The organism is Eubacterium sp. AF17-7 (assembly GCF_003461285.1).
Lineage (GTDB): Bacteria > Bacillota > Clostridia > Lachnospirales > Lachnospiraceae > Eubacterium_U > Eubacterium_U album.
This window is the reverse complement of the sequence record NZ_QTWU01000002.1, coordinates 57,672-173,014: the sequence shown is the minus strand read 5'-3', so window position 1 is coordinate 173,014 and position 115,343 is coordinate 57,672. Positions and strand designations below refer to the sequence as shown.

The 115,343-nt window shown below is 32.0% G+C and carries 96 protein-coding genes, 2 tRNA genes, 1 other RNA gene and 1 other annotated feature (1 of these 100 only partly in view); of the genes, 14 read left to right on the top strand and 85 right to left on the bottom strand.

Annotation, left to right across the window (positions count from 1 at the left end):
• Both DWW96_RS04040 and DWW96_RS04035 read right to left on the bottom strand, forming a co-directional pair.
• Positions 1–941, bottom strand: partial view of a TFIIB-type zinc ribbon-containing protein gene (locus DWW96_RS04040; RefSeq protein WP_117909270.1) — the 5' portion only. Its footprint begins 466 nt before the window's first position; the window shows 941 of its 1,407 coding nt (coding positions 1–941); its start codon is at positions 939–941; its stop codon lies off the left edge, out of view.
• Positions 942–973: 32 nt separating this feature from the next.
• Positions 974–2,155, bottom strand: a complete 1,182-nt coding sequence (locus DWW96_RS04035) for an SPFH domain-containing protein (RefSeq protein ID WP_117909268.1) — start codon at positions 2,153–2,155, stop codon at positions 974–976.
• 312 nt (positions 2,156–2,467) lie between these two features.
• Between DWW96_RS04035 and DWW96_RS04030 the strand changes: the two genes are divergently transcribed.
• A complete protein-coding gene (locus DWW96_RS04030; protein WP_117909266.1) occupies positions 2,468–2,959 on the top strand; it encodes a DUF5721 family protein in 492 nt (163 codons plus the stop codon).
• Positions 2,960–3,193: 234 nt separating this feature from the next.
• Positions 3,194–5,194: a molecular chaperone HtpG gene (gene htpG / locus DWW96_RS04025; protein WP_117909264.1), complete on the top strand. Its 2,001-nt coding sequence runs from the start codon at positions 3,194–3,196 to the stop codon at positions 5,192–5,194.
• Positions 5,195–5,349: 155 nt separating this feature from the next.
• Here htpG and DWW96_RS04020 read toward each other — a convergent pair whose 3' ends face one another.
• The gene (locus tag DWW96_RS04020; protein ID WP_117909262.1) at positions 5,350–6,285 is read right to left on the bottom strand and encodes a tRNA-dihydrouridine synthase family protein; all 936 of its coding nucleotides are present in this window, start codon (positions 6,283–6,285) and stop codon (positions 5,350–5,352) included.
• A gap of 526 nt (positions 6,286–6,811) precedes the next feature.
• On the opposite strand from DWW96_RS04020, the gene argH reads away from it, so the two are divergent.
• The gene (gene argH, locus DWW96_RS04015; RefSeq protein ID WP_117909260.1) at positions 6,812–8,185 is read left to right on the top strand and encodes an argininosuccinate lyase; all 1,374 of its coding nucleotides are present in this window, start codon (positions 6,812–6,814) and stop codon (positions 8,183–8,185) included.
• Positions 8,186–8,325: 140 nt separating this feature from the next.
• Here argH and DWW96_RS04010 read toward each other — a convergent pair whose 3' ends face one another.
• From DWW96_RS04010 to DWW96_RS03965, 10 genes are all read right to left on the bottom strand, one after another.
• Entirely contained in the window at positions 8,326–9,219 is an 894-nt protein-coding gene (locus tag DWW96_RS04010; protein WP_117909258.1) for a mechanosensitive ion channel domain-containing protein, read from the bottom strand.
• A gap of 161 nt (positions 9,220–9,380) precedes the next feature.
• On the bottom strand, positions 9,381–10,544 hold the full coding sequence (locus tag DWW96_RS04005; RefSeq protein ID WP_117909256.1) for a phosphoglycerate dehydrogenase: 1,164 nt from the start codon (positions 10,542–10,544) through the stop codon (positions 9,381–9,383).
• A gap of 15 nt (positions 10,545–10,559) precedes the next feature.
• Positions 10,560–11,642, bottom strand: coding sequence for a 3-phosphoserine/phosphohydroxythreonine transaminase (gene serC, locus DWW96_RS04000; RefSeq protein WP_022087947.1), 1,083 nt, complete (start codon positions 11,640–11,642; stop codon positions 10,560–10,562).
• Positions 11,643–11,681: 39 nt separating this feature from the next.
• Entirely contained in the window at positions 11,682–13,373 is a 1,692-nt protein-coding gene (ilvB, locus tag DWW96_RS03995; RefSeq protein ID WP_117909254.1) for a biosynthetic-type acetolactate synthase large subunit, read from the bottom strand.
• A 17-nt stretch (positions 13,374–13,390) separates the two neighbouring features.
• Positions 13,391–15,058 (bottom strand): dihydroxy-acid dehydratase, encoded by a 1,668-nt coding sequence (gene ilvD, locus DWW96_RS03990; protein WP_117909252.1) that lies wholly within the window; start codon positions 15,056–15,058, stop codon positions 13,391–13,393.
• 18 nt (positions 15,059–15,076) lie between these two features.
• Positions 15,077–16,159: a 3-isopropylmalate dehydrogenase gene (gene leuB, locus DWW96_RS03985; protein ID WP_022087950.1), complete on the bottom strand. Its 1,083-nt coding sequence runs from the start codon at positions 16,157–16,159 to the stop codon at positions 15,077–15,079.
• A 137-nt stretch (positions 16,160–16,296) separates the two neighbouring features.
• Positions 16,297–16,506 (bottom strand): hypothetical protein, encoded by a 210-nt coding sequence (locus tag DWW96_RS03980; RefSeq protein WP_117909250.1) that lies wholly within the window; start codon positions 16,504–16,506, stop codon positions 16,297–16,299.
• A 199-nt stretch (positions 16,507–16,705) separates the two neighbouring features.
• Entirely contained in the window at positions 16,706–17,014 is a 309-nt protein-coding gene (yajC, locus tag DWW96_RS03975; RefSeq protein ID WP_346432181.1) for a preprotein translocase subunit YajC, read from the bottom strand.
• A gap of 19 nt (positions 17,015–17,033) precedes the next feature.
• Positions 17,034–18,170, bottom strand: coding sequence for a tRNA guanosine(34) transglycosylase Tgt (gene tgt / locus DWW96_RS03970; RefSeq protein ID WP_117909249.1), 1,137 nt, complete (start codon positions 18,168–18,170; stop codon positions 17,034–17,036).
• 18 nt (positions 18,171–18,188) lie between these two features.
• Entirely contained in the window at positions 18,189–19,112 is a 924-nt protein-coding gene (locus tag DWW96_RS03965; protein WP_117909247.1) for an aldo/keto reductase, read from the bottom strand.
• Positions 19,113–19,373: 261 nt separating this feature from the next.
• On the opposite strand from DWW96_RS03965, the gene aroC reads away from it, so the two are divergent.
• Positions 19,374–20,474 carry a chorismate synthase gene (aroC, locus tag DWW96_RS03960; RefSeq protein WP_117909245.1) on the top strand — a complete coding sequence of 367 codons (1,101 nt, stop codon included), beginning with the start codon at positions 19,374–19,376 and terminating at the stop codon, positions 20,472–20,474.
• A gap of 175 nt (positions 20,475–20,649) precedes the next feature.
• Here aroC and DWW96_RS03955 read toward each other — a convergent pair whose 3' ends face one another.
• The 5 genes from DWW96_RS03955 to DWW96_RS03935 form a co-directional block, all read right to left on the bottom strand.
• Positions 20,650–21,039 (bottom strand): hypothetical protein, encoded by a 390-nt coding sequence (locus DWW96_RS03955; protein ID WP_347496331.1) that lies wholly within the window; start codon positions 21,037–21,039, stop codon positions 20,650–20,652.
• Positions 21,040–21,067: 28 nt separating this feature from the next.
• A complete protein-coding gene (locus DWW96_RS03950) occupies positions 21,068–21,337 on the bottom strand; it encodes a hypothetical protein (RefSeq protein ID WP_199522672.1) in 270 nt (89 codons plus the stop codon).
• A gap of 37 nt (positions 21,338–21,374) precedes the next feature.
• Positions 21,375–22,793, bottom strand: a complete 1,419-nt coding sequence (locus DWW96_RS03945) for a VanZ family protein (RefSeq protein ID WP_117909241.1) — start codon at positions 22,791–22,793, stop codon at positions 21,375–21,377.
• 113 nt (positions 22,794–22,906) lie between these two features.
• On the bottom strand, positions 22,907–24,148 hold the full coding sequence (gene glyA / locus DWW96_RS03940) for a serine hydroxymethyltransferase (RefSeq protein ID WP_117909239.1): 1,242 nt from the start codon (positions 24,146–24,148) through the stop codon (positions 22,907–22,909).
• A 251-nt stretch (positions 24,149–24,399) separates the two neighbouring features.
• Complete coding sequence (locus DWW96_RS03935) at positions 24,400–25,377, bottom strand: hypothetical protein (RefSeq protein WP_117909237.1); 978 nt, start codon at positions 25,375–25,377, stop codon at positions 24,400–24,402.
• Between the two features lie 292 nt (positions 25,378–25,669).
• On the opposite strand from DWW96_RS03935, the gene DWW96_RS03930 reads away from it, so the two are divergent.
• Both DWW96_RS03930 and DWW96_RS03925 read left to right on the top strand, forming a co-directional pair.
• Positions 25,670–26,434 carry a hypothetical protein gene (locus tag DWW96_RS03930; RefSeq protein WP_117909235.1) on the top strand — a complete coding sequence of 255 codons (765 nt, stop codon included), beginning with the start codon at positions 25,670–25,672 and terminating at the stop codon, positions 26,432–26,434.
• 27 nt (positions 26,435–26,461) lie between these two features.
• Positions 26,462–26,740, top strand: a complete 279-nt coding sequence (locus DWW96_RS03925) for a DUF1294 domain-containing protein (protein WP_117909233.1) — start codon at positions 26,462–26,464, stop codon at positions 26,738–26,740.
• Between the two features lie 72 nt (positions 26,741–26,812).
• On the opposite strand, the gene aspS is transcribed toward DWW96_RS03925, so the two are convergent.
• The 11 genes from aspS to DWW96_RS03870 form a co-directional block, all read right to left on the bottom strand.
• Entirely contained in the window at positions 26,813–28,603 is a 1,791-nt protein-coding gene (aspS, locus tag DWW96_RS03920; RefSeq protein ID WP_022088153.1) for an aspartate--tRNA ligase, read from the bottom strand.
• 20 nt (positions 28,604–28,623) lie between these two features.
• The gene (hisS, locus tag DWW96_RS03915) at positions 28,624–29,883 is read right to left on the bottom strand and encodes a histidine--tRNA ligase (RefSeq protein ID WP_022088154.1); all 1,260 of its coding nucleotides are present in this window, start codon (positions 29,881–29,883) and stop codon (positions 28,624–28,626) included.
• A 75-nt stretch (positions 29,884–29,958) separates the two neighbouring features.
• A complete protein-coding gene (gene hemZ, locus DWW96_RS03910) occupies positions 29,959–31,398 on the bottom strand; it encodes a coproporphyrinogen dehydrogenase HemZ (protein WP_117909231.1) in 1,440 nt (479 codons plus the stop codon).
• The gene (locus DWW96_RS03905; protein WP_117909229.1) at positions 31,395–32,018 is read right to left on the bottom strand and encodes an MBL fold metallo-hydrolase; all 624 of its coding nucleotides are present in this window, start codon (positions 32,016–32,018) and stop codon (positions 31,395–31,397) included. The genes hemZ and DWW96_RS03905 overlap by 4 nt, the downstream gene beginning before the upstream one ends.
• A 24-nt stretch (positions 32,019–32,042) precedes the next feature.
• The gene (locus tag DWW96_RS03900; protein ID WP_117909511.1) at positions 32,043–34,307 is read right to left on the bottom strand and encodes a bifunctional (p)ppGpp synthetase/guanosine-3',5'-bis(diphosphate) 3'-pyrophosphohydrolase; all 2,265 of its coding nucleotides are present in this window, start codon (positions 34,305–34,307) and stop codon (positions 32,043–32,045) included.
• Positions 34,308–34,418: 111 nt separating this feature from the next.
• Positions 34,419–34,943 carry an adenine phosphoribosyltransferase gene (locus DWW96_RS03895; RefSeq protein ID WP_022088158.1) on the bottom strand — a complete coding sequence of 175 codons (525 nt, stop codon included), beginning with the start codon at positions 34,941–34,943 and terminating at the stop codon, positions 34,419–34,421.
• 126 nt (positions 34,944–35,069) lie between these two features.
• Positions 35,070–36,824, bottom strand: a complete 1,755-nt coding sequence (gene recJ / locus DWW96_RS03890; RefSeq protein ID WP_117909226.1) for a single-stranded-DNA-specific exonuclease RecJ — start codon at positions 36,822–36,824, stop codon at positions 35,070–35,072.
• Between the two features lie 465 nt (positions 36,825–37,289).
• Complete coding sequence (gene secD / locus DWW96_RS03885) at positions 37,290–39,575, bottom strand: protein translocase subunit SecD (RefSeq protein WP_243003015.1); 2,286 nt, start codon at positions 39,573–39,575, stop codon at positions 37,290–37,292.
• Positions 39,576–39,592: 17 nt separating this feature from the next.
• Positions 39,593–40,951, bottom strand: coding sequence for a thioether cross-link-forming SCIFF peptide maturase (scfB, locus tag DWW96_RS03880; protein ID WP_117909224.1), 1,359 nt, complete (start codon positions 40,949–40,951; stop codon positions 39,593–39,595).
• A 115-nt stretch (positions 40,952–41,066) separates the two neighbouring features.
• Positions 41,067–41,207, bottom strand: coding sequence for a six-cysteine ranthipeptide SCIFF (gene scfA, locus DWW96_RS03875; protein WP_022088117.1), 141 nt, complete (start codon positions 41,205–41,207; stop codon positions 41,067–41,069).
• 121 nt (positions 41,208–41,328) lie between these two features.
• A complete protein-coding gene (locus DWW96_RS03870; protein WP_117909222.1) occupies positions 41,329–41,685 on the bottom strand; it encodes a TIGR04086 family membrane protein in 357 nt (118 codons plus the stop codon).
• 189 nt (positions 41,686–41,874) lie between these two features.
• Here DWW96_RS03870 and DWW96_RS03865 point away from each other — a divergent pair, with 189 nt between their 5' ends.
• On the top strand, positions 41,875–43,161 hold the full coding sequence (locus DWW96_RS03865) for a hemolysin family protein (RefSeq protein ID WP_243003014.1): 1,287 nt from the start codon (positions 41,875–41,877) through the stop codon (positions 43,159–43,161).
• Positions 43,162–43,198: 37 nt separating this feature from the next.
• Here the strand turns inward: DWW96_RS03865 and DWW96_RS03860 are convergent, their stop codons facing one another.
• Entirely contained in the window at positions 43,199–44,029 is an 831-nt protein-coding gene (locus tag DWW96_RS03860) for a purine-nucleoside phosphorylase (RefSeq protein WP_117909220.1), read from the bottom strand.
• 279 nt (positions 44,030–44,308) lie between these two features.
• On the opposite strand from DWW96_RS03860, the gene pyrB reads away from it, so the two are divergent.
• Together pyrB and DWW96_RS03850 are read left to right on the top strand one after the other, a co-directional pair.
• Complete coding sequence (gene pyrB / locus DWW96_RS03855; protein ID WP_117909218.1) at positions 44,309–45,223, top strand: aspartate carbamoyltransferase; 915 nt, start codon at positions 44,309–44,311, stop codon at positions 45,221–45,223.
• Entirely contained in the window at positions 45,220–45,660 is a 441-nt protein-coding gene (locus DWW96_RS03850) for an aspartate carbamoyltransferase regulatory subunit (protein ID WP_117909216.1), read from the top strand. The genes pyrB and DWW96_RS03850 overlap by 4 nt, the downstream gene beginning before the upstream one ends.
• A gap of 46 nt (positions 45,661–45,706) precedes the next feature.
• On the opposite strand, the gene rnpB is transcribed toward DWW96_RS03850, so the two are convergent.
• The 8 genes from rnpB to DWW96_RS03810 form a co-directional block, all read right to left on the bottom strand.
• Positions 45,707–46,055: RNase P RNA component class A (rnpB, locus tag DWW96_RS03845), an RNA gene on the bottom strand.
• 22 nt (positions 46,056–46,077) lie between these two features.
• Entirely contained in the window at positions 46,078–47,733 is a 1,656-nt protein-coding gene (locus DWW96_RS03840) for a nucleoside kinase (RefSeq protein ID WP_117909214.1), read from the bottom strand.
• A complete protein-coding gene (locus DWW96_RS03835) occupies positions 47,726–48,412 on the bottom strand; it encodes a class I SAM-dependent methyltransferase (RefSeq protein ID WP_022088124.1) in 687 nt (228 codons plus the stop codon). The genes DWW96_RS03840 and DWW96_RS03835 overlap by 8 nt, the downstream gene beginning before the upstream one ends.
• A gap of 16 nt (positions 48,413–48,428) precedes the next feature.
• Positions 48,429–50,189 carry a DNA primase gene (dnaG, locus tag DWW96_RS03830; protein WP_117909213.1) on the bottom strand — a complete coding sequence of 587 codons (1,761 nt, stop codon included), beginning with the start codon at positions 50,187–50,189 and terminating at the stop codon, positions 48,429–48,431.
• Between the two features lie 246 nt (positions 50,190–50,435).
• Positions 50,436–50,519: transfer RNA gene (locus DWW96_RS03825), tRNA-Leu, on the bottom strand.
• A gap of 178 nt (positions 50,520–50,697) precedes the next feature.
• The gene (locus DWW96_RS03820; RefSeq protein WP_117909211.1) at positions 50,698–51,711 is read right to left on the bottom strand and encodes a right-handed parallel beta-helix repeat-containing protein; all 1,014 of its coding nucleotides are present in this window, start codon (positions 51,709–51,711) and stop codon (positions 50,698–50,700) included.
• Between the two features lie 519 nt (positions 51,712–52,230).
• A tRNA-Leu gene (locus DWW96_RS03815) sits at positions 52,231–52,315 on the bottom strand.
• A gap of 398 nt (positions 52,316–52,713) precedes the next feature.
• Entirely contained in the window at positions 52,714–54,855 is a 2,142-nt protein-coding gene (locus DWW96_RS03810) for a Tex family protein (RefSeq protein ID WP_117909208.1), read from the bottom strand.
• A gap of 260 nt (positions 54,856–55,115) precedes the next feature.
• On the opposite strand from DWW96_RS03810, the gene DWW96_RS03805 reads away from it, so the two are divergent.
• The gene (locus DWW96_RS03805) at positions 55,116–55,838 is read left to right on the top strand and encodes a phosphatase PAP2 family protein (protein WP_117909206.1); all 723 of its coding nucleotides are present in this window, start codon (positions 55,116–55,118) and stop codon (positions 55,836–55,838) included.
• A gap of 111 nt (positions 55,839–55,949) precedes the next feature.
• On the opposite strand, the gene DWW96_RS03800 is transcribed toward DWW96_RS03805, so the two are convergent.
• The 3 genes from DWW96_RS03800 to DWW96_RS03790 are packed head-to-tail and all read right to left on the bottom strand — an operon-like array spanning position 55,950 to position 58,528.
• The gene (locus tag DWW96_RS03800; RefSeq protein WP_022087841.1) at positions 55,950–56,963 is read right to left on the bottom strand and encodes a glycosyltransferase family 2 protein; all 1,014 of its coding nucleotides are present in this window, start codon (positions 56,961–56,963) and stop codon (positions 55,950–55,952) included.
• Complete coding sequence (locus DWW96_RS03795; RefSeq protein WP_022087842.1) at positions 56,963–57,856, bottom strand: type II CAAX endopeptidase family protein; 894 nt, start codon at positions 57,854–57,856, stop codon at positions 56,963–56,965. Before DWW96_RS03795 ends, DWW96_RS03800 begins: the two co-directional genes overlap by 1 nt.
• Positions 57,857–57,871: 15 nt before the next feature.
• A complete protein-coding gene (locus DWW96_RS03790) occupies positions 57,872–58,528 on the bottom strand; it encodes an HAD-IA family hydrolase (RefSeq protein ID WP_022087843.1) in 657 nt (218 codons plus the stop codon).
• Between the two features lie 258 nt (positions 58,529–58,786).
• Between DWW96_RS03790 and DWW96_RS03785 the strand changes: the two genes are divergently transcribed.
• Positions 58,787–59,140 carry a hypothetical protein gene (locus DWW96_RS03785; protein ID WP_022087844.1) on the top strand — a complete coding sequence of 118 codons (354 nt, stop codon included), beginning with the start codon at positions 58,787–58,789 and terminating at the stop codon, positions 59,138–59,140.
• A gap of 87 nt (positions 59,141–59,227) precedes the next feature.
• On the opposite strand, the gene argS is transcribed toward DWW96_RS03785, so the two are convergent.
• The 6 genes from argS to DWW96_RS03755 all read right to left on the bottom strand — a co-directional run bounded on the left by argS (position 59,228) and on the right by DWW96_RS03755 (position 69,183).
• A complete protein-coding gene (gene argS / locus DWW96_RS03780) occupies positions 59,228–60,994 on the bottom strand; it encodes an arginine--tRNA ligase (protein WP_117909204.1) in 1,767 nt (588 codons plus the stop codon).
• Complete coding sequence (locus DWW96_RS03775) at positions 60,994–62,223, bottom strand: UDPGP type 1 family protein (protein ID WP_022087846.1); 1,230 nt, start codon at positions 62,221–62,223, stop codon at positions 60,994–60,996. The genes argS and DWW96_RS03775 overlap by 1 nt, the downstream gene beginning before the upstream one ends.
• A gap of 89 nt (positions 62,224–62,312) precedes the next feature.
• On the bottom strand, positions 62,313–63,155 hold the full coding sequence (locus DWW96_RS03770; protein WP_117909202.1) for a serine/threonine-protein kinase: 843 nt from the start codon (positions 63,153–63,155) through the stop codon (positions 62,313–62,315).
• 47 nt (positions 63,156–63,202) lie between these two features.
• A complete protein-coding gene (gene carB / locus DWW96_RS03765) occupies positions 63,203–66,403 on the bottom strand; it encodes a carbamoyl-phosphate synthase large subunit (protein ID WP_022087848.1) in 3,201 nt (1,066 codons plus the stop codon).
• On the bottom strand, positions 66,396–67,475 hold the full coding sequence (locus DWW96_RS03760) for a carbamoyl phosphate synthase small subunit (RefSeq protein WP_022087849.1): 1,080 nt from the start codon (positions 67,473–67,475) through the stop codon (positions 66,396–66,398). Before DWW96_RS03760 ends, carB begins: the two co-directional genes overlap by 8 nt.
• A 451-nt stretch (positions 67,476–67,926) precedes the next feature.
• On the bottom strand, positions 67,927–69,183 hold the full coding sequence (locus tag DWW96_RS03755) for a peptidoglycan-binding protein (RefSeq protein WP_022087850.1): 1,257 nt from the start codon (positions 69,181–69,183) through the stop codon (positions 67,927–67,929).
• 260 nt (positions 69,184–69,443) lie between these two features.
• Here DWW96_RS03755 and nth point away from each other — a divergent pair, with 260 nt between their 5' ends.
• Positions 69,444–70,076 carry an endonuclease III gene (gene nth, locus DWW96_RS03750; RefSeq protein WP_117909200.1) on the top strand — a complete coding sequence of 211 codons (633 nt, stop codon included), beginning with the start codon at positions 69,444–69,446 and terminating at the stop codon, positions 70,074–70,076.
• A 132-nt stretch (positions 70,077–70,208) separates the two neighbouring features.
• Here the strand turns inward: nth and DWW96_RS03745 are convergent, their stop codons facing one another.
• From DWW96_RS03745 to DWW96_RS03625, 26 genes are all read right to left on the bottom strand, one after another.
• A complete protein-coding gene (locus tag DWW96_RS03745) occupies positions 70,209–70,703 on the bottom strand; it encodes a dihydrofolate reductase (protein ID WP_022087852.1) in 495 nt (164 codons plus the stop codon).
• Between the two features lie 26 nt (positions 70,704–70,729).
• Positions 70,730–71,578, bottom strand: a complete 849-nt coding sequence (gene thyA, locus DWW96_RS03740; RefSeq protein WP_117909198.1) for a thymidylate synthase — start codon at positions 71,576–71,578, stop codon at positions 70,730–70,732.
• Between the two features lie 115 nt (positions 71,579–71,693).
• A complete protein-coding gene (locus DWW96_RS03735) occupies positions 71,694–72,149 on the bottom strand; it encodes a low molecular weight protein-tyrosine-phosphatase (protein ID WP_117909197.1) in 456 nt (151 codons plus the stop codon).
• Positions 72,150–72,304: 155 nt separating this feature from the next.
• On the bottom strand, positions 72,305–72,619 hold the full coding sequence (locus DWW96_RS03730; RefSeq protein ID WP_117909196.1) for a tyrosine-type recombinase/integrase: 315 nt from the start codon (positions 72,617–72,619) through the stop codon (positions 72,305–72,307).
• 388 nt (positions 72,620–73,007) lie between these two features.
• The gene (locus DWW96_RS03720; protein ID WP_158562644.1) at positions 73,008–75,671 is read right to left on the bottom strand and encodes a glycoside hydrolase family 16 protein; all 2,664 of its coding nucleotides are present in this window, start codon (positions 75,669–75,671) and stop codon (positions 73,008–73,010) included.
• A 124-nt stretch (positions 75,672–75,795) separates the two neighbouring features.
• A complete protein-coding gene (locus tag DWW96_RS03715; protein WP_243003013.1) occupies positions 75,796–75,966 on the bottom strand; it encodes an HNH endonuclease signature motif containing protein in 171 nt (56 codons plus the stop codon).
• 344 nt (positions 75,967–76,310) lie between these two features.
• Positions 76,311–77,177, bottom strand: coding sequence for an IS3 family transposase (locus DWW96_RS14215; protein WP_260978324.1), 867 nt, complete (start codon positions 77,175–77,177; stop codon positions 76,311–76,313).
• Between the two features lie 26 nt (positions 77,178–77,203).
• A complete protein-coding gene (locus DWW96_RS14210; protein ID WP_199522670.1) occupies positions 77,204–77,386 on the bottom strand; it encodes a hypothetical protein in 183 nt (60 codons plus the stop codon).
• 30 nt (positions 77,387–77,416) lie between these two features.
• Positions 77,417–77,890, bottom strand: coding sequence for a helix-turn-helix domain-containing protein (locus DWW96_RS14205; protein WP_199522669.1), 474 nt, complete (start codon positions 77,888–77,890; stop codon positions 77,417–77,419).
• 107 nt (positions 77,891–77,997) lie between these two features.
• Complete coding sequence (locus DWW96_RS03705) at positions 77,998–79,698, bottom strand: carbon starvation CstA family protein (protein ID WP_022089485.1); 1,701 nt, start codon at positions 79,696–79,698, stop codon at positions 77,998–78,000.
• Between the two features lie 79 nt (positions 79,699–79,777).
• Positions 79,778–80,034 (bottom strand) — a binding site (T-box leader).
• A 124-nt stretch (positions 80,035–80,158) separates the two neighbouring features.
• Positions 80,159–80,905 carry a copper homeostasis protein CutC gene (locus DWW96_RS03700; RefSeq protein WP_117909190.1) on the bottom strand — a complete coding sequence of 249 codons (747 nt, stop codon included), beginning with the start codon at positions 80,903–80,905 and terminating at the stop codon, positions 80,159–80,161.
• 481 nt (positions 80,906–81,386) lie between these two features.
• A complete protein-coding gene (locus tag DWW96_RS03695) occupies positions 81,387–81,848 on the bottom strand; it encodes an Hsp20/alpha crystallin family protein (RefSeq protein ID WP_117909188.1) in 462 nt (153 codons plus the stop codon).
• Between the two features lie 281 nt (positions 81,849–82,129).
• Entirely contained in the window at positions 82,130–83,479 is a 1,350-nt protein-coding gene (locus DWW96_RS03690; RefSeq protein ID WP_117909186.1) for a GHKL domain-containing protein, read from the bottom strand.
• Positions 83,480–83,531: 52 nt separating this feature from the next.
• Positions 83,532–84,836: a hypothetical protein gene (locus DWW96_RS03685; protein ID WP_117909184.1), complete on the bottom strand. Its 1,305-nt coding sequence runs from the start codon at positions 84,834–84,836 to the stop codon at positions 83,532–83,534.
• 169 nt (positions 84,837–85,005) lie between these two features.
• A complete protein-coding gene (locus DWW96_RS03680) occupies positions 85,006–89,475 on the bottom strand; it encodes an InlB B-repeat-containing protein (protein ID WP_117909182.1) in 4,470 nt (1,489 codons plus the stop codon).
• Between the two features lie 16 nt (positions 89,476–89,491).
• Entirely contained in the window at positions 89,492–89,899 is a 408-nt protein-coding gene (locus DWW96_RS03675; protein ID WP_022089493.1) for a hypothetical protein, read from the bottom strand.
• 230 nt (positions 89,900–90,129) lie between these two features.
• Positions 90,130–90,864, bottom strand: coding sequence for a LytTR family DNA-binding domain-containing protein (locus DWW96_RS03670; protein ID WP_117909180.1), 735 nt, complete (start codon positions 90,862–90,864; stop codon positions 90,130–90,132).
• Between the two features lie 161 nt (positions 90,865–91,025).
• The gene (locus DWW96_RS03665; protein ID WP_117909179.1) at positions 91,026–92,390 is read right to left on the bottom strand and encodes a GHKL domain-containing protein; all 1,365 of its coding nucleotides are present in this window, start codon (positions 92,388–92,390) and stop codon (positions 91,026–91,028) included.
• 21 nt (positions 92,391–92,411) lie between these two features.
• The gene (locus tag DWW96_RS03660; RefSeq protein ID WP_117909177.1) at positions 92,412–93,725 is read right to left on the bottom strand and encodes a hypothetical protein; all 1,314 of its coding nucleotides are present in this window, start codon (positions 93,723–93,725) and stop codon (positions 92,412–92,414) included.
• Between the two features lie 403 nt (positions 93,726–94,128).
• Complete coding sequence (locus tag DWW96_RS03655; RefSeq protein ID WP_117909175.1) at positions 94,129–94,401, bottom strand: acylphosphatase; 273 nt, start codon at positions 94,399–94,401, stop codon at positions 94,129–94,131.
• 151 nt (positions 94,402–94,552) lie between these two features.
• A complete protein-coding gene (locus DWW96_RS03650) occupies positions 94,553–95,221 on the bottom strand; it encodes a YoaK family protein (RefSeq protein WP_117909173.1) in 669 nt (222 codons plus the stop codon).
• A 166-nt stretch (positions 95,222–95,387) separates the two neighbouring features.
• Positions 95,388–96,782 carry a magnesium transporter gene (mgtE, locus tag DWW96_RS03645; protein WP_117909171.1) on the bottom strand — a complete coding sequence of 465 codons (1,395 nt, stop codon included), beginning with the start codon at positions 96,780–96,782 and terminating at the stop codon, positions 95,388–95,390.
• A gap of 360 nt (positions 96,783–97,142) precedes the next feature.
• Positions 97,143–98,387, bottom strand: coding sequence for a chloride channel protein (locus DWW96_RS03640; protein ID WP_117909169.1), 1,245 nt, complete (start codon positions 98,385–98,387; stop codon positions 97,143–97,145).
• 47 nt (positions 98,388–98,434) lie between these two features.
• Positions 98,435–99,799, bottom strand: a complete 1,365-nt coding sequence (locus tag DWW96_RS03635) for an MATE family efflux transporter (RefSeq protein ID WP_117909167.1) — start codon at positions 99,797–99,799, stop codon at positions 98,435–98,437.
• Positions 99,800–99,905: 106 nt separating this feature from the next.
• Positions 99,906–100,463: a GNAT family N-acetyltransferase gene (locus tag DWW96_RS03630; RefSeq protein WP_199522668.1), complete on the bottom strand. Its 558-nt coding sequence runs from the start codon at positions 100,461–100,463 to the stop codon at positions 99,906–99,908.
• Between the two features lie 311 nt (positions 100,464–100,774).
• Positions 100,775–101,455, bottom strand: coding sequence for a hypothetical protein (locus DWW96_RS03625; RefSeq protein WP_117909163.1), 681 nt, complete (start codon positions 101,453–101,455; stop codon positions 100,775–100,777).
• Between the two features lie 263 nt (positions 101,456–101,718).
• Between DWW96_RS03625 and DWW96_RS03620 the strand changes: the two genes are divergently transcribed.
• Together DWW96_RS03620 and DWW96_RS03615 are read left to right on the top strand one after the other, a co-directional pair.
• A complete protein-coding gene (locus DWW96_RS03620; RefSeq protein ID WP_117909161.1) occupies positions 101,719–102,168 on the top strand; it encodes a MarR family winged helix-turn-helix transcriptional regulator in 450 nt (149 codons plus the stop codon).
• Positions 102,169–102,178: 10 nt separating this feature from the next.
• Entirely contained in the window at positions 102,179–103,510 is a 1,332-nt protein-coding gene (locus DWW96_RS03615; protein ID WP_117909159.1) for an MATE family efflux transporter, read from the top strand.
• A 288-nt stretch (positions 103,511–103,798) separates the two neighbouring features.
• Here the strand turns inward: DWW96_RS03615 and DWW96_RS03610 are convergent, their stop codons facing one another.
• The 12 genes from DWW96_RS03610 to DWW96_RS03560 all read right to left on the bottom strand — a co-directional run bounded on the left by DWW96_RS03610 (position 103,799) and on the right by DWW96_RS03560 (position 114,842).
• Positions 103,799–106,123 carry an amidase gene (locus DWW96_RS03610; RefSeq protein ID WP_117909157.1) on the bottom strand — a complete coding sequence of 775 codons (2,325 nt, stop codon included), beginning with the start codon at positions 106,121–106,123 and terminating at the stop codon, positions 103,799–103,801.
• A gap of 319 nt (positions 106,124–106,442) precedes the next feature.
• Positions 106,443–109,055 carry a cation-translocating P-type ATPase gene (locus DWW96_RS03605; RefSeq protein WP_117909154.1) on the bottom strand — a complete coding sequence of 871 codons (2,613 nt, stop codon included), beginning with the start codon at positions 109,053–109,055 and terminating at the stop codon, positions 106,443–106,445.
• Positions 109,056–109,281: 226 nt separating this feature from the next.
• Positions 109,282–109,575, bottom strand: a complete 294-nt coding sequence (locus DWW96_RS03600; protein ID WP_117909152.1) for a hypothetical protein — start codon at positions 109,573–109,575, stop codon at positions 109,282–109,284.
• A gap of 810 nt (positions 109,576–110,385) precedes the next feature.
• On the bottom strand, positions 110,386–111,246 hold the full coding sequence (locus DWW96_RS03590) for a hypothetical protein (RefSeq protein ID WP_117909148.1): 861 nt from the start codon (positions 111,244–111,246) through the stop codon (positions 110,386–110,388).
• A 16-nt stretch (positions 111,247–111,262) separates the two neighbouring features.
• Complete coding sequence (locus DWW96_RS03585) at positions 111,263–111,460, bottom strand: hypothetical protein (protein WP_147339803.1); 198 nt, start codon at positions 111,458–111,460, stop codon at positions 111,263–111,265.
• Positions 111,461–111,491: 31 nt separating this feature from the next.
• Positions 111,492–111,776 (bottom strand): hypothetical protein, encoded by a 285-nt coding sequence (locus DWW96_RS03580; protein WP_117909146.1) that lies wholly within the window; start codon positions 111,774–111,776, stop codon positions 111,492–111,494.
• A 354-nt stretch (positions 111,777–112,130) separates the two neighbouring features.
• The gene (locus DWW96_RS03575) at positions 112,131–112,649 is read right to left on the bottom strand and encodes a GNAT family N-acetyltransferase (protein ID WP_117909144.1); all 519 of its coding nucleotides are present in this window, start codon (positions 112,647–112,649) and stop codon (positions 112,131–112,133) included.
• A gap of 32 nt (positions 112,650–112,681) precedes the next feature.
• Positions 112,682–112,861, bottom strand: coding sequence for a hypothetical protein (locus DWW96_RS03570; protein ID WP_117909142.1), 180 nt, complete (start codon positions 112,859–112,861; stop codon positions 112,682–112,684).
• Between the two features lie 691 nt (positions 112,862–113,552).
• Positions 113,553–113,681, bottom strand: coding sequence for a hypothetical protein (locus DWW96_RS14520; protein ID WP_278286562.1), 129 nt, complete (start codon positions 113,679–113,681; stop codon positions 113,553–113,555).
• A 46-nt stretch (positions 113,682–113,727) separates the two neighbouring features.
• Positions 113,728–114,129, bottom strand: a complete 402-nt coding sequence (locus tag DWW96_RS03565) for an NUDIX domain-containing protein (RefSeq protein WP_117909140.1) — start codon at positions 114,127–114,129, stop codon at positions 113,728–113,730.
• 291 nt (positions 114,130–114,420) lie between these two features.
• Positions 114,421–114,546: a hypothetical protein gene (locus DWW96_RS14515; RefSeq protein ID WP_278286561.1), complete on the bottom strand. Its 126-nt coding sequence runs from the start codon at positions 114,544–114,546 to the stop codon at positions 114,421–114,423.
• 35 nt (positions 114,547–114,581) lie between these two features.
• The gene (locus DWW96_RS03560) at positions 114,582–114,842 is read right to left on the bottom strand and encodes a hypothetical protein (RefSeq protein WP_147339799.1); all 261 of its coding nucleotides are present in this window, start codon (positions 114,840–114,842) and stop codon (positions 114,582–114,584) included.
• Positions 114,843–115,343: the final 501 nt, after the last annotated feature.

Sequence of the window (115,343 nt, the reverse complement as noted above, 5' to 3'; positions counted from 1 at the left end):
CATACCGGCAAATATGAGGCATTCCAGTTTATACCATTATTTTCATAATTTTCTACATCCCAGCGTACGCCTCTGTTGTATTTCTTCGTTGTTGTCTTAGCTGCAATTCGTGATATATCATGAATCTGTTTTGTAGCCAGTGGTTCTATATCTTTCACGTTCATATCTCTCTTTTCAGATGTATACCCTCTTAGATAATTAGAATCAAATTTAACACAATTTTCTGTATCAAATGGCATAATTGAATTAACAATATTGTTAGTCTGTATAGACGAAGCGTTGTCTATTCGTTCTCTGCTTGCTTCAATTGTAAGTCCATTTATTGCTATATCAAATTCTCTTTCTATGTCATATCCCTGAGCATCATAATATGTAACGGAATCTTTAGAATCCTTTTTGTACTGTTTTACTTCTTTTTCAGCTTCTCCTGAAAGTTCAACATGTTCATTTGCATCAACAATCATATAAGGGAAATATACACCCATAACATTTTCTATTGAAAATTCGTTTTTAAACTGCTTATTTGCAAAAAACTTTCTTTTACCGACAAAGTTTTCTATAGATGATTTTGCCTCGTCTTTTGTTATTCTAAAAGGTAAAACAACATCCGGTACTGCTCCATTTGCCACTTTGCTGTTAACTGAAAGTGTATTACGACACCAATGACATCTTGCCTGTGTTGTTTCTCTTGTATCTATAACAACTTCTGCTCCACAACTTGAACACTTTAAGGTAACTATATCTTCACCTGCAGTAATATCCTCTGCTCCTTTGTTTACATGTTCTCCCTCTAGTTTTCCTGCATCCGTAACGATTTCTTCTGATTTTTCAGGTTCAAATTCATATCTACAATAATTACATCTTAATTTTCCTGTTTTAGGATTTTGCGATATGTCAGTTGAGCCACATTTTTCACATTTTATCTGTCCGTTTTCCGACATAAGACCCTCCATCTTTCACAAATTCATATAAATTAAAGTCCTAAAAGTTTTGCTTTTAATGCATCAAATTCTTCCTGCGAAATAATTCCTGCATCTAAAAGTTCTTTTGTTTTCTTTAATTTTTCATATGGATCTTCCTGTGCCGGCTGACCTGCATTCTGTCCCATATTCATATTCTGCTGTCCAAACTGATTATTCATCATTCCGCCAACTGCATTCATTCCCATTCCCATAAATGCCATACCGGATGCTCCACCATTTGGATTTTCACCTGCTGCCTGAAATCCTCTTGCTACAGCCTGATTCATAAATGACGCTCCTCTGTTTCCTGATAATGCGTCAGCTTTTTTCACGTCGCTAATTAACGCTTTAGTATCTTCGTCATATTCAATTGTCTGAATTGCGACCTTAACAATTTCCAATCCTCTGTCACTTTTCCACTGATATGCTTCTTCTACTACCTCAGACAATGATTTTGCAAAGCCAAGCTGGTCAGACTGAATCTTAGTTATTCTGTTACCTCGCTCCGGGTCATTTGTATATTTGGAAAATGCTGCTGAAAGACTTCCAACAACTTCATTAAATAACTGTTCTCCTGCAGGATTATCCATATCTGCAAAGTCAAATACTTCGTTATTAGGCAATAAATATGTAGCAGGCACAAAGTTCTTTACAAATAATATTGGGTCTACAATCTTCATTGTATATGTTCCTCTGGTCATTGCTCCTACCTGAGTTCCCAAATATGCATCATCCCAATATATTTCTGACTGTGTTCCAAATCTGTTATTTGGAATTTCTTTCATATTAACATAAACAGCCAACTGCTGTGCTGATGGTTCACCACCAAATTTAAATCTTTCCCAGGACTGTTTTACTACTGATTCAATTATAGAATCCCCTGCGAAAAATGACTTTGCGTTAACATCATCAGACTTAAAAAGATATTCTCCCGGCTCACATATACAAGCTGTAATTGCACCATCCTGTAATGTTATAAGTGCAGTTCCTTCAGGCACTATTACCTTTGAGCCATTAGAAATGATTCCTACTGAACCTTTTGTATTTGATCCTCTTCCTCTGTTCGTTTCTGATAGAACAGCCTTATATATAACTGCTCCTGCTCCTAAATTTGTCGGTGGTGTAAAATAATCTAACCACTGATCTGCAAATGTTCCACCTACTGCATCAATTGCTCCTTTAATAAAACCCATTTTTCTGTTCCTTTCATGTAATTATTTTGTATCTTTGTTTATCCATCTCATCCCGTTATTTAAAATATATCATTTTATTTTATATTTATATTCATTCTACAGAAAAAATAAAACCCAATACAATTATATTCTTTTATATCATTTGTAACCTTAAAAGTCAATTTTGTTACTTTACTTATTTTAATTTATTCTTTGATAATTTAAATCATTTTTCACACTAATTTTTACCACTTTTTAATTGCCTGACTTTTTCTAATTTGTTATAGTTATTATTGCAAATTATTTATTATGAATTTTTTAAGGAGACATTCCATGATAGCAATTAATGTGATTAGCAAAAATGAATTTATGAACGCAATTTTTATAAAAGATACATTTGACTACATGCTTATAAGTGAATTAGAGTTAACAACCATCAATACGTTCTCTATTGATGGCCGTGTTAACAAAGATTTTATTAAAAAAAATGAACTTGAAGAACCTGAAGACGATTTCATCTCATGGGGAAGTATCAGACATATATGTTTTGAAATTATCAAAGGGAAAAACGCTCCATTAAAATTTAAAATCACATTAAAACTTCCTAATTCTTATATTGAAAAAATGTTAACTTCTGTTGATACTAACATTGAAGCTTCGCAGGTTTTAGGAATGTACATACATATTAATTATGAAAACAACAAGTTAAATGTTATTACAGGTACCTCCTTAAGTATATTTACAATGGACAAGTCCATTGATAAATTCTGGGATAAACAAATTACTACTTTACTAAATCAGCATTTCGAACTTGAAATCGAATAAATTATAAATTCAATACAATTTTAAAACTCATAAACACATCTTCTTGCACATTTGTTAGCACTCTTTTTTATCGAGTGCTAATTTTCTCTTGACTTTTACATTTGACCTGTCTAAAATATATATCAAACGTAAAAATTATGGTGAATGCAAATACTTCGGAATTGTGAAAATTGATAAAATAAAAAGAAATAGTATTTGCAAACACTAATAGATTTATATAAAGGAGTGATATATATGGCAGCTACAACAGGTAGTTTATCTATTAACAGTGAAAATATTTTCCCAATTATAAAGAAATGGTTATACTCTGATCACGATATATTTTTCAGAGAACTTATTTCTAATGGTTGCGATGCAATTACAAAATTAAAAAAATTATCTCTTATCGGAGAATATGAATTTAAAGATGACGAAGAAAGTGAACTTAAAGTTCAGGTTATAGCCAATGCTAAAGACAAGACATTAACATTTATCGATAACGGTATCGGTATGACAGCTGAAGAAATTGATGAATATATCAATCAGATTGCTTTTTCAGGTGCCGAAGCTTTCCTTGAACAGTATAAAGACAAAACTAATGAAGATCAGATTATCGGTCATTTTGGTTTAGGTTTCTATTCTGCTTTTATGGTTGCAGATAGAGTTACTATTGAGTCTCTTTCTTATAAAGAAGGTTCTAAGGCTGTAAAATGGGAATGTGAAAATGGTCTCGAATTTTCTATGGATGACTGCGATAAAACAGACAGAGGTACAAAGATTACTTTATATTTAAATGATGATAGCTTAGAATTTGCAAATGAGTTCAAAGCACGTGAAATCATTCACAAGTACTGCTCTTTTATGCCTGTTGAAATATTCCTTTCTAACCCAAACGCTGAACCGGAATATGATACAATTCCTGAATCAGAAGTAACTGACAAAGATACAGTAATTGAAACTATTGTTGAAGAAGCTAAAACTGAAGAAAAAGAAAATGAAGATGGAACTAAAGAGGTTGTAGAGGTTTCTCCTGCTACTACTAAAGCTAAAATCCTTAAAAGACCAAAGAGCATTAGTAATCCTGTTCCACTTTGGACAAAACATCCAAATGAATGTAGTGAAGAAGAATACAGGCAGTTCTATCATGAAGTATTTATGGATTACAAGGAACCTTTATTCTGGATTCATTTGAATATGGATTATCCATTTAACTTAAAGGGTATTCTTTACTTCCCTAAGATTAATACTGAATTCGAATCTGTAGAAGGTGTTATCAAATTATATAACAATCAGGTATTTATTGCTGATAACATTAAAGAAGTTATTCCTGAATTTTTAATGGTATTAAAGGGTGTAATCGATTGTCCTGACCTTCCACTTAACGTATCAAGAAGTGCTCTTCAGAATGATGGATTCGTTAAGAAAATTTCTGATTATATTACTAAGAAGGTTGCTGATAAGCTTTCCGGAATGTGTAAAACAGATAAAGAAAATTATGAGAAATACTGGGATGACATTTCACCGTTTATTAAATATGGATGCCTTAAAGATGAAAAATTCTGCGAGAAAATGTCTGACTATGTTTTATTTAAAAATATTGACGATAAATTCCTTACATTCAAAGAATGCTTAGAGGAAAATAAAGAAGCTCATGAGAATACAATCTTCTATACAACTGACCCAGTTCAGCAAAGTCAGTACATTAATATGTACAGAAATGAGAATATAGATGTTGTTATTTTAAAGGATGCTATCGACCAACCATTTATAACACAATTAGAGCAGAAAAATGAAAATGTTAAGTTTATTCGTATTGATGCTGAATTGACAAATACTTTTAAAGAAGAAGTGAATGAAGACGAGTTAAAAGATATGACTGACAAACTAACTGAGGCATTTAAGAAAGCTTTAAACAGAGATACTCTTAATGTTAAGGTTGAAAAGATGAAAGATTCTTCTATTTCTTCCATGATTACTTTATCAGAAGAAAGCCGTCGTATGCAGGACATGATGAAGATGTATGGAATGGCAGGAATGGATCCTTCAATGTTTGGTGGTGCAGGTGAAACTCTGGTTCTTAATTCAAACAACAACCTTGTTAAATATATCATTGATAATCCTGAGGGAGAAAATACTGATTTAATTTGCAAGCAGTTATACGACCTCGCAATGATTAGTCATACACCTCTTAATCCGGAATCAATGACAGCTTTTATTGAAAGAAGCAACAAGATTCTTGAAATCATAACTAAATAATATTATTTGAGAATATGTATAATTGTTAAATAGTTTACAGTTCACTTCTTCTCTAATAAAAAATGGGCACTTATTTTGTACTGCCATCAAAAGTCAGATAAAAAATTGATGGTGTATCAATTCAAGTGTCCATTTTTATAACTATTCGATACTATCTAATTTATAATATCACAGTTAAACATTTCCTCAATAGCACTATTAAAATGTTTTAAATCATTTGATTTCTTGATTCGTTTCCAATTCTTTTCATAATTCTCAAATAGTGGTGACATATATCTCCATGCTTCTTTCATCTTAAATAAAAGATTTCTATCACCGCTCATTACTTCTTTATAATCATTATATATAATTTCATTAAATCTATACAATTTTTCTTTAGTGACTCTCTCACCACCTCGTATTTCAGAAAAAATATTTGGATTAGTAATTGCTCCACGACCAATCATTACACTATCTATGTTTGGAAATCGTTTTATAATTTTATTATAATCATCTACGCTATTTACATCACCATTGTAACAAAGTTTATTTTTGCTGTTTTCATAAGCATACTCAAAAACTTCTAAATTAGGAGTGTTATTATAAAAATCTTCTCTCACTCTTGGATGTATAATTAATTCCTTTAAATTATATTTATTATATATTTCGAGTATTTCGTAAAATTCTTCCGGCTCATACATTCCGATTCGCGTCTTTACTGATATTTCCATCCCTGACTCATTTACCATTTTATCAAGCAAAATATCTAAATCTTCAAGATTTTTCAAAAGGCCTGAGCCACGTCCTTTTGATACTACTGTTCCTGACGGACAGCCTGCATTTATATTAACCTCTGTATATCCGTAATCTTTTAATTTACTCATTGCACTAAGTGCCTGATCAGTCTGTTTTGTCATAAGCTGAGGAATCAAAACATTTATTTTATTATTTTGCGGATTTATATCTCTTACTTCTTTATTAGAAAATTTTTTATTCTGACTTGTACCTATAAACGGTGCAAAAAATTTATCCGGTTGTTCAAATACTGCCGCTAAGGCATTTCTATATATGTATCCTGTTATTCCTTCTAATGGTGCTAAATATAATTTCATTTTTCTTCCTTTTATCTCAATGCCAGGACTTTATATGCATAATACACGAAGCTGCTTTAATCCTAACATTAATTTAATTTTTTAATCCACGAACCATTATATTATATTGCAGAATATTTTCAAATAATAATTTCTATATGATTATGTAAATATGTGCACATAAAAAAATCCTTATTATATTGTATCGATTTTGTTTTATTTGTTGTTATATTTTACTTTTATATGTTGTTATATGTTGTTATATTTTTGCTTTATTAAATTTAATCCATTTATAAAATTATGTAATTACTTTCAAAATATAAATTTTAATTAAAATACATTATTATATGCATAGCTTCAAAACATCTACTCTACAAATATATATTTGAAAAACTACTGTTATAATGCTATAATTTTAAAGATGTCTTAGCGCAATATATAACAAAAACGATTCAGAAATTTGTTTATACCAAAAAGATTTTCATCAATTTGTTTATTGTAATATATTTGTAAGATATAAATACAAAAAAGAAATGAGGAATTACATATGAAATTATGGGGAGGCCGTTTCACAAAAGAAACAAATAAATTAGTACATAATTTTAATGCGTCATTATCATTTGACCAGAAATTTTATAAACAGGATATTCAGGGAAGTATTGCTCATGTGACCATGCTTGCAAAACAGGGAATTATTGAAGAATCAGATAAAGTTGCAATTATTAACGGATTAAATAGCATTTTAACTGATATCGAAAACGGACATTTAGAGTTTACTCCTGAACATGAAGATATTCATAGTTTTGTTGAAGCTCATCTTATTGAAAGAATTGGCGAGCCTGGTAAGAAATTACACACAGGAAGAAGCCGTAACGACCAGGTTGCATTAGACATGAAATTATATGTTCGTGACGAAGTTGTTGAGCTTGACTCATTATTAAAAACTCTGCTTCAGTCCATAATGAAAGTTATGGAAGAAAACACTGAAACTTTTATGCCTGGATTTACTCATTTACAGAAAGCTCAGCCTGTAACATTAGCTCATCACTTTGGAGCATATTTTGAAATGTTTAAAAGAGATCGTAGCAGATTAACAGATATTTATGACCGTATGAATTATTGTCCTTTAGGTGCAGGTGCATTAGCTGGAACAACATATCCTCTTGATCGTGAATACACTGCTTCTTTGCTTAATTTTGATGGTCCGACATTAAATAGTATGGATTCCGTTTCTGACAGAGATTATGTAATTGAATTAATGTCTGCTTTATCTACAATCATGATGCATTTAAGCAGATTCTGTGAAGAAATTATTATATGGAATTCTAACGAATATAGATTTGTAAATATTGATGATTCTTATAGTACAGGCTCAAGTATTATGCCTCAGAAGAAGAATCCTGATATTGCCGAATTAATCAGAGGAAAGACAGGACGTGTTTATGGTGCTCTTACTTCTATTCTTACTACAATGAAAGGAATTCCTCTTGCTTACAATAAAGATATGCAGGAAGATAAGGAATTTGCATTTGACGCAATCGACACTACAAAGGGTTGTATTGCATTATTTACAGGAATGATTGATACTATGACATTCAATAAGGATGTTATGGAAAGCAGCGCTAAAAACGGATTTACTAACGCTACAGACGCTGCTGATTATTTAGTAAATCACGGAGTTCCATTTAGAGATGCTCACGGCATTGTTGGACAGCTTGTTTTATTCTGTGAAGGTAAAGGTATTTCTCTTGACGATATGACATTAGATGAATTTAAGGCTATCAGTCCAGTATTTGAAGAAGATATATATGATGCAATCAGTCTTAAGACATGTGTTGATAAGCGTTTAACAATTGGTGCTCCAGGTAAAGAAGCTATGGATAAAGTAATCGCTATTAACAAAGAATATTTAAGCAAATAAAAGAATTTATTTTAATAAAAAACTGAGGTTTAAATCCATCCCATTGGATTAACCTCAGTTTTTTTAGCAAATATATGATACCTAAGTTTGTAACTAAGTTTTTTCATAAAAATATAGGCTCTACTATTTATCAAAATAGCTTAATCTACATTGTGCACATTTACATCAAGCTGATTAAATGGAATTGAAATTCCTGCTTTATCAAAAGAAACACGTATATTTTCGTTTAAATAAAATTTGCAATCCCAATAATATTCAGTAGGCACCCACACTCTAACTTCCATTATAATTGCGCTATCTGCTAAATTTTTGACAACTACTGCGTTTGCCTCATCGCGCATTATATTAGAATAACTGTTCATCACTCTTTCGAGTTCTTTACGTGCAAGCTCTATATTATCATCGTATCCTATACCAACCTCAACATCCACTCTTCTTTTTTCATTCATTGAATAATTGGTCAAAATACTATTTGACAACGTTCCATTCGGTAATTTTACAGATTTGTTATCTACTGTTTTTAAAGAAGTATAGAAAATATCAATTTTATAAACTGTTCCTTCAACTCCATTTGATTCTATATAATCTCCTACAGTAAACGGCTTCATAATTAAAATCATAACGCCACCTGCAAAATTTGATAAACTTCCTTCAAATGCAAGACCTATTGCTAAACCTCCGGAAGCAACAATTGCTGCAAATGATGTTGTTTCTATACCAATCTGTCCACAAATTGTAATTGCAAGTATGATGTATAGAGCAACCTTTAATACGGAATGAATAAATTTCGCTACACCTTCATCTGCTGATGATTTGGCAAATATTCTATCTACAAACTTAAGAATAAATTTAATTATAAATTTCCCAATTACAAATATAATTACTGCAATAATTATATCTATACCAAAGGCTACTGCTTTATCTATTAAATCACTGCCAATCTGTGATAATTTGCTCACGTCCTTTGATAATTGTTCAATATTGTCTGATACACTTTCTACTTCTTTTTGAGTAGCACTAGCTAACATTAACATATGTTTCCTCCTTCCAATTAATTATAACTATAAACAATAAAAAGTCTTAGACTGTTTATTATCCAAGACTTTTTATAATGTAATGTGATATGCCTTATGGATTGCATACATTAAATGGCATACTCAATCCTTTAATCACATGTGTATTTGCTAAAAATTGATTATTTTACGATACGTACTTTAATTACGCCTTCAATTTTTTCAATTTTTCCAACTAAATTATCAGTAGCTTTGCTATCTAAATCCATAATTGTATAAGCATAATCTCCTCTTGATTTATCAACCATATCTGAAATATTCATACCTTCAGCAGCAACTGCAGATGAAAGCTGACCAATCATGTTTGGAATATTTTTATGACAAATTGTAATTCTTGCAACCTTGTCACATACACCTAAATCACATTTTGGATAATTTACAGAATTAATAATATTTCCGTTTTCAATGAAATCTTTTAATTCTTTAACTGCCATTACAGCACAATTATCTTCTGACTCTTCAGTTGAAGCGCCAAGATGTGGTGTAGCAATAACATTCTTTGCCTTAGCTATCTTAGCATTAGGGAAGTCTGTTACATATCTCTTTACTTTACCTGATTCTAATGCTGCAATCATGTCATCATCACATACAAGTAAATCTCTTGCAAAATTAAGAATTACAACTCCGTCTTTCATCATTGCGATTGTATCTTTATTGATCATTTCTCTTGTATCATCTAATAACGGTGTATGAACAGTGATGAAATCACATTCTTTGTAAATCTCTTCTCTTGTCTTTACATGCTTAACTTCACTTGATAGTCTCCAAGCTCCGTCAACTGAGATAAATGGATCATAACCATATACTTCCATTCCAAGTTCAGTAGCTGCATTTGCAATTAAACTTCCAATTGCACCAAGTCCGATAACTCCAAGCTTTTTGCCCATAATTTCATTGCCGGCAAAATTCTTTTTAGCTTTTTCCATTGTCTTGTTGATGTTTTCGTCTTCCTTATTGTCTTCAACCCATTTGTTTCCGCCAATAATATCTCTTGATGCAAGAAGCATTCCGCATAATACTAATTCCTTAACACCATTTGCATTAGCACCCGGAGTATTAAATACAACAACACCCTTTTCTGCACACTTGTCTAAAGGAATATTGTTAACCCCTGCACCTGCTCTTGCAACTGCTAAAAGATTATCAGATAATTCCATATCATGCATTGCTGCACTTCTTACTAATACTGCATTTGCTTCTTCAAAATTATCTGTAAATTCGTAATTATCTGTAAATTTGCTTGTTCCTACTTTTGAAATAGGATTTAAACAATTAACCTTAACCATTTTTTCTTCTCCTTATTATGCGTTTTCTTTTTCAAATTTTTCCATAAATTCAACTAATGCCTTAACACCTTCAATTGGCATAGCATTGTAAATACTTGCTCTCATACCACCAACTGTTCTATGTCCTTTAAGATTTTCAAGTCCGGCAGCTTTAGCTTCTGCTACAAATTTAGCATCTAAATCAGCATCACCTGTTACAAAAGGTACATTCATAAGTGAACGGTCTTTTGGAACAACTGTACCCTTAAATAATTTGCTATTATCAAGGAAATCATAAAGAATCTTAGCCTTTTCTTCGTTACGTTTCTTCATTGCATCAAGGCCACCCATCTTCTTAATCCATTTAAATACTTTTCCACAAATATAAATTCCATAGCATGGAGGTGTATTGTAAAGTGATCCTGCATCTGCCTGTGTTTTCCACTGAAGCATTGTTGGAACTGTGCTATCAACTTCCTCAGGAATTAAATCTTCTCTAATAATCGCAATAACAACACCTGCTGGTCCAACGTTCTTCTGAACACCACCATAAATTACACCATACTTTGATACATCAACAGGTTCTGATAAGAAACATGAAGATACATCAGCTACTAATGTATGTCCTTTTGTATTTGGTAATTCATGATACTTTGTACCATAAATAGTATTGTTTTCACAAATGTATACGTAATCAACATCATCATCAATATCTAAATCGCTACAATCAGGAATATATGAGAATGTCTTATCTGCTGATGAAGCAACTCTTTGTACTTCAAGATACTTTTCTGCTTCTGCAGCAGCCTTCTTAGCCCACTGTCCTGTTACAATGTAAGCAGCCTTGCCATTCTTCTTTAAGTTCATTGGTACTGCAGCGAACTGCTGTGATGCACCACCCTGAAGGAATAATACTTTATAATTATCAGGAATACCCATTAAATCTCTAATGTCCTGTTCTGCTTCATCAATAATCTGCTGGAACATTTTTGAACGATGGCTCATTTCCATTACGCTCATTCCACATCCCTTATAATCTAACATTTCATCTGCTGCTTCTTTTAATACTTCTTCTGGTAATACAGCAGGTCCTGCTGAAAAATTGTATACTCTTGCCATTTCTTTCTATTTCCTCCTAATTTTTATATATACTGTCTCTTAGCAGTCATATCCCTTTGCAGCTAAATCTTCTTCAGAAAAAGCTTCGCTAATTGGTGTATTAGCCGGTACCATTGGGAATACCTTATCATCGCTGTCAATCTGACAATCTATTACACAAGGAATATTTAATTCAATTGATTCTTTTAATGCATCTTTGAATTCATCAATTGTTGTACATTTGTATGCTTTTGCACCCATTCCTTCTGAAATCTTAACAAAATCAACCTGGTCATCTAATACAGTATTTGAATAACGTTTACCGTAGAATAATGTCTGCCACTGTCTAACCATACCTAATACGTGGTTATTAATTACAATCTGAATGATTGGAATATTATAACGTGTTGCTGTAGCAATTTCATTCATATTCATTCTGAAACATCCATCACCTGCAATGTTAACACAAATTCTGTCTTTATTTGCCATCTTAGCACCTATACATGCACCAACACCATATCCCATTGTTCCAAGACCACCTGATGTGAGTAACTGTCTTGTTTCTTTATATTTATAGAACTGTGCAGCCCACATCTGATGCTGTCCTACGTCAGTTGTTACAATTGCATCACCATTTGTAATATCATATAACGCATCAATAATTGATGGACCGTTTAATGTTGTTTTATCTAATGCTAATGGATATTTGTTCTTTAATTCAACAACTTCATCCATCCATTCCTTATGATTCTGCTTATCTAACTTAGCATTTAATCTCTTAAGGATTTCATTTGCATCACCGATAATGCTTGCATCCGCCTTAACATTTTTATTAATTTCAGTTGGATCAATGTCAATATGTATAATTTTTGCATCCGGTGCAAAGTTACTTGAATTACCAACAACTCTGTCACTAAATCTTGCACCAATAACAATTAATAAATCGCATCGTGTTACACCAAAGTTAGATGCCTTTGTTCCATGCATACCAATCATACCTGTATAACGTGCATTTGTTCCTTCAATTGCACCTTTACCCATTAATGTATCACAAACAGGTGTATCGATTAAATCTGCAAATTTTCTAAATTCATCCTGTGCTCCTGAAGCTACTAATCCGCCTCCGGCAATGATAAATGGCTTATTTGATTCTTTGATTAATTCTACAACCTGATCAACATCTTCTTCTTTGATTGTATCTGTATATGGTTCAATTGCCTTAGGTGTCTGTTTTGTATATTCAGTTTTATTAGCTGTTACATCCTTTGTAATATCAACCAATACCGGACCCGGTCTTCCTGATTTAGCAATTGTAAATGCTCTTCTAATTGTATCTGCTAAATCTTCAATTTCCTTTACTATAAAATTATGCTTTGTAAATGGCATTGTTGCACCTACAATATCAATTTCCTGGAAAGAATCTTTTCCAAGTCCTGATTTAGCAACATTTGCTGTTATTGCAACAATCGGAATTGAATCCATATATGCTGTAGCAATCCCTGTAACAAGGTTTGTTGCTCCAGGGCCTGATGTTGCCATACAAACACCAACCTTACCTGTTGATCTTGCATAACCGTCTGCCGCATGTGCAGCTCCCTGTTCATGGGATGTTAATATATGTGTAATTTCATCTGAATGTTTATAAAGAGCATCATAAATATTAAGAATTGTTCCACCAGGATAACCAAAAACTGTATCAACACCCTGTTCTTTCAAACATTCAACAACTATTTCTGAACCTGTTAATTGCATATTTTTACCCTCTCTTTTTATTTCTTTATTTCTAAAATTGCGCCTCTGTTTCCTGAAGTTACCATAGATGCATATCTAGCAAGATATCCTGTTGTAACCTTAGGTTCTCTTGGCTGCCATTTTGCTTTTCTTGCTGCCATTTCTTCATCAGAAACGTCAATGTTTAATGTCATTTCAGGAATATTAATCTTTATAATATCTCCTTCTTCAACTAATGCTATAGGACCACCTACGGCTGCTTCCGGTGAAACGTGTCCGATAGATGCACCTCTTGAAGCACCTGAGAAACGTCCGTCTGTAATCAATGCAACAGATGAACCTAATCCCATACCTGCAATAGCAGATGTTGGATTTAACATTTCTCTCATACCAGGACCACCCTTTGGTCCTTCATATCTGATAACAACAACATCACCAGGAACAATCTTTCCACCTTTAATAGCTGCAATTGCATCTTCTTCACAGTCAAAAACTCTTGCCGGACCTTCATGAACCATCATTTCATCAACAACTGCTGAACGCTTTACAACACCACCATCCGGTGCAAGATTTCCTTTTAATACAGCAAGACCACCTGTCTTACTATATGGATTATCTAATGGTCTGATAACTTCAGGGTTCTTGTTAACAGCTCCCTTAATATTTTCTCCAACTGTCTTTCCTGTAACTGTCATGCAATCTAAGTTAAGAAGTCCTGCTTCTGCTAACTCATTCATAACTGCATATACACCACCGGCTTCATTCAAATCTTCCATATATGTAGGACCTGCAGGTGCTAAATGACATAAGTTAGGTGTTCTTTCACTTATTGGATTAGCAAATGAAATATCAAAATCAAATCCAATTTCATGAGCGATTGCAGGCAAATGAAGCATACTGTTTGTTGAGCATCCAAGTGCCATATCTACTGTTAATGCGTTTAAGATTGCATCCTTTGTCATAATATCTCTTGGTTTAATATCTTTTTCAAGCAATTCCATAACCTTCATACCGGCATGTTTTGCAAGTTTAATTCTTTCTGAATATACAGCCGGGATTGTTCCGTTTCCTTTAAGTCCCATACCTAATGCTTCAGTTAAACAGTTCATTGAATTTGCTGTATACATACCAGAACATGAACCACATGTAGGACATACATTCTGTTCAAATTCCTTTAATTCATCTAATGTAATATTTCCTGCTGCCTGAGCACCTACTGCCTCAAACATAGATGATAAGCTTCTCTTCTGTCCCTTAACATGACCTGCAAGCATTGGTCCACCTGATACAAATACTGTTGGAACATTAATTCTTGCTGCAGCCATTAATAATCCGGGAACATTCTTATCACAGTTAGGAATCATAACTAATGCATCAAACTGATGAGCTAATGCCATCGCTTCTGTTGAATCAGCAATCAAATCTCTTGTTACAAGAGAATATTTCATTCCTATATGTCCCATTGCAATACCATCACATACTGCGATAGCCGGGAACATAATAGGTGTACCACCCGCCATAGCGACACCCATTTTAACTGCATTTGCTATTTTATCCAGATTCATATGACCTGGTACAATTTCATTGTATGAACATACGATACCAACTAATGGTCTGTTCATTTCTTCTTCAGTAAGCCCCAGAGCATTGAATAATGATCTGTGTGGAGCCTGCTGTAATCCTTTTGTTACTGCATCACTCTTCATAACTGCCTCCTATATATTCTATATTCTTTCACAGATGCAATCGCCCATTTCTTTACATCCAACCATCTGCATCCCATCAGACATAATATCAATTGTACGAATTCCATCTTCTAATACTTTCTGTACTGCATCTTCAACTGCCTTAGCTTCTTCATCTAAATCAAATGAATATCTAAGCATCATAGCAGCTGAAAGAATTGTTGCAATTGGGTTAGCCTTGTTCTGTCCTGCAATATCAGGTGCAGCTCCATGACTTGGTTCATATAATCCAAATTTGCCTTCTGCAAGACTTGCTGATGAAAGCATTCCAATTGAACCTGTTACCATACTTGCCTCATCTGATAAAATATCACCAAACATATTCTCAGTAACAACTACATCAAACTGTGCAGGATCTTTAACTAACTGCATTGCACAGTTATCAACAAGCATATGTGTTAATGTTACTTCCGGATAATCTTTTGCTACTTCTGTAACTACCTTATCCCAAAGTCTTGATGAATCTAAAACATTTGACTTATCAACGCTAATAACGCTCTTGCGTCTCTTCATTGCAATTTCAAATGCTTTAATAGCGATTCTTCTAATTTCGTTTTCGTCATATTTTAAAGTATCAATGGCTGTCATTACACCATTAACTTCTTCTGTCTTTCTTTCACCAAAATAAAGACCACCTGTTAATTCTCTAACAATTATCATGTCAAATCCGGCATCTGCTACAGATTCTTTTAATGGGCATGCACCCTTTAATTCTTTATATAAATAAGCAGGTCTTAAATTTGCAAATAGACCTAAGCCTTTTCTAATTGCAAGCAACCCTGCCTCTGGTCTAAGATGTGGTGGTAAATCATACCAACTATCCTTTCCCACGACACCTCCGACAGCCCCAAGAAGTACTGCATCACTAGCTTTCGCTGTTGCCAATGCTTCATCTGTAAGTGGCACTCCGTGTTTGTCGATTGAAACTCCACCCATATCAACTTCAGTATAACTGAAAGAATGACCAAATTTCTTACCGACAGTGTCGAGAACCTTCTGTGCTTCTGCTACAATTTCGGGTCCAATTCCATCACCTGGAATAACTGCAATATTAAAATCCATTGCTCTGTCCTCTCTTTTTCTTAGTATCTTGTAACGTTTTTAATATGTATAAATATCCACGTTAACTTTTACATTTTATCGCAAATACGACATTTTTTCAACCATACATATATATCTATTTTCTTGATGTATATTAATTATATTATTTTATTCTCTTCTTCAACTTTTGTTATACTTATGGCTTCTCCATATATAATCATCTCAAATCCGCTTTGCTTCTTTTCGGTGATTATACATTCGCCAAACACTTTCTGATGCTTGAGTTTTGTTATACACATGGCTCCGCCATGTATAACCACCTCAAATCCGCTTTGCTTCTTTTCGGTGATTATACATTCGCCAAACACTTTCTTTTTACGTTTTTGTTATACACATGGCTTCGCCATTTATAACCACCTCAAATCCGCTTTGCTTCTTTTCGGTGATTATACATTCGCCAAACACTTTCTGCTTTTTTTGCAAGCAAAAAGCAGAAAGTGCTTGGCTCATTGTGTATAACAAAAGAGAGAAATTCTTTTCGAACTTCTCTCTAAATCTTAATCTTAATTATTCTGCGTCTGCTTTTTCAACATCAACAATTGCAGTTTTCTGCATTGGGATTCTGCAGTTTTTGTTATTACCAAATTCTACGATAACCATATCGTCCTGAACATCAATAACCATTCCGTAAAATCCACTTGTTGTAAGAATACTGTCTCCAACAGCTACACTTTCTCTAATTTCATCCTGTCTCTTTTCCTGTTTTTTCTGTGGACGAATCATTGCAAAATACATAAATCCAAAGATTACCACACACCAAACAATCATCATAACTGTTCCCATTGCACCACCTGTTGATGATGAAGCTAATAACATATCTGTCATTTTAATCCTCCTAACGCTTGTCGTTTTCTTTAAAGCCTTCTAATTTCTTTGCTTTATATTCACTATAATTTCCTGCTTCTATGGCAGCTCGAATTTCTTCCATCATTGTATTATAAAAATACAAATTATGCAACACACATAATCTCATTCCTAGCATTTCTTTTGCTTTGAGCAAATGTCTGATGTATGCACGGCTATGATGTTTACATGCAGGACACTGACATCCTTCTTCAATTGGTCTGTCATCTGTCTCATATTTTGCATTAAATAAGTTAATCTTGCCCTTATTAGTATACAAATGTCCATGGCGTCCATTTCTTGTAGGATATACACAGTCGAAGAAATCAACACCTCTATCAACTGCTTCTAAAATATTAGCAGGTGTTCCAACTCCCATAAGATAAGTTGGTTTATTCTGTGGTAAATAAGGTACCACTGATTCAAGGATTCTATACATTTCTTCATGACTTTCACCTACTGCAAGTCCACCTACTGCATATCCGTCTAAATCCATTTCAGTTATCGCTTTTGCATGTTCAATACGAATATCATCATATATTCCACCCTGATTAATACCAAACAGCATCTGATTTTTATTAATTGTATCTTCAAGACTATTTAATCTGTTCATTTCATTCTTACATCTCTCAAGCCATCTTGTTGTTCTATTTACAGATGCCTGAATATATTCTCTTGATGCAACACTTGAAGGACATTCATCAAACGCCATAGCAATTGTTGAAGCTAAATTTGACTGAATCTGCATACTTTCTTCAGGTCCCATAAAAATCTTTCTTCCATCTACATGAGACTGAAAATATACGCCCTCTTCTTTTATCTTTCTAAGTCCTGCAAGCGAAAATACCTGAAATCCGCCTGAATCCGTAAGAATAGGCTTATCCCAATTCATAAACTTATGAAGACCTCCAAGTTGTTTTACAATGTGGTCTCCCGGTCGTACATGCAAATGATATGTATTTGACAATTCGACCTGAGTCTTTATATGTTGTAAATCTTCTGTTCCTACTGCTCCCTTAATTGCTGCAGCAGTTCCTACATTCATAAATACCGGTGTCTGGATTGTACCGTGAACTGTTTCGAATTCTCCACGCTTAGCCAAACCATCAGTTTTCAATATTTTATACATAAAATTTTCTTTCCTTCTTTATGGTAATATATGTCCGGCAGACAAATATAATTTATACCATTCTTCTCTTGAAATTTCAATATCAGATGCTTGTGCAATCTGTTTTAATCTTTCGAGATTTGTTGTTCCTGCAATCATCTGCATATTAGCCGGATGTCTTAATATCCACGCTGTCACAATTGTTGTAGGAGTCACATTATATTTTTGTGCCAATTCGTCAATAACTTTATTAAGTTCAGGGAATTTATCATTTCCAATAAATACACCTTCAAAAAATCCATACTGGAACGGAGACCAAGTCTGAATTGTTATATCGTTTAATCTGCAAAAATCAAGAACTGCTCCATCTCTATTTACAGCCCCATCAGATGACATGTTTACTTCAAGACCCTGACTAATCATATTTGAATTTGTAATACTTAATTGAAGCTGATTTGCACAAATTGGTTGCTTAACATATTTTTGAAGCAACTGAATCTGCATAGGATTCATATTTGAAACGCCAAAATTTCTTACCTTTCCACTTTTTTCCAATGTATCAAATGCGTCAGCTACAACCTCAGGTTCCATTAATGCATCCGGTCTGTGAAGTAATAATGCATCCAAATAATCTGTTCCAAGTCTCTTAAGTATTCCGTCTACTGAATCAATGATGTGTTCCTTTGAAAAATCATACATAACACCCGGAACAATACCACATTTGGACTGAATAAAGAATTTTTCTCTATTTGTTAAAATGTTAAGTTTTGCTGCCTTTCCAAATAACTCTTCGCAGCTTCCACCACCATAAATATCAGCATGATCAATATAATTAATCCCAAGTTCTAAAGCTGTATCGACAAATTTTTCTGCTGTTTTTAAATCAAGTGCTCCTAATCTCATACAACCTAAAACGATTGCCGGTACTGATATATTTGTCTTTCCTAATTTTATCTGTTTCATTCGATTTATACCTCTCTAAATTATTACCAAATTTCATTAGTCCAATCCTTTATATAATAATGGATTTTGGTAGTTAATTCAAGGAGGTTCTATTTTTTTAAAACTATATTCGTTTCTAAATCTCACTTTATATTTGATTCATCTGTAATATCTTGTTATACTAATACAAGCAAATTTACAGAAGATATATTATGAATTTTACTCAAAAGTTTACACAAATTTATTTGTTAAACACTTCTGATTACAATTAGGAGGCTCATTATGTTTGGTTCAACATATGGTAATACATTAAAAATAAGCACATGGGGAGAATCCCACGGAAAAGCTTTAGGTGTTGTAGTTGACGGTTGTCCTGCCGGTCTTTCTTTATGCGAAGAAGATATTCAGGTATTTTTAGACAGAAGAAAACCAGGTCAGTCTGCTTTCACTACTCAGCGAAATGAAGGCGATCTTGTAGAGATTCTTTCAGGTGTATTTGAAGGGAAAACTACAGGAACACCTATTTCAATGATTGTGCGTAACAAAGAACAACGTTCAAAAGATTACAGCGAAATTGCAAATTATTATCGTCCGGGACATGCCGATTATACATTTGACGAAAAATTTGGTTTTAGGGATTATCGTGGTGGCGGACGCTCTTCAGGACGCGAAACTATCGGACGAGTTGCAGCAGGTGCCATTGCTTCAAAAATTTTAAACCAGCTTGGCATATCTATTACTACCTACTCTAAATCAATTGGTAATGTAGAAATAGATTATAACAAACTTGATAAAGATAATATTTTAAAAGACACTTTATATATGCCTGACAAAGAAGCTTCTGCTAAAGCTCAGGAACTATTAAAAGAAAAAATTGCTGATACTGATTCCGTTGGTGGCATTATTGAATGCGTTGTTAAAAATATGCCTGCCGGAGTTGGTGAACCTGTATTTGAAAAACTTGATGCAAATTTAGCAAAGGCTGTCATGTCTATCGGAGCTGTTAAAGGTGTTGAAATCGGAGATGGATTTGCCGTTGCCTCTGCTTGCGGTTCAGAAAACAATGATAACTTCAAAATAGAAAATGATAGAATTGTCAAATCCACAAATCATGCCGGAGGAATACTTGGTGGAATAAGCGATGGCTCAGATATTGTTTTAAGAGCTGCAGTCAAGCCTACTCCTTCTATTGCTAAAACTCAGAGTACAGTTAATAAATCAAACGAAGAAATAGAAATCAGCATTCACGGAAGACACGACCCAATAATTGTTCCTAGAGCCGTAGTTGTTGTAGAATCAATGGTAGCTCTTACATTAGTAGATATGTTATTTATGTCAATGACTTCTAAAATGGATGACATTATAGATTTCTTTAAGAAATAAATTATTTTAATATCTTTTATAATATAAAAATTAGTTTTTTATACAAATTTATTTTGATAAATTTTATTTAATAAGTCTTATAAAATTAAACGAAATAATTGTTTATATTAATTTTTTTAGTAAATAAATGGGCATCAAGGTTTCATCCTATCTGCCCATTTATTTTTTGATTTTATTATTTTTCCTGTTTATTTACCACTTTTTCTAAAAGAAGCCCTGCCATAAACCACAAAGGTGCATAATCTAGGCGCACAACTCCCTTTATGTTATATTTACATTTGCTATAATTCCATGGGCAGCAGTTCTTTCGTTGTAATATCGTTCCCGAAATAAATTCCACGAAGTAAATTCCAGCCATATAAATAAATCCCCTAAATATCATATTAAATTTTCTAATTTTTCTACTTAGCGGTTTAATAACTGCACCTAGTCCATATATTGGGAACATCCATATTGAGGTCTTTCCCATCATTTTTCTGTCATGATTCTTTATTCCCATTATGGACGTCCAAACGACCTCCATACACCAACCTGCTATTCCACACTTTAAAAAATTTCTGATCATCATGTTTGTAGTATTAGCAAATAAGACTCTATCTATTCAAGTAATCATTCCATCTTGCATTAGACTCTTCCAAATCATGTTTCATCATAATTCTATTTCTATCGCTAAGTATTGCCAACATTTCATCTACTATCTCCTCAAGCGGAAGTTTATCATAATGCGACAGATAACCTATCATACGCTGTGCTGTCCAATCAGTGTTTAAGTTTTTTGTGATTTGGTCACAAAATTCTTCCGGATATCCACGCTTTAACAACATATAATATAGGTCAATACTCTTTTCTGATTTTGATTTCATATGTTTGTCACCTCTTCATAAAGTTTTATTACATTCATTACTTCTTAAGTGCAGGTATATCTATCTGGGTTTCTTCACCATTCATATCAACATTAAAAACATATACCGGCTGATAATATCCTTTTGTGTCAGTAAAATAATCTACACCCACATTTTTTACTTTAACATCAAGTTCTTCATTTGAATAATAATTAAACTTTCCTTCTTTAATCATATCATAAGCATCCCTTAATGAAATACATTTCACATCTTTTAACTTCTTACATTTAACTATATTATAATTTATATCTCCTATCTTATCTCCCTGATAGCAAGTTGCTTCAATTGTTCCATTATACATAATTTCATCTTCAATAATTTTATCTGCACTAAGAGAATATATTCCGTCACCTTTATTTTCAAATGTACAACCTGCCGGAATATAAACACCATAATCTTTTAACATTTCTCTAAGTTTATCTTCCGTTACCTGCGAGTCAGTTTTTGTCGTTCCATCCTCTTCTTCATCATCAAAATATATACTGAAATCCGTATATGTATATGTACCATCTATATATTCAACAGATACATTACCTATTTCTCCATGATAAATAGCTGTTTCGTCATACAAATCTGTCAAAGAATCATCCAATTTGTCTCCAACATTTTTCAAAAATTCTTTGGCAAATTGTTTCGATTTTTCTTTATTTGTACCTTCAACCATATAAACAGGATATGTTGCTTTTTCATTGCTTAACTTTTCATTTGTCGATACATTTTTTACATTTGCTTTTGTAATATAATTTAGGTTCAAATTTCCAAATTCCTGTGAATTATATATTCCAAATATTGTACCAAACATTATAATCGTGCCAAATAAAGGAACAAAACTAAATATTACTTTTTTAATTCCACTCTTATTTCCTTTATTGCATGCATAAATATAAGCTATTAAAACATAAAAACCATATCCAATCATTGCTCCTAACAAATTGTTGAACACATCGTCACATTCAAATACGCCTCTTCCTGTAATAAGCTGCACACTTTCAATTAAGACTGTAAAAATTAACCCACAGACATATGTAACCCACCAGTATTTTGCCTTTTTAATTCCAAACGGAAGCAAAAGACCAAATGGAATAAACATACAAATGTTTAGAATAATGTTTCTCCATTCAATAGCCGAGAAATTATTCCATGCTGATTTATAAGAATAAAATAATGGAATTATATTTTTTCTGAATCCCATTGTTGAAATTCTATCAAGCATAGTTGCCATCAACACAACAGCTAAATAAACTCCAAATATAATTAACCATATTACACTATTCTTATTTATTTGCTTTTTGCCATTTAAAATCTTCTTATACACTATAAAATAACCAACAGCTATAATAATTGCTAATATGGCAACTATAACAATCCCTGCAACCAGATATTCTTTTGCCTTTGATATTAAATCAATCACTCTCATTTTTTGTTACCTCCATACATTTTCCTAAAAAAATAAGTCTATGGCATCATTCTACCATAGACTTATTATAAAAATACATTTATTAATAAATCTTAAATATTTATAAGCAAAAATTATTTATATAAAGGATACTTATCTGTAAGTCCTTTAACAATTTCTTTTGCTTTTTCCTGATTTGCATTAGCATTATCTGCAATTAATGTCATTGCCTGTGCAACTAAATCCATATCTGAAGTATCTAAGCCTCTTGTTGTAATTGCAGGTGTTCCAATACGTACACCACTTGTAATACCAGGTTTCTGTGGGTCATTTGGTATTGCATTCTTGTTACATGTAATATTTGCAGCATCTAATGCGATTTCAAATTCCTTACCTGTAATATTTTTGCTTCTTAAATCAACAAGCATTAAATGATTATCTGTACCACCTGAAACAAGGTCAAATCCTCTGCTTGTTAAACCATTAGCTAAAGCTGATGCATTATCAACAATGTTCTTAGCATATTCTTTAAATGATGGGTCTAATGCTTCCTTGAAACATACTGCCTTACCTGCTATTACATGCATTAAAGGGCCACCCTGAATTCCTGGGAAAATTGCCTTATTTAATTTATGTTCTGTAGCAAATTCTTCACTTGATAAAATTAATCCACCTCTTGGTCCACGAAGTGTCTTATGAGTTGTAGTTGTTGTTACATGAGCATATGGAATTGGGCTCATATGTTGTCCACCTGCAACTAGACCTGCGATGTGTGCCATATCTACCATTAAATATGCACCTACTTCATCTGCAATTTCTCTAAATTTCTTAAAATCAATTGCTCTTGGGTAAGCACTTGCACCTGCAACAATAAGCTTTGGCTTTGCTTCCTTAGCAATCTTTAATACTTCATCATAATCTATGTAGCCTTCGTCATTTACACCGTAAGGAACAATATTAAAATATGTTCCTGATACATTAACCTTACTTCCATGTGTTAAATGTCCGCCTGCATCAAGACTCATTCCCATTACTGTATCGCCCGGTTTTACAAGTGCAAAGAATACTGCAAAGTTAGCCTGTGCTCCTGAATGTGGCTGAACATTAGCATATGTACATCCAAATAACTTCTTTGCTCTTTCAATTGCAAGTGTTTCTACGATATCAACATACTCGCATCCACCATAATATCTTTTTCCCGGGTATCCTTCTGCGTATTTATTTGTAAGCTGACTACCCATTGCTGCCATAACTGCTTTACTAACAATATTTTCAGATGCAATAAGCTCCAAATGGCTCTGCTGTCTGTCATTTTCCTGAGCAATAGCTGCTGCAACTTCAGGATCAACTTTTTGTACTTCTTCAAATGTAAACATAATCTTACCTCCTAAATTTGTCAAACTACTAACACTTTATCACATTAAAGCCAAATTTAAAACTATTTTTAAAAATTTGTTATTTTTTAACTAACAAATGTAAAGTTTAATGTTAATAGTTATCTTTCCTGTTTATTTATTTTTAATTACAAAAATACCCACAGTTTCATTACTAACATCAAATTTGGGTTTGTCTTAGCAGTTCCATTAGTTTTCAACTATGGGTATTTTAATAAACAATCCATTGAACGCTACTGACCTGCTTCTTCATCCTCGCTTTCGCTGTAGCAATTATTTAGGATTTTTTTTATGCATTGATTTATTTCATTTCTTTCTTTACATTCTGCCTTCTTTTTTCCTTCACATTTAGGTGGCTCTAATTCTAATGGTTTAACATTCTGAAGTAGCAAATCACCCTCTACAAATTTTAGACATGGATTACTTTCAGCTTCATGTGTATTCATTTTAGGTGGTATAGTTTTTCCAATTGTATTAAATTTATATGCTTCATAGTATACAGTTCTCAAATATAATGTTATGCCTGCTGACATTGTACCTGTTGCCGGATCAAACTCCATAACTTTAGCAACTGCATTCATATTAATTCCATTTTCCACTGTATTATAATACATATTAAATCCTACATAATTAATAAAATATTCATTATAATTATTATAAACAGAGGATGCTCCATACGGTGCATACATATCTACTGTTACACTCCTTGGATTTGTATCAGGATCGTAATTCGTAGTTCCTACAGCTGGAAGATATACAGCCTCTAGTGGTACTGTAGCAAGATATTTTTTGCAACTGTCAAATAATCTTACATTAAACACAACTCTTAAATCCGTTAATTTTACCCTTAAGCAATTTGCTCTTCCCGGTATTGTAGTTACAGTTGAAAATACAGGTGGATTTCCCATCTCCTGCTGTTCTTCTTCTGTATACTCAACATTTTCTTCTTCTCCTGTTAAAAATCCTTTTCCTGAGTATATTTTTATATTTGCAACTAATAATTGAACATAACTTGTTGTAGGATATTGAGTCAAAATATTCTGCGGAATAGTTATCGTTCTACAGAGGTTAATTCCTACTTCATCATATATTACAGGAGCAAACACAGATAATTCTTCCGGCTCCCCGCAAGATGGTCTGATGCAAACATCACACTCTCTTTTACAACAGTTACAGCACTCATCGCAATCCATCACCTTGTACTCTGACATATTGTATCTCCATATTTTGTTTACTTTATTTTATGCCAAAATATTCATAATGTTCATTTTCAAGAATATATTTTATTACATAATTGTGGGAGATGAAATAACTATTGAAAGAACGCTCTCGCTGCTTGTCACTCGCAGCAGTTCTAAATTTCCAAATATATTTTGCTATTAGGACTTTTAGTCCTAAGCAAAATATATTTGTCAATTTGAACCGGCGGTGACAAATGCTCTTTCTTATAGTTATTTCATCTCCCACAATAGTGATTTAAAAGATATTAAAAGGAGTATTTGTATGTATAAAATTACACAATTAGAATCCGGACAACCGGTTATATTTTATTTAGAAAATGAAAAAGTTACTATGTACTCAATTAATTCAGGAAGAATCCGAAATCACGGAATTATTTTTACTGATGTAGAGTCTGATTTTGATATTTGTTCTGATTTAAAACTCATTCATTACATATCCCTTAATCATCAGACCGTTATTTCTTCAATGGATAACCTTAATATACGTGAAGATTATATCATTGAAGGAAATGTTCCAAGTTCTAATATTGAAAATACAAATTTCAAATTTATTCAATTTTATAATTGCCTGAACATTTTTTATTGCAGCCATAATTTAAAAGACAGTCATTTTTCCATAAGGGTTAGCAGATACACAACATTTGCCAAAGATTTTACGTTGTTAAAATCAGACAAAATAATTTCCGGTTTTAATGTATTTTCATCCGATTCTTTATTATATTTATTTGTATTCTATTCTTCACAGGATTTTGATATATACAGTGTAAATTCAGATTATTCTATTGTAAATTTATTATCTAAACAGTATAATTCTTCTAATCCTGATTCATCATCTAATCTAACAAAGCACACTGATAAGGAATTAGAAAAATTACAGGCTTATTTCAACCAAATATTAGATGATAAAGATTCAGAAATTGAAAATTTAAAAGAAATTCAGACTAGCATCACTAATCAATACAATGAATTAGCTGATTATACCGGAAAACTCCAAGACGAAGTCAGAAAGCTTCGCTGCAACTATTAATTTTTATTTACAGAAAGTGAGGTACCTATGAAATATGAATTACTTATTTTGTATTTATTGATAATAAATATTTCAGCATTTATTCTTTATGGAATTGATAAACAGAAGGCTATAAAGCATAAATTTAGAATAAGTGAAAACACTTTAATTTTTTCTGCATTTATTGGTGGCTCGGTGGGTGCATTTCTTGGAATGCAGTTTTTCAGGCATAAAACAAAGCACCCCAAATTCATTATTGGAGTGCCTGTTTGTTTTATTATAAATGTTATTATCATTCTGTATATTTTAGGAATAATTGAATTCTAATATACTTTCTTATAAAAATTCAAATTAATATTCAAAAGACATCAGTATAATTAAACACTATAACATTAATTCTTACTGTTCTTTTTCTTTCAAATCTAATTTAATCTGAAGTTCCTGTAACTGAACATCATCAACTACATTTGGTGCATCTGTCATAAGACATGATGCATCTTTTACTTTAGGGAAAGCGATAACTTCACGAATGTTATCTTCTCCTGCCATATGCATTACAAGTCTGTCTAATCCATAAGCAAGTCCTGCGTGTGGAGGTACACCGTATTTAAATGCAGTCAATAAGAAACCAAATTTTTCATTTGCCTGTTCAGGTGTAAATCCAAGTGCTTCAAACATCTTAGCCTGTACATCTGCCTGATGTATTCTCACACTACCACCACCTAATTCTGTACCGTTTAATACGATATCGTAGGCTTTTGCACGAACTCGTCCGGGATCAGAAATTAAGTACTGAATATCTTCTTCCATAGGCATTGTGAATGGATGATGCATTGCAAGGAATCTTCCCTGTTCATCTGACCATTCAAACTGTGGAAATTCTGTAATCCATAAGAAGTTCCATTTTCCTTCAGGAATTATATCCATCTGTTTTGCAAGTTCAAGTCTTAATGCTCCAAGAGAATCCCATACAACTTTATTCTTATCTGCAGCAAATAACAATAAATCTCCAGGTTCTCCACCCATAGCGGCAATAAGATTATTCATTTCTTCTTCTGTCATAAATTTAGCAAATGAAGATTTAATTGTTCCATCTTCATGCATTGCAATATAGGCAAGACCTTTTGCGCCATAAGTCTTTACAAATTCAACAAGGGCATCAATTTTCTTTCTTGCCATTTCACCCTGTCCTTTAGCATTTAAACCACGAACAGTTCCACCATTTGCTACTGCTCCTGAAAATACACCAAATCCGCAATCCTTAACAACGTCAGTAACATTGATAAGTTCCATTCCAAAACGTGTATCAGGCTTATCTGAACCGTATCTGTCCATTGCTTCCTGCCATGTCATTCTTGGAAGTGGCAATGTAACATCTACTCCTAATACTTCTTTCCATAATGCCTGAAGCATTCTTTCATTAACATCTAAAATATCATCTACATCAACAAATGATAATTCCATATCAAGCTGTGTAAATTCAGGCTGCCTGTCTGCTCTTAAATCTTCATCTCTAAAGCATTTTGCTACCTGAAAATATCTATCACATCCTGAACACATAAGAAGCTGTTTTAATACCTGTGGTGACTGAGGAAGTGCATAAAATGTTCCCGGATGAACACGGCTAGGCACTAAGTAATCTCTCGCACCTTCTGGTGTACTTCTGTTAAGAATAGGTGTCTCAATTTCAAGAAATCCTTCATTTGCCATAAACTTTCTAACAAATGTTGTTACATCTGATCTTAACTTAAGATTTTTCTGTAAATGAGGTTTTCTTAAATCAAGATATCTATATTTAAGTCTTAATTCATCTTTTGTATTTGCATCATCATCTACCGGAATTGGGGGTGTCTCTGATTCAGATAAAATTCTTAAACTTGTAACATTTATTTCAATATCACCTGTTTCCATAGATTCATTAACTGAACCTGCTCTCTTATTTACAGTTCCTACAGCAGCAATTACGAATTCGTTTCTTAATTTTCCTGCTTTTTCAAATACTTCTTTGTCATTATCATCAAATACAAGCTGAAGAAGACCTGAACGGTCTCTTAAATCTACGAAAATAAGACTTCCTAAATTTCTTTTCTTCTGAACCCAGCCCATAACTGTAACTGTTTCACCAATATTTTTGTTTGATACTTCTGTACATCTGTGACTTCTATGAAGTCCCTGCATTGATTCTGCCATGACTCTCCTCCTATTTTTCTTTATGCTAAAGGATTTTTATAAAATTCTTTAAATTCATTATATCCCTGTTCTTCTAACTGACTCTTCTGGAATTTTTTGTTCTTATTCATTCTTGCAACAAGAACCTGATTTCCTGTTTTTCTTTCTTCCTGTGCTTTAGCGATTACTTCACATAATCTTTCACCATTAACCCCTTTTTCTATTAAATAAGCTACCTTCTTATTCTCTGTTGGAACTTTAAATCCCTGTTCCATTAACAATAAAACGATTCTTTCAAATCCAATAGAAAATCCACACGCAGGAACATCTCTTCCTGTAAAATTACCAACCATCTTATCGTAACGTCCACCGCCACCGCAGCTTCCGCCAAATTCAGGGATTGCAATTTCAAATATTGTTCCTGTATAATATGACATTCCTCTAACCAATGTTGGATCAAATACTATTTCAAATTCTGAAGCTTTAGTAGCTCTTACACTATCAATAATTTCTTCCATCCACTGCTTTACGTCATCGTCCATAAATCCGTCTAATTTTTCTGCTAAATAAGTAACCGGATTTTCTTTGTTTTCAATTTCTTTGAATAAATTTGTGTATTTTTCTACTGATTCTTCATCAAAATCATACTTAATAAGTTCTTCTTTTACACCTTCAAGTCCAATCTTATCCATCTTATCAAGAATGATAAATACACTATCATAACTTTCTTCCGGGAATCCACTATATGCAGCCATTGCCTTTAAGATTCTTCTTTCGTTAATACGAATCTGGAAATTCTTGAATCCAAGTTTGCCAAGCGTTGTTGTTGTTGCAAGAATAAGTTCGATTTCTGCAAGATTACTTGGTTCACCTAATATATCAATATCGCACTGCATAAACTGACGATATCTTCCTCTCTGTGGTCTGTCAGCTCTCCATACATTGCCCATCTGGAGTGCCTTAAATGGTGAAGGAAGATTATTTGCATTATTTGAATAAAATCTAACAAGAGGTACTGTCAAATCATATCTCAAACCATTATCAACAACATCCATTTCTGTCTGTGCTGTTTCAAGATTTAATTTTTCTCCTCTTTTTAAAATCTTAAAAATCAGCTTTTCATTTTCTCCACCCTGCTTGTTACTTAAGTTAGCAATATTTTCAACACAAGGTGTTTCTATCTGAGTAAATCCAAAAGCACTATATGTTTCTTTAATTACGTCCATTACGTAGTTTCTTATCTTCATTTCCTCCGGAAGAATTTCTTTCATTCCGGTAACCGGTTTTTTACTTAAGGCCATCTTATTTCTCCTCTATTTAACACTGATTTAACTATAAAATTTTACACTCTTTTTGTGAAATACTCAACCTTTTATTTATAATTTGTCAAAGTATTCTTTTTTCCTAGCAATCATTTCATCAATTCTATCAATATATTGGTCTACATTCTTTACATTATCTATTCTTTTTGCACTTAATCTGTCTTCTGACATAATTTTCGTTGTGCCGCCCGCTCCAAGTGCAAAAACATCCTGTCTGTCTCCCATCATCAAAATATTATACAGGCATTCTTTGCCATAAACTGAATATCCGACATTTTCCTGATTTCCAGCCATATTCTTTTGTCTATATAAATAATACGGTTTCATATTCATTTCTTTTGAGTAATCCATTGTAATATTCATTAATTTAGAATTATTTTCATAAGTATAATCCTGATATTTTTCTTTTTCAGTATTAAGTCTGGCTGCTCTTTTTACTGCTAATGAATGTACTGTAAGACTTTCCGGATTAAGTTTTTTCGTCTCCTCCATTGAATGTCTAACCATATCTACCGTCTCATTAGGAAGTCCTATTATAAAGTCCATATTTATATTGTCAAAGCCTTTTTTTCTTGCAAGATTAAAGGCTTTAATAACCTGCTCTACAGTATGTCTTCTTCCAATTATATCTAAAGTTTCCTGATTCATTGTTTGTGGGTTAATTGATATTCTTGATACATTATGTTTTTTTAACATATCTAGTTTATCTGATGTAATACTATCAGGTCGTCCCGCTTCAACCGTAAACTCCTTAACAGTTGAAAAATCAAAATTATCTTTTAATGCTGTAATTAATTTATCAAGCTGATAAGGCTCTAGTGTTGTGGGTGTTCCCCCACCAATATAAACACTATTAAGTTCCCTGTCTTTTAATCTGCTTCCTACATATTCTATTTCTTTTATCAATGCATCAACATATGTATCTGTTTTATCTTTGTAAAATGAAACAGAATATGATGTAAACGAGCAATAAAGACATGTTGTTGGGCAAAATGGAATACCAATATAAAGGCTATAACCCTGTTTATAATTTATATCCTTTAAAATTTCATGTTCTCTTTTTGCAATATACATTGCCAAATCTAATTTTTCATCAGAAATCATATACGTTTCTTTCATATATCTTCTGATTTCTTCTTCTTTTTTTCCTTCTTCATAAAGAAGCGCCGGTATTTTTGCAGGTCTGATTCCCGTCAAATCTCCCCACGGCAATTCTTTTCCTGTATCAATTTGCATTCCACGATATAAAAGCTTTTTAAGAATATTCTTTGTCTCTTTTCTATTTGAAAAGTCGCATTTTTCATATCCTTCAAAAAGCTTTTTATCATTATCATATAGTTCAAATCTTATTTCATTTTCAAAATAAACCTTAACAATCCTATAAGAATTATCTACAACCTGGTTTACTTTAAAATCATGTTCTGAATAAAAGGCTTTAACTAATGACTGCACATCATATGCAAACTGTTCAGGCATAATCTGTATATCTATCATCTGTAAAATCCTTTTTCAAATTCAATTTTTGTACTATCCATATGTCCCGGTAAAACAACAGTTTCGTCAGGAAGTACTAATAATTTTGTTTTAATGGAATTAATAATCTGGCTATCACTTCCACCCGGAAAATCCGTTCTTCCACGGCTTGCCTGAAATAATGTATCTCCGCTAAATAACAAGCCATGATTTGGCAAATAATAACAGCAGCTTCCCTCTGTATGACCGGGTGTTAATATCATATTCATCAAAATTCCTGCTATTTCAATTTCCTGTCCATCTTTTAAATAAACATCTGGAGTAACTGTAAATGGTTCTCCGAAATAACTTGTAAGATTTTTTGTAGTATCTGTTATTGTGTCCTTTTCTGCCTCAGAAGCATATACTGTTAAATCATATCTTTCTTTAAGCTTGTCTACTGCTCCGATATGGTCAAAATGACCATGTGTAAGTATGATTGCAACCACTTTCATTTCCATTGAATTAATATAATTTGTTATTTTAACAAAATCATCGCCCGGGTCCACAATAAACCCTTCTTTTGTATCCTTATTGCAGCATACATAACAATTTGTGTAACAACTGCTAACTGTCAAACATTTTATTTCTAACTCTGCCATTTAAATTCTCCCATTTTTATTATATCAGCCTGTAGTTCTTTCAATATCAATGATGCTGTCAATTGTTCTTATTTTTGCAATAAGTTCTCTTAATTCATCTGTTCCCTGAATCTGGAAAGTCATTGATATTGTAGCAACTCCTGACTTGCTTGTTCTACTGTTTATGCTTAAAACATCAATTTTTCTTTCAGTAAATACTTTTGATAAATCTGCTAAAATACCAATTCTGTTATTAGCATAAATAGTAATTTCAGAATTATATTTTCCTGTCTGTTTTGTTTCATCTTCAGCCCAGCTCGCTTCAATCAATCTGCCTCTTTCTATATCAGGCAAATTAATGATGTTCGTACAATCTGTTCTATGAATCGATAATCCTCGACCTCTCGTAACAAATCCAACAATTTCGTCACCCGGAACCGGACTACAACATTTAGAAAATCTTGCAGCCACATCATTCATTCCTTCAACAATAACTCCACTCTTTGAAGTAGTTTTTCTGATTCCATTGTTCTTATTGTCATCAACTGAATCTAATACATCTTTATCGCTTACAATCGTCTTATGAACTTTGTTATATTCATCAAGAAGTTTATTTACAATCTGTCCTTCTTTTAATCCACCATGACCTACAGATGCAACTACTGAATCCCAGTCCTTAAATCCGTATTTCAAACGAACCTTATCAGTAAATTCAGGTTTCATAATATCTGATAAAACAATTGCTTTTGCTTTACAGTATTTATCTATTAAATCTTTACCTTTAATAATATTTTCTTCTTTATTCTGTTGCTTAAACCATTGATTAATTTTGTTCTTAGCCTGTGTACTTTTTACAATTTTCAACCAATCCATACTTGGGCCTGTTGAGTTATTAGATGTAACAATTTCTACACGGTCACCATTTTGAATCTTATAATCAATGTTTACCATTTTTCCATTTGCTCTTGCCCCTACCATCTTATTACCTACTGCACTATGAATGCTGTAAGCAAAGTCTATAGGTGTTGAGCCTGCCGGAAGATTTTTAACATCGCCGTTAGGTGTAAAACAATAAACGCTGTCAGAAAACATATTTAAATCATCTTTTAAGAGGCTTAAGAATTCTCTGTTATCAGACAAATCTCTCTGCCATTCAAGGATCTGTCTTAACCAGCTGATTTTCTGTTCTTCATTATATTCACCTGTAATATTTTCTTTATATTTCCAGTGTGCTGCGATACCATATTCAGCAGTTCTATGCATGTCATAAGTACGAATCTGTATTTCAAAAGGCTGTCCATTTGGTCCGATAAGCGTTGTATGTAATGACTGATACATATTCGGCTTTGGCATGGCAATATAATCCTTAAATCTTCCCGGTACAGGAGTATACTTTTCATGAATTACACCTAATGCACCATAACATTCCATTACTGTGTCAACAATAATTCGTACCGCAAATACATCGTAAATCTGATCAAGTGTTTTTTGCTGGTTTACCATCTTTTTATAAATACTAAAATAATGCTTTACTCTTCCACCGATTGTTGCCTTAATTCCTGCTTTTTCAATATATGTTTTAACCTGGGCAATCAAATCATTCATAAAATCTTCTCTATGCTCAAGTCTTTCATGTACGCCATCAACTATCTCACGATATTTTTCCGGTTCCAAATATCTTAAAGCCAGGTCATCAAGTTCAATTTTAATTTTAGAAATACCAAGTCTATCCGCTATTGGAGAATAAATATCCATAGTTTCTCTTGATTTTTCTTTTTGTTTTTCAGGCTTCATATACTGTAATGTTCTCATATTATGAAGTCTGTCTGCTAATTTTATCAAAATTACCCTGATATCTTTTGCCATAGCAAGAAACATCTTACGTAAATTTTCTGCCTGTTCTTCAACCTTATCAACATCATAGTCTAATTTTGTAATCTTTGTAACACCATCAACAAGATCTGCTACTTCTTCACTAAATTCCTTAGTAATCTGCTCTTTTGTAACACTTGTATCTTCCATAACATCGTGTAACAAACCTGCAACTATTGATTCTTTATCAAGCTCTAAATCTGCTAATATAATTGCAGTACAAAGAGGGTGAATAATATAAGGTTCACCTGATTTTCTTTTCTGCTCTTTATGAGCTTCTCTAGCCATATTATATGCTTTTTCAATTATTTTCAAATCACCTGCTGAAGGATGATATTTTTTTATTTTTTCAACTAGTCTTTCGTAAAGTTTCTCAGGCGTTGTATGTTCTTCTTCTTTGGGAATCACACCATGATTTTCAATTTTTAATTCATTCATCTTTATGTCGTCGCTCATATATTTTCCCTCTCTTCATACAAATTTTACTATAGCAAAGGATGTAATAATCATAATTGTGTGACAACTTGATCATCTTTCGTAAATATCTATTTATTTTCCATCAAATTTAACTATAGATTCTACTCTATATCCTTCTAACACGTCTCTACCTTTAAGATCCACTAATTCTGTAAGGAATACACACGCTACAACTTCTCCACCTAATCTTTCAATTAACTTTATTGCAGCTTCTACAGTTCCTCCTGTTGCAATAAGATCATCAACAATAACGACCTTCTGTCCTTTTTTAATTGCGTCAGTATGAATTTCTATTTCAGCTGTTCCATATTCAAGACTATACTCTTCACTAATTGTTTCACATGGAAGTTTTCCCTTTTTTCTAATTGGCACAAATGGTTTTCCCATATTATATGCTATAGGTGTTCCAAACATAAATCCTCTTGACTCTAATCCCGCAATCACATCAAAATCTAAATCCTTAATTGTATCTTCCATTGAATCTATTGCAAGCTTAAATCCATCAGAATCCTGCATTACTGTTGTAATATCTCTAAAAATAATTCCCGGTTCAGGAAAATCCGGTATACTTCTTATGTAATCTTCTACTTTACGCATATTTATCCTCCAATATTATGATAACTAATTTTATTTCTATTTTTCATTTTTTTCAATACTCTCATTCCCTATATTATGCCTTATTTTGACATTTTTCTCAATTATAACAATTAAAAACTTATATTTTTAACTAAATCTGTTTATAACAAGTTGTAATTGTGTATTTCCATTGTATTCATTTATGTTTGGATAAAATACAGCCATTATTGTTATATTATTATCCATTCCACGCAAAGCCTTTTTAACCTCTTCATTTCCAAATTTATTTGTTATAAATTCCATAAATTCACTTGTTCTTGAGAATATTATTCCCGGGATTTCATAATTATTTTCATCCCTTAAACTTAGTTTTATAACATTCCCTTCTTTGCCTAAGATTTTTAAATTTTTCACTTTAAGATTTTTTTCAGCAAAACACGGCTTTTCGTTTCCTTTTCCAAAAGGCTTTAACTTTTCTAATTCGTTTACAAATTCTTTAGTTATATAAGGAATTGGTAGTTGCATATCAATCCATACTTTTGAACACAAGTCGTCATCCGTAAGAGTTGTAAGTTGATTTAACTTTTCTCTTAATATATCAACATTTTCCAGTGGTAAAGAAAGTCCGGCAGCCAATTTATGACCACCAAATTTCGTAAACAATTCCTTTATCCTACTTAGTTCCTTATACATATCATATTCTTCTATCGAACGACCTGAGCCTTTAACCTCAGTCGCCGTTTTAGTAAGCACGAAACATGGCTTATTATATTTTTCCCTAATTCTTCCTGCTATTATTCCTGCTATACTTTCATGACAGTCTTTCAAATAAATAACAAGTACTTTATCTTCTTTATAATTTTCAGCCTGTTCTATAGCTTTCTTTGTTCCCTCTTCAGTTAAATTTTTTCTTTCGTCATTTAATTCAACCAATTCTGTGGCTATGTCTTTTGCTTTATCCTGATTTTTTTCTCTTAACAAAGCAACTGCCTTTTGTGCTGTATCAAGTCGTCCACTTGCATTTAAACACGGTCCGATTACAAATCCTATATGGTACGAATCAATTAAATTTTTATTTAATTTACAAGCATCTATAAGTGCATTTAATCCTATATTTTTTGATTTTCTAAGTAAATCCAGACCATATTTTACAATTATTCTATTTTCATTCTGTAATTCAACCACATCTCCAATAGTTGCTATTGCAACATATTCAAGCAAATAATTTGTTGAACTCATTTCCCTGCCCATTGAATTTATAATTGCTGTAATCAGCTTATAAGCCACTGTCGCTCCACAAATTTCTTTAAATGGATATTCACAATCTGCCTGTTTTGGATTAACAACTGCGTCTGCATTTGGAACAATATATTCCTTAGTGCCGTCTTTCTCTTCAAACGGTACTTCATGATGGTCTGTTATAACTATGGTCATTCCAAGTGATTTTGCATATTCAACCTGCTCATATGCTGCAATTCCATTATCACAAGTTAAAATTGTATCTACTCCATCATCATACGCTTTTTTTATTAAATCTTTGTTAATTCCATATCCGTCTTCAATTCTATGTGGTACAACAATATCGACATTTGCCCCCAGTTTTTCTAATGAATCAAGTAAAATATATCCTGAGCAAATACCATCAATGTCATAATCGCATATTATTCTTATTTTATTTTGCTGGCTTATCTTAATTTTTATTATTTCAACAGCCTTTTCCATATCTTTTAGCAGCCATGGAGAATTGAGTTCATTTATATCGCCATATAAATACTCTTTAATATCTTTGTCTTCTATTATATCCTTATTTCTTATAATTCTTGCCAACATTGGACTAATATTATATTTTTTTGCAATTTGATTAAAATCTGCTTTTTTTGCAAATACAATCCATTTTTCCATATTTGAACCTCAGGTTTAAAATTTCGCTTCTTCTCAGTGATTATACATTCGCCAGTTCTATACCCTCTCTATTTGTGTTATGCACATGGCTTCGCCGTGTATAACACTTCGAATCCGCTTCGCTTCTTCTCAGTGATTATACATTCGCCAGTTCTATACTCTCTCTATTTGTGTTATGCACATGGCTTCGCCGTGTATAACACTTCGAATCCGCTTCGCTTCTTCTCAGTGATTATACATTCGCCAGTTCTATACCCTCTCTATTTGTGTTATGCACATGGCTTCGCCATGTATAACACTTCGAATTCGCTTCGCTTCTTCTCAGTGATTATACATTCGCCAAATACTTTCATTTTTCTTTGCAAGCAAAAACTGAAAGTATTTGGCTCATTGTGCATAACACAAAATGAACGGCACCTTTTACAGCCCCGTTCATTTTATTATAAAGTATATTTTATGTGTTTTTTAGTTAGCTTTTTTCTTTCCAAATTTCTTAGTAAGAACAAACCAAACAGCACCTGTTATACATACTGATGAGTAAGCACCACATACTAAACCTACCATTAATGGTAATGTAAACTCTTTGATTGATGTAACACCCATGATAAATATCATAAATACCATGATAAATGTTGTTACGTTTGAGTAAATTGTTCTTGTAAGTGTCTGTGTGATACTTAAGTCAACTAATTCTTCTAAGTCATCTCCACGCTTCATTGATGCCTTATTTTCTCTAATTCTATCGAAAATAACAATTGTAGCATTAATAGAGTAACCTACAATTGTAAGAAGACATGCAATAAATGTTGTTCCTACTGCTACTCTTGATACTGCATAGAATCCAATAACAACAAGTACGTCATGAATTAATGCAATTACAGCTGCTGAAGCAAACTTGATATCCTTAAATCTAATCCAAATGTAAATTAACATACAAATTGTAGCAATGATTGTTGCCCATACAGCATCACTTCTCATTTCTTTACTTACTGTTGCAGAAATCATAGTGTTCTGGAAATTATCCTTGCTGTCTACGGCACCAAATTTTTCAATTAATAATTTTTCAAATGCATCAAATTCATCGCCTTCAAGTTTCTTTGTCTTAATAACGAATTTATTTGAACCAGTTTCTTTCTGTCCCTGAATATCAGATGTTCCTAATGTATCTACAAGTGCAGGTTTAATTTCATCATTAAACTGATCCATTGTATATTCTTTATCAAAGTCAACTGTTACTGAGCTACCACCCTTAAATTCAACGCTTAAGAAGAATGGGTCTTTTCCGGCTGCTGAGTATCCAATCATTGTTGCGAATCCACCAATGATTACAATTATTGAAAGTGCAAAGAATACAACTCTCTTCTTTAAGAAATGAATTGCCTTTCTTGTCTTTTCTTTTCCGTAGAACTTTTCGCCTTGGAATCCTAAATAGTAAAGAATCCATACAAACCACTTAGATACAAATAATGATGTAAATAACTGGAATACAATACTGATAGCTAAAGTCTGAGCAAATCCCTGTACTGTACCTGAACCTCTCCATAAAAGAACTAAAGCTGCGATAAGTGTTGTAATATTTCCATCTACAATAGCTGATTTAGCTTTATCGAAACCAATTGTAATTGCACTCTTAACTGTCTTTCCTGCTGCAATTTCTTCTCTGATTCTGGCATTAATAATAACGTTAGCATCTACTGCCATACCAATACCAAGAATAATACCTGCAATACCAGGTAATGATAATGTCAAGTCAAATGCATTTAATGTAAGCATTTCTAACTCAACGAAAACTACCAATGCTAAACTAGCTGCAACACCGGCAATTCTGTAAACTAATAATAAGAATAAAATAATTATTATAAATCCAATGATACCAGCCTTAATTGACTTGCTTAATGCATCAGAACCAAGCTGAGCGCTCACAACTTTGTGGCTGATTTCATCCAATGATAAATTCAAAGTACCAATTCTGATATTTGAAGCAAGATTATTAGCTTCATCCATATCTGCCATACCATCAATCTGTGCCTGTCCACCACTGATTGCTGACTGAACAGTTGGGTTACTGATTACTTCATTATCATAAATAATGTATGTAGGCTGACCAACATACTGTGATGTCATGTTATAGAACTTTGTTGATCCGGCATCTGTAAATGTTAATGAAACTACTGCTTCAGATTTTTTAGTTTTGCTGTCAGATGACTGCTGTCCCTGAGCATCTGCAATGTCATCACCTGTTAACCAAATCTGATAGTATCCTGCATAATTTCCATCAGTAAGCTGAACATACTTCTTATTTCCGTTTTCATCTGTTTCTGCTAACTGTTCTTCTGTTAAATCTGTAGAACTCTTTGTACAGAAATATAATGAACCCGGTTTACCTAAACGTTCAACTACTTCATCAGCATCATTTGCACCAGGGATATCAACAGTAATTCTGTCATCCCCTTCTTTGTATGCTGTAGCTTCAGTACTAAACTGGTTAACTCTCTGCTGCATCTTATAAACTGTATCAGATAAATCTGTTGCATCCCACTTTGGATTGTCATCAGATACCTGATATGTAACACTTACACCACCTTTGAGGTCAAGTCCCTGTGTGATGTTTGCCGCTTTACCACTATCCTTGTAAGCTCCGAGCCATTTCCAATTTGGAAGACCAAATAAGACAATGCCTCCAAGACACGCGATAATTACAAGAGATAAGATGGCATAAACGATTCCTCTTGTCTTGTTCATTTTCTTCATTTTATAAAACCTCTTTCTTATTCATCAGCTAACGCTGCTTTTATCATTATAGAGCATTCCACTCTTTTTCTTTGCATTTCACATCCAATGTCATATGCATCATTAATTGTGCCATGGAAATTGTAAGAATTAGCTGCACAACCACCACTGCAATAAAACTTAGCAAAACAATTCTTGCATTTTTCTTTAGAATATACATTACAATTGCCAAATTCCTTTACAAGTTCAGGTTTTGTAATTCCTTCATCTACATTTCCCATAAGGAAATCTTCATTTCCAACAAATTGGTGACATGGATAGAAATCACCCCATGGCGTTACTGCCAGATATTCTGTTCCCGAACCACATCCTGACAATCTCTTATAAACACAAGGTCCCTGTGTCAAATCAATCATAAAGTGGAAGAAATTAAATCCATTTCCTTTCTTGTATCGATCAATGTATTCAAGGGCTAACTTGTCATATTCCTCCATAATCTGTGGAAGATCCTGTTCTCTAATCGAGTATGGGTCTTCTTCCGGTCCGACTACAGGTTCTATTGACATCTGCTTAAATCCTAAATCAGCAAAATGCTTAACATCTTCTGAAAAATCTAAATTATTTCTTGTAAATGTTCCTCTGATATAGTAATTTGTCTGATTTCTGCTTTCTGCTAGTTTCTGAAATTTAGGCACTATCAAATCATAACTGCCTTTTCCTGTTCTAAACGGACGCATTCTATCGTTTACTTCTTTTCTTCCGTCAAGACTTAATACAACATTAGACATTTCTTTATTTACGAATTCCATTACCTCATCGTTTAACAGAACTCCGTTTGTTGTAAGAGTAAATCTAAATTTTTTGTTATTTGGTTCTTCTAACGAGCGACCATACGCAACTAACTGCTTAACTACATCCCAGTTCATCAATGGCTCTCCGCCAAAAAAGTCAACTTCAAGATTAACTCTGTTACCTGAATTAGCAACTAAGAAATCCAAAGCTTTCTTTCCGACTTCAAAACTCATTAATGCTCTTCTTCCATGATATTCACCTTCTTCTGCAAAACAATACTTACATGCAAGGTTGCAATCATGGGCTATGTGAAGGCATAATGCCTTTACAACTGTCTGTCTCTTTTCTTTAAATTTCTCCACAAATGGTTCGTAAATATCTTCAGTAAACAGCTGTCCATCTTCAACGAGTTCCTTTACTTCTGAAATACATTCTCTTATTTCATCCTCATTATATGATGATTTTAATTTAGAAATTATTTCATCAGCAGAATTCTCCTCATATAATGAAATAACATCGTATGTAATGTCGTCCACAACATGAACTGCTCCACTTTCTACATCTAATACGATATTATAACCATTACTTTTATACTGGTGAATCACTGTATTTTCTCCTCTCCATTTAATGGTATGTCATAATTTTTAAAGTTTATGCAATAACGCACTATAACAGAGTCGACAAACGTCGGCTCTGTTATAGACATACTTCATTATAAAATTATTTATTTTCGCAAGTCTGATTTCCTACTGTACAGCTAGTCTTGCATGCTGACTGACATGATGTCTGACATTCGCCACATCCACCTTTTTTCATTGTTTCCTTTAATGTTTTTGATGTTAATGTCTTAATATGTTTCATGATATTCCTCCAGTTTATTTATTTTTGTACAATTCAAAAAATATTATAACACATGAATATATTTTTTCAAACTATTTTTTACTATACAGTTAAAACGTTTTTTCATATTGTTTTTCCTACATCACCCTGCCATTCCTCCAAGCATTCCACCTGCTAATGAAGTTATTAAAGCTGGTACCATTTTCACCACACTAGACTCTCCATTATGTGCTATTGCAAATGCCACAATCATTATCATTCCTATATAAATTCCACCTGTCAGCGCTCCCCATAAAAACTTCCTTTTGTTTTTTACTTTTCCTATAATCATCCCACCAATAAATGTAACTATCCCATATACTACCATTACTATTACTTTGTACCCAAAATCACTTACTTTTAATTTATATGTAATAAACGAAGCCAGCAATATAACAACTGCCGTAAGTACTAATTGTGCAAAAATCACCTTAATTATTGATAAAACTGTTTCTTTCATTCCTTTTTCCAATTTTGCTTTTTACAATTCTATTTCATTATTTATAAAATATGACTATTTGGAATACATTTTTATTTAAAAAGGAAAATATGTGCCATTCTTGACATCAAGTTTAGTATTTTGTACAATATCCTAAATGTACGCATAGAATTATGTACATAAATATTTATTTAATTAAGGAGTGATATTGTGGGACCCAGTGACATAGCTATGCTATGTGTATTATTAGTTTTAATTTTACTATCTGCATTTTTTTCATCTGCAGAAACGGCTTTAACAACAGTTAATAAGATGCGTATTCGTATGTTAGTTGATGATGGCAATAAACGTGCCCTTATCCTTGATAAAGTAATAAAGCATCAGTCAAAAATGCTTAGCACCGTTTTAATAGGAAACAACATAGTAAATATAGGTGCCTCTGCTATTTCCACTTTATTTGTACAAAATGTATTTGGAAATATATATGTAAGTATCGGCACGTTCGTTCTTACTTTTGTTGTATTGATTTTTGGTGAAATAATTCCAAAGACAGTTGCCGGTATTCATTCAGAAAATGTAGCACTTTCATACGCAAGAGTTATTTCAATTCTTATGTTTGTTTTAACTCCTATCATTTTTATAATTGATAATTTTTCAAAATTAATTTTAATGATATTACGTGTTGATACGTCATCAAAATCTTCTCATTTTACAGAAGATGAATTAAGAACAATTATGGATGTAAGTCAGGAAGAAGGAATCATCGAGTCCGAAGAATTAGACATGATTAACAATGTGTTTGATTTTGGTGACGCAAGAGCTAAAGACATCATGGTTCCAAAGGTTGACATATCAATGATAAGTACTACTACAACTTACGATGAATTGTTAGATTTAGTTAAACGTGATAAATTTACACGAATTCCTGTTTATAAAGACAGCACTGACAACATAATAGGTGTTATAAATATCAAAGATATGATTATTAATCATGTCACAAAAGATAATTTCAAACTTGAAGAATTAATGCGTGAGCCTTATTATACTTACGCACAAAAAGAACTTAACAATCTTCTTATTGAAATGCGTGATAACGACACAAGTCTATGTATTGTCCTTGATGAATATGGTTTAGCTGAAGGGTTGATTACACTTGAAGATATTATCGAAGAGATTGTTGGTGAAATACGAGACGAATTTGATGAAGACGAAAAACGTGTCATTAGAAAAATAAATGAAAATCAATATATCGTTGAAGGTTCTATCAACCTTGATGATTTAAACGATCAGTTAGGGTTAGATATTGATTCTGAGCATTACGAGTCAATTGGCGGGCTCATAATCGAAAACCTTGAGCGTCTTCCTGATATTGGCGACAGTGTTACTATTGGTAACTGCACATTAAAAGTAGAAAAAATGGATGATAAACGTATCGACTCTGTTCGAATTACAATACATCCTATAAAGAAAGATAACCCTGATGAACAGGAGCAATAAAAAAGTGCCGGGATTTAATCTCCCGGCATTTTCTATTCTATATAATTCCCTTTAAGAGTGTTTCAAAATCTTTAGCCACTTTAGAAGCTACTTCTTTAACCTCTTCATCATTTAATTCCTTATCTGACAAGCCTGCTGCTTTATTTGTTATGCAACTTATACCACACACTTTTATTTGAAGGTAATTTGCAACCATTGCTTCAACTGCTGTACTCATTCCAACTGCATCTGCTCCAAGCTTTTTATACATTTGTATTTCTGCAGGAGTTTCATAATTAGGTCCGGTAGTCTGCAAATAAACACCTTCTTTTAATTCAATATTCTCTCTATCCGCTACGCTTCTAATTACCTGTTGCAATTTTTTATTATATACGCATGACATATCAGGAAATCTTAGGCCAAATCTTTCATCATTTTTTCCAATTAAAGGTGACGGAACAAATGAAGTAATGTGATCTGTAATCATCATAAGATTTCCTACTTCAAAGTTGTCTCCTATACCGCCTGCAGCATTTGTAAGTATTATTTTTTTAGTTCCCATTAATTTCATAAAATATATTGGAGTCACTACTTCTTTCATGCTATATCCTTCATAATAATGAATTCTTCCCTCCATTACTATTACCGCCTTATTATTTATATAGCCAAAAAGCATCCTTCCCTTATGTCCTGTATTTGTCGTTATAGGGAAACCTTCTATCTCACTATACTTAATGCTCTTTACATCTTCTATATTATTAGCGAACCCACCTAATCCTGAGCCTAAAATTATGGCTGTTATTTCTTCATTTTTGCAAAATTCTTTTAATGATAGTTTTTCTTTTACCTGTGTACACATTTTTTCTATTGTTTCATAAAATAATTCCATAATATACACCATCCTTCTAAATTAAATAACTACTAAATTATCTCAATCACTATTTTTATCAATTACATCTATTATAAAGACTCAAATTCATTTTTATATTTAAAGGAAATCAGATTTAATTATATCACATTTTCGTTTTTTCACGAACTTTTCCACTAGTTTTTTTTTAACTTTAAAATCTTTTCTATTTTTCTGTATATTTTTGCACTTTTTTACTTGAATATTTTGTCTTATTACCTTATCATATTGTGTAGAAAAAAATTGGATAAGGAGGAACTTATGCGACATTTAATTAGTCCTCTGGATTTTTCTGTAGAAGAGCTTGACGATTTACTTGATCTTGCATCTGACATTGAAAAGAACCCAGACAAATATAAAGAAGCCTGCAAAGGTAAAAAAATCGCAACTTTATTCTATGAACCAAGTACAAGAACACGTCTTAGTTTTGAGGCTGCCATGATTAACTTAGGTGGCAGTGTTTTAGGATTTTCTTCAGCTGATTCAAGTTCAGCCTCCAAAGGAGAAAGTGTTTCTGATACTATTCGAATTATTTCATGTTACGCTGATATTTGTGCAATGCGTCATCCTAAAGAAGGTGCTCCTTTAGTTGCAGCATCTAAATCATCTATTCCCGTAATCAACGCAGGTGATGGCGGACATCAGCATCCAACTCAGACTCTCACAGATTTAATGACAATAAGATCCTTAAAAGGACGTTTAAACAATCTCACAATCGGTCTTTGTGGTGACTTAAAATTCGGACGAACAGTTCATTCACTTATAAATGCACTTTTAAGATATGAAAATATATCATTTGTTCTTATCTCACCACCGGAATTACGAGTTCCAGAATATATAAGAGAAAACTTAACAAAAGCCGGTGCACCTTTTAAAGAAGTGACAAAACTTGAAGATGTTATGAGTGACTTAGATATTTTATACATGACACGTGTACAAAAGGAACGTTTCTTTAACGAAGAAGACTATATTAGAATGAAAGACAGTTATATTTTAGATAAAAGAAAAATGAAACTTGCAAAAGATGATATGCTCGTACTTCATCCACTTCCTCGTGTAAATGAAATATCTGTTGAGGTAGATGACGACCCACGTGCTGTATATTTTAAGCAGGTTCAATACGGAGTTTACGTTCGTATGGCTCTTATTCTCACACTTTTGGAGGTGAAAATATGATAAATGTAGACCAGATTAACAATGGATTTGTATTAGACCACATTCAGGCAGGTCGTGCAATGGCAATCTACAAATACCTTGGATTAGACAAATTAGATTATCAGGTTGCCATTATAAAAAATGCACGTAGTGCTGTTATGGGTAAAAAAGATATAATTAAAGTCGAAGGTCCTTTAGACATTGTTGATTTTGATGTTTTAGGATTTATCGACCACAATATAACAGTAAATATTATAAAAGACGGTGTTTTAACAGATAAAAAAGAATTAAATTTACCTGATTCAATCACAAATGTTCTTCACTGTAAAAACCCTCGTTGCATTACTTCTATCGAGCAGGAATTAAAACACATATTTATATTAACTGATAAAGAAAAAGGATTGTACAGTTGTAAATACTGTGAAGAAAAGCAGGGAATTCTTTGGGAAAAATTATAATCTATGCAAATTAAAAAATCAGCCGGGTTGGCTGATTTTTTTTATATTAATGAGTAGGACTGTAAGCCGGGTTATGTCATGAATGGTCATCTATCTAGACATATTGTTACCAATATGTTCAAGCGACCTACCCGAAAGCAAGCGGGCCACTTTATGCTTTCTGTTCAGTCTTGCTTCGAATGGGGTTTACAATGCCCTTTCTGTTACCAAAAAGGCGGTAGTCTCTTACACTGCCCTTTCACCCTTACCGGAGAATATCCGGCGGTCTGCTCTCTGTTGCACTTTCCTGGGAGTCACCTCCACCGGCCGTTAGCCGGCATCCTGCCCTATGAAGCCCGGACTTTCCTCGTCTGCGTCCTTTCGGCAATAGCATCCGCGACCATTTATCCTACTCACAAATAACTACAATATCATAAATCATACTTTAAAGCAACTTCCACCTGTAAATTCCCTAAGCAAAGAATTGTTTGGAACATTCTCATTTGAAGTTCCAACAACATAATCTAAAAACTTAAGAAGTCTTTTTGCTTCTAAATATTCTTCTGCATCTTTTGGCACACTAAACAATGCCGGTTCAGCATACTGCTTAAGTACCGCAAGTTCATAAACTAACGCTGAATTAAATATCGCATCTGCACATTCCTGATATGGGAAAATATTATTTTCCTCTCCTCTTCTTACGCGGTGCCACATTTCTATAGTTGCTGCAGCAGATGTGCCTCTTGTTCTTGCATCCCTTACAATTCTTCTTATAAGACGTAAATCCGTTGTAGGAATTCTATTATGTTCATCTACATTAAGTGGTGTAAGTGCACTTACATAAATTTTAAATTTAGATTCATTTGGCAATGAATATGACATCTTATCATTAAGGCAATGAATTCCTTCTATAACAAGAATATCGTCATCATTAAGTTTCAAATAATCTTTGTGATACTCTCTTTTTCCTGTAACGAAATTAAATTCAGGCATTTCAACCTTTTCACCTTTTAAAAGTCGCTCCATAATCTCGTTAAACAACTTTACATCTAAAGCTTCAATCACTTCATAATCTAACTTTCCATCTTCATCTACCGGAGTATCTTCTCTATTTTTAAAGAAGTTATCAACCGGAATTGGATGTGGCTTTAATCCCTGTGCCATAAGCTGAATTGATAATCTATGTGAAAATGAAGTCTTGCCTGAGGATGAAGGACCTGCTATCATAACAAATTTAACACCCTGTCTATTCGCTATTTCTGTCGCAATGTCAGCAATTTTCTTTTCCTGCAAAGCTTCCTGAACAAGCATAATATTTCCGATTGTTCCATTTGTTATTTTGTCATTTACGGCTCCAATTGTAGGAACCCCCATCATCTCTCCCCACTGTGTAGCTTCCTTTAATACTTCAAATACCTTTTCCTGTGGTTTAAATTCAGGCACCTTATCAGGCTCTTCTTTTGTAGGCATCTGAAGCACAAAACCATTGTCATATTGTATTAATTTAAAATATTTAAGTACTCCTGTTGAATATGTCATATATCCATAATAGTAATCATCGAATCCACCCATATGATATACATTTACACGGGATGATCTTCTGTACTTAAATAAATTTTCCTTGTCATACATTCCAAGTTCTCCGAAAAGCTTAATTGCTTCATCTGTCGACAAGGATTCCTTTGTTATAAGAACATCTTTTTCAACTAAGCCTCTCATTTCAGCTTCAACACTATCAAGCAATTTCTGCGTAACTGTAACTTTTCCATAAATTCGACAAAAATATCCTTTACTTACAGAATACTGTACTGATATTTTGTCTATGTTCTCACCGTCACACACTTTGTAAAATGCTTTTATCATTAAAAATGTCATAGAACGTCTGTAACAGTCATTACCAATCTTAGTATCCGTTGTAATAAACTTAACTTCACAGTCCTCATCAACTTTCTTTGATAATTCACACAAAACTCCATCGCATTCTGCTAAAACAATATCATTTGAATACTGATTTTTAAAATCTTTAGCAATTTCATACAATGTTGTCTTACTTGTATATTCTTTTTCCATAGAACCTACTTTGACTTTAACCATTCAAACCCCTTGCCTTTCTGTTTAACTTGCGTAACCGGCGAATTTCAATGTTTCGTCCTATTACGCTGTCATTACAATCCAAAACATCTAAAATCTGTGTGTATTTTTCATATTCTTTATCAAGGAACTCCTTAAATACATCACTTTGTTTTTCAATCAAACATCTTCCATAAATTAATTCTTCCGGTGAATATTTGTTCTGTTCTCTTCCCGGAACCACCTTCATAATTGTATAATATTTGCCATTATCTTTAACCATTGTTTCATCAATAATTTTCCAATTATTCTCCATCATGTTCTTTCTAACAAAATCCTTATCAGAATGAGGTGATAAAATCATCTCTTTAAGCGTTCCGATAACCGGAGAATTTTTTATAATGTCAATCATAAGTTCTCCACCCATTCCTGCGATAACAACTGACTGAACCATGCCCGGCTCAAGTTTTTCCATTCCATTTGACTGAATTGCTTTAATCTTATCCTGCAATTCTTCCATATGGATATTTTCTGTCGCCCTATCAATTGGGCCCTTATTAATATCCATTGCATATGCTTTCGGTGAGATTTTGTTCTTAGTTAAATAAATTGGAATATATCCATGATCTGTTCCTATGTCTGCCACCACATATCCCGGTGTAACCATGTCTGCAACTGCCTGTAGTCTTTTTGATAATGTCATTTGTACAACTCCTGATTTAATTTAATGTAATGTGTATTTTTCCAAGCTGTGCTTTAGCCTGAATTATATTCTGCATCTCAGAAATATCTGTTGCATTTTTTGCCCTGTCATCAAGGCTTTTCTTTTTTATAAGAATCACTGCATCATTAACTGCTTTTTCCTTTTCCTGCATAGTCAGATTTTGATTTATAAGTGGCGAATTAAACAATGCTGCCACTTTCTTATGCTCATCCTCATCTTGGAAATTGTCAATTATTTTTGCAGGATTTGCTTCATTTTCTTCCATCTGTGCCCAAAAAATGCCTGCCACTCTTTTATAAAAATCATCAGAAAAATCTGAAGGCGAAACATACTTTGCAACACTTTCGAAAATATTTTTTTCTTCAATAAGCCAGGTTAACAAAATCTGCTGTGCAAGCACTACTGCCTCTTCCTTTTCTTTATTTCCTGACTTAATTGTTTCTTTTTCTTCTCTTTGTTTCTTTCCAATGTAATTAAGACCTTTCTTCTTGACAAGCTGTCTTAATCCATCTAACGGAATATTAAAAGTTCTGCATACTGATTCAAGATAGTTATTTCTTTCTATCTCATCTTCAAATTCCAAAAGCATATCTGCTACTTTATTATGAAATTCTGTCTTTTCAGATGGATCATCTAAATTATATTCGTTCATAAGTGTTCCAACCTGAAATATAAAATAATTAGTAGCCTTCTCTATTCTTTCTTCATACGCTTCAGGTCCTAATGCCTTAATAAACTCATCAGGGTCTTTATAAGGCTTCATGCTTAATACTTTGATTGAAAGTCCGGCTTCTCTTAAAATAGGTATGGCTCTTAAAGCCGCTTTGATTCCCGCTCCATCGCTGTCAAATGTAAGGACAACCTCTTTTGCATATCTCTTAATAAGCGACGCATGGCCTGAAGTAAATGATGTTCCAAGTGCAGCTACCGCATTATTAAATCCTGCCTGATGAAGAGATATAACATCCATATATCCCTCACAGATAAGTAAATAATCCTTTCTGCTTGTTCTTGCAATATTAAGTCCATATAAATTACGGCTTTTATCAAAAACCTTTGTTTCAGGAGAATTTAAGTATTTAGGCTTACCATCACCCATAACTCTTCCACCAAAGGCAATAACTTTATTATTTACATCCATAATAGGAAACATTACCCTGTTCCAGAATTTATCATGAACGCCCTTTTCTTCAAATGTAAATAATCCTGTTTCCTTTAAAATGTCATCCTTATATCCTTTGCTTTTCATATATTTATATAATGAATCACTGTATTTATCAGAATATCCAAGTCCAAAACCTGTAATTGTGTTATCTGACAATTCTCTTCCACGCAAATAATGATATGCCAAAGCACCTTTTTCGGATTTAAGCATATAATAATAAAATTTCGCTGCCAAAGTGTTTATTGTTAATATTTGAGATCTTTTATCTGCATTCTCCTTTTCTTCCTTTGACCTGGTAACCTGTGGCAATTCTATTCCTGCTCTGAAAGCTAACATCTGAACTGCTTCTATGAAAGAGTAGTTTTCATATTTCATTACAAATGAAATAACATTTCCTCCTTCACCACATCCGAAACAATAATACATTTGTTTTCCCGGAGAAACAGAAAAAGACGGTGATTTTTCATTATGAAATGGACAAAGTCCAAAATAATTAGCACCTTTCTTCTGTAATTTAACATATTCACTTATCACATCTACTATGTCATTTTGATTTCTTACTTCTTCTATTATTTCATCAGGATAAAACATATTGTTCCTCCACTCATATTAATAAGCATTGCCTCTCCATTTGGTTGGCGGTCATTAGTTAAAAGCATTCATTAGAAACGAACTTCGTTTATTTTGTTAATTTCTATAATTACTAACTGATATTATACAACAAAATCAGCTATGTATCAGATATTTTTTTACAACTTTTTTCATTATAACGATTAAAAATACCATTTCAAAAATTGAAATGGTATTTTTAATCGTTATAATTTTAATCAAAACAAATGCAGTCGATGGGACTTGAACCCACACTTTCTTGCGAAAACATGAACCTGAATCATGCGCGTATACCAATTCCGCCACGACTGCAAAAAGCCTCTTATTTGCTTAACTTTCTTAATTTTCATCCTATATATTACTATCATATTATGCCGGAAATAGCAAGCATTTTTGCAAATAAGAGAGATGGATTATTTATCATAATTCATTTGAACTTTCCCTAATGCTAAATACATATATTTATACTCTGAATCTACTCAATAACCTTTTAATTATTCTTTATTTTTATATTCTTTGTTTCCCTTTGCCTTATGCTCTCATCATAACTGTTTATTTTATTATTTCTTATATTACAATTTGCCCATGCTAAACAATTTATTCCATAACTTTTTGCTTTTTTAATATTACAGTCTTCTATGGTGATGTTTTTATGATAAACAATTCCACCATTATCGCTATATCTATGAGTTCCAATTGCTACTATTACATTATTAAATTTACATTTTTTAATTAAAACTTTAACATTAGGGGTTTGATCGTTTTTAGCCCATATTTTCGAAAAGCCATCCGTAGAATCGTCAGGTGTGTCTATATTAATTGCCTCTCTGTTTTTATTATATCCTTCTGCATTTCTAAATGTGCAATTAAGTATTTTCACATTCTTACTTGCATCTAATTCAATAAAATGACATTCGTTCAGATTTTCAAATGTAATTCCTTTTATAGTAATATTCTGATTATGACACATTGTTACTGCAACAGACTGGTATACGCTATTAGTATTAATAGTAACTTTACCTTTTCCAATCATACTTGAGTCATGTACTCCATTATATTCTTTGCTCCAATTTTTCTTATCATATTTTGCGGCAGGCACAAATTCAAATAAGGTTACTCCTGCATGGAATTTCTTAGTATGTGTATCTGTTGTTTTATTAATTACAACACCATCTTCAAATACAATTTTGACATTTGACGGAATACAAAGTGTATTTGTAATATTATATGTTCCTTTTTTTACAATTAATTTTCCTCCTCCTGACACCTCAAGTTTTTCAAGATATGAGCGGAACAAATACCAATCTCTTGTATATTTATTCACATAATCAGAACCATATGTAGAATATAAGTGTGAACCTACGTCAATCAATTTGCTTTTCTTTGATATTGTATATACTTTATTTTCTTTTTTTGCGGCCATTACATTATTTTGTGCAAATATTGTAAAAAAGCTCATCATTACAATTAACGTTACATAAATTATCTTTTTACTCATCTTCATAAAATCCTCCAATTCTCGAATCCGCTTCGCTTCTTCTCAGTGATTATACATTCGCCAAATACTTTCAGTTTTTTTTTGCAAGCAAAAAACTAATTGCTTTACTTTTTTATTTTTGTTATGCACATGGCTTCACCATGTATAACACTTCGAATCCGCTTCGCTCCTTCTCAGTGATTATACATTCGCCAAATACTTTCAGTTTTTTTTGCAAGCAAAAAACTAATTGCTTTACTTTTTTTTATTTTTGTTATGCACATGGCTTCACCATGTATAACACTTCGAATCCGCTTCGCTCCTTCTCAGTGATTATACATTCGCCAAATACTTTCAGTTTTTTTTGCAAGCAAAAAACTGAAAGTATTTGGCTCATTGTGCATAACAAAAAAACACCTCTTAGGGTGTTTATCATTTAAAATAAATATACAAATTTAGTTTTATAGTTTTTCAAACTTTATTTAATATTTTATCTAATAAATATGTACCACCCCAAATATATACCTTATTTTAAGGTATAAAAAATGCGGAAGATGGGACTTGAACCCACACGACTGCAATAGCCACAAGATCCTTAGTCTTGCTCGTCTGCCAGTTCCGACACTTCCGCTTACATCTTGCTTTCGCTTGACGCAAGAAAAATATTATCACAATACGTCACGTCTGTCAACATTTTTTTAATAATTTAAATAAAAGCTACTAATCATTAAAAGATAAATCATATCCCGTATTATATATTTCATAAAAAGCTTCTCCTGCAGGAGCAAGAACTGTATCATAAGTACGGGCAACTTTTAAATTGCCTGGGACAAAAATAAAAAATTAAGTCCGCAGGCAAATCATTTCAAAAACTTCGCAGTCGATTGGTTTAAAGATGTTTAATGATATCAGTTTTAAAAGATCTAAGCCCACATAAATTTGCTCATAAACGGGCAAAAGTTCTTGGTGTCCGCCCCAATATGAGCATCAAAGTAAATCTTAGGCTTTTGTATCCAAAATCATTTATTTTTAAATATTCTTCATTGTAAGTTGAATACGCTTTTTGCTCTTGTCAACACTTAACACTTTAACATCAACTATGTCACCAACACTCACTACTTCAAGTGGGTGTTTTATATATTTATCACTAAGTTCAGATATATGTACAAGTCCATCCTGATGAACCCCTATATCTACAAATGCACCAAAGTCAATTACATTTCTAACTGTTCCCTTAAGAATCATTCCTTCTTTTAAGTCATCAAAGTCTAAAACGTCACTCTTTAATACAGGCTTTGGCATTTCATCTCTAGGATCTCTTCCCGGCTTTTCTATTTCCTTAACTATATCCATCAATGTAATTTCATCTGTTCCTATTTCATCTGCAATTTTCTTATTATCTGTAATCTTTTTCTGCAAATCTTTAATTCCTAAAGCTATATCTTTTTCAGAATAATCAAATAATTTAAGCAAAGCCTTTGCTGCTTTATAGCTTTCAGGATGAACACTTGTATTATCTAAAGGCTCTTTTCCATCTCTAATACGCAAAAATCCTGCACATTGCTCAAATGCTTTTGGTCCAAGTTTAGCAACCTTAAGTAAATCTTTTCTACTGTTAAAAATGCCATTTTCTTCTCTATACTCGACAATATTTTTCGCAAGTGTTTTGTTAATTCCTGAAACATACTGTAGCAATGGAGCAGATGCAGTATTTAAGTCTACTCCCACACTATTTACACAATCTTCGACTACACCTGAAAGTGTTGTTTCTAATTTTTTCTGATTCATATCATGCTGATATTGACCTACACCAATAGCCTTAGGTTCAATTTTAACTAATTCAGCCAATGGATCCTGTAATCTTCTCGCCATAGATGTAGCACTTCTTTGTCCAACATCAAAATTAGGGAATTCCTCAGTTGCAAGTTTGCTTGCAGAATATACTGAAGCCCCGGCTTCATTAACAATAATATATTGAACTTTTCTTTTGGATTCTTTTATAATATCCACAATTACAGCTTCTGATTCTCTAGAGGCTGTTCCATTACCAAGCGAAATTAAATCAACATTATATTTGTCTATCAGGCCAAGAATTATTTTCTTCGATTCTTCTATTTTATTTTGCGGTGCTGTTGGAAAAATTACAGTTGTATATAATACTTTTCCTGTAGGATCAACAATTGCAATTTTACAGCCTGTTCTAAACGCAGGATCCCATCCTAAAACTGTCTTTCCAATAATCGGAGGTTGCATTAATAATTGTTTTAAATTCTGTCCAAATACTTTAATTGCCCCATCCTCTGCTTTTTCAGTAAGTAAATTTCTGATTTCTCTTTCGATTGCAGGCTGAATAAGTCGTTTAAAACTGTCCTGTACAGCATCTTTAATTATATCAGAAGTATTTTGGTTATCTCTAATTATAGTTGTTTTTACTAATGCATTTATTATTGCTTCTTCCGGCATTTCAACTGTAACATTTAATATTTTTTCTTTTTCACCACGATTAATCGCCAAAATTCTATGTCCGGGAATCTTTGCTACTGATTCACTATATTCATAGTAATTATCATAAACCGTCTTTTCTTCTTTATTTTTTGCCTCTGAAGCAATCATTCCCTGTTTTAGAACTAATTTTCTTATTGCATTTCTATATTCAGCATTATCAGAAATCATTTCAGCAATTATATCTTTTGCACCCTGAATAGCCTGTTCAACGTTTTCAACTCCTTTTTCAGGATTAACAAAAGCTTCTGCTTCTTTCGTTATCTGTTTTTTAGTCATTTGAAGCATAATTATATTTGCTAAAGGTTCTAAGCCTTTTTCTTTAGCATCTGTTGCTCTTGTTCTTCTTTTTGGTCTGTATGGACGATATAAATCATCTACTGCAACAATAGTTTGTGCATCCATGATTTTTTTCTTTAATTCATCTGTTAATTTTCCTTGTTCTTCAATTGAAGCTAATACTGTTTCTTTCTTTTCTTCTAAGTTTCTTAAATATTTTAATCTTTCATCTAAAGTTCTTAACTGTTCATCATTAAGTTCTCCTGTTACAGGTTTTCTGTATCTCGCAATAAAAGGGATTGTATTTCCTTCATCAATAAGTTTTACAGCAGCTTCTACCTGCCATTCTTTAACATTTAATTCCTGTGCTATTGTCAAATTAATATTCATATCTTTTCCTTTCATCTCATTTTAATAAGGACCCTATTATAATAGCACTATTTAAGATGTATTTGTAACTTTTTTATTCATATATCTACTTTAACTATTTCTCGTTTTCCATTAAATCATACTTCAGTTCTTAATAATTATTTCTAAATTTAAAACTTATTCTTAAAATTATATTAATTAGGTATACTTTTACATTTTTTGATGTTATACTTCTCATTAATGTGAATTCATTTCACTAAAACACAACATAAGGAGTTCTTATGAAAAAGAGAATCAGAAGCTTTTTTCATAAGTACAAACATTTATGGCCTCTATTATATTTTTTCATATATATGCCATGGTTTATCATATTAGAAAATAACGTAACTGATAATTATCATATAATGCATTGTTTTATGGATGATATTATTCCATTTAACGAATTATTTATTATTCCATATCTGTTATGGTTTCTATATTTACCGGCAATTTTCGTTTTTTTGTTTTATCACTCAACAAACGAATTTTATAGACTTTGTGCTTATGAATTTACCGGCATGACAATATGTCTGCTTATATACACAATTTTTCCTAATGGTCACGATTTACGTATTGACTCCGGAATCAGAGATAACATATTTATTAATTTAGTTAACTTTATATACAATAACGATACACCTACAAATGTATGTCCAAGCATTCATGTTTTTGCAACTTTATCAGCCCAGATTTGTCTGATAAAAAGTCCTCACATGAAAGAATTAAAATCAAGAAAACGTATTAAATGGTTTACATCCGTCTTGGCAGTACTTATATGTCTTTCTACTGTATTTTTAAAACAACATTCATTTATCGATTTAGTATGTGGTATATTACTTTCACTCACTTTATACCTTGTTGTATTTAAAGTATGGTTCAAAAATGTTAAATTTAATGCTCCTTACGTAAAAGACCCACACAAACACGAAGTATTATACTTCTTAAATAAATACAATAAAAAATGATACGAAAACCTAATTGGAATTCGTATCATTTTTTTATTCTATGCCATTAAAATTCTAATAATTTCAAATAGCTTGTGCGTTTATTAATATAAACCACTAACACTTTTACATTTAATTAAAGCCATAAAGTTTCTGAGCAATCTTATATCCTGCCTTTGAAACTTTTCTTCCGGCTTTACCTTTTAAATTCATTGTTCTTCCAAGTGCTGAATATCTTACCTTTTTATATAATACGGGATTGCTTTCTTTTAGATCATCCCATAATTTCTGTTTATCCTTTAATCTTTCATCGCTTCCTTCAAGAATTGATAATATTGAAGAAATACACATCATCATATCAAAATAATGAACCATTACATTGTCTAAGTTCTTATTATTTACTAATGAGTCATTATATACATCAAGCATTATCTTTGTAACTCTATACTGCTGGTCAATTCTCTTAATCATAATATCCTGCTGAACTGACTGATCATCTCTTCCTATAAAATATTTGTACAATACTACATCAAGATAATATATATTCTTTACATATGGCAATGGCTGGAACACATAAATATTATCAACATAAAATGTGTGCTTTGGAAGTACCATACCACTTTCTCTAAGTACTTTTGTTCTATATATTACTGAGTGCATAAGCAAATACTGGCTTTTACCAAATTTAACATCATCCCATGTAAACATTTTACCTACAGGCATAGACCTCTTATATCTCATTACCTTTTTATGTTTCTGACCTACTTTATCATATAAAAAGTCTGTGATAAGCATATCTAACCCTGCATCTTCTTCAACCATTTTTTCAAGTAGATCAAGAACCTGCTTTAAAGCATTCTTTCCAAGACAGTCATCACTGTCAACTACTTTAAAATATAATCCTGTTGCATTTTTAATTCCTGTATTTACAGCTTCTCCATGTCCACCATTTTCCTGATGAACAACTTTTACAATATCAGGAAATTTTCTTTGATATTTGTTTGCTATTTCTAAGGTATTATCCTTTGAGCCATCGTCAACTATTATTAACTCTACTCTGTCTCCCCCTGTTAAAATGCTTCTGATTGTTTTTTCCATGTATTCTGCTGAATTATAACATGGAACAGCTACTGATAATAATTTCATTACTTAATCTCCTTTATCTCATTTGGTATAACTGTTTTGTATATAATTATTCCTATAATTAAAGCTAAAATTCCAAATACTATTGCCATTTGCAAATATGATGCAGTAAGCTGTACTGTATTATATTGTGACGCGGCACTCGTATCCAAACCTGTTTCATTTGCAATTATTGATACAATTGTACTTACAGAATTAGCTGTAACATGTAAAATTATTGGAGCTATAATACTTTTATATCTTTCATAAACATAAACCGCCGCAAGGCCAACTAAAAACGCATACGGACCTTGCACAAAATTCATATGAATTATTCCAAAAATTATTGATGAAATAATTGCTGCTAAAACAGGCGGACATATTCTTTTAAATCTGTTATATACAACTCCTCTATGCATAAATTCTTCTGATATCGGAGCAATAATTGCTGTTGTAATAATAAGCATAAAATAACTACTGTTATTTAATATTTCTTTAGTATTATCATATGTTCCAACCATATTTTCAGGCATATATAGCGTTAAGATACTTACTAAAGCATTTGCAAACATCATAAAAAAATATGCAAACGGAATTACAAGTAAATACTTAGTCCATTTAACTTTGTCATATTTTACATAAATTCCTTTTAATTTATCTTTTACTATATCGCTATACATAAAATAAGCCATTATAATAATACATATAATATCCGTTAAAAGTGTAATTTCCATCGCATGTAAATTAATCTTATTTACTCTATCACTATATTGCGATATTCCTGTGTATTTAGAATTTGCACTCATTACACTTAGCGTTATCATTAAAATATTCTGAATTACTATTGCTGTTCCCTGAAAAAACAGTATAGGATAAATTCCTCTCCATAAATTCCTTGCTGTTACTTTTTCTTTCATGCCATCCTCAATTCATCAACTTAATAAATATTCCTCTAATTCTTTAGCAGAATCAACAATCGCTATCGCTCCATGTTCAAGCATTTCTTTACTATTGCCAAAACCATATGATACACCTATTGTATCCAAGCCGACTTTCTTTGCTCCATCAACATCAAAGCATGTATCACCAATCATTACAGCATTATCATTATTTATGTGTAAACCGGATTCTTCAATTAAGACATTAAGAACCGCTTCTTTACTTTGTCTGTTTCCCTTGGTTTCTGCACCCATCACGTAATCAAAATACTCATATATTTCTAAATATTTAAGTACTTCTATTGCCATTTCGAGAGGTTTAGAAGTTGCAATAGCCAACTTCTTTCCTGCTTTTTTTAAAGAACTTAACATTTCTTTTGTACCTGGATAAATAGTTGTTTCATATATTCCTATCGGAAGATATCTTTCTCTATATACCTCTTTTAAATGAGCTGCCTCTTCAACCGTCATTCCGTAACTTCTCACAAACTCATCAATAAGCGGAGGCCCAATGAAATGTTCTAGCGAATCTAAATTTTCCTCTTCTATTCCTACACTCTTTAAAGCATACTGCACTGATTTAGTAATTCCTTCTTTTGAATTACTTAATGTACCATCTAAGTCGAATATCATTATATTATATTTACTCATATGTGTATGACCTTTCTGTGTTTTTTATCTATTATTTATTGCACACATACAACTTACTATATATTTCTTAATTCAAATATATTCTTTCTACACTTCTATATTTATATTCATTAATTACTTCTATAAACACATTCTATCAGCAATAAAAAGAATATTTGCCATTCCTCTTTGTGGATTATACCATAAATCGCTCTTGTTTTACATATGTTTTTGTTTTATAATAATTAAGATAAAATTAAATTTGTGAGGTACATATTAATGAGTCAGCAGAAGGTAGACAATCGCAAGAAAGAGAAATACAACCGTAAGGCAGCACCTAAAAAAGCTCAGATAAAAACAATCTTGGGGTATGTGGCAATCGCATTAATCGGAATTGCCATTTTAGTATATTTAGGATATTCAATCGCTGTTTCTACAGGTATGTACACTCCACCTGAAACAACTACTACATATGCCAGTGAAGTTTCAGCTTCTGATTTGCGTAAGCAGTTGATTGAAGCAGGCGACAGCAATGTAAAAGACATTTCAGATGAAGAAACATCTACACAGGAAGCTACAACAACAGCTTCAGAAGATGAATCTACTACTGTAGAAGAAACTACAGCTGAATAATTATAATTTATTAAATTATTCTCTAAAAAATCCGGTAGAATTTAACTACCGGATTTTTTTAATATAAATAATAATTAAATTTTATGATTACATACGTTCAGGTGCATCTATTGCAAGTAAATCAATACACTGTTCTAATACTTTCTTTGTCAATGTCAATAAATTGATATAACTCTTCTGTTTATCAGCATTTTCTTCATTCATAATATTATTTTCATGATAAAATCTGTTGAACGCATTTGCAACTTCATAAATATAAGCACATACTCTGTGTGGTGCTAATTCATTATAACTTGCCTCCATTACATCATTAAACTGTGTAAGGACTAATTTTAAGCTTCTTTCACTTTCACTTCCAAAGTCAACAATCTTTCCATTTGCAGAAAGTTCATTTCCCTGTTCAGCATATTTCTTTAAAATTGACTTGATACGTACAATTGTATATAAAATATATGGTCCTGTATTTCCTTCAAATGAAGTAAATCTGTCAATATCAAATACATAATCTTTTGTTGCCTGATTTGATAAATCACCGTATTTAATTGCTGCAAGTCCTATAATCTTTGATATTTCTCTTGCTTCTTCCTCAGATATGTCTCTATTTTCAAGGATTTTTTCATAAACCTTTTCACTTACGTCAGAAATAAGCATTTCCAATCTCATAACACCGCCATCTCTTGTCTTAAATGGCTTTCCGTCAGTTCCATTCATTGTACCAAATCCAATAAATGTAAGAGGTGTATCTTCACCAACAATTCCTGTCATTTTAGCTACTCTGAATACCTGAGTGAAATGTAATTCCTGACGTTTGTCTACAACATAAATTACATGTCCCGGATGGTAATCTTTTTCTCTTTCGATAAGAGTTGCTAAATCAGATGTTGCATACAATGCTGCTCCATCATGCTTTCTTACGATACATGGAGGAAGTTCCTTCTTGTCATCAGGTCTTGCAACATCTACAACTAAAGCTCCCTGACTTTCATGTGCAAATCCTCTTGCTACAAAATCATCAATCATATCAGGAATATATGGCTGAGCATCACTTTCACCCTTCCATAAATCAAATTCAACATTTAAATTTTTATAATTTTTCTTTAAATCAGCCTTTGACACATTCATAATATGTCTCCAAAGTGCCATATACGCTTTATTTCCCTGCTGTAATTTAGCCGTTGTATCCTGAGCTCTCTTCTTAAATTCTTCATCAACTTTACATTTACCACTACCTGTTGGATAAATATCTTCTAATTCATTAATAGAAAAGGGTGGTTCAGTTGGATATTCTCCTGTAAAGTTTTCATCAAAATAAGGCAAATCAGGCTGTCTGTCTCTTAACTCTTCTATAACCTGACCAATTGGGAGTCCCCAATCTCCAAGATGAACATCACCATATACAGTATCTCCCGCATATCTGCAAATTCTCTTTACACTTTCACCGATAATTGCCGGACGCAAATGTCCAACATGAAGAGGCTTTGCAACATTCGCTCCACCGTAATCTACTATAACTGTAATAGGTTCTTTCTTTTCATATCCTAATCTTTCATCATCATTCATGTTTGATACATATTTATCAATATAATCAGCACTAAGTTTAATGTTGATAAATCCGGGCATTACTGCCTCAATTAAATCAAATAACTTGTTGTCTTTTAATTGTTCAACTACATCGTTTGCAATCATAATCGGTGCTTTTTTGTAAAGTTTTGCACCTGCCATAGCACCATTACACTGATATTCGCATAAATCAGGTCTGTTAGAAATTCCAACTTTTCCTAATTTTTTGTCATATCCGCATTTTTCAAATGCATTTTCAAATTCACTTGTTAATACATCAAGAATTTTTTTCATTACAATGTCACTCCGTTTTCTTTTAATAATTCTCTGGCTGTGTCTACTGAATCAACGCCTGTTTTATTTTTAATTGGCGCAAATTCTTTATTTCTAACAACCTCATATGCCAAACAATCATCCATCATATGAATCATGTCTAGAACTAATGTTTCAAATTTGTATCCATTTTCAACTTCAGGTTTTACAATTTCGCCCTTAGCGTTTACATACGGAATCTTTTTCTTAACTATATGCACATTTAACTTATTATTCATAATCTCTTCTAATTTGTCAATTCTGAATAAATAATTTAAAATCACACCATCTTTATAAGCAAGTTCTCCCTGGTCGTCTTTCTGATATCTCATTTCATCTGACAATTCATAATATTCAACAATAGAAGGTTTTCCATCCTCATAGCATAACACTCCTACTCGTTCTTCAGGGTTTGCTTTCTTAACTACTTTTGCTGCTGAAGGATACTGATTCTTTATCATCGCTCCTACAAAGCATGGGTCTGCCATTCTTTGACATACATTATCAACAGCGAAAATATTTATGTATTCAACTCCCTGTTTCTTTGCTTTTTCACAAAGACCTGCTTTAACCATAGATATAAACCATCCACCATTTCCGTTTGGAGAAGTTGATACCTTTCCTTTTTCTTCAAGATAAATCTTTCCGTCAAATGTAGATGCAGGTGCCATTTCCTGAACAAAGAAATCAACGTAATCTTTATCATATCCAAAATAATTCATGTCCTTAAAAAATTTAACAGTATCATCATTATTTTTTTCACTTGTCATTACATATAAAGGAATCCATGTTCCTGTCTGATTAACTACATCCATAAGATTTCGTACAATCATCTCGAAAATATAAACATCTTTTGTAATGCCGATATTATACATTCCTTTAGGTTTATCTGAACCTAATCTTGTACCCTGACCTCCTGCAAGTAAAAGTGCTGCAACTTTTCCCTGTCTGATAGCATCTATACCAACATTAGTATATTCTTCTCTATTTCTTTCAATATCTGCAACGGACAAACCACCCTTTAACGGTGTAATAACACCTTTCTTTTTTTCTTCATTCTGATGATTTATTAAATCAAGTATCGAGAAGTCAATTTTTTCTATCTGCTTTAACAAATTTTCTTTTTCCTCATCATTTAATTCATCATAAAAATCAAGCAACTGTTCCTGCCCTACATTTTTTAACTTTGAATAAATTTCATCATAGCTCATACCTTTTACCTCCGACGTATTTTGAAATATAATCTGATTATGTATTCATTCTTTTAATAAGTACCACATTTTTTTATTATAACTTAATTTTATATTTTTTTCGTTATTTTTTTTATAATTGGATAAATTAATTTTCGAATCATTGATTTTCTGCATCTTTTCAAGTCACAAATCACATCAATAGTGCTTTGATATCTTTCTTTTGGTCTTACTTTTGTACACTTACTTATTATTTTTGCAAATGAACGTGAAATTAATGCACTATCAACTTTTCCATTATAACTTCGTCCTGTCAGCAAATAAAACATGGTCGTTCCAACAGCATAAATATCTGAACGAATATCAGTATTATAAATTCCCATCCCTTTGCTATTTCCAAACTGCTCCGGTGATGCAAATCCTTTTGTTCCATATGCATATTTGTCCGCAATCAGTTCTCTGTTATATCTTTTAGCAATTCCAAAATCAATCAATTTAATTTTACCATCATCAGATAAAATAATATTGGAAGGCTTCAAATCTCTATATACAATAGGTGGTTCAATAGAATGTAAATAATACAATCCGCTACACACCTGTTCCATAACAGACAATAGTTGCTCCTCAGATAACGCTCCTTTAGTGTCAACTACTTCTTTAAGATTTATGCCTTCCACATATTCCATAACAAGGAAGAATCTTGAATCCTCCATAAATAAATTATAGATTTTTGGAAGTACCGGGTGGGTGGTATATTTGAGAACATTTAATTCCCGCTCTATATTATCAATCAATTGATTTCTATCATTTGGATTAGACGAAATATACCTTTTAATGGCATACTTTCGTCCGTTTTTTATATCCCTTGCAAGAAAAACTTCCCCTGCTCCACCTTTTCCGATATTTTCCAAAACAAGATATCTTCCATTAATAATTAAATTTTCTTTATCCATACGCACGCTCCTTTTTGAGTGTGCATCTCTCCAAAAAGCTAAATAGCTTATTCTATTGTTGCAATATCAACTAAAGATAAATCATTCTTTGCATCACTTTCTAAGCTTGTAAGTAATGCATCAACTGTATCCAAACTTGTAAAGCAGTTTACACCTGTTTCGATTGATGTTCTTCTAATTAAGAAACCATCTCTGTTCTTATCTCTACCCTGTGTTGGAGTATCAATAACAATATCAATCTTATGTTCAAGTAATAAATCCATTACAGTTGGTGCTTCCTGATGAATCTTGTTAACTTTAATTGCATCAACACCATTTTTTCTTAAAACATCTGCTGTACTTCTTGTAGCATAAACTTCATATCCAAGTTTTTCAAATCTCTGTGCAAGTGGAACAACTTCCTGCTTGTCAGCATCCTTAACTGAAATAATAATCTTTTTATGCTTTGGAAGAACAACTCCTGCTCCAAGGAAAGCTTTATAAAGTGCTTCATTAAATGTCTTTGCAATACCAAGGCATTCACCTGTTGACTTCATTTCCGGTCCAAGGCTTGTTTCAGCACCACGAATTTTTTCAAATGAGAATACAGGCATCTTAATTGCAATATAATCTGCATTAGGCTGTAATCCCGGCTTATAACCCATTTCTTTAAGAGTATGTCCAATAATACACTTTGTTGCAAGCTTAACAATTGGAATACCTGTAACCTTACTAATATAAGGTACTGTTCTTGATGATCGTGGGTTAACTTCAATTACATAAACTTTACCATCACAAACGATAAACTGGATATTAATCATACCCTTTACGTGAAGTGAACGTGCAAGTTTTTCTGTGTAATCTTCAATTGTATCAATTATATCTTTTGAAAGTGAGTATGCAGGATATACTGAAATACTATCTCCTGAATGAACTCCGGCTCTTTCAATGTGTTCCATTACACCAGGGATTAAAATATCTTCACCATCACATACGGCATCAACTTCTACTTCTGTTCCCTGTAAATATTTATCTACTAAAATTGGATGATCCTGTGCAATTCTGTTGATGATTTCCATAAATTCTTCTACTTCTTCATCACATGTTGCAATCTGCATTCCCTGACCACCAAGTACGTATGATGGTCTTACAAGTACTGGATATCCTAATTTATTAGCTACTTTTTTTGCTTCCTCAGCAGTAAATACTGTTCCACCTGTTGGTCTTGGAATACCACACTTTTCAAGAATTTCATCAAATAATTCTCTGTCTTCTGCAGCATCTACATCTTCTGCTTTAGTTCCAAGGATAGGAACTCCCATCTTCATAAGAGACTCTGTAAGTTTGATAGCTGTCTGACCACCAAACTGAACAACTGCTCCGTCTGGTTTTTCGATGTTTACAATGTTTTCAACATCTTCCGGTGTCAATGGTTCAAAATAAAGCTTATCAGCTATATCAAAGTCTGTTGATACTGTTTCAGGGTTATTATTTACAATAATTGTCTCGTATCCTTCTTCTTTAAATGCCCATGTACAATGTACAGAACAGAAGTCGAATTCAATACCCTGACCAATTCTTATAGGACCTGAACCAAGTACAAGAACCTTCTTTGGAGGGTTTGTTTCTACTGATTCATTTTCTCCACCATATACTGAATAATAGTAAGGTGTTGCTGCTTCAAATTCTGCAGCACAAGTATCAACCATCTTGTAAGCAGCTACTATATCGTTATCATAACGCATCTGCTTAATTTCTTCTTCTGACTTACCTGTCAATCTACTGATAACTGTATCAGGGAATTCGATTCTCTTTGCTGCCTTTAACAATTCAGGTGTTAAAGGTTCACTCTTAAGAGCATTTTCCATTTCAACAATTATAGCGATTTTATCAATAAACCACTTATCAATCTTTGTAATATCATGAATGTGGTCATAACTTATGCCTCTTCTAAGTGCTTCTGCAATAACCCAAATTCTTCTGTCATCTACTACATGAAGCTGATCTTCTAACTGATCATCTGTAAGTTCTGAGAAGTTGTAATCCATAAGACATTCAACATGCTGCTCTAATGAACGGATTGCCTTCATTAAAGCACCTTCAAAGTTATTACAGATACTCATTACCTCACCGGTAGCCTTCATCTGTGTTGTAAGTTTTCTGCTGGCTGTAATAAATTTATCAAATGGAAGTCTTGGAATCTTAACTACACAATAGTCAAGTGTTGGTTCAAAACTTGCATATGTTTTCTGTGTAATTGCATTCTTAATTTCATCAAGTGTATAACCTAACGCAATCTTTGCTGCAACTTTTGCAATAGGATAACCTGTAGCCTTTGAAGCTAAAGCTGATGAACGGCTTACACGAGGGTTAACTTCGATTACACAATATTCAAAACTTTCAGGGTGAAGAGCGTACTGAACGTTACATCCACCTGTAATGTTTAATTCGTTAATAATATTTAAAGCTGATGTACGAAGCATCTGATGCTCTTTATCACCTAATGTCTGTGATGGAGCAACTACAATACTATCACCTGTATGAACGCCTACAGGGTCAATATTTTCCATATTACATACTGTAATACAGTTTCCTTCGCTATCACGCATTACTTCGTATTCTACTTCTTTCCATCCGGCAATACATCTTTCAACAAGAACCTGTCCTACACGGCTAAGTCTTAATCCATTTTCAAGGATTTCTACTAATTCAGTCTGATTATGTGCGATACCACCACCGCTTCCACCTAATGTGTAAGCAGGACGAAGTACTACAGGATAACCAATCTTTTTAGTAAACGCAATACCATCTTCTACATTTTCAACTACTAATGAAGGTGCACATGGTTCACCGATTTTTTCCATTGTTTCTTTAAATTCAAGACGGTCTTCTGCCTTTTTAATAGTTTCAGAAGTTGTACCTATTAAACGGCATCCATGTTCCTCTAAGAATCCTGTTTCAGCAATTTCCATTGCAAGGTTAAGTCCTGCCTGACCACCAAGTGTTGGTAAAATGCTATCCGGTTTTTCTTTTTCGATAATTTTCTTTAACACCGGAACTGTTAAAGGTTCAATATAAACTTCATCAGCGATATCTTTATCTGTCATAATTGTAGCAGGGTTAGAGTTAACCAAAACTACTTCAAGTCCTTCTTCTTTTAAAGAACGACATGCCTGTGTTCCTGCATAGTCAAATTCTGCAGCCTGTCCAATAACAATAGGACCTGATCCAATAACTAATACTTTTTTAATATTCGGGTTCTTAGGCATTCTTCTTCACCTCCATCATTTTAATAAATTCATCAAACAGAAGATTTGAGTCCTGTGGTCCAGGGCAAGCTTCCGGATGGAACTGAACAGTAAAAATGCTCTTATTATTATATCTTAAACCTTCTACTGTTTTATCATTTACATTTACAAACGCTACTCTGGCAATATCTTTATTAACTGTATCGCCATCTACCATGTATCCATGGTTCTGTGATGAAATATAAACATGACCACTTTCTAAATCTTTAACCGGATGATTTCCACCTCTGTGACCATATTTCATCTTCTTAGTATCAGCACCTGTTGCAAGTGCCATCAACTGATGTCCTAAACAAATTGCAAAAATCGGGATATCTGTATCGTACAATTTTTTAATCTGTTCTATCTGATATACACACTCTTTAGGATCACCGGGACCATTTGATAACATTATTCCATCAGGATTAGATGCAATAATTTCTTCAGCCGGTGTATCACAAGGATAAATTGTAACATCGCATCCTCTGTCATTTAATGACTTTCCAATATTGTTCTTAGCGCCAATATCAAGTAATGCTACCTTAAATCCTTCTCCTTTAAGATTACTCTTTTCTTTACAACTTACTTTCTTAACAACGCCTGAAACTGTGTATTCCTTTATTTTAGGAAGAATTTCATCTAAGTTATAATTTTCATTAGTTGTAATCATTCCATTCATTGTTCCCTTTTCACGAAGAATCTTTGTAAGTGCTCTTGTATCAATACCTGCTATACCAGGGATATCATTTTCTTCAAGGAAGTTTTGAATTGTATCATCACTTCTGAAATTGCTAGGCATTCTGCTTAATTCGTTAACAATATAAGCATCCGGCCATGGCTTCAATGATTCCATATCTTCATGGCAAATACCATAATTACCAATTAACGGGTATGTCATAACTACTGCCTGTCCGGCATAAGATGGGTCTGTTAATACTTCTAAATAGCCCCACATTGACGTATTAAATACGATTTCACTAATTACTTCTCTTGTAGATCCAATAGATGTACCTTTAAAGACGGTACCGTCTTCTAAGATTAGAAATGCGTTCATAAATGTGTATTCCTTTCATATGCTCAAATTGTAAAGATTATACCAAATAATTCGATATAATTCAACATAATATACAACTATTTTTATTATTATTTGTATCTTCTTGCATAACTACTATTTTAACATAAAAGAAAGAGTAAGTATATTTTAGATTATAAGTTTTTATAATGCCAGGGTCAAAAGGTCTAAGCCCACATGAGCTTGCTCATAAGTGGGCGAAAGACCTTGGGACCCGCCCCAATATGAGCATAAAAGCGGGATAATTCCCGCGATATGCGAATATTGGGTAGGATTGTGAGAGTGCGCAGCACGAAACAATCCGTTGGCATCATAATCTTAAGAAGTTTTGGCCCCAATATGAGCATAAAAGCGGGATGATTCCCACGATATGCGAATATTGGGTAGGATTGTGAGAGTACGCAGCACGAAACAATCCGCAGGCATCTTATTTTTATCTTGGAATTCCTTCTGCTATTCTTGTTATTCCAACATAAATCTGTGATATTTTGTACCATGTTGCAAAGTCCACAATTCCAGTCTGTGGTAAATCAAATATTTTTTGGAAAGCTTTTACTGCATCTCTTGTATTTTCACCATATATTCCATCTGCATTTAATCTTGGGATTTCAGTATACACCTGTGCAATTGTATCTAGCTGTTCCTGAATTTGTGCTACCTTCTGTCCGCTTGCACCAATATCTAAATCATATCCCGGCCATGAAATTGGAATTCCGGCAATTTGCTCAGCCGTATTTATATACATATCATCGCCATAATAATACCTGATTATTTCAATTGTAGAATACCCTCTCTCTCCTAAGTTGCATGATCCCCACTGGCTTAACCAATTCGGACAGGTTACTCTTTTTCCATCACAATACTGTGTAAGAATTGGCTGCCTTACATCTGGCCTTGATAAATATTGATCAAATATATTATCTACAACAAGACTAATTGATTCAAAAATGTTTCTGCCATAAATCCATTTCTGATCATATGCTGTAGATGAAGTAATTGTAAAATCGTATCCTTTGTTTCGATACCATTCTGTGTAAACCCTGTTTAAAGTAAACGACATAATTGCAAGGACATTTGCCTCAATTGTTGCAGTAGGCCAGGTTGCGTATATTTCGCTTGAAGCAACATTTTTAATATAATCACGATAATTTACATAGTAGTTTTGAGCGCTGCTATCAGATGGAATCCCATCATGTACAACAATTATTTCAGGCACAACTACTCTACTCAGAACAATTTCACCCGGTTCATTAACAGGCTTAATTTCTTCTTCCGGAACCTTTGGCGGATACTCGCCATATAAAGTATGGTCGGGAATCATTATATCTTCAGTCAGCGATGCATTTTTGCTTGTTAATCTTACATTTTGAATAGCCAACACATCCGGCAAAATTTCTGCATTTTCAATGAATTCTGTTTCATATCCTAACGCTTCTATACGAATATTGTAAGTTGTATATGGTCTGGTTGTATTTGCCTCATTCAAACTAAGTTCAATAGGTGGCGCAGGTAATTCTATTGTCTCCGTCTGTCCCGATGAATTTGTAGTAAGCCTTTCTATTATATTATTAGGGCTGTCAGAAGCTGCTATAGTTACAGTTGCATCCCTAACCGGTACATTTTCTCTTGTAACAACATTTACCTGAAGTTTTCCTGTATAAGAAGACTCTACTTCCATTTTAATAAGCATATTTTTTCCTTATTTATAATTATTCTATTATATGCTGCTAAATTTACTAATTTACCATAAATTTTAAATTTATTCTGTTAACGATTCCATACTTGTAATAACTTTCAAATTTGTAATAGTTTTCATATTTATAACAACTTTCGAAATATAACAATTGAAATAATAACAGCTCTGGGATAAACTATATTGTATTGTGAGGCTTAAAATTTTAACCCTCATAATAGTATTTATTTATACAAAACTGAAAGGATTTTTTGCAAATGAGAAAAAAAGATTTAGCTTTAGAAGTTATAGATAGATTAAAAAAATGTTATCCCGAATCAGATTGTACTCTTGATTACAATGAAGCTTGGAAGCTGTTAATCAGCGTTCGCCTTGCTGCCCAATGCACTGACGAAAGAGTTAACAAAATTGTTCCGAAGCTTTATGAAAAATTTCCTGACATTGAGTCATTAGCTAATGCTGATGTAGCCGAAATAACAGAAATAGTTAAACCATGTGGTCTGGGAAACAGCAAAGCCAGAGATATTAGTTTATGCATGAAAATGCTTAGAGATAAATATGATTGTAAAGTTCCTGATGATTTTGATGAATTATTAAAATTACCGGGCGTCGGACGAAAAAGTGCAAATCTTATTATGGGAGATGTTTTTGGAAAACCTGCTATTGTTACAGATACACATTGCATCCGTCTATGCAACAGAATTGGTCTTGTAGATAATATAAAAGACCCTAAAAAAGTCGAAATGGCCTTATGGAAAATTATTCCTCCCGAAGAAGGGAGTGATTTCTGCCACCGTCTTGTAGACCACGGTCGCGAAGTTTGTACCGCAAGAACTACTCCTCACTGCGATAAATGTTGTCTGAATGACATTTGCAAAAAAAGAATATAAATAAATTCCCTTTAATTAGCTTTTAAATTAGCCATATTAAAGGGAATTTTTAATATCTTATAGTTTATTATTTTGATGACGGGGTCAAAAATTCTAAGACCACATAATCCTGTTCAAATCTGTAGTACTAATTTATTTTTTTCTCTTATAAGTTCTAAAATAATATTCTATGTCAAAATAAGTACATTCATCACTTTCGTTAGCTATATACCATTCTTCTGTCAATTTATCGAGATTCGGTATAAATGTATCAGCACTGTATGAATTATCAATATAAGTTACATACGCTGTATCACAATATGGCAGCATTTGCTCATAAATGCTTCCGCCACCAATTACATATGCTTCTTTATCATTATATTTTTCAGCCTCTTTTACTGCTTCTTCAATACTATTTACAACAATTGCACCATCAGCCTTAAAATTAGCATCCTTTGTAATTACAATATTTACTCTATTCTTCAATGGCTTTCCATTCGGAAAACTGTTTAAAGTCTTTCTGCCCATAATAATTACATTTCCTGTAGTTGTTTCTCTAAAAAACTTCATATCATCAGGTATGCTTATAAGTAAATCATTTTTATATCCAATTGCCCAATTATTATCAACCGCAACTATTAAATTCATATGAAAACTCCTTTGCTATTTTCATTTTAAACTGCAACAGGAATATTTTTTATCTGTGGACCTGTTACATAATCATCTAATCTGAAATCATCAACTGTAAAATCATAAAAATTCTTAACTTCAGGATTAATCCAGAACTTTGGTGCCGGATGCTGTTCTCTTGCAATAAGTTCTTCAACGAGTGGAACGTGCTTATCATAAATGTGAGCATCTGCAATCACGTGTACTAATTCTCCTACTTCCATATCTGAAACCTGAGCAAACATATGAAGAAGAACCGCATACTGGCATACATTCCAGTTATTAGCAGTCAAAATATCCTGGGAGCGCTGGTTTAAGATACCATTTAACACCAATTTACCTGTTTCTTTATTTTTTGTAACATTAAATGTCATACTATAAGCACATGGATACAAATTCATTTCATGCAAATCCTGATGTACATAAATATTTGTCATTATTCTTCTGCTGTATGGATTATTTTTCAAATCATACAAAACTCTGTCTACCTGATCCATCATACCTTCTTTGTACTGATGCTTTACTCCGAGCTGATAGCCATACGCCTTTCCGATTGAGCCATTTTCATCAGCCCAGCTATCCCAGATATGACTGTTTAAATCATTTATATTATTAGACTTTTTCTGCCAAATCCATAAAATTTCATCGACACAATTTTTTAAATTTGTTTTTCTTAATGTAAGTGCAGGAAATTCTTTTTTCAAATCGTAACGGTTTACTACACCAAATTTCTTTATTGTGTAGGCATAACTTCCGTCGTCCCATTTTGGTCTTACTTTTTCACCTTTTGTATCTATTCCATTTTTCAATATGTCTGAACACATATCTACAAATACTTTATCTGCGTAACTCATATATTACGTATAATCCAATTATCTTCTTTTAAAGCTAATGGATTATTCTCCTTTCTGATTTTCTTACTATGGCATTATAACATTTGAATCGCAAATAATAAACCAATAAATTTTATTAGTCTATTCCAATTTCTTTTAAAAACCCTTTGCACCCCTTTAGTACATCATCATATGTTACATCAAAATCACCTGTATACCATGGGTCCGCTATATCCCCTGATTCTCCTGCAAATGATAATAATTTATATACTTTTCCTTCTAAATCATTCCCAATTATTCTGTTTATATTTCTTATATTTGCCGTATCCATTCCAATTATGTAATCAAATTCGTCATAATCCTGCTTCGTCATTCGTCTTGCCTTGTGATTTCCACATGGAATACCTACGCTTCTTAATTTATTTTTTGTACCCGGATGAACTCCGTTACCAATTTCTTCATAACTTGTAGCCGCTGAGTCTATGTAAAACTTATCGGCTACACCTTTTTTATTTACCATGTCCTGTAGGACGTATTGTGCCATTGTCGAGCGGCATATGTTGCCATGGCAGATGAATAGGATTTTTGTCATAATTTCTTATTTCCTTTCAAATGTTCTCATATGCCGATTAATACAGGCTTTATAAGAAATATATTATATATTTTTTCTTTGCAAAAACTTGTATAACTCAGCATTTTATAATATTTAAATGAAGTAAAAATTGAAGTAAACCTCTTTCTTTTACCTCAAAGGTTATTTCCAGCAACTCTTTTCATTTCATCAGCAGCTTCATCAAAACCCAAATGTGTGTATGTATCTAATGTAACTGAGATATCAGAGTGTCCCATTATATACTGCAATGTTTTTGGATTCATTCTAGCTGCTGCCATCCTGCTACAAAATCTATGTCTACATACATGAGGTGTCACATTAGGCATTTGAACTCTATAGACTTTATTATATTTTTCACATATGCGATTAAAATACTTTTCCCAATGTAATGCTACTAAGGGCTTACCATTTTTATCCAGAATTAGGAATCCTGTATAGCCATCAATCATTGGCTCAATCTTTACCTTCTTCCTTTAATGTATCTACACTCTTTTCTGCTTTTTTCTTTTCTACCAGCCATTCAAAGCAACCAAGTTCTGAATATTTTTTATAATGATCATATCCTACATCATGTAACAGATAATAGTCGAAATATTCTACACCTGTTTTACGTAACTGCTCATTGAAAATATTGTCTGCTTCATTTTAGTTTTTAAGTGGTAATCTCATCAAGCCAAAACCTAACTTTTTCTGATTCATAATACCCTCCTGGTTTTCTCAAAATATTGCTTTTATTTTAATTGTTTACGGGCAAAATAGCAATAGACCGTTATACATAAAACTTCATCATTATAATGAAATTTTTATAATATAACGGTCTACTTTATTTTTTAATTATTATTTCTTTAAAATTCTAACTTTTTTAGGTTTTGACCACTTCTTGCAGCCAACGGCTCTAACTCGTACAAAAAGTTCCTTTCTCTTTTCAAATGCTTTTTTAGAAATTGTTACTTTTTTATATTTCTTTACTGTCTTTGTTACAATAACTGATGTAAACTTTTTATTCTCAGAAACCTGTACCTGATATCTTTTAGCACCTTTAACTTTTCTAAATGAAAGCCTGATTTTCTTTGCATTTTTCTTCTTTGTTGCTTTCTTTACAACTGTTGTTTTTAATGCTTTGTTTGGAGTCTTTTTCTGTGTTTTCTTTGTTGTTGGAGAGGCTGTTGTTCCTTCAGGTTTTGTTTCACCTGAAGCTGTTGTTCCCTCATGTTTTGTTTCACTTGGATTTTTTGTTCCCTCAGGTTTTGTTTCACTTGGATTTGTTGTTTCTGGAGTAACCGGCGTTACACCTTTCCCAATCTTATAATCTCCATAAAGACCATCCTTTGCTCCATTTGTAGAAACTCCTGCATTATTGTCTGCCTTCTCGTCTTCTCCTGCCTTAACCATACGCTGGTAAACACGAACATAATCAACTAACATTGTTCCTGATGTAAAACTGCTGTCAGGTACATAACCACTGTCAAATGTTCCACCTGCTGCAAGATTTAAAATAAGGTAAAATCTCTGGTCAAACGGTGCATATGCATTTCCTCTGTCTGAGCCTGAATACCACTCACCATATGTACATTTGAAATAGCATTTGCCATCACAGTAAATCTTAATATTTTCAGCATCCCACTGAACACTGTATACATGCCAGTCGTCAATGCCTGTCTTTTTATTACCGTCTCGTGTTATGTTAAATGCATCTGATGTATTAATATTATTTGGCCACTGTGCACCATAATGTAATGTACCAAATACCATATTTGGTGTTCTTCCACGTCCTTCAAATACATCTATTTCACCTGATAATGGCCATGAACCATAACGTGAGTCATTTGGAAGCATCCACATAGCAGGCCATATGCCTGTACCTGTAGGCATTTTTGCTCTGAAATCAACTCGTCCGTATTTCACTGAGAATTTATCTTTTGTTGTAATCTTTCCTGATGAATACTGAGCAGTTGCTTTCTTAGATGGATCACCTTTTTCTGTAAATACCTTTGACTGCTTTTTCATAAGAATATTTAATGCACCATCTTTTACTGATACATTGTCTCTTGTGTAGTATTCAAGTTCCTGATTTCCCCAACCGGCTGTGTTAATATCGTCTTCTTTAAGTAAGAATCCTTCATCATATGACCACTTGCTTGTGTCAAGAGATGCACCATCAAATTCATCATTGAAAATCATCTTCCAACCTGCCGGTGTATATGCATTTGAATTGTCATTTACTTTAATATCTGACATATCTGATGGAAGTGTTGGCTTATAAGATGTATTTCCTTTAATTGTATACAATACATAGTTATTACTTGCATCTCCACCTTTTTTACCATCAATAGGATATGTGACTTTTATTTCTGTATCCTGTCTTACAGGCTGGAGCCAAAGTCCATAAACATGATCAACAAAATAACCCCACTGACTGCTTAGTGAATATTTGTTGTAACCACTTCCTTCATATACCCATCCACAGGCTGCAACATCTGTAAGTGGAATCCACTTTCCATCTACCTTAACTTCGTATTTAAATAAATCCAAATCATCTTTTATAGCTTCTGTTCCACCAATTTTTGGAAGTGGAATACCAACTGATGCTGTACCACTTGTGCTTGCATCGTATGATGTGCCATTATATGCTGTGATTTTGTAATTTGATCTGGTTGGCTTTGTATATGTAACTTTTACATCCTGATGTACATTTGGATTTGACTTTGATGCAAATCTTAATGTAAATGACCAACTGATATTTGTAAACCAATATCCACCATCACCATCTGAGTAATATCCAAAGTTCTGATCCCACAGAAATCCTGATGCTGCATTGCCTAAAAACTGAACAAATCCTTTTCCGTCATTGTTGTCTACTGTAATGTTAACATCATCCTGAATCTGTTCATACTTGATACTCTTGTCTCCATTAAATGTCCATGCTCCCCAATGTGTAGCTGAACCACCTGTTGTATCTGCCTGAATATTTGTTTCTGTTGTAGAAATACTTGTAAGCTTATACTTTGAAAGTTTGTTAAGTTCCAATTTGTAATCAAGATTTATGTTATTTGTTTTTCCATGGAAACGGAAATATGTTGTTTCTGTAAGTTTCATCCAGCAAATCCAGCCACCCCATGACTGATATTCCCATGCCCAAGTGTCATTCCACTTGAAGTAACTTACATCTTCAATTTTCTTCCATTCACCATTTGTTCCGTTTTCCTGTTTAACATAAACCTGAATGTCTTTTTCCACATCTGCAATGGAAAGTTCACTACTGGCTTTTCCGTTAAACTTTGGCATTACAAATCCATAGCTGACTGTACCAACTCCTGAATGTGTAATTGTTGGTCCATCATTTGTTGAATAATAATCCATTGATGAAACAACTTCTGCCGCTGCTCCCTTTACATCACTACCTGAAAAAATTACTCCTGCTGAAGTAAGCAACAATGCCAGAGACATTACAACAGAAATTAATTTTTTCATAGTTTTTCCCATACTAAAAAATTCTTTCATAATACTTCCTTTCTTTTCCCTTACGGAAATAATCTCGCTATACTGCCTTTTAATTATATGAATATTCATTTTTTCTTTAAATGGTCTGTATTTTTATATGATATTCAAATTTTATAAAAACGTTTTAATTATTATAATAACTTTTTACTTTCCTTTTAGTTGCTCCAAACAAATCTTTTGGGGTATCTCTTAAACTAGCTTGCTTAGAACGATTACAATGCTTACAAATACATTGTAAATTTAATACGGAATCTCTTCCACCATATTTCTGTGGAATAATGTGGTCAATATCCATATCACCTTTTCTGAAACTACGTCCACACTTAATACATTTATACCAACCATTGTTGTTATCATATGCATCATTTTTATCAAAATAATTGCTTCTATAACCCCTATCTTCTCTCCTTTCTGCTTGTTTTTACTCTGTGGCTAAACTTTTTTATAGTTTTGGATTATTATACTACAGCTATAAAAATATTACAATTATATATCATATAATATGAGGTGATTTCATGAAGGATATTGATTTCGATTCTATTGGCAAGAAATTAAAAGAAATGGTGTGCTACCTGTCAATAGGACAATAAAAAATAATAAATTTTTGTATCGTCAGCCGATTTACGGCTGGCGATATTTTTAAGCTACTTTTATATATTGATTATGATATTCCATTGGTGTCATCACATTTAACTTTCTTTGTAATCGTTGGTTATTGTAGTAATTAATGTAATCGGTTATAGCTGCAATTAAGGCAGTTCTATCATTGAAATGTTGGCAGTAATACATCTCTCGCTTTAGAATCCCCCAAAATCCTTCCATCGGTCCATTATCAATACAATGGGCGACTCTTGACATGCTTTGTTTCATATGATGTTTCTTTAATCTGGTACGGAACTGCGCACTTGTATATTGAAATCCACGATCAGAGTGGAAGAGTGGATGTGCATCAGGTTCCAAGCGAACTGCTTCATCAAAAGTATCCATAACTAATGGATTATCATTATGGTCACTTATTTTAAAAGTTACAATTCTTCGATCGTATAAATCTAAAATGGCACTCAAATATATCTTGTGGACTTCATTTCCAATGTAATATTTAAACTCGGACACATCAGTGAGCCATTTCTCGTTCGGCTTATCCGCATGAAAATCTCGATGCAAATAGTTTTTTGCAATGTGATCGGGATTCCGGTCTCCTCTGGTACAGCTTTTGGGTTTCCATTTAATATTTGACTTTATATCATATTTTCTACAGATGCGGAGAACTCGTTTATCATTCACATGAATTCCTTTGTGTCCATCTAATTCATCTCGGATTCTACGATATCCCATATCCGGATGTTCTTTATGTATCTTTTGAATTTCAACAGATAACGTTTCATTCTGCAATTCATTATTGCTTTCCGGATGCTTTAGCCAGTTATAGTATGCAGAGCGTGTAATATTAAGATACTTACAAAGTTTATCTATAGGATATCTCTTGTCAGAGGATAATTCTTTGATTGCCTTATATGCAGCTAAACGGTGAACTAAAGATAACGGTCCCTCCTTTCCAGTTCTCTGACTTTTTTTAACAGATTATTTTCCATTTGTAAATCAAGATTTTTTCTTTCGAGTTCAGCGATTCTATCACGTAATTCTTCCTCAGGTGTACGACTTGGTAATGATCCGACTCGTCTACCACGGCGGTCTTCCAGACCTTTACTTTCCATTTTTTCGTACCGTTTTACCCAGTTACGAACTTATTGACAAGAACATTGATATTTCAAAGCCATTGCTCCATAATTCTTATCATTTGTCAGGCATTCCATAACTATTTTTAATCGCTCATCAAGAGTCGTTGATTTTGCTTTTTTCATGCAAGCACCTCCAGTGGATGTTTTTAATATTCCACCAGAATTATACACCTTAATCCACTTTAAAAGTTGTGTATGTGAACGGATTCCATATTTTGAGCAAATATCATCAAGAGAACCTGCTCCATTAAGATAATCATTTACCGCAGATATTTTTAGTGTTTTTGAGTAACTCTTGTTTTTGGGCTGATTAAGTAAACCTGCTGGTCCATTGCATTGGTATATAGAAATACATTTTCTAATACTTTGGGAGGCAACTCCAAGTTTTTTACTTGCCTGACTCAGTCCAATCTCTCCATCAAAATATTGCTCAACTATTTTTACTTTTACTATTGGATCTATTTTGCTTTTTCTGGACATAAAAATACCCCCATATAGGACTTTTATATTTTATTGTCCTATATGAGGGTAGCATATCATTCTATCATTTTAATACGACAGTCTTTATAACTTACTTACGTCTCATTTTATGCAACTTCTTTTTCTTCATTCTTTTCAAATAACTTCTTTACACCCTGTACGGCAACAATTACACCAAGGATTAAAAGTAATACTGCAAAGATTAACTGTAATGTATTTCCAAGTGATAATCCTGTTGTAGCAAATGCTCCACTTAATTTGTAAATTGTCATTCCAAGGGCTGTAAATGTAACTGCCATCATAAAGAACATTGGTACCCATAACATCCAACCCTGACGTTTTGTTTTCTTTAAGAATACTGCACAAGCTACTAAAGCAAGTACTGATAACAACTGGTTTGCTGAACCAAATAATGGCCAAATTTCTGCATAACCAACTTTTGCAAGTAAGAATGCAAGAACTAATGTAATAACTGTAGCAAAATACTTATTTGTTACTACCTTCTGGAATGGTGTCATATTATCATCAGTTACTCCTTCATCTAAGAAGAATTCCTGGAATGAAAGACGACCAATTCTTGCAACTGAGTCAAGTGATGTTAAAGCAAAAGCTGAAACAGCAAGGTTAATTAATGTAAATACTAAATTATGTGGTAAACCAACTGCTGATAAGAAGTTTGCAATTGCACCTGCAAAAATCTGTGGCTGTGTTGTTAAGCCCTGTGCTGCTGCTTCTCCTTTTGCAAATGAAGCAACTGCGATTAATGCGATTACACCAAGCATACTTTCCATAAGCATTGCACCAAATGATACAGGTAACATATTCTTTTCATTTTTAATTTGCTTTGAAGCTGTTCCTGATGAAACAAGTGAATGGAAACCTGATACGGCACCACATGCTATTGTTACAAATAAAATTGGGAACATATACTGTCCATCTACGTTGAAACTTGTAAATGCCTGTAAGTTACATGAAGGATTTGAAACAAATATACCTACAACTGCACCTACAATCATAAAAATTAATAAATAACTGTTTAAATAATCTCTAGGCTGCAATAATGCCCATACAGGAACTACACTGGCAATAAATATATAAGCGAATATAAAAAGATGCCATGTTTCTCTTGTTAAATAAACAGGGAAGTTTAAACCAATTACTACTGCTACTACTAACATTGCAATTGCTATTACTGTATTTACCCATTTATTTAATTTTGCATATTTTAAAATCATTCCAAGTGCTACTGCTTCAAAAATAAATAAAATTGAAGTCATTGCTACTGCACCGTTTGCTGAGATTTTTTCTACTGCCTGTCCTGCAACTTCAGGTACTGTAAATCCGTTAAATGTTCCAGCTACAACATCTGCAAATGCTGCAACTACTAAAATACAGAATAACCAACAGAAAAGTAAAAATAATTTCTTTCCTAATTTTCCAATATATTCTTCAATTATGTAACCAATTGTACGACCTTTGTTTTTAACTGATGCATACATTGATGCAAAATCCTGAACAGCTCCGAAGAACACACCACCTACAAGCAACCATAATAAAACAGGAAGCCAACCAAAAACTGCTGCCTGAATAGGTCCATTAATAGGACCCGCACCTGCTATTGATGCAAACTGATGTCCAAATACCACATTTGTATCCGCCGGTACATAATCAACTCCATCCTGTAATTCATATGCCGGAGTTTTTGCATTAGGGTCAATGCCCCATTTGTTTTGAAGGTAACGACCATAAAGAAGATACGCTCCTCCAAGTACTACAATCGCAATTACCATCATTAAGATTCCATTCATTTGTATTACCTCTCTTTTGTTATTATTTAGCTAGTTTATTCTTTTATTACAAAAGAAAAAGCCTTCATTGTCTTACGACAACAAAGGCGAAAATATCAATTTCGTGGTACCACTTTGTTTGAAATAATTATCACTAATTAAAACCACTTATCACTGTCACATCCAACAGCTTCTTCTGTAACGTGAAGACTACGTCTCTGCCTACTCACTATAAAAAGTTTTGGGAGAGATGCTCCAGGGTGATGTTACAACAATTCTTTTCTTCCGATTCTCAGCTACCTCGGTTCTCTGTAATCAAGACACTTTATTGCAATGTATCCCTTTCTACGCAACTAACTATTACTTTTTACAAATTCTGTTTTATCACTTATTGTTAAATCATGCAACAATAAATTTATTATTTTTCTACAATTTAATTATTTAAACTATGTGCAAATTATTTGTATAATTATATTAAGCATTATTTTAATAATTTTAACATTTCAGCTGTTTTTCTTATATTTTTTTCGTCTGTTCTATAAATTTCATATTCACTTAACCCGGAAATTCCCATATTAACATCATCATTTCGATATTCCATTTTGCTGTTTTCTACAACCTTACCTGTCATATGAAAGCTTTTTGCCCCGGTTATTTTAGCTATTTCCATAATATTATCTGAATTTACACCTGCACCAACTAAAATCTCTATACCACTTGATCTTTCAACTAGTTTTTTAATTAACTTTGCACCTTCAATACAACTATTTTTTTGTCCTGAAGTCAATATTGTATCTACGCCTAATTTTCTAGCGGTCTCAAATGCTTCAAATGGATTTTTGCACATATCATATGCTCTATGAAGAGTAACTCTGCATCCTGTTGCCATATTCATAATTTCCTTCATATATGCCTCATTCAAACTTCCATCAGGATTAAGACAACCTATAACAATGGCATTTGCTCCTTCTCTTGCAAATTTTTCACTTTGTCTGCACATTATCTCAAATTCCGATTCTGTATAGCAAAAATCTCCAAATCTTGGTCTTATCATAACATTTATTGGAATTTGAATTTTATTTCTTATTATTTTAAATAACTCTAAATCAGGCGTTGTTCCTCCTATAATAATATTTGAACATAATTCAATTCTGGTTGCCCCTCCATTAGTTGCCGCAATAGCTGATTCTACAGAATCCACGCATACTTCTAACACATAGTGATTCATTCTTTTTTCCTCTTTTTATAATATATTTATTTTTATTCATGACTATTATTAAAAACAGTTATCAAAACGGAACAATTTTTGTATTCCTTAAGTTTTACATCTTCGTCAATATATCTATTATACATAAAAGACAGCATATATACTATGCGTATTTAAATAATTACGCTTCTAAATGTTTATCCTAATTTCTTCCATATTATTCGATATAAACTATATTATCTTACATACTCTTCTATTAAATTGAAATCATTTATTTTCATATTTTTACTGTTCATTGCAAAATAATCGCCTTTTGCATTAATATTTTTGCTATACCATAATGGATATTTCCATTGAAAGCTACTATTTGAAAATTTAATATTTTCACTCTACGTATAACTAATTTATGGCATATAAAAACTCCCTTCACGCATCGGCAAAGGGAGTTTTATTCAAATCATCTTCTGATGATTCATCTTCTGATGATTCATCTTATGCTATTTTATCCTTCAATAGCAATGTATTTACTTTTTGGTTCTATCTTCTCCTGTTCTTTTGGAACATTGAATGATAAAATACCATTTTCATATTTAGGGTGTATATCTTCGACTGTTACATTATCACCTACATAAAAGCTTCTGCTCAAACTTCCTGCATAACGTTCACGTCTTACATATTTACCCTTCTTATCTTTCTCATCCTTATCAAGACCTTTAGCGGCGCTGATTGTTAACATACCATCTTCCAGTTTCATCTGGATTTCGTCCTTTTTAAATCCCGGAAGGTCTATATCTACCTCATATCCGTTTTCAGTATCTTTTACATCTGTTTTCATCAAATTCTTTGCATGTTTACCATACAATTCTTTTCCTGCATCAGCAAATGCCGGGAATGCAAAATCATCTGTAAAATCATTCATAAAATCATCAAATAAGTTTTCTCCAAAAATACTAGGCATCATCATAAGTCATATCTCCTTTCAAATCAGATATAAAAATTATATTTGCACTATCGGAGAAATCCGAGGTGTAGTTTTTATATTGTAAACTAAGGTTTTGGTTAAACACTTGGATTTTTACTGATTGCTGAATCATCATTCACTAAAAACAATTACCTGAATTATCATTCATTAATCTTTAAATCCTTATCTTTTAACTCTCTTCCTTTGTTCTGACTACGTTATAACTCGTTTTATTAGCACTGTCAAGAGGTGAGTGCTAATTTTTTTGTGAAGATTTTGTGAACTTATATTACCATCTCTGTATAATATCTATTTTCCATAACATACACCTTAATTTTTCCGTTGTACTTCTTAACAATATCATATATAATAGCCTGTCCCATTCCATGTTCCTGCTTGTTTTTCTTAGTTGTATCACCAATTGTAATCGGACTTTGTTTTAAAGTTTTATTATTAATTTTAATTTCAAGCACTTCCATATTACATTTACAATAAAATTCAATTTCCCCTTGTTTTAATTTTTTACTTTCTTCTATCGCATTGTCAAATAGGTTTGCTATTATTGCTATTAAATCAATTTCACTTACTAAAATCTGTTCATTTACATCAGCTTCAATTTTTATATTAATTTCATTTTGCCCGCATTGTCTTACTTTATTTTCAATAACTGAATTAATCAATATGTTATTACAATAATTATACAAATTATTATCGCTAATCATTGGCATTTCGCAAATGCCTTTTTCAAAAGAATCAATTTCATTATTTTGGCTTAATAACGTTCTGATTTCTTTCATTTTAATCTCAATATCACGTTTAATCTTTTCGGTATTTTCCATCTGATATTTAAGTGTCCGATAATATTCCTTCATTACTGTATTTTCTATATTTAAAATTTTATTTTCCTGTGCTATTCTTTTTTCATTTTTCTTGCGGATTATCCAAGATACACTATACATAATTAAAATAGCTGTGCAAATTCTAAAAACATATAAAACAATAACAAACATGATTTCTTTAGTCACAAAAGATTTCGCAGAATTAACAAAAAACGCATACATATCAAAAACAATCAATAGCATCCACCATATAATAGGATACTTTATTCTCTTTTCATAAAAGTTTCCAAAGCATTTCTTTATAATTGTTGTCATTATAAAAATTTCAAATATAGATATTAATAATGCGACAATTGCTATTATAATGTTTTTACTATCCATATTTGTTTTTACAAAATAAGGTAGCATATCATTCTTTCCACCGGTTATCACAACCGTAGGCATAACTATAAATGCAATTCCAAATGTCTCGACAATAAAATTTGCTAACATAATTTTTAAATATGGTTTACCTGTGAGTAATTTTAATAGGGCAAAAAATATCAATATGTATATTCCATTAATAATAGTTATTGTATTAGTCTCATCTTGCGTAAGTATGTGTGTATATTTATAAAACACAATTGTCAAATTAAGAAAAAATAATTTCATTAAAATAATGCAAAACAATTTTAATCTTTTATCTTTTTGTACCCCAAGTAATATTTTAATTGCATAATATGTTGCAATACTTACCAGCAATTCTAAAACTGCTGCATTTATCATATTTATAACTAATTCTTTTCCGCTATACATTAATCTACCTTTTCATTTGTATTATATTTTATTTTCAAAATACAATCTTTCTTTAAATAATAACCGTAATCTCATTTGCTCCATTCAAATATTTATCATCAAATACTCCCTGGTATTTCTCTGTAATTTCTTTTATTACACTAATTTTCATCTTATCTTTATTTTTATTAAAATTACCATCAAATTTAATGCAGATTAAGAAATTATTTTTTTCTTTAGAGCATTTAAAATCTAAATTTTTCACATTTGTAACTTCACTATTTTCTATTACTAAATCAAATATATTTGAGAGTAACGCCACTAAATCCATTTCAGAAATTTGTTTGGCATCAAAATTTCCTACTTTAATTTTAATATTAATTCCCTGATTTTCACATTGCTCTCTTCTATTTACAAATATTGCATTTATAACAGGATTTCCGCAATAATCTATCGTTTTAAGATTATTATATTGTTCCTCAATTTGTCCTACATATTTTAAAATATCCTGCTTACTTCTTTTAGATGTTTGTATGTCTTTTATCAAATTCATGTGCTTTTCAATATCATGTCTAAACTTTCTTGTTCTTTCCATCTGAAATTTTAATGTATTATAGTATTCTTTCATAACTGCATTTTCAATACTTAAAATCTGATTTTCCTTCTTTATCTGTTTTTCTTTTTGCAAACGCATAAACCATGAAACTGCATATAACACAGAAAACATTATTATAATCATAATAATATTCATTGCAATAAAGATAGTACTTCCACTTTGAATAGCTGTTGTAGTTAATCCGCTTATGGTAAATATCAATACAATAATCCACCAAAATATTCTATGTTTTATTTCACTTTTAAAATAATCATCAAAAAACCTTTTAAGCACATATTTTTCTATTGCAATCAATACAATCATTATCACTAATACTGTTGCAAAGGTAATTATATTATTTAAACTCAATTCTAATGTTATAAGAGTTCTTTGTTTTTTCCCAAGTATATGAGCTATTATTGTAATTGGGCTAAATGATATAACAATAGATATTATCTGTGCTATCATGTCTGAAATAAATATTTCCAAATATTTTTTCTTTGTTATCACTTTTAATGTACAAAAATAAATCAGAGTATTTATTCCCTGAAGCATCAAAATAATGCACTTACTATTAACAGAGTCATCTCCAAAATATGTATAATACATTATTGTTAAATTAAAAGTAAGCATACTAGCAAAGAATATTGGTAAAAAAATTCTTCTTTTGCTTTTCTCTATTCCAAGTAAAATCACGAAACTATAGTACATTGCAAAAATCAAAAAGATTTCATAAAACCCGCCATTTATCAATGTTATGATTACATCATTTGTTTTTTCCATAATATCTCCCTGTTGTTCGTTTAATATTTTCTGCCTTTGTAAATACTAATACCAATATTAACTTTAACATATAAATAAGAATAACTAAATCAAAAAAATGCCAAATCTTACTGTTTTTTCTCACAATAAGATTTGGCATTTTTGTCTCATAACAAAATAAAATAATATGTTATTTGTTAATCTTTATTTTTTTAATTTTTGACCAAGGACCGTAAACAGTTTCATTTCCATTTTTCTTATACGCACGGACTCTAACATAATATAATTTCTTTTTCTTTAATCCTTTTATTGTCATCTTTTCTTTAACGAAACCTTTTACATTTTTATTCTTTAATTTCTTAGTAAACTTTTTATTAGTTGAATACTGTATCTGGTATCCATCAACTCCTCTCTGTGCTTTCCAATTAACAAAAATTTTCTTTTTACCTTTGTTTATAATCTTCTTGATTGATGCCTTTGCTATAACAACATTATTCATTGATTCTTTTGTTGTTATAGAAACACTTGTTGTACTTTCTTTACTTATAGCTTGTTGTGACATTGTAGTTGATGATTTTTCAACATTTTCTGTACGAATTGTTGCCAAATTTTCTGTTGTTTCTTTCTGTATATTACTTATTCCCGTTGCAATACCATCCGAACTCACTTCCTCGTTTTCAACTTTATATATAACAACAGCTCTATCAGATGCTCCAATATTGTTTACTGCTTCTACTTCAATTTTATATTCTCCATTATTAGTAAAGTACGATGCTGGAATTCTATAATTTGTTGATATAGTATTACCTACGTTTTCTCCATTCACATAGATTTGATAATACATTACATTGTTTCCGGCAATCCAATAAATATTGTAGTTATTATTTTTATCAACTATTGCTTGCAAGCCTGATGGTTTTGTTGGTAGTAATTCTTCTCTTTGAGTTGTTGTTTCTTTTTCAGTAATTTTTTCAGTCGTAGTATCCTTATTTGTTATTTTCTCTGTTGTTTCTTGTGCCGTCACTACTTCTGTTGTTGTATCCTTTGATGTCAGTTCACTATCTGTTGTTGTTTCTTCGTTAATTTTAATATCTACTCTTTCTAATTCACTCGAATTAGCTTCTCTTCCAACTGCATACGCTAATATAGTTGACGTTTGTGATACGCTTATCGGTTCATCGTATTTTTTAAAACTACCTTCATTTAGGCATGCGACTTCTGCCCATTCACCACTTAAAACTGTATAATATATATCAGTATTAGAACTTAAGGAATATATACCAACTTTTTGTTCTCCTTCATAATTTCCAGATTGCTTTGTAAAAATTGGTTTATCTGTATTTTTTATATATTTTGCAACAGGTGACAATGCTACATCCTGTGTAACATACATAGCTTCTTCATATCTATTCCAACATTCAAATACAGATATATCATTTGGTGCTTCTGGATTTTCTGGCAATTTTGCCTCTCCACCGTAACTTATTTCTTGTTCACTTATTATGTCTCCATTCCAATCCAAAAACTTAACAGTGTATTTCGTATCCTTATATGAAGCTTGAACTATCATATTGGATTTAACCTCTTTAACTTCCTGTTTTTCTTCATCAACCCATTTATCAAATATCTGTCCGGCTTTTTCAGGTATATTATCAATTGACAATATATCCCCATAATTAAATTCCTTTATTTCAATGGATGTTTTATCCCAATCAACAAATATTACAGTACATTTCTTCTTTTTATATTGTGCTGTAATAACCATGTTCTCTCGTATATTCTTTAAGCCAGTGTCCCAACCTACAAAATCCATTCCTTCTTTTTCAGGAACTTCCGGTGCATCTACAGTTCCACCATCAACAACCTTCTTTTGCTCACCAATACTATTTCCATCATTATCAACAAAGTCAACCGTATATACTTGTTTTGGTGCTTCAATTTTTCCAACTATCTGATAATTAGTTGAGCCTTCAATTCCTAAGGTTATAACAAAATCACCTGTTTTTACCGATGGTTCTTCCTTTGTTACATAGTCAAATTTATAACTTCCATCTTCATCTATTGTAACCTGACCTATATATTCAATTTGACTAGCAATAGGATCCGTATTTTGTCCTTTATAAACCATTAATGTTGCAACTTTGCCCGCTGCACCTTCCGCTTTTCCCTCAAATTTACGATGTGTTCCTTTTTGATCTTCAAGTGATGATTTTGTTTCAAAAACGGTGCTTGTTCCCTCGTTATTAACATCTGCTTTATACCATGAATTCTCTCCTGTTCCATTATATAATTCGATGTTATCATCTACTATCGCTATTTTTTTAAGTTCTTCAAATTCTGTCTTGTATTCCCATTCGCCCGGATAGTCCATTCCATCTGCATAAATACTTGTATAACTATATACAATCTTTCCATTATTAATATTTGTATATTTATATCGTTTGTAATTATAACATGGGACCTCTGTAGAATTTGTTTTGAATCTATATGCCTTTCTTTTTTCTACCTCTCTTGTATCAGAAGTTTCTACTTTATCTGGTTGCCATTCGCTAAATTCATTTTGTTTATATATATAATTATAGTATTCACTTCTTGTACGATACCTATATTGTGTCTTATAAGAACCCGCTACCTGTCTAGTCCATGGATAATACCAACATGGGGCACTTCCATAAAGCTTAAAATATCCTGCCTGGTTAGAATTTTGACCGCCAACGCAAGTCAATTCTCCTCCCCATCCTCTTTCTTGATAAATATTGCATGCTTTTCCACCCCAAGTTCCATTTGTAGGTCCCGATGTTCTACCATCAGCTGATACCCATCTCTTATAATTCCATTGTGTAACATAACTAGCCACTACAGATTGTGTTCCTACATCCTTTAAAATATTGCCTGAAATAGGTGAATCACTCCATCCACTCCAACTTCCCCATTGAGTATATGTTCCTGTCGAATTTTTAGAAATTAAATTATAACCTTCCGGGGTAGTTGGTTGTGTTGCTGATTTTATAATCTTACTATCTTTATATCTATACTCATCTCTACTTTCAGTAATAATATCATCTCCTATAGGTACTGTTGTCATCCAGTCTGACCACTTATTACCAACATCTACAGGTGCTGTCACAGCTTTTGCCTTCGGTGTTCCTGTTGTTTCATCATCAACTACACCAATCATCGATACTTGAACTCGCGAAACCAATCCCGAATATAAAATAGTTGCCGTTTCACTTATTTCTTTTGTTTCCGGCATACTAATGGACTTAATTTCTGATGCAACCATTTTTCCTTCTTTTGTTATTAATGCAAAAACCAACTTTCCTTTCGTGAAATCATTTGGAAAATTTGTCAGTTTAACTTTTATATCATAACCTGTTGCTTCTTCATTTCTTTTTGCCGATTCAATTTCTGTAATTATTGGAAGATTTGTGTTTTCCCAAACATATGTTGCCTTAACAGTCAACGCTTTCTTTACACATTTATATTCGCTAGTGTCCCACCCTGTAAAAATATATCCTTTTTTTGTAGGAATATTTGTAGGTTCAATTGCTGAAGATGACCATTCCACTTTTTGTACTTTATCTATAACATCTCCGTTATAATCTACAAATGAAACAGCATATGTATTAATTTTATATATTGCTTCAATCACTACATTAGATTTAATATTTTTTCCGTCTGAACTCCAATTTTGAAATGTATAGCCTTCTCTTTCCGGTGCTATAGGTGCACTTGCATTTCCTCCCCACTTTACACTTTGTTCTTTTCCTATTATGTCACCGTTCCAATCCACATATTTGACTATTACATTTTCATGTGCTACACAATTTGCGGATTCTGTTGCAGAACTTGTACCAGCAGAATTCTTTGCTCTTACATTAATTTTATACGTTCCGACCTTTGTTATTGAAAAGGATGCACTTGTTCCACCTACTGATTTTGATTGATTATTTGCACTATTAGTTATGCATACCAAATTAACATCATAACTTGTAGCTCCAGATGACGCATTCCATGTTACACTCAATCCATCATTCAATCCTATATCGTTTTTATTTAAATTAACATTTGATGGAGCATTAGGTATCACTGGTTTTGGTGCTGGAACATCTTTTAAATATATAAATCCTGCCAATGTATTATATTTTTCTCCAGACCATTCTGCACTTCCTATATTTGATGGAACTCTTCTTGCATATGCCACACCTTGAGAAGATGTATGATCTAAGTCTTTTCTTCCTCCTTCATCAACATACATTATATTCCCACTTACAGATGTCACATACGCAACATGTCCCCAATCAGATCCGTTATGATTATAAACTGCTATAGAATTTGCTCTTGCTACTGTACCCGTTGATAGTCCACTATTTTTAGCATTTTTTAGCCATGAACCCGCATTTCCAAACTTCGGTAACACTACACCCGTTCTGTCATATGCACACTGCCATGCAAACCATGTACAACGAATTTCCGGAATTCCATCTCCACCTTTATCACCATACTCTGTATCCTGCCATTTTCCATATGGGTTTGATGCAGCCTGCACTTCTTTTTCAAAAATTAACCCATCCATTATTCCTACTATTAATATAACTGTAAGAATCCAAGATATAATTTTTTTTACCTCTATTTTCCGTACTATTTTATTTTTTTTCAACTAAATCGCCTCTTTTCTATTTTTCAATTTTCTTTATGCTATCTATGTCATATATTCCAAATGGTGTACAGTAATACGCTGAATTCTCCGTCATAGTTCCTTTTATTTTAACTTTTTTATTTTTATATTTTTTCCATTGTTTTTTATCTATATATACACATATTCTACTTTGAATAGGTGCATCATCGTACATATATGAATGCTCAACAACAAATTTAGGTTTAACATATAAAACATAATTAATCTGATATTCACCTCCATAATAATACTTAACCTTCTTTAATTTGCCTTTCATTGTTACATTGTCATTAGAACTGTATACACTCTTAACTTTCGCGTTAACACAATTACTGTTACCTGTATACCAAAGCATTCCCAAAATCATAACTAGAATTAACACTTTACCTACATTTTTTCTTTTCATATTTTCTCCTTTCTCAACACGTTAATTATTAAATTTCTTCCTTTGATATCCCGCCCAACATTTACATAATTCTTATTAATATTTTACCATTTCCATCCACATCCATTTTTGCTATTTATGTCGTTTTCGTGTCGATTTTTGCACATTTTTATTCCAGATAAAAAAAGAACATTTATAAGTCATTATTAACTTACAAATGTTCTCTGCCTTTAAATTATTTATAAATATTTTTATATCTGTTCCTTGCTCCATTTTACAAAAGCTTCTTTAAAAATCGGCTGATATTTTCTGCTTATTGGAATCTTTTCATCATTAACCATAGTGCATAATTCCCTGATATATTTCTTTATGTAATTCATCGAAACCATAAAACTATTATGGCATCTTATTATGCTGCTATCTTCTATTAGTTCTTCTAATTTATTAAGTGGCAAATATGTCTCCCACTCCTCTTCTTTTCCATGAATAAAAGTAGTTCTTCCCTTTCTTTCTATGTAAACTATATCAAGATATTTTATTGCAATAAACTTATTTCTCTTTCCTTCAATTCTAAGAGTCTTCTGGTGTTCTTTCGTTTTATTAATCATTTTGATATAAATTTCAGGAAGCCTTTTTTCAAGTTCTGACTTTAAAACGAAATACAAATGCTCTGTTTGAAATATATCGGGTGCATATTCAAGATAATTCGTTAAATAAACAATATGACTTTGTGGTGCAAGAACATTAATTTTCTTTGCAATATCAATTCCATTATACTCTTCTGTTTCCATATCAACATCGCAAAAAATCATCGTAGGTTCAATTTCACTCTTTTCTATATCATTTATTAATTTTTTCCCATCAGTATATATAACCATATTCCAACTTGTACTATTAACTATATCTCTAAAAAATCTACATAATATGAATCTTGTTTTTTCTGCCTCGCTTTGGCAATCATCTAATATTACAATATTTTTGTTCATAAATTCCTCACCGCTTCTTTTAGTATATCCACTCTTAATATTTTATCATTTATTCAACAATATTCACTGCAAGTTATGTCGATTTCTTGTCGATTTATGTCGATTTTGTCTCTTTTTATTTTTAAAAAAAATAATTTTCTTTGTATTCGATTATAATTCTATTATTCAGTTTTTAATATAATATGAGTTTCATATATATTGTCCTGAATCTTTCTTTCCATTTTTCCATTATATCTTTTAGTAATTTCTTCAACAATTTCTAAACCTACTCCATGAGCATATTTATCCGACTTAGTTGTTACTCCTTTCTCTAGTATTTCCTTTTTAGTCGTTGAATTGTCTATAGTTATTAATATATTATTAGATTCATTTTTCATCTTGAACTTTATTTGTGTATCTGAATTTTCCTTTGCAATTGATTTACATTCTTCAATAGCATTGTCAAATAAATTCGATATCAAAGCTATTAAGTCAATTTCTTTAATTTTATCGTTATTGAATTTTTCTGCATCAATATCTAATCTAATATTCCAATTCTTACATTCATTATTTCTATTTATCAGTATTGAATTTAGTATTGGATTGTCACAAAAATATTCGTTTTTTAAATATCCATAATCAAAATTAACCTTATCTGCAATATTTTCAATTTCTGCATTATCCTCATCCTGTGCAATCATATCATTTATTACATTCATATGCTTTTCTATGTCATGACGAAATTTTCTTGTCATTTCAATTTGATATTTTAATGTATTGTAATATTCCTTCATAACGGCATTTTCTATATTTAAGACTCTGTTTTCTTCTTTTAGTTGCTTTTCCCTGTTACGGCGTACAAGCCATGCAATTTCATATAATACTGCTACAAAAAATGCTGCCATCAAAACTGAAGAAAAAATAACATCATACTTTCCATAAAATACAGGAGTCAATGTAACTGTTCCCATTAAATTAAATACAATAACTACTGTCCATAGAATCCATCTGTGTTTTAAAGGTTTCTTAATAAAAAATGAAAGCTTTTTTCTAAAAAATTTCCCTAATAATCGTAAAATTACTGTATACACTGCAATTAGTATACATATTAGTAGAATATCTTTTTTACCAAACGGTATATGTAAAAAATCTTTTTCTGTTCTTCCTGCAAGTCTTGCTATTGCAACATACGGCATTCCTATTGTTGTCCCCATAACTATCTGTGCACACATATCGGCTATAAAAATATAAATATAATCTAAATTAGTAAGGATTTTTAATGCCGAAATGTATATAACTGTTATCAATGCCATAATCGCTCCCATGACAGCGCTCTTATTTGGCAAATCATTAACATAATACTGTATATAAAATCTCAGTAAATTTAGAGGTAACATACTCATAAAAAATACCACAAAGAATATCTTTCTTTGTTTCTTATCTAAACACAATACTTCTGCAATAAACGTGTACATTCCTAATATCGCTAAAGTTTGAAATATAGCACTATTAAAGAAAACCTGTCCTACATTATAATCAACTCCCATTGTACCTTCTCCTTCTTTTCTTTATATATTTGATAACATTACAATAACTTCTTCTTTATTATCATCTTTATTTACAACAATTGCACCATCATACTTTTCCACAACTGAATTAATTACAGTTAATTTGTCTTTATTGCTATTTGAATTAACAGCTTTATATTCTACATCTATAATTAAATCTTCTAAATTATTTCCACAATTAAACTCAATAACAGGCTGTACTTTATCTACTCTAAACATTGCATATTCAATTATTTCTGAAATAACTGCTATTAAATCCATTTCACGTATATTTTCAATATTAAATTTCTTTATGTTTATTTTTAATTCTATTTCTCTATTTTCACATTCTTTTTGCTTATTCAAAAAAATAGCATTAAATACAGGATTTCCACAATAATTGATATTTTTTAATGAATGATATTGTTCTTCAATTTGTGTAACATATTTCTTTAAATTTTTCTGCTCATTTTTATTTAAAATCAATTCGCTTATCACATTCATATGCTTTTCTATGTCATGACGAAATTTTCTTGTCCGCTCTAATTGATATTCTAATGTATTGTAATATTCCTTCATAACGGCATTTTCTATATTTAATATTTTATTTTCTTCCTTTATTTGTTTTTCCTTTCTCAGTCGAACAATCCATGATATTTCATACATTATAAAAATAAAACATATTATTAATCCTATTGATGTTATCATAACATTTCTTTTAGACAACTCCCCGGCCGTTGTAGCTATAAATCCACCTACATTAAATATTACAACTATACCCCATAGTAACCATTTATATTTTAGTTTTTCTTTGCAAAAATTTTTGGTATATTTTAATATCAACTTTTTTAGGATTAAACAAATAAAAAGTGTAATCAGATTAATACTTAAGAAAATAATTACATTTTGTATAGACATCTTTAATTGCACCAACATTTCCCATGGTCTGTTAACGATTTTTGAAGATAATATAAACATACCTCCTACAAATGTTCCGGCAATTATTTGTGCTCCCATATCCGCAATAAAAATATGTAAATAATCTAAAGTGGTAATTATTTTCAAAGCTGATATGTATATAACCGTAGTTGCAAACATTATCAAAAGGATTACTATTGTTTTATTTGTTAATTCTTCATAGTAATACTGCACTATAACTCTAAACATATTTAATGGAAACATACTGGCAAAGAATATTACCAAAAAGACTCTCTTTTGTATTTTATTTAATTCAAGAATATTTGAAATAAATATATACATTACAGCTATCACAAATATTTCATATATCGCACTATTAAAAAGTACAACATTTATGTTGCTTTCATTTAATAACATACTCTTCTCCTCTTATAAAACATCCCAAATAAATACTACTTATTGATTTTATCATACTTTCAATAAATAATCAGTACCTATATAAAGATAACCTATATGGTTATGAATTTTTTCAGCTTCCGATTTTATATTTTTTGCAACTAATATTTTTGCATTAACAAAAAAAGATTCTCTTTTGTTTATATAAATTTGATTTACACTAAAGAGAACCTTATTTTTTATCTATAAATTTTTCAATCCTAAAATTTCCATTCCATACTTTTCATCTGAGTTTCTAGCATATGATGATATATTCCACCATTTGCATCTAAATTTTCAGGTGTTCCTTCTTCTGCAACAACACCATATTACAAATTTTCATTTTTATATCATTTTTTTACTATTAGCATAAACGCCTGTCTTTTTATCTCTCATAAAAATCATAATCTTCTTCTAATTTAATTGACTTAGCATCCATTCTTTCTATTAGAATAAATCTCTGATTTTCTAAAAACATTATCAGTTCGTCTATACTTCTTTCCTCTCCCTGGACTTCCATTTCTACTGAGCCATCATACAAATTTCTCACCCAGCCTGTAAGTCCTAATTGCCTTGCTTTATAAACTGAATAATATCTAAATCCTACACCTTGAACTCTTCCATAAAAAAATATATGTTTTCTAATCTTTTCATTCATAAAATTATCCACCTTGTCTTTTTATTTTTAATTCTATTTTTTATCATTTAAATTTTAATCTTGTTATATTCTTTGTGTTTTATTATAAACTAAAAGCTGCCTACTTACCAATCAAACCTGTAAATAGACAGCTTTTTTATTATAATATTTTTTATTGTTCTTTTTCTCTTTCGTAATCTATAAACATTAGTATAAATGCAAAAAATAAAAGTGCTGAGCAACATAATATTGCTTTCTCTGCAAATATTTTTATAAAGAAATTTCCTATTATAGCTCCACAAATAAAGCAGATAATAATTCCATAATATAATAAAGCTTTCTTTAAATTCTCAATATCTCTATCCTGTAAATAATTACATAAATTCTGAGTTCCACTTCTCATATTTCCAATACACATTGTCGTGGCAATTCCGTTTCCTCTTATTTTTCTAAAGCTCTCAACCTGTATTCCACATGCAAATGATGTTAATGAATTTGCAAGCAGATTCATATTTTGTGGAAAGAATGCTACTCCAAGTAATATAAGTGCTTCTACCAAAACTGCTGCCTGTCTCCAATGAAGTAAATTCAAATCTTTTTTATGCACAATCTCAGCTAACGCAATCCCTAATGCGAAAGCTAATACCGGGAGGAAATATCTCATTGCCACTGAAAAATTTCCCTCAGATAAATTTACACCAAATAACAACATATTTCCTGTCTGTGCATTAGCAAATACCTGATCTCTTTCTATGTATGAGTATGCATCCATAAATCCACCTGACACAGCAAGAAGCATTCCAAGTCTTATTGTTTCTGACATTTGCCTAGTCTTATTCATTTCAATCACTCCTATAATTGTATTTTCATCACATTTATTTGATGTTTTTTGAATAAATCCGTTAAAATCTAATTTGTTTATTTTATTTTCTTATATGGTATTTAAATAAAAAATTTTTACCAAACACGATTATAGATATCTTATAAGCATACGTCAAGCCATATGCTTATGCTATTTTGAAAATATCAATTAAAAACATCATTGAAAGACCATAATATGTTACTACAGCTACTAAATCATTTACCGTAGTAATTAAAGGTCCTGAAGCTACTGCCGGGTCAATTTTTATTTTGTGGAAAAACATTGGTATAACCGTTCCAACCATACTTGAAATAACCATTGCAACGATTAAAGCTGCTCCTACACAACCTGAAATCATAAATGAATTTAACCATCCATAGTTCTTAAATAAATGTATGTATACTCCAAGAAATGTAAGTGCCATTATTGCCAACAGTACTCCATTTAATAGCCCTATTTTTATTTCTTTGCTTAGTAATCCTATCTTCTGTTTTCCCGTTAGGTTTTCGTCCATTAAAACACGAATTGTAACTGCAAGAGACTGTGTTCCAACATTACCTGCCATATCTAGTACTAAAGATTGAAAGCATATTACTATCGGAAGTATCGCTACGACAGATTCGAACATTCCAACAACTGAAGATACAGCCATTCCAAGAAACAGTAAAGCTATAAGCCATGGAAGTCTCTTTTTTGTACTTTTAATTACACTTTCCTGCAAGTCATCCTCTTCTGTTAAACCGGCTAACTTAGCGTAGTCATCCCCCATCTCATCATCAACCATTTCTACAATATCTTCTGACGTAATTACACCAATTATAAATCTGTCTGCTGATAAAACCGGTATGGAATCTTCAGCATATTCAACTATTCTATCTATGCAATCTTCAATTTTCTCATGTCCATATACAAACGGATACGAATGACTAATCAAATCATCTAACTTATCATATTCTCTGGCAATAATTAGATCCTTTAAGTCTATTGCTCCAAAAAATTTCTTATTTTCATCCATAACATATATTGTTGTAATATTATCATTTTGTCCGGCTTGCTTCACAAGCTCACTCATAGCCTGACGAATTGTAAGTTTATTATTTATACATATAAAATTAGTTGTCATGCAACTGCCTATTTCACTATCGTCAAATGACAAAATCATTTTTACATCTGCAACTGCATCTCCGTCTAATTTTTTTACAATTTCTTTTCTTTTTGAATCCTCTAAATGCTCAAGTACATCAACAGCATCATCAGAATCCATAAGGGAAATTACCTTAGCCGCACTCTCCACTGATAACTCATCAAAATATTGTCGGGTATTTTCTTCTAAATAGCTAAATATTTCAGAAATTCTTTTTGCACCTAAAATCGGATATAATTTTTTTCTTTCATCTTCCGATAATTTTTCCAACGCATCTGCAATATCATTTTCATGATAATTAGATATTTGTTCAAGTAATTCTTCTTTATCTAAATCACTTCTTATTAAATTTACAAGTTCTTCTACATAATTATTTCTTACAACTGTCTTTTCCACTTCAGCCTCCTCTTTACCTGCTTAATTTAAGCATACAAAAAACACTACTCCAGATTTCTCTTAAGTAGACCGTTTAGTTACATTGCTGTGACGTAAAGGCATAAATCTGATGCAGTGTTATTAAAGGCGTATATCTATATTATGTAGCTAAATAAGTCTCATAGATAGCCACATATTTATATGCCATCGCTTTTCACTGCATATATAACTTCGCCCTGTACTATCGCAACTATCCATGAAACTCACCTCCATTTACTTTCTTTTTCTCCGATATTCTAACACCGGATTCTGATAAATTCAACTTTCAAATAAATATTTACATAAATTTAACACATTCTTTTTATGATAATAATTTACATTTTACATTACTGATTTCTGCTGGGCAGAATAAATCGAAGCATTTCCATTAACTATGTACGCAACTGCACACACGATAACAAACGGTAACATATTTGTTCCTCCAAATACTTCTATTCCTATCATTATTGGTGCAATTAAAGTATTTGTCGCACTTCCAAATACCGCTGCATAACCAAGCGCACCACACACTATAGGAGATATTCCAAATAAGCTGCCTAAAACCACTCCTAATGTTGCTCCTATTGAAAACAGCGGTGTTACTTCCCCACCCTGAAATCCTATTGATAAAGTTATGATTGTAAATAGTAATTTTAAAATCCAATCATAATAATATACTTCATTTCCACCTAATGCCTCTGATATAAGATTTGTACCAAGTCCTGTATATCTTCCTGAAAGGATAAATAAAAGGCATAATGCAAGTGGAATAGAAATTACACCAATTCGTATATATGGATTTGCTATTTTTTCACTCATAAATATCTTTGATTTCTGTAATAATACAGAAAAAAGTCTTCCTACAATACCAAATGCAATTCCTAAAACAATTATAGCGATTACATTTTTTGCATCCGTCATATTTATTGTCTGATTTAAATTGACTTCAAACTTTTCAAGTCCTAAAGTATGCGATGTGAAAGAAGCGACAAATGCCCCTATCATTGCAGGAAGCATAGCTTCGTAATCCATATAGCCTGTAACTATTACTTCCATCGCAAAAAATATAGCTGTAAGTGGTGTCTGAAAAAGTCCACCAAATCCTGCTGCCATACCTGTTATAAGCATTACTTTACTATTATCAGGCATTTTTAATTTTTTTCCAAAAGCATGTGATAATGTTGCTCCTATCTGTACTGCCACACCTTCTCTTCCGGCACTTCCGCCAAACAAATGTGTTATCCATGTTCCAACCATTACAAGTGGTACAAGTGCTAACGGAATAGAATTTCTCTTTTGCTGCCTTGTTTCAAACACAAGGGTCATTCCTTTTAAACTAAGTTCATTAAACTTATGATACATCCATGTAATAAATAATCCGGCAATTGGTAAAAAAGGAAGTAAAAACTTATAATTTTTATTTCTAAAATCAGATATTTCTATCAATCCTCTTCCAAAAATTGTATCAATTATTCCTACAACTATCCCTACAATTATAGCCATTATTATGTACTTAAATACCAGTATTATTTTTATTTCGGCTTCGTTTTTATCTTTCTGTATGCCAATTTTATTTTCGGATTTCATTTTTCTTTGCTCCTTAATTTGGAAAGTATTTTAACTTCCAGTTACTTTCAATTTTTCTTCATTCTTTTCAATTCAGGCATTACTGTTGCAAGCATTGTAATAAAACACATACTTCCACCTATTACATTTGATATTGGTTCTGCCATAAACACACCATCTGTTCCCATATTAAATACATAAGGAAGTGTATATGTAAGCGGAGCTACAATAATTACCTTTCTTAGCAAAGAGAAAAATATTGCCTGTTTCTTTTTGTTTAATGATTTAAACACTGTCTGTCCTATGTACTGTAAATCCATAAATATGAATGCAGCAAAATATATTTTAAGTGCAGGCACTGCATCTTTAAATAATGTTTTATCAGAACTAAATATACCTATTAGAAATTCTGGTTTTGTTATAATAATTCCCCACATAACAGCTGTATAAGCTAGTACTAAACACATCATTACCTTAATAGATTTTTTTACATTGTCAGGTTTTCCTGCACCATAATTAAAACTTAATATAGGTGATGCTCCTTCATTTATTGCATAAATAGGTGTTTCTATCATTTGTCTTGCACTTGATATAATTGTCATTACTGACACATATACATCTCCACCTGTAACAGATAAAACATTATTACAGCAAATTGAAACAAGACTATTTGTAAGTTGCATAATAAAGCCTGCCGTTCCTAGGCTTACAATATTCTTTGCAAAATAAACACATTTTTTAAATTCATTCTTTCTAACAAACCTTATTTTATATTCTGTTCTTTTTCTCAAAATATAAAGTACAAATATTGCAGACATAAACTGTGAAACAACTGTTGCAATTGCTGCCCCTTCAATTCCCATATTTAAAGCAAATATAAATATAGGATCAAGCACTATATTTGCAATCGCTCCTATGGCAACCGATATCATTCCCGTAGTTGCATATCCCTGTGCATTAATAAAGGGATTCATTCCTGTTGAAAGCATAGATGGAATCGTTCCTATCATATAAATTATCATGTATGGATACGCATATACAATTGCACTGTCTGATGCACCAAATAAATATAAAATTGGCTTTGCTAATAAAATTCCAACAGCCATTAAAATTATTCCGCCAAAACAAAGCATGGAAAAAGAAGTATTCATTATAATTGCAGCTTTTTCATTTTCTTTCATTCCTCTTTTAATTGAGAAAATTGGTGCTCCACCACTTCCAAACAAATTACTGAAAGCTGTTATTATTATAATTATCGGAAAACACAATCCTACTGCTCCTAAAGCAGTTGTTCCTATTTTAGGAATTCTTGCAATATAAATTCTATCAACAATGTTGTACAAAAGACTTAAGATTTGTGCAATCAGCATTGGAATGGCAGCATTTAAAATATTACTTGTTATTTTTCCGTTTTCAAAATCTATTCGTTTCATAAAATAAAATTCCTGTTTTCTTCAAATTTTAATGTGTAATACTATTTAGTTCTAAAATAATTAGCATTAATCAATACATAAAAACTTAATTACTTTTAGCCTAAATTTATTTTTCAATTTCTTTAAATATTAATACCGGCTTTGCATTTTCTTTATGCTCTCCGATTATTTTTTCCATCCAAACCATATTATACCATCTGTTAAACTTATAACCACATTTTTTAAACTCTCCAACAAATCTATATCCTAAATGTTCATGATAGCCTACACTGTTTTTAGTAAGATATTCATCTTCAACTTCAGGATATCCGATACATGCATATAAATTAGTAATATTTTGCTTTATAAGTGCCTTTTCAAGCGTTTCATATAATTTTTTGCCACTCCCCTTATGTCTTGAATCTTTATCCATATATATTGTCATCTCAACCGCCCAGTCATAAGCTGCTCTATCTTTAAATGTATTTGCATATGCATATCCGATTATTTTTCCATTTTCTTCATATACAAAATATGGGTATTTTTCTGTTATTGTTTCTATTCTTTTTCTAAATTCATCTACCGTTGGTACATCATATTCAAATGTAATTGCTGTATTTTCTACATAATATGAATATATTCTTAATAGTTCTTCCGCATCATCTAATCTTACTGTTCTAATCATTTTATTCTCCTGTAAAATATGTATAGCCCCCGCCCTTCGGTCGGCGGCTATTCGTCGGAAACATTTATATAAAATGAACTTCGTTCATTTTGTTTTCTCCTAAAATTACTAACTATATTTATTTTTATTATTGTAAAATCGTGACATAATTAAAAAAAGTGCATTTGTCACCGCCGGTCCAAATTTCCAAAGATATTTTACTTTAGAAGTGGAACTTATAATAGTAAAATATCTTTGAAAATTCAGGACTGTTGCGAGTGGCAAGCAGCGAGAGCGTTCTTTCTTTAATTATGTCACGATTTCACTTATAATTAAATTTTCAAATTATCATAAATACATTTTTTCAAAATCTCTCCATTATCTTTTTCTAATACTCTTCCTATTCCATCAGAAATGAATATATTTCCTTCTTTTCCTTTGGTATACATTGCGTTTAGTTTCTCCCAATCAACTACACATATCGGTTGTATGATATTTTCTTCTTCTCCATTTGTTATTAATGTATCTTCAGATGCATACGGACCATAGTCCTCTAAAAAATATGCAAATACTCCTGAAATTTCTTTGTTATGGTCATTTTCAATTCCATATAATCCTACAAATTTAAAACTCTCTATTTTAGGTATAAACTTTTTTCTTTTACCATCTTTATCTAATCTTAAAAGTTCTTCTGATAATTCTTTATAGGCACATTTTATATAAGTATCTATACTTAATCCTGTGTCAAATTCATCTTTTGGAACACTTTCATATGTCATATGGCCTCCGAAAGTATCATATATATGACTATTCTTTTTGACATTCCTTCCTTTTTTTATTTGTTTTTCTGTTTTATCAGTTAAAATAATTTTCCCATCAGGAAGTACAGCTACAATAATTGAAGTAGCATGTAAAACAGGCGGATTTGTGTGTGCCTTTGTTCTATCTATTTTTCCTATTGTTAATATTTTATTGTCTTTTTGTTCTAAGATAGGTAAATATTCTATTACCATTTTATCCTCCACCATATATTCATAATTACAAACATTACTTTTATTTGTAATAAACTACTTGTTTTTATTCGTCATCTCTTCAATCAACAAAGTTCTAACAATTATCCAATACTTATACATTTTTATGCTCATTATAACACACTTTCATTAATTTCAATTGCTAAACTCCTTCTTAAATTTTCCTCTTGACACGAGTCCGTAATCGGACTATACTTCTACGAGTACGAAATCAGACTTAAATTTAAAGAAGAGGATGGTAAATAATGAAAACAGATAATTATCCAAATATGAGTCCTGCACTCATCGAATTTAATCATATCTACAAAGATTTTAATGATATTTATCATGATTTAGCAATTAAGCTTAATATGTCAGACAGCATTTTTGATATATTTTATTATCTTTGCGAAGCCGGCGACGGTTGTATGCAGCGCGATATTTGCCGTTCCTCATGTCTTCCTAAGCAAACTGTTAATTCATCAATCAGAAAACTTGAACAACAGGGCTATCTTACATTAACACCCGGAAAAGGTCGTGGAATGTATATTTATTTAACTGAAACCGGGAAGCAATTTGTTTCTGAAAAAATATATCCCGTCATAGAAATGGAAAATAACGCTTTTTCTTCTCTTAAAAATGAGGAATGTGAATTAATGCTTAAATTATACCGAAAATACAATTCTGCTTTAAGAGAAGAATTGTCAAAACTATAAGGAGATTATAATGCAAATACAATTATCAGATCATTTTACATTAAATAAATTATTAAAATTTGTTCTACCATCAATAATAATGATGATTTTTACATCCATTTATGGTGTTGTAGATGGTTTATTTGTTTCAAATTTTGTTGGGCGAACTGCTTTTGCAGCAATTAATCTTGTTATGCCTCTTTTAATGGGACTTAGTGCCATTGGTTTTATGATAGGTACCGGAGGTAGCGCCATTGTTGCAAAAACTCTTGGTGAAAATGAACCCGAAAAGGCAAATGAATACTTTTCATTTCTCGTTTACGCTACATTAATTGGTGGTTTACTATTCTCACTTTCAGGTTTCTTTTTCGTTAAACCTATTGTAACCGCCCTTGGTGCCGAAGGTGAATTACTTAATAATTGTGTTTTATATGCAAGAATCAGTTTTGCATCATTAACGTTTTTTATGTTGCAAAATGTTTTTCAAAGTTTTTTCGTTACTGCTGAGAAACCAAAGTTAGGTTTATTTGTTATTATAGCTGCGGGTGTAACAAATATGATTCTTGACTTTTTATTTATTGCTGTTCTTAATTTTGGTCTCGCAGGTGCTGCTCTTGCTACTGTTTGTGGTGAATGCATCGGTGGGCTTATCCCTATTTTTTATTTCTCAAGAAAAAACAGCAGTAAATTAAAATTAGGAAAAACACATTTCAATTTAAAAATATTGATTAAGACCTGCACAAATGGTTCTTCTGAATTAATGACAAATTTATCAAGCTCAATCGTTAATTCTATCTACAATTTTCAGTTGATGAAATTTGCCGGAGAAAACGGTGTTGCAGCATATGGAACCATTATGTATGTTAACTTTATATTTATTGCAATATTCCTAGGCTATTCTATTGGAAGTGCTCCTATAATAAGTTTTCATTACGGAGCAAAAAATAACTGTGAATTAAAGAATTTATTTAAGAAAAGCCTTAGTCTTATTGGTTCATGGGGCATCATGTTATTTATAATTGCACAAATAATTTCCGGTCCTCTGGCAAAATTATTTGTTGGATACAATGCTGAACTGTTTGTCATGACAAAACACGGCTTCCAAATATTTTGCTTTGCTTTTTTAATTAATGGCTTTAATATATTTGGTTCATCATTCTTTACTGCTTTAAATAACGGTTTAATATCTGCTGCAATTTCGTTTTTAAGAACGCTTGTATTCCAATTATCTGTAGTACTTATTCTTCCTATGATTTTGGGAATAAATGGTATATGGATTTCAGTAGCAATTGCAGAATTATTAACATTATGCGTAACTGTTACATGTTTAATTAGAAAAAGAAAAGTTTACCATTATATTTAAATATTTTTTACACATCGAAGTTTTCTTTTGGCAAAGCACTTATACAATGTTCTATGTTGGCAAAAAATATTCTAAATTTATAATTGTAAATCCTATGTATTTTCAATATTCACGTATATAAAAAATACGGGTATTCTAAGTTTGTGATATGTGTTCTAAATTTTTACACATATCAGTTAAAACCTGAATATCCGTATTTTTATTAATTTGTAATTATATCTTTTACATAATATTTTATTTTTAATAACTAATTACATTTTATCAAAACTATTTATTTGTAGTCATTTATTAACTTACTTTCTTTACTTTTGAATAAGCACCGTATGTTACTTTGCCATCAATAAGTTTATAAGCTCTTACTTTAACATAGTATGTCTTTTTAACATTTATTTTCTTAACTGTCACTGTAGCTTTTGATGTAATTACTGTCTTTGTTTTCTTAGCCACAAATTTCTTTGATGTTGAATATTTAATCTGATATCCTTTGACACCGGCCTGTTTTCTAATGACAATCTTCATGGACTTCTTTGCTTTTTTAATCTTTGAAATCTTTGCTTTTGCCGGTGCACTTACAGTTTCTGTTGTAGGTGTTGTTACAGTAGATGTATTTGCTGTAGGTGTTTTGTCTGTTACAGGTGTAGTTACTTTTTTATTTGCAAGTAATTTATTCATTAATGAATCGTAAGCCTTTGCCAAATCATATGTAGCTTCATATGTTTCATATACATCGCTTCTGTCAACTTCTGTAGCCTCTGCATATTTATTTAACAATACATTTACCTTACCATTTGGATAAACTGTGTACTCGCTAAAATCAATGCTATCAGTTTTATCAATTAACTCATCTAAGAATTTATCAACGTTCTTATCCTCTAATGCAGGAACTGTAGATGGCTGTTTTCTTATGCTCTCTCCTGCTGTCTGTTCATAAGAATATGCAATTTCAATAAGCTTCTCTTCATTTCCATAACTTGTAAATAATGACATACCAAGTGGCATTTCTGTTTCATATCCATTATCCGGGTCAGCTTTAGCAAATCCCATTGGAATCATCATATCAGGTAATCCTGCTACAGGTCCAAAGTAATTTATATATGAAGCTGCATTATTTTTGTTGTTAGAAGTTGTTTCAATATCTGCCACATCTGTCTGTGATACATATGCAACTGCATCAATATCTTGCTCTTTCAAAATGTTAGAAATTGTTGTTCTGAAATTAACCATTCCATTCCAGCATGACTGCCAGTTTTCTGTAGTTCTTGGATTTGTCATTGTCGAAAAATCTTCAATTGGATTTCTAATACTTATATTAGTATAATCTTCTCCATATTTATAATTATTGATTAATTCATATGCAGTTTTAATAGGTGCTGCAGGTCCAAGCGATGCAAAGTATGTATCTAAATCCCATTCAAATACATTTGCATAAGGTGCTGCCTGTCTAAGAGAAGTAATAAGTGATTCAGGAATATACTGTGAAATATCTACTAATTCAGCGCCTCCTGCTTCCAAATTTTCCTTTGCTTTCTCAACCATGTCACTAATTTTACTGTCTAATTCTGTAGTTCTTTCACCCGCATCAGAATCATCATTTGCCACATAATATCCAAATGAATTTGACAAATAACCTATTTTCTTTCCTTTTAAGCCATCTGCTTTAAGTCCTGATTCATATCCGTTTGCAGGTTTTAATGAATCTGCATTTGCATCAACTGTATAACTGTCATTAGCATCTGTTCCCGCAATTGCTGTCATAATTGTTGCCAAATCTTCTGCACTCCTACAAATAGGTCCTGTTACATCTCTATCTCCATTAAGCGGAACAACGCCATCAATTGATGTTAATCCTTTTGAAGGTCTTAAGCCATACAAATTAGAGAATGATGACGGACGTCTAATTGATGAACCTGTATCTGTTCCTAAACCTGCTGTTGCAAAATTTGATGTTATGGCAACTGCTGTACCTCCTGAAGAACCTGCTGCTGTTCTTTCTGTATCGTATGCATTATGAACAGCTCCTCCTAATGTTGAACGGGAATTTGAACCACTTGATGCAAACTCAGACATATTTGCCTTTGCTAATATAATTGCGCCTTCTTCTTTTAATTTTTTAACCGCATAAGAGTCATCAGGTGCAATTGAATCTTTTAATGCCTTACATCCTGCACTTGTCGGCATACCTTCAACATCGTAATTATCTTTTACAATAATTGGGATACCATGAAGTTTTCCTTTTATTTTTCCTGCCGCTCTTTCCTTATCTAATTCTTTTGCCTCATCCAAAGCTTTTGAATTAATTGTAATAATGGAATTTAAATTAAGCGATTTATCGTATGCATTTATTCTGTCTATATACATCTGTACTAACTGCTCTGCAGTAAGTTCTCCTTTTTCCATTGCCGTTTCCAATTCACTAATGGAAGCATCCATTAAATCAATTGTAGTGAAAATACTTTCAAGTTTTCCTACTTCATTTGATGATACACTTACTGTAGTTGCAACATCTGCATTTACTTTAACAGGACTAACAGTAACGCCGGGTATTGATGTTCCTACTAAAGCAATTGTCATCACAATTGTTCCAATACTTTTCTTTAACATTTCTTTTCTCATAGGCTTTTTTCTCCTTGTATAATATGTATTGTCGCATCACTTTGGTCAGCGGCTAATCATGGGAAACATTTGAAAATAAACTTCATTTACATTTGTTTCTTTCATGATTTAATAACGAAAAAAATAAGACGTTTTTCATTACACAATGTGCAAATCCAAACGTCCTTGTTTGTTATTTATTTCGTTAGGCGGTACTATAACATCATATTTTTTAATTGTCACTAATTTTTCATACTTTTTTTACTAAATTTACTTATCACATTACTAAATAAACTATCCCCTTTCAAAATTAAAAATATCAAAAAATTAAATAACTGTTTTAATTTATTTTTTCAACTACTACTTTGACTACCTGAATTATAACGGTTGGCACAAATGCTAATGCAATTATTTCAATAATCTGAATACCCGTTAACGGAGCAATCATAAACATTGAATGCATAAATTTTACAAAAATTACAAATCCAAGCATTAAAGTTCCGATAACAAATGCTGCTACACTCCATAAATTACTTTTAATTCCAATTTTAAAAATAGAACTTTCACTTCTACAATTAAATCCATGAAATAATCTGGCAAGTGTTAATGTTGCAAATGCCATTGTACTTGCAGTAAGCGGATTAATCTTATCCCCTATATAAAAAGCACTTAATGTTACAGTTCCTATTAATATACCGTAAACTATTAACTTTATAGATATATTTCGTGTAAAAATGCCTTTCTTAGGATTTCTTGGTTTCTTCTTTAATAATAAGTTATCAGATGGCTCCATCCCAATTGCAAGTGCCGGCAAAGAATCAGTAAGTAAATTAATAAATAGCAAATGAACCGGTTTAAATGGAACGTCTAATGCCATTAATGAACAATAAAGTACTACTAAAATAGCTGCCAAATTTCCGGATAATAAAAACAATATTGCGTTCAAAATATTTCTATATACATTCCTTCCATTTAAAACTGCTTTAATAATAGTTGCAAAATTATCATCTGCTAAAATCATATCAGCAGCGTCTTTTGAAACCTCTGTTCCTGTTATTCCCATAGCTATTCCTATATCCGCTTTCTTTAAAGCCGGCGCATCATTTACACCATCTCCTGTCATTGCAACTACATTTCCTTTGTGTTGCCATGCATCGACTATTCTTATTTTGTTTTCAGGTGATACTCTCGCATATACAGACACCTTATCTAATACATTTTCAAGCTCATCATCCGTCATTTCATCAACTTCTTTACCTGTAAGTGCCACATCTCCTTCTTTATATATTCCTATAGATTTTGCTATGGCAGTGGCTGTTACTTTATGGTCACCTGTAATCATTATAGGCTTAATTCCTGCTTCTTTTGCTTTCTTTACTGCCTCCATTGATTCTTCTCTCGGCGGGTCTATCATTGAAACTAAACCTATAAAAGTATAACCATGCTCGCTTTTTGTTGATAAGCAATGGCACTCTTCACATTCCTTATATACAAATGCAAGAACCCTAAGTCCATTCTCCGAAAAAATTTGATTTTGTTTTATAATCTTTTCTTTGTCTTCTTTTGTTATTTTTCTGACTCCATTGCTTGTCGAAATATTTTCGATTCTATCAATTAAAACATCTACTGCCCCTTTTGTAAGAATCGTTGGTACCTTATGAATTTCATATTTGCTACTCATAAGTTTTCTTTCTGAGTCAAATGGAATTTCTTCTAATCTTGGCATCAATATTCGTATATCTTCATCTGAAATTCCCATTTTATGCAAATCTGTTTTCTTAACCATTTCAAGCAAACAAGTCTCTGTAGGATCTCCAATATTATTTCCGCCCTGGATTGATGAATCATTATTTAAAATTGCATCATATAGCAAATACCTGTGTAACTGATTATTAACATCCAATTCTTCGGGAATAATACATTGGTCATCTATATAAATCTGCTGTACGGTCATTTTATTCTGTGTTAGTGTTCCTGTTTTATCCGAGCATATTACAGAAACGCAACCTAAACTTTCCACTGCCTTTAATTCCTTTATAATTGCATTATCCTTTGCCATTTTTCTTGTTCCCATAGCCTGAACAATTGTAACTATTGAACTTAACGCCTCTGGAATTGCTGCTACGGCTAATGCTACTGCAAACATAAGCGAATCTAGTATTTTATTTCCCTGCCATAACGAAAGTCCAAACACAATAACACTTATCCCCATAATTATTAATGCAAGTTTTTTACTAAAATTATCAAGGCTTATCTGCAAAGGAGTCTTTTTATCCTGAGTCATATTCATTAAATCAGCAATTTTTCCCATTTCAGTATTCATTCCTGTAGCAGTTACTAAAACATTTGCCCTTCCATAAGTAACAAGACTCCCTGAATAAACCATATTGCATCTGTCAGCTAATGACACTTCACTTTGAATATTCTTATCAAATTTATCAACATTCGTTGACTCTCCCGTAAGTGAGCTTTCATTTACCTGCAATGAATAATTTTCAATTATTCTTCCATCGGCTACAATCATATCTCCAGTTTCTAAAATTAAAATATCCCCGGGAACAACATACTTAGATTCTAATTCCTGTTTTATTCCATTTCTAAGGACTTTTGTTTTAGGTGCTGATAATTCTTTCAAAGAATCTAATGATTTCTCAGCTTTTACATACTGAACAGTCCCTAATATTGCATTCATAACTATAACTACTATTATTACAACTGTACTTTCTGAATTTCCTGTCATCATAGACACTACGGCGGCTATAATAAGAATAATTACAAGCAAATCCGCAAATTGTTCTAAAAACACTCTTGCAACACTTTTTTTCTTTTTTGAAATTAATATGTTTTCACCATACTTTTCAAGATATTCACTTGCTTTTTCATCATTTAGTCCCTGCGAATTTCCATACTCACTAAATAATTCTTCCTTTGTTTTTTGATACACTTCTTTCATGGCAACCTCCTGATAATAAAAAAAGACCTTTTGTGCATAAAAATTGCACAAAAAGTCTCGTTTAACTTACTTAAATTTAATTGATTATCAAATGATAATCTTTTAAATCAAAAATAGTTCTCTGACCTCCGGTTCTTATAGAACGTACTGACGAAAATCAGAACATGCATTGCATGCAACTACTCCCTCTCTGTTAAAAAAAATTTATCATAATTTAGTATATGTGTCAATCAGAAAATATCCATATGTTTATCAGAAAATATCCATATGTTTCGCCTAATTTTTGCTCTCTGTTTTCAAAATAATATTTTTCTATTGTATAACTATCTTTGAGCTCTTCCAATCCTTTTAATCTTTTTATTCTGCGAATTTTAATTCCACATACATCGCATATCTGCTCAATTCCTGCTTCCACAATTATATTTGACACCCTTATTTCTTTTGGTGCTCCAAATCGAAAAATAAAACCTATCAAAACATATTCTGGCGAAAGATTCAGACTCTCCTGCATGTTAAGCATCAAAAAGCTATTTACCCCCTCATAACCTTCATAGACAACTATTCCATAACAATAGTAGCAACCTTACCTGAACCTACTGTTCTACCACCTTCACGGAATTATTTCATCATTGTTTGGTATATCTTGTTTTATTTTCGTTGTTTCCATTGTGTATTGTTGCTGTTTATGTTGTCATTATTTCTACTTGCGTGAGAAAATGACGACAGTTTGACGACACTTTCTTACTACTTATTTCCAATTGTCAACTTGGGATACCAAATGTACGATATAACTATGCTCTACTATCAACAAGCATATGCAAAAAAGGCTGGCTTCATAAAAGGCGTTAAACGAATTACACTCTTTATTCCTTAAATAAGAAAACTCCTTCCAATATTACACATAATAATGCAATACCTAACCCAAAGAAATTACACGTATGTACATTATATATACCAATAAAATTTCCCAATATTTCACTTAATGCAAAAGAAGTAACAATAACACATTCAATAACAAAATGATTACATTTTCCTAATTCATTCTGCTTTCTTTTTTTCAAAAAATCGAATACAACAAAGCAAATAAATCACGTTAATAAAACCTGTATAGGACTTGCCCTTGATAACTTAAGTGAAGCCGTTTTATTAGCCGACAGTGTTGTTAGTTCTTCCGGTAACTCCATATTATTGCACTATTTATTTATATTACTGTTAATTGTGGGAATCGGATTGATTGTACATGGGCTAATGCACATTGAAGATAAATAAATTTAAGGGAGCATACTACAGCTGCTTGTAAATCGCTAATGTAGTATGCTCCCTTTTTTAATTATAGTGTCTCATCGTAAATTGTTTTTTTACCTTTATAGCCAATTACTTTTACCTCTTTTGTAACTGACAATTTCTTTAGATTCTTGTACTTTTTCAAATTAACTTTTTTAATCTGTGTATTGCATATTTTTAGAGTTTTTAATGTTTTTGGATTAAAATTACATTTTTCATAATTGCTAATAAATGTACAATTTAGATTAGCATTTTTTATTTTGTTATTTTTTCCCAGTGTAAATTTTTTAACTCCGCTTCCGTATAAATTAATCTTTTCTAAATTTTTGTTTTTCGTAAGATTAATTTTTTTCAACAAAGGATTATATGCAAGCTTCAGATTTTTCAATTTGACGTTCTTAGATAAATTCAGTTTTTTAAGTTTTGTACTTTTTATACATAACCTCTCTAAATTATTTAATTTTGTGAAATCATAATTACTGTTATTAACACCACTAATTTCCAAGTTCTTTATCTTCGTCAATTTTGTTAAAACTTTGATATTTTTTATGTTGCCATACTCACTTACATAAGTATCACAATATGTTGTAAGTTTTACTTTTTCAACATTTGTAAAAATTTCTAAGCCTTTGCAGTCTATTATTTCATAATCTTCTTTTGGCTTCTCTTTATTCTCCCAATACAAATTATTCTTATCAATAATGATTGTTTTCACTGCTGATATTTCTTTTTTGCTAAGGTAACCGTCATTATTTTTGTCGATTTTTTCTGACACATATTCTCTTACTATTGTATCTGGAAAATTCTTTGCGTTAATTTTTACATTTCCGCTTTCCTTTGCCCGGCATGGAAATGTAGTTAACATTATACCTGCACAAAGTGCTGCAATTGCAATTGTTCTTTTCATAGTCCTTCCTCCACCATCAATGTAAATAGACACCTAATGCCATCAACGTTCCCATTTCTTCACTTGTTTCTGGTTGTGTTCCTAACCCTAAATTTAAATAATATGAATTATAGTTAGGTTCATTTTTACTATTATCACTTGCATAAAACATCAATCTTTTCAACTTAAATGTTCCGTTATAATAGTTTGAATCAAGTGCCATTTGTTCACTCATAAAGTAATTTGAAGAATATGGTGCTGATGTTTTAATACATTTTTTTAATACATTTTTTCATTATATTTTCTATAACTTTCTTTGCTGCATCATATCTTAATGGAATTTTTCCTGTATCATCTGTATCTGGGCTTCCAATATGTACCCAATTTCCTGAACTATTTTTTGTCCATGACCTATGTGCATAAGTATCAGAAGTTATGTGCATTAATGCTCCCCATAATAAGTAACGTTTATTAGTATCTGTCTCTTTATATGTAAAATTATACTCTGATTGAATATTTGCCCAATTCATATTCATAATATCATTTTTCATATAATTCTGTTGTCCCTGACTCATACCATTATTCAAATATGATACATTATTAACATTACAATCCTTTGTTTTAATTACCTTACTTACATAATATGCACCTGCTATGTAATTCGGATATGCAATATTCTGACTATAAAAATTTCCTTCACATTATCATCAATAGTGTAAAATATCTTATATTCTTTATAGTATGTTTTATATACTCCTAATTCTGATTTTGTACTGCTACATTTCTATATTTTTTCTCCAATCTGTCGCACACTTCATTAAAATCTTTTGTCTTACCTTCTTTAATATTTTCCAAACCTGCAAGAACCATATTTCTCTATCACGAAATAGGATGCAACCATAACTTTAATTATAATCAAAGTCAATCCAATATCTTTGCACTATGACTCCATCACACATAATCTCATTCTCAAGAACTCCACCATTGTTGATAATACTTTTTGCTGAACCTATATTGTCTTTATCGCATACCATAAGGACTTTCGGTATTCCAAGTTTCCTACACTCCTCCAATGCCAAGGAAATCATCTTTGTAGCTATACCTTTTCGTCTTTCTGATGGTCGTACACCGTCACCTATATGCCCACCATTAAACAGCAATGTCTCATTCAGATAATGTCTTATGTTTATAGCTCCAACAATAATATTTCGTTCTTCATCTAGACAAAAGAATGTTGAATCAGGCACTAACCCATCACTAGTATCTTTTACTTCAAGATTATTACAATAATACTCAAAATCATTATAATCTAAACAACAGATTGCAGACGGTATAATTTTTTCGCCAAAGGCATTCCATTCGTCCAACATATCTTTAATTTGATTACAATATTCATTCGATGCTTTAACTAACTTAAGTCTCATACCTAAACTCCTTCATCAATTAATATTTTTCATTAAATCTTCTTACAAACATAAAGCAAATAACTTGAGCTTCCAAGCAACTCTCTCTTCTCACAAATAGCCATATGATATTTTACAAATTGTCCAAACTCATCATCCAACATACAAAAATCATTTTTCCTTTCAGCTAGTTCAAGTAAACTATCTGTAGCAACAGTTATTATATGCTTCACGTTTTTTCTTCAAAAAGTTATTCAAATTCGGCAATATCATACCCTGTAAAAAGTTGTTCTTCAAAATGCTTTACCTTATAATCTTGTTCAAAATTTTCTTCTAATCCAGCACTTATATTTCCATTCAAATAAACATCAAAAATAATCGCATATACAGAAAGAAATGCAATAATAACAATTCCATCTTTCTTTGTAACTCTGATTGCTTCATCTATAGCCTTATGTATGCCAGTTTTATCATAAAGATGGTATAGTGGTCAAGTATCAATGTAATATCAAACTCATTTTTATGAACCATTTTTGATAATGTCCTAATATACCACAAGGGAAAATGTCCCAATGTAGTATAATTCTTCCATCAACAGATGGAGGTGACTATTATCAGAAAGGTAACATTATCAATGGATGAACAAAAGAAATATGAAATAATCAAGGCATTGGCTGATCACCCAGCCCCAAACAAACAAAGAGTGACCATTACTCTTGGCTGTACTGTGAGGCATGTCAATCGCTTACTTAAATGCTACAGGGAACATGGCAAATCGTACTTTATTCATGGTAACAGAGGCAGAAAGCCTTCTAACACCATTCCAACCAAAACACGCAATCTTGTTGTTTATTTGTACCTCACAAAATACCATGGTGCCAATTTTGAACATTTTACTGAGTTATTAGGAAAATATGAGAACATTCATATTTCTCCTTCAGCAGTTATGTTTATCCTTGAGGCTAAATACATTTTTTCTCCAGATGTTTTTCCTAATTGTAATAAATCAATCCATTTTCGTCTACCAAGTTTGATTGGAATTTTTGCAACCATGAGTTGCTCTAAATATCATTCCAGTATCAAAACAAGCTACTTGATTTTATCTTTCAGTAATTTTTACCACTTTCAAAATATGGTCAATATTACCATTTCCTGCATACTTTGATTCATCTGAAAAATCCTTATCTAAATCTGACCAAAACAATTCATTTTCGTCGCCAATAACTTCTACTTCTTTATTCAGCTTTCCAAAATAAACCTCTATGAAACAATCTTCTCTATAATATGTAAAATCCATCAGATGTGTAAGTTTAATATCATCACTGGTTATTGATGTTTCTTCTTCAAGTTCTCTATATGCTGCCTGCATTCCATTTTCGTTTTTCTCAATTTTCCCACCCACAAGATTCACTAAGTTCCTATACGGATTTTTCTTTCTTCTACACATTAGTAATTTATCTTCTGTTTTGTTAAATACTGCAATTAGATTATAACCTTTCACTAGTTCTATTCTGTTCCTTTCTTTTAAACCGAATCATCCAACACTAAATTGAGCTTAATTATGTTTCTTCCTTACATACAACCGTCTTTGATTTTTAATTACAATTATAAGCTTGAAGCACAATTATGTTTGCCTCTACTTTAACCTGATGCCTTATAACACATCATTCGTTTTAAATCTCTCTCCACTATACTTCAATTGCTCTAACATAAATGTAATCTCTGCTCTGTCAGTCAATTTAATTATCTGATAATTTTTCCTCAGCCTATCCCTACTTTCTATAACGGATTTTCAGATACTCGATTTGTCAATCTGTTCCGCATTATCCAAAACATTCTCCAGACTTTCAAATTGCTTTAACAATTTCGTTGCTGTTATCATCCCCACCTTATCTGCCCCTTTGATATTATCTGCCATAATCGCTTTGACATTCTTCACAGGAAACTTTCTTTTTATTTATATAAGTGTAAAAACCAGTCTATTGCCTTCGTATCCCATTCAAACGCAATCGGATAATTATTTCCGACAAATATATCGCAATAAGCATGTTCCGTCTGTACTATCATTAATGAAATATAAGCAACATATGCTCCTTCTGTTAACATCCCTTCGCTGTCAAATACTATCAGATTATTTTCCTTTTCAAACATTTGTCGATACTCACTATCTATTTCAAACATCACAGCAATATCATTGCACAATATTTTTTTCACTTTTTTGTCCATGAATATAATTGCGAAGTCAATAACCACAGCACACGACAAGGAACAGAGAAAAATATCAAAGACAGCCTGATACAATGTCCTTTGTCAAGTGCACTGCAACTTCTGAATGGATTATTAAGTGCAAAATAAGTGCACGGAAATTTTCCTCTAAAATCTAAAGAAGCTCAACCCCTTATAAATAAAGGGCAGAGCCAAAGTTTTTAGATAATATTTACTACTCGATGATAGTTGCTACTTTACCTGAACCTACTGTTCTACCACCTTCACGGTCCTATCGGAAAGAAGCAGTAACATTTTTGTTTCTGTTTTATATTCTTTAATCCACTTATTTTACAAAGTATTCTGTATTAATCTTTTTTCTTTGACGAAAGTGTATCAAATGTGTATCAGTGTGATTCGTTTGATTGTTCACCTGAGAATATTATAGAATGTGGTGTAGGATTTGTAAATGGAACTGTAAAAAATTTAAAGAAAATTAATTGTCGCCCT

What these genes read in the sequence shown, in the direction of transcription:
- hemZ (WP_117909231.1), bottom strand. Translation starts at nt 31,398, where the DNA reads ATGATAGATATACAGATTATGCCTGAACAGTTTGCATATGATGTGCAG.
- DWW96_RS03640 (WP_117909169.1), bottom strand. Translation starts at nt 98,387, where the DNA reads ATGAAATCCGAAAATAAAATTGGCATACAGAAAGATAAAAACGAAGCC.
- DWW96_RS03810 (WP_117909208.1), bottom strand. Translation starts at nt 54,855, where the DNA reads ATGAATATTAATTTGACAATAGCACAGGAATTAAATGTTAAAGAATGG.
- aspS (WP_022088153.1), bottom strand. Translation starts at nt 28,603, where the DNA reads ATGGCAGAATCAATGCAGGGACTTCATAGAAGTCACAGATGTACAGAA.
- DWW96_RS04035 (WP_117909268.1), bottom strand. Translation starts at nt 2,155, where the DNA reads ATGGGTTTTATTAAAGGAGCAATTGATGCAGTAGGTGGAACATTTGCA.
- DWW96_RS03860 (WP_117909220.1), bottom strand. Translation starts at nt 44,029, where the DNA reads ATGGAATTATTTTATGAAACAATAGAAAAAATGTGTACACAGGTAAAA.
- DWW96_RS03900 (WP_117909511.1), bottom strand. Translation starts at nt 34,307, where the DNA reads ATGAATGAATTAAAAATTGAAAATCATGGTGTGATTCCCAAAGAAGAA.
- DWW96_RS14210 (WP_199522670.1), bottom strand. Translation starts at nt 77,386, where the DNA reads ATGGAAAGTAAAGGTCTGGAAGACCGCCGTGGTAGACGAGTCGGATCA.
- thyA (WP_117909198.1), bottom strand. Translation starts at nt 71,578, where the DNA reads ATGAGTTACGCAGATAAAGTATTTGTAGATATGTGTTCAGACATATTG.
- DWW96_RS03580 (WP_117909146.1), bottom strand. Translation starts at nt 111,776, where the DNA reads ATGAAAAATGATATTATGAATATGAATTGGGCAAATATTCAATCAGAG.
- yajC (WP_346432181.1), bottom strand. Translation starts at nt 17,014, where the DNA reads ATGTTATTAGCTTCATCATCAACAGGTGGTGCAATGGGAACAGTTATG.
- DWW96_RS03665 (WP_117909179.1), bottom strand. Translation starts at nt 92,390, where the DNA reads ATGGGAGTTGATTATAATGTAGGACAGGTTTTCTTTAATAGTGCTATA.
- aroC (WP_117909245.1), top strand. Translation starts at nt 19,374, where the DNA reads ATGTTTGGTTCAACATATGGTAATACATTAAAAATAAGCACATGGGGA.
- DWW96_RS03575 (WP_117909144.1), bottom strand. Translation starts at nt 112,649, where the DNA reads ATGAGACTTAAGTTAGTTAAAGCATCGAATGAATATTGTAATCAAATT.
- carB (WP_022087848.1), bottom strand. Translation starts at nt 66,403, where the DNA reads ATGCCTAAGAACCCGAATATTAAAAAAGTATTAGTTATTGGATCAGGT.
- DWW96_RS04005 (WP_117909256.1), bottom strand. Translation starts at nt 10,544, where the DNA reads ATGGTTAAGGTTAATTGTTTAAATCCTATTTCAAAAGTAGGAACAAGC.
- DWW96_RS03950 (WP_199522672.1), bottom strand. Translation starts at nt 21,337, where the DNA reads ATGAAATCAAAATCAGAAAAGAGTATTGACCTATATTATATGTTGTTA.
- DWW96_RS03930 (WP_117909235.1), top strand. Translation starts at nt 25,670, where the DNA reads ATGTATAAAATTACACAATTAGAATCCGGACAACCGGTTATATTTTAT.
- DWW96_RS03700 (WP_117909190.1), bottom strand. Translation starts at nt 80,905, where the DNA reads ATGAATCACTATGTGTTAGAAGTATGCGTGGATTCTGTAGAATCAGCT.
- DWW96_RS03625 (WP_117909163.1), bottom strand. Translation starts at nt 101,455, where the DNA reads ATGGTAATAGAATATTTACCTATCTTAGAACAAAAAGACAATAAAATA.
- DWW96_RS03600 (WP_117909152.1), bottom strand. Translation starts at nt 109,575, where the DNA reads ATGCTTAACATGCAGGAGAGTCTGAATCTTTCGCCAGAATATGTTTTG.
- DWW96_RS14205 (WP_199522669.1), bottom strand. Translation starts at nt 77,890, where the DNA reads ATGTCCAGAAAAAGCAAAATAGATCCAATAGTAAAAGTAAAAATAGTT.
- DWW96_RS03775 (WP_022087846.1), bottom strand. Translation starts at nt 62,223, where the DNA reads ATGAGCTATGATGAAATTTATTCAAAGTTAAAAAATGTAGGGCAGGAA.
- ilvD (WP_117909252.1), bottom strand. Translation starts at nt 15,058, where the DNA reads ATGAAGAGTGATGCAGTAACAAAAGGATTACAGCAGGCTCCACACAGA.
- DWW96_RS03690 (WP_117909186.1), bottom strand. Translation starts at nt 83,479, where the DNA reads ATGTATAGCGGAAAAGAATTAGTTATAAATATGATAAATGCAGCAGTT.
- DWW96_RS03610 (WP_117909157.1), bottom strand. Translation starts at nt 106,123, where the DNA reads ATGAGAAAAGAAATGTTAAAGAAAAGTATTGGAACAATTGTGATGACA.
- DWW96_RS03840 (WP_117909214.1), bottom strand. Translation starts at nt 47,733, where the DNA reads ATGGTTAAAGTCAAAGTAGGTTCTATGGAAAAAGAATATACAAGTAAG.
- DWW96_RS03795 (WP_022087842.1), bottom strand. Translation starts at nt 57,856, where the DNA reads ATGAAAGAAAAAGTAACAGCAAGGAATTTATGGAGAGGAATTTATCCT.
- DWW96_RS03605 (WP_117909154.1), bottom strand. Translation starts at nt 109,055, where the DNA reads ATGAAAGAAGTGTATCAAAAAACAAAGGAAGAATTATTTAGTGAGTAT.
- pyrB (WP_117909218.1), top strand. Translation starts at nt 44,309, where the DNA reads ATGCGACATTTAATTAGTCCTCTGGATTTTTCTGTAGAAGAGCTTGAC.
- hisS (WP_022088154.1), bottom strand. Translation starts at nt 29,883, where the DNA reads ATGGCCTTAAGTAAAAAACCGGTTACCGGAATGAAAGAAATTCTTCCG.
- scfA (WP_022088117.1), bottom strand. Translation starts at nt 41,207, where the DNA reads ATGAAACATATTAAGACATTAACATCAAAAACATTAAAGGAAACAATG.
- DWW96_RS03655 (WP_117909175.1), bottom strand. Translation starts at nt 94,401, where the DNA reads ATGAATGAAAAGATTAGAAAACATATATTTTTTTATGGAAGAGTTCAA.
- DWW96_RS03735 (WP_117909197.1), bottom strand. Translation starts at nt 72,149, where the DNA reads ATGACAAAAATCCTATTCATCTGCCATGGCAACATATGCCGCTCGACA.
- DWW96_RS03620 (WP_117909161.1), top strand. Translation starts at nt 101,719, where the DNA reads ATGAAAACAGATAATTATCCAAATATGAGTCCTGCACTCATCGAATTT.
- DWW96_RS03955 (WP_347496331.1), bottom strand. Translation starts at nt 21,039, where the DNA reads ATGATCAGAAATTTTTTAAAGTGTGGAATAGCAGGTTGGTGTATGGAG.
- DWW96_RS03800 (WP_022087841.1), bottom strand. Translation starts at nt 56,963, where the DNA reads ATGAAATTATTATCAGTAGCTGTTCCATGTTATAATTCAGCAGAATAC.
- DWW96_RS03705 (WP_022089485.1), bottom strand. Translation starts at nt 79,698, where the DNA reads ATGAATGGAATCTTAATGATGGTAATTGCGATTGTAGTACTTGGAGGA.
- DWW96_RS03785 (WP_022087844.1), top strand. Translation starts at nt 58,787, where the DNA reads ATGAGTCAGCAGAAGGTAGACAATCGCAAGAAAGAGAAATACAACCGT.
- nth (WP_117909200.1), top strand. Translation starts at nt 69,444, where the DNA reads ATGAGAAAAAAAGATTTAGCTTTAGAAGTTATAGATAGATTAAAAAAA.
- DWW96_RS03590 (WP_117909148.1), bottom strand. Translation starts at nt 111,246, where the DNA reads ATGAAAAGAACAATTGCAATTGCAGCACTTTGTGCAGGTATAATGTTA.
- ilvB (WP_117909254.1), bottom strand. Translation starts at nt 13,373, where the DNA reads ATGCAATTAACAGGTTCAGAAATAGTTGTTGAATGTTTGAAAGAACAG.
- DWW96_RS03870 (WP_117909222.1), bottom strand. Translation starts at nt 41,685, where the DNA reads ATGAAAGAAACAGTTTTATCAATAATTAAGGTGATTTTTGCACAATTA.
- DWW96_RS03615 (WP_117909159.1), top strand. Translation starts at nt 102,179, where the DNA reads ATGCAAATACAATTATCAGATCATTTTACATTAAATAAATTATTAAAA.
- DWW96_RS03895 (WP_022088158.1), bottom strand. Translation starts at nt 34,943, where the DNA reads ATGCGTAAAGTAGAAGATTACATAAGAAGTATACCGGATTTTCCTGAA.
- tgt (WP_117909249.1), bottom strand. Translation starts at nt 18,170, where the DNA reads ATGTATAAAATATTGAAAACTGATGGTTTGGCTAAGCGTGGAGAATTC.
- dnaG (WP_117909213.1), bottom strand. Translation starts at nt 50,189, where the DNA reads ATGTTTTATCCTGATGAAATAATAGAAGAAGTAAGAAATCAAAATGAC.
- DWW96_RS03685 (WP_117909184.1), bottom strand. Translation starts at nt 84,836, where the DNA reads ATGGAAAAAACAAATGATGTAATCATAACATTGATAAATGGCGGGTTT.
- DWW96_RS03905 (WP_117909229.1), bottom strand. Translation starts at nt 32,018, where the DNA reads ATGGCAGAGTTAGAAATAAAATGTTTGACAGTTAGCAGTTGTTACACA.
- DWW96_RS03760 (WP_022087849.1), bottom strand. Translation starts at nt 67,475, where the DNA reads ATGAACGCATTTCTAATCTTAGAAGACGGTACCGTCTTTAAAGGTACA.
- DWW96_RS04010 (WP_117909258.1), bottom strand. Translation starts at nt 9,219, where the DNA reads ATGTTAATGTTAGCTAGTGCTACTCAAAAAGAAGTAGAAAGTGTATCA.
- argH (WP_117909260.1), top strand. Translation starts at nt 6,812, where the DNA reads ATGAAATTATGGGGAGGCCGTTTCACAAAAGAAACAAATAAATTAGTA.
- DWW96_RS03755 (WP_022087850.1), bottom strand. Translation starts at nt 69,183, where the DNA reads ATGCTTATTAAAATGGAAGTAGAGTCTTCTTATACAGGAAAACTTCAG.
- DWW96_RS03635 (WP_117909167.1), bottom strand. Translation starts at nt 99,799, where the DNA reads ATGAAACGAATAGATTTTGAAAACGGAAAAATAACAAGTAATATTTTA.
- DWW96_RS04020 (WP_117909262.1), bottom strand. Translation starts at nt 6,285, where the DNA reads ATGAAATTATATTTAGCACCATTAGAAGGAATAACAGGATACATATAT.
- DWW96_RS03650 (WP_117909173.1), bottom strand. Translation starts at nt 95,221, where the DNA reads ATGAATAAGACTAGGCAAATGTCAGAAACAATAAGACTTGGAATGCTT.
- DWW96_RS03670 (WP_117909180.1), bottom strand. Translation starts at nt 90,864, where the DNA reads ATGAACAAAAATATTGTAATATTAGATGATTGCCAAAGCGAGGCAGAA.
- leuB (WP_022087950.1), bottom strand. Translation starts at nt 16,159, where the DNA reads ATGGATTTTAATATTGCAGTTATTCCAGGTGATGGAATTGGACCCGAA.
- DWW96_RS03715 (WP_243003013.1), bottom strand. Translation starts at nt 75,966, where the DNA reads ATGGATATTGACCACATTATTCCACAGAAATATGGTGGAAGAGATTCC.
- DWW96_RS03630 (WP_199522668.1), bottom strand. Translation starts at nt 100,463, where the DNA reads ATGATTAGAACAGTAAGATTAGATGATGCGGAAGAACTATTAAGAATA.
- htpG (WP_117909264.1), top strand. Translation starts at nt 3,194, where the DNA reads ATGGCAGCTACAACAGGTAGTTTATCTATTAACAGTGAAAATATTTTC.
- glyA (WP_117909239.1), bottom strand. Translation starts at nt 24,148, where the DNA reads ATGTTTACATTTGAAGAAGTACAAAAAGTTGATCCTGAAGTTGCAGCA.
- DWW96_RS03935 (WP_117909237.1), bottom strand. Translation starts at nt 25,377, where the DNA reads ATGTCAGAGTACAAGGTGATGGATTGCGATGAGTGCTGTAACTGTTGT.
- DWW96_RS03720 (WP_158562644.1), bottom strand. Translation starts at nt 75,671, where the DNA reads ATGAAAGAATTTTTTAGTATGGGAAAAACTATGAAAAAATTAATTTCT.
- DWW96_RS03925 (WP_117909233.1), top strand. Translation starts at nt 26,462, where the DNA reads ATGAAATATGAATTACTTATTTTGTATTTATTGATAATAAATATTTCA.
- DWW96_RS03965 (WP_117909247.1), bottom strand. Translation starts at nt 19,112, where the DNA reads ATGAAACAGATAAAATTAGGAAAGACAAATATATCAGTACCGGCAATC.
- DWW96_RS03850 (WP_117909216.1), top strand. Translation starts at nt 45,220, where the DNA reads ATGATAAATGTAGACCAGATTAACAATGGATTTGTATTAGACCACATT.
- DWW96_RS03835 (WP_022088124.1), bottom strand. Translation starts at nt 48,412, where the DNA reads ATGACATTATCAAAAAGACTACAGGCAGTTGCAGACATGGTTACACCG.
- DWW96_RS03660 (WP_117909177.1), bottom strand. Translation starts at nt 93,725, where the DNA reads ATGTTATTAAATGAAAGCAACATAAATGTTGTACTTTTTAATAGTGCG.
- DWW96_RS03675 (WP_022089493.1), bottom strand. Translation starts at nt 89,899, where the DNA reads ATGAAAAGAAAAAATGTAGGTAAAGTGTTAATTCTAGTTATGATTTTG.
- DWW96_RS03820 (WP_117909211.1), bottom strand. Translation starts at nt 51,711, where the DNA reads ATGAAGATGAGTAAAAAGATAATTTATGTAACGTTAATTGTAATGATG.
- DWW96_RS03745 (WP_022087852.1), bottom strand. Translation starts at nt 70,703, where the DNA reads ATGAATTTAATAGTTGCGGTTGATAATAATTGGGCAATTGGATATAAA.
- DWW96_RS03790 (WP_022087843.1), bottom strand. Translation starts at nt 58,528, where the DNA reads ATGAGTAAATATAATATAATGATATTCGACTTAGATGGTACATTAAGT.
- argS (WP_117909204.1), bottom strand. Translation starts at nt 60,994, where the DNA reads ATGAAAAAAATTCTTGATGTATTAACAAGTGAATTTGAAAATGCATTT.
- serC (WP_022087947.1), bottom strand. Translation starts at nt 11,642, where the DNA reads ATGGCAAGAGTATACAATTTTTCAGCAGGACCTGCTGTATTACCAGAA.
- DWW96_RS03730 (WP_117909196.1), bottom strand. Translation starts at nt 72,619, where the DNA reads ATGATTGATGGCTATACAGGATTCCTAATTCTGGATAAAAATGGTAAG.
- DWW96_RS03770 (WP_117909202.1), bottom strand. Translation starts at nt 63,155, where the DNA reads ATGGATAAAGAAAATTTAATTATTAATGGAAGATATCTTGTTTTGGAA.
- DWW96_RS03695 (WP_117909188.1), bottom strand. Translation starts at nt 81,848, where the DNA reads ATGATGATGCCTAGTATTTTTGGAGAAAACTTATTTGATGATTTTATG.
- recJ (WP_117909226.1), bottom strand. Translation starts at nt 36,824, where the DNA reads ATGGAAAAATGGATTGTATTTGCAAAAAAAGCAGATTTTAATCAAATT.
- secD (WP_243003015.1), bottom strand. Translation starts at nt 39,575, where the DNA reads ATGAAGAAAATGAACAAGACAAGAGGAATCGTTTATGCCATCTTATCT.
- DWW96_RS14515 (WP_278286561.1), bottom strand. Translation starts at nt 114,546, where the DNA reads ATGGCAGATAATATCAAAGGGGCAGATAAGGTGGGGATGATAACAGCA.
- DWW96_RS14520 (WP_278286562.1), bottom strand. Translation starts at nt 113,681, where the DNA reads ATGGTTGCAAAAATTCCAATCAAACTTGGTAGACGAAAATGGATTGAT.
- DWW96_RS03585 (WP_147339803.1), bottom strand. Translation starts at nt 111,460, where the DNA reads ATGAGTGAACAAATGGCACTTGATTCAAACTATTATAACGGAACATTT.
- DWW96_RS03805 (WP_117909206.1), top strand. Translation starts at nt 55,116, where the DNA reads ATGAAAAAGAGAATCAGAAGCTTTTTTCATAAGTACAAACATTTATGG.
- DWW96_RS03945 (WP_117909241.1), bottom strand. Translation starts at nt 22,793, where the DNA reads ATGAGAGTGATTGATTTAATATCAAAGGCAAAAGAATATCTGGTTGCA.
- DWW96_RS04030 (WP_117909266.1), top strand. Translation starts at nt 2,468, where the DNA reads ATGATAGCAATTAATGTGATTAGCAAAAATGAATTTATGAACGCAATT.